The organism is Desulfosporosinus meridiei DSM 13257 (assembly GCF_000231385.2).
Lineage (GTDB): Bacteria > Bacillota > Desulfitobacteriia > Desulfitobacteriales > Desulfitobacteriaceae > Desulfosporosinus > Desulfosporosinus meridiei.
Window position 1 is genome coordinate 257,844 of the sequence record NC_018515.1, and the last position, 115,343, is coordinate 373,186.

93 protein-coding genes, 1 tRNA gene, 2 pseudogenes and 1 riboswitch (2 of these 97 cut by a window edge) are annotated in these 115,343 nt (G+C 40.9%); of the genes and pseudogenes, 75 read left to right on the forward strand and 21 right to left on the reverse strand.

From position 1 onward, the window contains the following. The 10 genes from rocF to carB form a co-directional block, all read left to right on the forward strand. Positions 1-886: the 3' portion of an arginase gene (rocF, locus tag DESMER_RS01355; RefSeq protein WP_014901266.1), read on the forward strand. The gene continues 17 nt to the left of window position 1, outside the view; the window shows 886 of its 903 coding nt (coding positions 18-903); the start codon falls outside the window, past its left edge; the stop codon is at positions 884-886. A gap of 167 nt (positions 887-1,053) precedes the next feature. Next, the gene (locus DESMER_RS01360; RefSeq protein ID WP_014901267.1) at positions 1,054-1,617 is read left to right on the forward strand and encodes an RNA polymerase sigma factor; all 564 of its coding nucleotides are present in this window, start codon (positions 1,054-1,056) and stop codon (positions 1,615-1,617) included. Continuing rightward, complete coding sequence (locus tag DESMER_RS01365; RefSeq protein WP_014901268.1) at positions 1,589-2,053, forward strand: hypothetical protein; 465 nt, start codon at positions 1,589-1,591, stop codon at positions 2,051-2,053. The genes DESMER_RS01360 and DESMER_RS01365 overlap by 29 nt, the downstream gene beginning before the upstream one ends. Positions 2,054-2,178: 125 nt before the next feature. Continuing rightward, entirely contained in the window at positions 2,179-3,351 is a 1,173-nt protein-coding gene (locus DESMER_RS01370) for a M20 family metallopeptidase (protein WP_014901269.1), read from the forward strand. Positions 3,352-3,525: 174 nt separating this feature from the next. Next, on the forward strand, positions 3,526-4,551 hold the full coding sequence (gene argC / locus DESMER_RS01375; RefSeq protein WP_014901270.1) for an N-acetyl-gamma-glutamyl-phosphate reductase: 1,026 nt from the start codon (positions 3,526-3,528) through the stop codon (positions 4,549-4,551). Positions 4,552-4,598: 47 nt separating this feature from the next. Further along, positions 4,599-5,858 carry a bifunctional glutamate N-acetyltransferase/amino-acid acetyltransferase ArgJ gene (gene argJ, locus DESMER_RS01380; RefSeq protein ID WP_014901271.1) on the forward strand — a complete coding sequence of 420 codons (1,260 nt, stop codon included), beginning with the start codon at positions 4,599-4,601 and terminating at the stop codon, positions 5,856-5,858. A 115-nt stretch (positions 5,859-5,973) separates the two neighbouring features. Continuing rightward, on the forward strand, positions 5,974-6,876 hold the full coding sequence (argB, locus tag DESMER_RS01385) for an acetylglutamate kinase (protein ID WP_014901272.1): 903 nt from the start codon (positions 5,974-5,976) through the stop codon (positions 6,874-6,876). Between the two features lie 62 nt (positions 6,877-6,938). Continuing rightward, positions 6,939-8,144 (forward strand): acetylornithine transaminase, encoded by a 1,206-nt coding sequence (locus DESMER_RS01390; protein ID WP_014901273.1) that lies wholly within the window; start codon positions 6,939-6,941, stop codon positions 8,142-8,144. Between the two features lie 76 nt (positions 8,145-8,220). Continuing rightward, the gene (carA, locus tag DESMER_RS01395) at positions 8,221-9,321 is read left to right on the forward strand and encodes a glutamine-hydrolyzing carbamoyl-phosphate synthase small subunit (RefSeq protein ID WP_014901274.1); all 1,101 of its coding nucleotides are present in this window, start codon (positions 8,221-8,223) and stop codon (positions 9,319-9,321) included. Then, complete coding sequence (gene carB / locus DESMER_RS01400) at positions 9,311-12,505, forward strand: carbamoyl-phosphate synthase large subunit (protein WP_014901275.1); 3,195 nt, start codon at positions 9,311-9,313, stop codon at positions 12,503-12,505. Before carA ends, carB begins: the two co-directional genes overlap by 11 nt. Before the next feature lie 30 nt (positions 12,506-12,535). Here carB and DESMER_RS01405 read toward each other — a convergent pair whose 3' ends face one another. The 3 genes from DESMER_RS01405 to DESMER_RS01415 form a co-directional block, all read right to left on the reverse strand. Continuing rightward, the gene (locus DESMER_RS01405) at positions 12,536-13,765 is read right to left on the reverse strand and encodes a cation:proton antiporter (RefSeq protein ID WP_014901276.1); all 1,230 of its coding nucleotides are present in this window, start codon (positions 13,763-13,765) and stop codon (positions 12,536-12,538) included. Further along, entirely contained in the window at positions 13,765-14,265 is a 501-nt protein-coding gene (locus DESMER_RS01410; RefSeq protein WP_014901277.1) for a cation:proton antiporter regulatory subunit, read from the reverse strand. Before DESMER_RS01410 ends, DESMER_RS01405 begins: the two co-directional genes overlap by 1 nt. Positions 14,266-14,627: 362 nt before the next feature. Further along, positions 14,628-15,809 (reverse strand): zinc ribbon domain-containing protein, encoded by a 1,182-nt coding sequence (locus DESMER_RS01415; protein ID WP_014901278.1) that lies wholly within the window; start codon positions 15,807-15,809, stop codon positions 14,628-14,630. A 176-nt stretch (positions 15,810-15,985) separates the two neighbouring features. Between DESMER_RS01415 and argF the strand changes: the two genes are divergently transcribed. The 6 genes from argF to DESMER_RS01445 all read left to right on the forward strand — a co-directional run bounded on the left by argF (position 15,986) and on the right by DESMER_RS01445 (position 23,325). Further along, positions 15,986-16,933, forward strand: a complete 948-nt coding sequence (argF, locus tag DESMER_RS01420; RefSeq protein WP_014901279.1) for an ornithine carbamoyltransferase — start codon at positions 15,986-15,988, stop codon at positions 16,931-16,933. A 253-nt stretch (positions 16,934-17,186) separates the two neighbouring features. Next, on the forward strand, positions 17,187-18,395 hold the full coding sequence (locus DESMER_RS01425) for an argininosuccinate synthase (protein ID WP_014901280.1): 1,209 nt from the start codon (positions 17,187-17,189) through the stop codon (positions 18,393-18,395). A gap of 84 nt (positions 18,396-18,479) precedes the next feature. Beyond that, the gene (gene argH, locus DESMER_RS01430) at positions 18,480-19,862 is read left to right on the forward strand and encodes an argininosuccinate lyase (protein ID WP_014901281.1); all 1,383 of its coding nucleotides are present in this window, start codon (positions 18,480-18,482) and stop codon (positions 19,860-19,862) included. A 675-nt stretch (positions 19,863-20,537) separates the two neighbouring features. After that, positions 20,538-21,992: a nicotinate phosphoribosyltransferase gene (locus tag DESMER_RS01435; RefSeq protein ID WP_014901282.1), complete on the forward strand. Its 1,455-nt coding sequence runs from the start codon at positions 20,538-20,540 to the stop codon at positions 21,990-21,992. A 3-nt stretch (positions 21,993-21,995) separates the two neighbouring features. After that, on the forward strand, positions 21,996-22,769 hold the full coding sequence (nadE, locus tag DESMER_RS01440; RefSeq protein ID WP_014901283.1) for an NAD(+) synthase: 774 nt from the start codon (positions 21,996-21,998) through the stop codon (positions 22,767-22,769). Between the two features lies 1 nt (position 22,770). Then, positions 22,771-23,325, forward strand: coding sequence for a 5' nucleotidase, NT5C type (locus DESMER_RS01445; protein WP_014901284.1), 555 nt, complete (start codon positions 22,771-22,773; stop codon positions 23,323-23,325). Positions 23,326-23,460: 135 nt separating this feature from the next. Here the strand turns inward: DESMER_RS01445 and murC are convergent, their stop codons facing one another. The 4 genes from murC to DESMER_RS01465 all read right to left on the reverse strand — a co-directional run bounded on the left by murC (position 23,461) and on the right by DESMER_RS01465 (position 28,222). After that, a complete protein-coding gene (gene murC, locus DESMER_RS01450) occupies positions 23,461-24,813 on the reverse strand; it encodes a UDP-N-acetylmuramate--L-alanine ligase (RefSeq protein WP_014901285.1) in 1,353 nt (450 codons plus the stop codon). A gap of 66 nt (positions 24,814-24,879) precedes the next feature. Further along, positions 24,880-25,560, reverse strand: coding sequence for a cytochrome b/b6 domain-containing protein (locus DESMER_RS01455; RefSeq protein ID WP_014901286.1), 681 nt, complete (start codon positions 25,558-25,560; stop codon positions 24,880-24,882). A gap of 125 nt (positions 25,561-25,685) precedes the next feature. Continuing rightward, positions 25,686-27,089: a nickel-dependent hydrogenase large subunit gene (locus DESMER_RS01460; RefSeq protein ID WP_014901287.1), complete on the reverse strand. Its 1,404-nt coding sequence runs from the start codon at positions 27,087-27,089 to the stop codon at positions 25,686-25,688. A gap of 5 nt (positions 27,090-27,094) precedes the next feature. Next, entirely contained in the window at positions 27,095-28,222 is a 1,128-nt protein-coding gene (locus tag DESMER_RS01465; RefSeq protein ID WP_014901288.1) for a hydrogenase small subunit, read from the reverse strand. 128 nt (positions 28,223-28,350) lie between these two features. Here DESMER_RS01465 and DESMER_RS01470 point away from each other — a divergent pair. From DESMER_RS01470 to DESMER_RS01480, 4 genes are all read left to right on the forward strand, one after another. Next, positions 28,351-28,425, forward strand: a tRNA-Thr gene (locus DESMER_RS01470). Between the two features lie 511 nt (positions 28,426-28,936). After that, on the forward strand, positions 28,937-29,119 hold the full coding sequence (locus DESMER_RS01475) for an aspartyl-phosphate phosphatase Spo0E family protein (RefSeq protein WP_014901289.1): 183 nt from the start codon (positions 28,937-28,939) through the stop codon (positions 29,117-29,119). Positions 29,120-29,188: 69 nt separating this feature from the next. Continuing rightward, a complete protein-coding gene (locus DESMER_RS22775; protein WP_427854267.1) occupies positions 29,189-29,359 on the forward strand; it encodes an aspartyl-phosphate phosphatase Spo0E family protein in 171 nt (56 codons plus the stop codon). A 445-nt stretch (positions 29,360-29,804) separates the two neighbouring features. Continuing rightward, the gene (locus tag DESMER_RS01480) at positions 29,805-30,680 is read left to right on the forward strand and encodes an ATP-binding protein (protein WP_052314824.1); all 876 of its coding nucleotides are present in this window, start codon (positions 29,805-29,807) and stop codon (positions 30,678-30,680) included. Positions 30,681-30,743: 63 nt separating this feature from the next. Here the strand turns inward: DESMER_RS01480 and uvsE are convergent, their stop codons facing one another. Beyond that, positions 30,744-31,997 carry a UV DNA damage repair endonuclease UvsE gene (uvsE, locus tag DESMER_RS01485; protein ID WP_014901292.1) on the reverse strand — a complete coding sequence of 418 codons (1,254 nt, stop codon included), beginning with the start codon at positions 31,995-31,997 and terminating at the stop codon, positions 30,744-30,746. A gap of 288 nt (positions 31,998-32,285) precedes the next feature. On the opposite strand from uvsE, the gene DESMER_RS01490 reads away from it, so the two are divergent. The 3 genes from DESMER_RS01490 to DESMER_RS01500 all read left to right on the forward strand — a co-directional run bounded on the left by DESMER_RS01490 (position 32,286) and on the right by DESMER_RS01500 (position 36,375). Next, on the forward strand, positions 32,286-33,599 hold the full coding sequence (locus DESMER_RS01490; protein WP_014901293.1) for an N-acetylmuramoyl-L-alanine amidase: 1,314 nt from the start codon (positions 32,286-32,288) through the stop codon (positions 33,597-33,599). 266 nt (positions 33,600-33,865) lie between these two features. Continuing rightward, positions 33,866-34,765: a DMT family transporter gene (locus DESMER_RS01495; RefSeq protein WP_014901294.1), complete on the forward strand. Its 900-nt coding sequence runs from the start codon at positions 33,866-33,868 to the stop codon at positions 34,763-34,765. Between the two features lie 347 nt (positions 34,766-35,112). After that, positions 35,113-36,375 carry an ammonium transporter gene (locus DESMER_RS01500; protein ID WP_014901295.1) on the forward strand — a complete coding sequence of 421 codons (1,263 nt, stop codon included), beginning with the start codon at positions 35,113-35,115 and terminating at the stop codon, positions 36,373-36,375. Positions 36,376-36,392: 17 nt separating this feature from the next. Here the strand turns inward: DESMER_RS01500 and DESMER_RS01505 are convergent, their stop codons facing one another. The 3 genes from DESMER_RS01505 to DESMER_RS01510 all read right to left on the reverse strand — a co-directional run bounded on the left by DESMER_RS01505 (position 36,393) and on the right by DESMER_RS01510 (position 37,736). Continuing rightward, positions 36,393-36,731: a P-II family nitrogen regulator gene (locus tag DESMER_RS01505; RefSeq protein WP_014901296.1), complete on the reverse strand. Its 339-nt coding sequence runs from the start codon at positions 36,729-36,731 to the stop codon at positions 36,393-36,395. Positions 36,732-36,973: 242 nt separating this feature from the next. Continuing rightward, positions 36,974-37,105, reverse strand: a complete 132-nt coding sequence (locus DESMER_RS24610) for a hypothetical protein (RefSeq protein ID WP_014901298.1) — start codon at positions 37,103-37,105, stop codon at positions 36,974-36,976. A gap of 70 nt (positions 37,106-37,175) precedes the next feature. Then, positions 37,176-37,736 (reverse strand): peroxiredoxin, encoded by a 561-nt coding sequence (locus DESMER_RS01510; RefSeq protein ID WP_014901299.1) that lies wholly within the window; start codon positions 37,734-37,736, stop codon positions 37,176-37,178. A gap of 367 nt (positions 37,737-38,103) precedes the next feature. Continuing rightward, a riboswitch (SAM riboswitch) is annotated at positions 38,104-38,234 on the forward strand. Positions 38,235-38,478: 244 nt separating this feature from the next. Between DESMER_RS01510 and DESMER_RS01520 the strand changes: the two genes are divergently transcribed. The 7 genes from DESMER_RS01520 to DESMER_RS01550 all read left to right on the forward strand — a co-directional run bounded on the left by DESMER_RS01520 (position 38,479) and on the right by DESMER_RS01550 (position 44,884). Then, positions 38,479-39,675 carry a homocysteine biosynthesis protein gene (locus DESMER_RS01520; RefSeq protein ID WP_014901300.1) on the forward strand — a complete coding sequence of 399 codons (1,197 nt, stop codon included), beginning with the start codon at positions 38,479-38,481 and terminating at the stop codon, positions 39,673-39,675. Between the two features lie 4 nt (positions 39,676-39,679). Then, entirely contained in the window at positions 39,680-40,081 is a 402-nt protein-coding gene (locus tag DESMER_RS01525) for an NIL domain-containing protein (RefSeq protein ID WP_014901301.1), read from the forward strand. Then, positions 40,082-40,846 carry a UPF0280 family protein gene (locus tag DESMER_RS01530; RefSeq protein ID WP_014901302.1) on the forward strand — a complete coding sequence of 255 codons (765 nt, stop codon included), beginning with the start codon at positions 40,082-40,084 and terminating at the stop codon, positions 40,844-40,846. A gap of 577 nt (positions 40,847-41,423) precedes the next feature. Continuing rightward, the gene (locus tag DESMER_RS01535; protein WP_242831027.1) at positions 41,424-42,491 is read left to right on the forward strand and encodes a CapA family protein; all 1,068 of its coding nucleotides are present in this window, start codon (positions 41,424-41,426) and stop codon (positions 42,489-42,491) included. A gap of 236 nt (positions 42,492-42,727) precedes the next feature. Continuing rightward, positions 42,728-43,786, forward strand: a complete 1,059-nt coding sequence (locus DESMER_RS01540) for a DUF6385 domain-containing protein (protein ID WP_014901304.1) — start codon at positions 42,728-42,730, stop codon at positions 43,784-43,786. A gap of 197 nt (positions 43,787-43,983) precedes the next feature. Further along, entirely contained in the window at positions 43,984-44,298 is a 315-nt protein-coding gene (locus DESMER_RS01545) for a hypothetical protein (protein ID WP_014901305.1), read from the forward strand. A 361-nt stretch (positions 44,299-44,659) separates the two neighbouring features. Beyond that, positions 44,660-44,884, forward strand: coding sequence for a hypothetical protein (locus tag DESMER_RS01550; protein WP_014901306.1), 225 nt, complete (start codon positions 44,660-44,662; stop codon positions 44,882-44,884). A gap of 85 nt (positions 44,885-44,969) precedes the next feature. Here the strand turns inward: DESMER_RS01550 and DESMER_RS01555 are convergent, their stop codons facing one another. The 5 genes from DESMER_RS01555 to DESMER_RS01575 all read right to left on the reverse strand — a co-directional run bounded on the left by DESMER_RS01555 (position 44,970) and on the right by DESMER_RS01575 (position 51,936). Then, positions 44,970-45,965, reverse strand: coding sequence for a glycosyltransferase family 4 protein (locus DESMER_RS01555; RefSeq protein WP_014901307.1), 996 nt, complete (start codon positions 45,963-45,965; stop codon positions 44,970-44,972). Between the two features lie 124 nt (positions 45,966-46,089). Next, complete coding sequence (locus DESMER_RS01560) at positions 46,090-47,040, reverse strand: CgeB family protein (protein ID WP_014901308.1); 951 nt, start codon at positions 47,038-47,040, stop codon at positions 46,090-46,092. A 216-nt stretch (positions 47,041-47,256) separates the two neighbouring features. Then, positions 47,257-49,098 carry a hypothetical protein gene (locus DESMER_RS01565; RefSeq protein WP_014901310.1) on the reverse strand — a complete coding sequence of 614 codons (1,842 nt, stop codon included), beginning with the start codon at positions 49,096-49,098 and terminating at the stop codon, positions 47,257-47,259. A 189-nt stretch (positions 49,099-49,287) separates the two neighbouring features. Beyond that, complete coding sequence (locus DESMER_RS01570) at positions 49,288-50,898, reverse strand: YncE family protein (RefSeq protein WP_242831028.1); 1,611 nt, start codon at positions 50,896-50,898, stop codon at positions 49,288-49,290. Between the two features lie 36 nt (positions 50,899-50,934). Then, positions 50,935-51,936 carry a glycosyltransferase family protein gene (locus DESMER_RS01575; protein WP_014901312.1) on the reverse strand — a complete coding sequence of 334 codons (1,002 nt, stop codon included), beginning with the start codon at positions 51,934-51,936 and terminating at the stop codon, positions 50,935-50,937. A 157-nt stretch (positions 51,937-52,093) separates the two neighbouring features. On the opposite strand from DESMER_RS01575, the gene DESMER_RS01580 reads away from it, so the two are divergent. The 7 genes from DESMER_RS01580 (at position 52,094) to DESMER_RS24200 (ending at position 60,958) form a co-directional block, all read left to right on the forward strand. Continuing rightward, positions 52,094-52,330, forward strand: coding sequence for a hypothetical protein (locus tag DESMER_RS01580; RefSeq protein ID WP_014901313.1), 237 nt, complete (start codon positions 52,094-52,096; stop codon positions 52,328-52,330). Positions 52,331-52,629: 299 nt separating this feature from the next. Continuing rightward, on the forward strand, positions 52,630-53,745 hold the full coding sequence (locus DESMER_RS01585; RefSeq protein ID WP_282433074.1) for a glycosyltransferase family 4 protein: 1,116 nt from the start codon (positions 52,630-52,632) through the stop codon (positions 53,743-53,745). A 199-nt stretch (positions 53,746-53,944) separates the two neighbouring features. After that, the gene (locus DESMER_RS01590; protein WP_014901315.1) at positions 53,945-54,931 is read left to right on the forward strand and encodes an SDR family NAD(P)-dependent oxidoreductase; all 987 of its coding nucleotides are present in this window, start codon (positions 53,945-53,947) and stop codon (positions 54,929-54,931) included. Between the two features lie 18 nt (positions 54,932-54,949). Further along, complete coding sequence (locus DESMER_RS01595; RefSeq protein ID WP_014901316.1) at positions 54,950-55,642, forward strand: sugar phosphate nucleotidyltransferase; 693 nt, start codon at positions 54,950-54,952, stop codon at positions 55,640-55,642. Positions 55,643-55,717: 75 nt separating this feature from the next. Beyond that, entirely contained in the window at positions 55,718-56,635 is a 918-nt protein-coding gene (locus DESMER_RS01600; RefSeq protein WP_014901317.1) for a dTDP-4-dehydrorhamnose reductase family protein, read from the forward strand. Beyond that, positions 56,619-57,680, forward strand: a complete 1,062-nt coding sequence (locus DESMER_RS01605; RefSeq protein WP_014901318.1) for a polysaccharide biosynthesis protein — start codon at positions 56,619-56,621, stop codon at positions 57,678-57,680. The genes DESMER_RS01600 and DESMER_RS01605 overlap by 17 nt, the downstream gene beginning before the upstream one ends. Further along, positions 57,677-60,958: a glycosyltransferase gene (locus DESMER_RS24200; RefSeq protein WP_014901319.1), complete on the forward strand. Its 3,282-nt coding sequence runs from the start codon at positions 57,677-57,679 to the stop codon at positions 60,956-60,958. The genes DESMER_RS01605 and DESMER_RS24200 overlap by 4 nt, the downstream gene beginning before the upstream one ends. A 13-nt stretch (positions 60,959-60,971) precedes the next feature. Here the strand turns inward: DESMER_RS24200 and DESMER_RS01615 are convergent, their stop codons facing one another. After that, complete coding sequence (locus DESMER_RS01615) at positions 60,972-61,946, reverse strand: DUF7852 domain-containing protein (RefSeq protein ID WP_014901320.1); 975 nt, start codon at positions 61,944-61,946, stop codon at positions 60,972-60,974. A gap of 188 nt (positions 61,947-62,134) precedes the next feature. Between DESMER_RS01615 and DESMER_RS01620 the strand changes: the two genes are divergently transcribed. The 6 genes and pseudogenes from DESMER_RS01620 (at position 62,135) to DESMER_RS01650 (ending at position 68,366) form a co-directional block, all read left to right on the forward strand. Next, positions 62,135-62,461, forward strand: a complete 327-nt coding sequence (locus tag DESMER_RS01620; protein ID WP_014901321.1) for a hypothetical protein — start codon at positions 62,135-62,137, stop codon at positions 62,459-62,461. A gap of 80 nt (positions 62,462-62,541) precedes the next feature. Further along, positions 62,542-62,886 (forward strand): hypothetical protein, encoded by a 345-nt coding sequence (locus DESMER_RS01625; protein ID WP_014901322.1) that lies wholly within the window; start codon positions 62,542-62,544, stop codon positions 62,884-62,886. 25 nt (positions 62,887-62,911) lie between these two features. Beyond that, positions 62,912-64,207 carry an exosporium glycoprotein BclB-related protein gene (locus DESMER_RS01630; protein ID WP_014901323.1) on the forward strand — a complete coding sequence of 432 codons (1,296 nt, stop codon included), beginning with the start codon at positions 62,912-62,914 and terminating at the stop codon, positions 64,205-64,207. A gap of 291 nt (positions 64,208-64,498) precedes the next feature. After that, a pseudogene (locus DESMER_RS24810) lies at positions 64,499-66,365 on the forward strand (exosporium protein). Between the two features lie 335 nt (positions 66,366-66,700). Further along, positions 66,701-67,831, forward strand: a complete 1,131-nt coding sequence (locus DESMER_RS01645; RefSeq protein ID WP_014901326.1) for a tetratricopeptide repeat-containing glycosyltransferase family 2 protein — start codon at positions 66,701-66,703, stop codon at positions 67,829-67,831. 1 nt (position 67,832) lies between these two features. Continuing rightward, positions 67,833-68,366 (forward strand): class I SAM-dependent methyltransferase, encoded by a 534-nt coding sequence (locus DESMER_RS01650; RefSeq protein ID WP_014901327.1) that lies wholly within the window; start codon positions 67,833-67,835, stop codon positions 68,364-68,366. A 155-nt stretch (positions 68,367-68,521) separates the two neighbouring features. Here the strand turns inward: DESMER_RS01650 and DESMER_RS01655 are convergent, their stop codons facing one another. Together DESMER_RS01655 and DESMER_RS01660 are read right to left on the reverse strand one after the other, a co-directional pair. Further along, a complete protein-coding gene (locus DESMER_RS01655; protein ID WP_014901328.1) occupies positions 68,522-69,157 on the reverse strand; it encodes a glycosyltransferase family 2 protein in 636 nt (211 codons plus the stop codon). A 171-nt stretch (positions 69,158-69,328) separates the two neighbouring features. Further along, positions 69,329-70,318, reverse strand: a complete 990-nt coding sequence (locus DESMER_RS01660; protein ID WP_014901329.1) for a glycosyltransferase family 4 protein — start codon at positions 70,316-70,318, stop codon at positions 69,329-69,331. Positions 70,319-70,490: 172 nt separating this feature from the next. Here DESMER_RS01660 and DESMER_RS01665 point away from each other — a divergent pair, with 172 nt between their 5' ends. Next, complete coding sequence (locus DESMER_RS01665) at positions 70,491-71,027, forward strand: class I SAM-dependent methyltransferase (protein WP_148275314.1); 537 nt, start codon at positions 70,491-70,493, stop codon at positions 71,025-71,027. 103 nt (positions 71,028-71,130) lie between these two features. Here the strand turns inward: DESMER_RS01665 and DESMER_RS01670 are convergent, their stop codons facing one another. Further along, positions 71,131-72,126: a glycosyltransferase family 4 protein gene (locus DESMER_RS01670; protein WP_014901331.1), complete on the reverse strand. Its 996-nt coding sequence runs from the start codon at positions 72,124-72,126 to the stop codon at positions 71,131-71,133. Between the two features lie 186 nt (positions 72,127-72,312). Here DESMER_RS01670 and DESMER_RS01675 point away from each other — a divergent pair, with 186 nt between their 5' ends. The 8 genes and pseudogenes from DESMER_RS01675 to DESMER_RS01710 all read left to right on the forward strand — a co-directional run. Then, positions 72,313-73,371 carry an NAD-binding protein gene (locus DESMER_RS01675; protein WP_014901332.1) on the forward strand — a complete coding sequence of 353 codons (1,059 nt, stop codon included), beginning with the start codon at positions 72,313-72,315 and terminating at the stop codon, positions 73,369-73,371. Between the two features lie 104 nt (positions 73,372-73,475). Further along, complete coding sequence (locus tag DESMER_RS01680; protein WP_014901333.1) at positions 73,476-74,402, forward strand: NAD-dependent epimerase/dehydratase family protein; 927 nt, start codon at positions 73,476-73,478, stop codon at positions 74,400-74,402. A gap of 86 nt (positions 74,403-74,488) precedes the next feature. After that, positions 74,489-75,193, forward strand: a complete 705-nt coding sequence (locus DESMER_RS01685; protein WP_014901334.1) for a glycosyltransferase — start codon at positions 74,489-74,491, stop codon at positions 75,191-75,193. A 19-nt stretch (positions 75,194-75,212) separates the two neighbouring features. Further along, positions 75,213-76,082 (forward strand): YncE family protein, encoded by an 870-nt coding sequence (locus DESMER_RS01690; RefSeq protein WP_014901335.1) that lies wholly within the window; start codon positions 75,213-75,215, stop codon positions 76,080-76,082. A 6-nt stretch (positions 76,083-76,088) separates the two neighbouring features. Beyond that, the gene (wecB, locus tag DESMER_RS01695) at positions 76,089-77,228 is read left to right on the forward strand and encodes a non-hydrolyzing UDP-N-acetylglucosamine 2-epimerase (RefSeq protein WP_014901336.1); all 1,140 of its coding nucleotides are present in this window, start codon (positions 76,089-76,091) and stop codon (positions 77,226-77,228) included. A 251-nt stretch (positions 77,229-77,479) separates the two neighbouring features. After that, a complete protein-coding gene (locus DESMER_RS01700; RefSeq protein WP_014901337.1) occupies positions 77,480-80,755 on the forward strand; it encodes a PAS domain S-box protein in 3,276 nt (1,091 codons plus the stop codon). 66 nt (positions 80,756-80,821) lie between these two features. After that, positions 80,822-81,181 (forward strand): hypothetical protein, encoded by a 360-nt coding sequence (locus DESMER_RS01705; protein WP_042333266.1) that lies wholly within the window; start codon positions 80,822-80,824, stop codon positions 81,179-81,181. A gap of 256 nt (positions 81,182-81,437) precedes the next feature. Continuing rightward, positions 81,438-82,166: pseudogene (locus DESMER_RS01710) on the forward strand (HAMP domain-containing protein); the annotation flags it as partial. 143 nt (positions 82,167-82,309) lie between these two features. Here DESMER_RS01710 and DESMER_RS01715 read toward each other — a convergent pair. Next, positions 82,310-83,092, reverse strand: coding sequence for a CAP domain-containing protein (locus DESMER_RS01715; protein ID WP_014901338.1), 783 nt, complete (start codon positions 83,090-83,092; stop codon positions 82,310-82,312). Between the two features lie 224 nt (positions 83,093-83,316). Here DESMER_RS01715 and DESMER_RS01720 point away from each other — a divergent pair, with 224 nt between their 5' ends. The 23 genes from DESMER_RS01720 to pglZ all read left to right on the forward strand — a co-directional run. After that, a complete protein-coding gene (locus tag DESMER_RS01720; protein ID WP_014901339.1) occupies positions 83,317-84,048 on the forward strand; it encodes a PIG-L deacetylase family protein in 732 nt (243 codons plus the stop codon). Then, complete coding sequence (locus DESMER_RS01725; protein ID WP_014901340.1) at positions 84,048-85,196, forward strand: DUF362 domain-containing protein; 1,149 nt, start codon at positions 84,048-84,050, stop codon at positions 85,194-85,196. Before DESMER_RS01720 ends, DESMER_RS01725 begins: the two co-directional genes overlap by 1 nt. Before the next feature lie 91 nt (positions 85,197-85,287). Further along, complete coding sequence (locus DESMER_RS01730; RefSeq protein ID WP_014901341.1) at positions 85,288-86,313, forward strand: DUF1786 domain-containing protein; 1,026 nt, start codon at positions 85,288-85,290, stop codon at positions 86,311-86,313. Between the two features lie 105 nt (positions 86,314-86,418). Further along, positions 86,419-87,231 (forward strand): diadenylate cyclase CdaA, encoded by an 813-nt coding sequence (cdaA, locus tag DESMER_RS01735; protein WP_014901342.1) that lies wholly within the window; start codon positions 86,419-86,421, stop codon positions 87,229-87,231. Positions 87,232-87,233: 2 nt separating this feature from the next. After that, complete coding sequence (locus DESMER_RS01740; RefSeq protein ID WP_014901343.1) at positions 87,234-88,475, forward strand: CdaR family protein; 1,242 nt, start codon at positions 87,234-87,236, stop codon at positions 88,473-88,475. 4 nt (positions 88,476-88,479) lie between these two features. After that, positions 88,480-90,081 carry an NAD(P)/FAD-dependent oxidoreductase gene (locus DESMER_RS01745; RefSeq protein WP_014901344.1) on the forward strand — a complete coding sequence of 534 codons (1,602 nt, stop codon included), beginning with the start codon at positions 88,480-88,482 and terminating at the stop codon, positions 90,079-90,081. Between the two features lie 221 nt (positions 90,082-90,302). Then, positions 90,303-91,640 carry a phosphoglucosamine mutase gene (gene glmM / locus DESMER_RS01750; RefSeq protein WP_014901345.1) on the forward strand — a complete coding sequence of 446 codons (1,338 nt, stop codon included), beginning with the start codon at positions 90,303-90,305 and terminating at the stop codon, positions 91,638-91,640. A gap of 665 nt (positions 91,641-92,305) precedes the next feature. After that, on the forward strand, positions 92,306-94,129 hold the full coding sequence (gene glmS / locus DESMER_RS01755) for a glutamine--fructose-6-phosphate transaminase (isomerizing) (protein ID WP_014901346.1): 1,824 nt from the start codon (positions 92,306-92,308) through the stop codon (positions 94,127-94,129). A gap of 882 nt (positions 94,130-95,011) precedes the next feature. Continuing rightward, positions 95,012-95,401, forward strand: coding sequence for a reverse transcriptase domain-containing protein (locus DESMER_RS23715; RefSeq protein WP_242831087.1), 390 nt, complete (start codon positions 95,012-95,014; stop codon positions 95,399-95,401). Positions 95,402-95,597: 196 nt separating this feature from the next. Then, entirely contained in the window at positions 95,598-95,828 is a 231-nt protein-coding gene (locus DESMER_RS01760; protein ID WP_242831029.1) for a hypothetical protein, read from the forward strand. A gap of 109 nt (positions 95,829-95,937) precedes the next feature. Beyond that, positions 95,938-97,575 (forward strand): hypothetical protein, encoded by a 1,638-nt coding sequence (locus DESMER_RS01765; protein WP_014901347.1) that lies wholly within the window; start codon positions 95,938-95,940, stop codon positions 97,573-97,575. A gap of 470 nt (positions 97,576-98,045) precedes the next feature. Next, positions 98,046-98,321 (forward strand): hypothetical protein, encoded by a 276-nt coding sequence (locus DESMER_RS01770; RefSeq protein ID WP_042333270.1) that lies wholly within the window; start codon positions 98,046-98,048, stop codon positions 98,319-98,321. A 352-nt stretch (positions 98,322-98,673) separates the two neighbouring features. Beyond that, entirely contained in the window at positions 98,674-99,237 is a 564-nt protein-coding gene (locus DESMER_RS01775; RefSeq protein WP_014901348.1) for a 7-cyano-7-deazaguanine synthase, read from the forward strand. Further along, on the forward strand, positions 99,218-100,216 hold the full coding sequence (locus DESMER_RS01780) for a hypothetical protein (protein ID WP_014901349.1): 999 nt from the start codon (positions 99,218-99,220) through the stop codon (positions 100,214-100,216). The genes DESMER_RS01775 and DESMER_RS01780 overlap by 20 nt, the downstream gene beginning before the upstream one ends. Continuing rightward, positions 100,216-101,145, forward strand: a complete 930-nt coding sequence (locus tag DESMER_RS01785) for a CBASS oligonucleotide cyclase (protein ID WP_014901350.1) — start codon at positions 100,216-100,218, stop codon at positions 101,143-101,145. The genes DESMER_RS01780 and DESMER_RS01785 overlap by 1 nt, the downstream gene beginning before the upstream one ends. Then, positions 101,142-101,750, forward strand: a complete 609-nt coding sequence (locus tag DESMER_RS01790; RefSeq protein WP_014901351.1) for a hypothetical protein — start codon at positions 101,142-101,144, stop codon at positions 101,748-101,750. Before DESMER_RS01785 ends, DESMER_RS01790 begins: the two co-directional genes overlap by 4 nt. Further along, positions 101,743-102,399, forward strand: coding sequence for a hypothetical protein (locus DESMER_RS01795; protein WP_014901352.1), 657 nt, complete (start codon positions 101,743-101,745; stop codon positions 102,397-102,399). The genes DESMER_RS01790 and DESMER_RS01795 overlap by 8 nt, the downstream gene beginning before the upstream one ends. Before the next feature lie 658 nt (positions 102,400-103,057). After that, positions 103,058-103,651 carry a DUF1819 family protein gene (locus tag DESMER_RS01800; RefSeq protein ID WP_014901353.1) on the forward strand — a complete coding sequence of 198 codons (594 nt, stop codon included), beginning with the start codon at positions 103,058-103,060 and terminating at the stop codon, positions 103,649-103,651. 1 nt (position 103,652) lies between these two features. Beyond that, positions 103,653-104,231, forward strand: a complete 579-nt coding sequence (locus DESMER_RS01805; protein ID WP_014901354.1) for a DUF1788 domain-containing protein — start codon at positions 103,653-103,655, stop codon at positions 104,229-104,231. 12 nt (positions 104,232-104,243) lie between these two features. Next, on the forward strand, positions 104,244-107,855 hold the full coding sequence (gene brxC, locus DESMER_RS01810) for a BREX system P-loop protein BrxC (RefSeq protein ID WP_014901355.1): 3,612 nt from the start codon (positions 104,244-104,246) through the stop codon (positions 107,853-107,855). A gap of 13 nt (positions 107,856-107,868) precedes the next feature. After that, positions 107,869-111,420: a BREX-1 system adenine-specific DNA-methyltransferase PglX gene (gene pglX / locus DESMER_RS01815; protein ID WP_014901356.1), complete on the forward strand. Its 3,552-nt coding sequence runs from the start codon at positions 107,869-107,871 to the stop codon at positions 111,418-111,420. 12 nt (positions 111,421-111,432) lie between these two features. Then, positions 111,433-112,938: a hypothetical protein gene (locus DESMER_RS01820; protein ID WP_014901357.1), complete on the forward strand. Its 1,506-nt coding sequence runs from the start codon at positions 111,433-111,435 to the stop codon at positions 112,936-112,938. A 1-nt stretch (position 112,939) separates the two neighbouring features. Further along, positions 112,940-115,343, forward strand: partial view of a BREX-1 system phosphatase PglZ type A gene (gene pglZ, locus DESMER_RS01825; protein ID WP_014901358.1) — the 5' portion only. Its footprint extends 113 nt past the window's final position; 2,404 of the gene's 2,517 nt are visible here — the first part of the coding sequence; it begins with the start codon at positions 112,940-112,942; its stop codon lies beyond the right edge, outside the window.

A 115,343-nucleotide genomic window follows, 5' to 3' on the forward strand; every position in this document is an offset into this window, starting at 1 on the left:
TAGAATTATTGGGGTTCCCATTGATTTAGGTGCTGATCGTCGTGGAGTAGATATGGGGCCAAGTGCTATTAGATATGCCGGATTAAACGCCAGATTAAAGCGTTTAGGATGGATTGTCGAGGACTATGGTAATATCGACGTTCCAGTTCCGGAGACAAGAGAAATAAAAGATAAAAAGCTAAAGTATTTGGAGGAGATTGTACAAATTAATGAGCAACTTCATCTTATTGTCGCTAAAGCAAAAAAGGACGGTGTTATCCCACTGATTCTTGGTGGAGATCATAGTTTAGGCATTGGAACAATAGCAGGGCTGGCTTTAAGTGAACAGTCCTTTGGATTAATCTGGTTTGACACCCATGGAGATTATAATACTCTCGATACAACAGAAAGTGGCAATATTCATGGTATGCCCTTAGCAATATCTAATGGACTCGGGGCTCCTGAATTAACGGGAATTGGTGGGAATAATAAAAAGTTGAGAGAGGAAAATACAGTCATTATTGGCGCTAGGGAAATGGATCCCCAGGAAAAAGAATTACTTCGCAGATCCAAGATTAAGGTTTTTACAATGAGAGATATAGATCAGATGGGAATGAAGGAAGTTGTCTCCGAAGGGATCAGAATAGCTTCTCAAGGAACGGATGGAATACATATAAGCTTCGATTTAGATGTCATTGATCCAGAGGAAGCCCCTGGAGTTGGAACTCCGGTACCGGGGGGCATCACGTATCGAGAAGCACATTTAGCGATGGAACTGTTAGCAGACTCGGGGTATATATCAAGTATGGATGTTGTAGAAGTGAATCCAATTTTAGATAATCATAATAAAACCGCTAAATTGGCAGTAGGGCTTATTTGTTCTGCATTTGGAGAGCGAATTTTCTAGACAATTCTTGCCAGTCATCTAGGTCTAGGTTAAAATAAATTTATAATCAATAATCCATATTGTCTGAAACTTTTAGGGATTGAAAAACGTATTTAGAAGTAAAAGGTTTGGCCGATTAGGAGAGCATCTTAAGGCGTGCCGCGCCCTCTGGATAGGAGCCTAAGAAAATGGAAGATGCCGAAATCATTCGGCAAATACTAGCTGGTTACCACGAACAATATGCTGTCCTCGTCGAACGGTATCAGGAACCGTTGATTCATTTCTTGCGCCGAATTCTCGGTTCAGAGGAGGATGTGTTAGACTGCGCTCAAGAGGCATTTTTAGCAGTCTATCGTAATCTTACTCACTACTCTAAAGAATATCCGTTTAGAGCATGGTTATATGCCATTGCGCGGAATAAGGCCCTTGATCTGCATCGAAAAAGGCGTAAAGAGATAATTATAAGTATTGACGAGGACCTGGTTGATCATCAACCGAGGCCTGAGGATATTTTAGTGGAAAAGGAACAGGCCAGCATGTTAGCTGATGTCTTGCTTGAACTTCCGGAACACTATACTCAGGCGCTCTATTTGCGTTATCATCAGGAACTTTCCTATAAGGAAATAGCTCTTGTGCTAGAGGTTCCTGTAAGTCGAGTTAAGACTTATCTACATCGGGGTAAAGAAAAGTTGCGGCAGTGCTTAGAAAGGAGGGAAATCCATAGTGGAGAAGGAAAACCTGCAATGGAGTAAATTATTCACAGATAAACCTATACCCAAAGCAACCTTAGACTTTTTTCAGGCTCAACTTATGGCTCAGATTGCGGCAAATCCTGTTGACTTTAGAGGGGAGAGTCAGCTTGCTGCGCGCAGGAAATGGGGGTTGGGTTTAGCTTTTAGCTTAATGATTACAGGGGTGTTATGGTCAGTTCTCTGGTTTGGAAGCGAAGTAGTTCTTCAAGGGTTAGTTTTTTTAATCAAAATGTTTGCTGGAATACCTTACGGTTCAGAACTTGAACAATTAAGATTGGGGGTCTTAGGGAACCTAATACTTTTTCAAGACCTAAGAAACATGCTATATCTCTTCTGGGGAGTTGTTTCCTGGCCTTTACTTGGGGTACTGTCTATCATTGCCGTATTTAGAGTCCCAAATAATTTATATAAGAAATCGACCATCAAAGAGGCATAAGGTAGGGAAACATTTAAATTTAGTAGTATGAATTAAAATAAATATTGAAACAAAGCACACTCTTGCTATCACCTTGTGATGGATTACCTTACAGATAATGAATTTGGAAGAGAGATGGGTTGCTTATGGATGCTATTAAAGCTTTTTTCAGAGATCAGGCCCAGCGTTTAAGCAGAGAAGTATGGGAAGTTGCCCGTCAAATTGGTGAGCGACCTGAGCTTGGTTATAAGGAATACTTTGCATCTGCAAGCTTATGCTCTCTTCTTACCAAACATGGGTTTAAAGTAGATTGTGGAATTGCTGGAATGGAGACAGCTTTCTTGGCAAAATTTAAGGGTAAACGTCCCGGGCCTACTATTGCTTATCTGGCAGAATATGATGCTTTGCCAGTGATAGGGCATGGTTGTGGACATAATCTGATAGGAGCGGCCAGCGCTGGGGCTGCCATAACTTTAAGCAAGAGTTTAGAATTAGGCGGGGAGATTCTAGTTATTGGTGCTCCTGCTGAAGAAACGAGTGGGGCAAAAGTAACTTTAGTGGAAAAAGGGGTTTTTGAAAATGTTGACGTTGCGATGATGTTTCATCCAGGCAGTCAGAATGTTCCTGTCATTTCCAGCCTAGCCTTAGATGCCTTAGAGTTTACATTTCACGGGCGCTCTGCTCATGCGGTTGCAGCATCTAATTTTGGCATTAACGCTTTAGACGCCATGATAAATTTCTTTGTCGGTATCAATGCTCTAAAGAAGCAAGTCCCCCATGATGTAAAAATTAATGGGATTATAACAGAAGGGGGAACTGCCCCCAATATTATTCCGGAACGTGCTGTTTCTCAATTTTATTTGCGTGCTCGAAAGCGTAAGGACTTAGATGATTTGCGTGAGAAAGTAATTCGTTGTGCCGAAGGCGCTGCGTCTATGGTATCTGCAAAAATGACTTGGAAAAAGTTTGAATTTTCTTATGATGAAATGCTTACGAATCTTTCCTTGGCCGAATGTTTTACTCGTAACCTTGAGGAAATGGGTATTGATAGAATAGCCTCACCTCAGATTGCTATGGGTTCTGTAGATATGGGCAACGTTAGCCGAGTTGTACCGTCTATCCACCCATATTTGACCTTGGGAACAGGTAATGAGATCCCGCACACCCGAGAATTTGCCGATGTGTCACTCTCGTCAAATGGTGAAAGTTTAGTCTTGTTAGCTATGCAGGCCTTGGCTTTTACCGGGTGGGACGTTTCAAGCAATAAGAAACTGTTGCAGCAGATTAAACGAGAATTTAGTTCACTAACTCATCGATAAGCATAATCTTGTATTGATAATGGAATTATAATTTCATCTATTGGTCATAGGAGAAGGATAGATTAATGTAACTTAAGAAGGGGAGGCCCCTTTCTTTTTTTCGATAGTGGTTGAATGTTTATGCAACTAAATGTATAATTATTAAAAGATGACTATAGAGGGAAGGTTCATATTATGAAAGTCGGTATTCTAGGCGCAACAGGATATGCAGGACAGGAATTGGTACGCTTATTACATCGCCATGAAGAGGTAAAGGAATTATATCTTGGATCCTCTAGTGTAGCTGGAGAAAACTATGATTCAATATATCCGCATTGGTTAGATCAAAATATTGGAGTTTTAGAAGATGAAAATATACCTGACATGGATGTGCTATTTTGTGCTCTTCCTCATGGATTGACAGCAGAAAGAACCAGCGCCTTCTTAGAGCGTGGAATTAAAGTAATTGATCTAGGTGCTGATTTTCGATTGCAATCAGCTGAGAGTTACGAGGAATGGTATAAAATAAAACATCCTGCTGCTGATTTGCTCAAAGAGGCAGTCTACGGTTTGCCGGAACTTTATCGTCAAGAGATTAAAGGAAAATCTTTAATTGCTAACCCGGGATGCTACCCGACTGCAACTTTGCTGGCACTTGTTCCCTTACTTCGTAAGCGATTACTTCAAACAGAGTATTTAATTATTGATGCCAAATCGGGTGTATCGGGAGCAGGTCGAGGAATCTCTTTAGGAATGCACTATAGTGAAGTTAATGAAAACTTTAAGGCCTATGGAGTTGCAAGCCATCGCCATACGCCAGAAATAGAACAAGAACTCTCTCGTGCGGTAGGTTCTCCGCTAACAGTCAGCTTTACACCACATTTAGTACCCATGACCCGTGGCATGCTGGTGACCATTTATGCTAAGGTTTCCGAAGGGGTAGGCGAAGAAGAATTACGAAGTTGCTGGCAAAACCAGTACGAGAACGAAGAATTTGTGCATCTTTTGCCGCCTGGAACCTGGCCACAGACAAAGTTTTCTAGCGGAAGCAACCATGCCTTTTTACAGCTGACCTTAGATAAAAGAACAGGAAATGTGGTTATTGTCTCTACCATTGATAATCTGTTAAAGGGAGCAGCAGGTCAGGCTGTACAGAATATGAACCTTGCCATGGGTTGGCCAGAGGCACAAGGGCTGAAAGGTACAGCCTTGTGGCCCTAATCTGTTTAAGATTAATATGAAGAATTTGCTAAAGGAGATGTGGTTAAGTGGATGATACGAAGAAAGCTTGGAAGTTGATTAACGGTGGTATAGCTGCCCCAAAAGGGTTTTATGCAGTCGGTGTCCAAGCTGAAATAAAATATAAAGACAAGTTTGATGTAGCCCTTATTTTTTCCGATGTGCAAGCTCAGGCAGCGGGAGTATATACCCGTAATATTGTTAAAGCCCATCCCCTTTATTTAACCCAGCGTCATCTGAAAAATGGATTAGCTCGAGCTATTGTTGTCAATAGCGGAAATGCCAATGCCTGTGTTGGAGAATTTGGTGACCAAACTGCCCAGGCAATGGCTGAAGTAGCAGGGACTTTTTTAGCAATACCACCGGAGGATGTGCTTGTTGCTTCAACAGGCGTAATTGGGGTTAAGATGCCGATTGATCGAGTCTTGAATGGTATAAGGGTGGCTAGTTCCTTGTTGCTCAATCATGTTGTCAAGGGAATCCGTGGTCAGAAGGAGGAAGCAGATCAAGCAGCACACCAAGCCGCGCTTGCCATTATGACAACGGATACAATGGTAAAGGAATACGCCTACGAACTTCCTTGTTCTCAGGGCGGAGTCATTCGCTTAGGGGCAATTGCCAAAGGATCAGGAATGATCCATCCTAACATGGGGACAATGTTAGGTTTCATAACAACCGATGCCTTCCTTTCTTCGGAGGAATTGCAACAGATTTTGCGGGAAGCGGTTGATGAAAGCTTCAATATGGTGACTGTTGATGGAGATACAAGCACAAATGATATGGTTCTTTTAATGGCTAATGGAGCATCAGGGATCACTCTGAACGGGGCAGACAGGGCCAATTTTGTGCAAATGGTAAATTCAATGTGCATCGAGCTAGCTAAAGATATAGCCCGAGACGGAGAAGGAGCCAGCAAGTTAATGGAAGTATCAGTTTCGGAAGCTAAAACGAAAGAGGATGCGCGTAAAATTGCTCGGAGTATTTGTGGCTCTAGTTTAGTTAAGGCAGCACTTTTTGGAGAAGATGCGAACTGGGGTCGAATCTTAACCGCTGCCGGATATTCGGGAGCAGGGTTTGATCCCAATAAAGTTGATGTTTATTTAGGAGATCTTATGGTTGCTCAGGGTGGAAAAGGAATTGACTTTTCTGAAGACAAGGCTAAAACAATTTTAGAATTAAAAGAAGTTAAAATAAGTTTGAATCTTCACGATGGGAAAGAAAAGGCAACAGCATGGGGTTGTGATCTTACCCATGAGTACGTGACAATAAATGGGAGTTATAGAACTTAATTCAGAGATACTGAGCAAGGCAAATGCAAATTTTAAAACTGACCTTGCGGAGATAAGAATTATCACTAGAAAAAAGAAGCTGAAATGTCATGATTTTAAGTTGGAGGTGGAACAAATGACCCCGATGGAACAAGGATTAGGAAAAGCTCGTGTTTTAGTAGAAGCCCTTCCCTATATCCAGAAATTTGCGGGAAAGACCGTGGTAATTAAGTATGGGGGCCATGCTATGGTTGATCCCATTTTGAAAGAGTCGGTAATGTTAGATATTCTTCTTTTACATTCTGTAGGAATTCGCCCGGTCCTTGTACATGGTGGAGGACCGGAGATAAATTCTATGTTGAAGAAGGTGGGAATTGAAAGCCAATTTGTCCAAGGATTAAGAGTAACAGATGCCCAGACTATGGAGATTGCGCAAATGGTCTTACTTGGCAAGCTAAATACTGAGATGGTCTCTCTTCTCAATCGGTTTGGAGGGAAGAGTGTGGGGTTGTCCGGGAAGGATGCTAATTTGCTTATGGCTGTAAAGAAACCGATGCAAATGCCTAATAGTTCGGGTGAAATGGAAAATATTGACTTAGGACTTGTGGGCCAAATTCAAAGTGTTACCCCGGATATTTTAAATACTTTGCTGGGACAGGGTTACATTCCAGTCATCTCTCCGGTGGCCAGTGGGGAAGCAGGGGAAACCTTTAATGTTAATGCCGATACTGCCGCGGGGAAAATTGCTGAAGCCCTTAAAGCTGATAAATTGCTGCTATTAACGGATGTGCGTGGAATCTTAAGAGAGGTTTCTAATACAGACTCTCTAATTTCAACGATTTCCAGGGGGGAAGTAGAGACCCTGAAAGCTCAAGGGATCCTGAGCGGAGGAATGTTGCCTAAGGTTGAATGTGCAATCTCGGCCTTAGACGGCGGAGTTGGCAGTGTACATATCCTGGATGGTCGGCTAAGTCACGCAATTTTACTGGAATTGTTTACAGACGGTGGAATTGGCACGATGTTCAAAGGGGATGCTTAGAGACTTATGTCGATTTCGAGATGGATTTCAAGGATAGGAATTTCGCGATTGGGGGTTATGATATGTTAGAGGGTATTACTAGTGAAGCGATTGTAGAGCGGGGAAAAAAGGTCGTAATGAATACCTATGGCCGCTTACCCATGACCATGGTCAAAGGAGAAGGGGCCTGGGTTTGGGATTCGGATGGCAAGCAATATTTAGACTTTGTGACGGGTTTGGCCGTTAATTCCTTGGGGCATAGCCACCCTGCGATAGTTCGCACTATCCAAGAGCAGGCTAAAGAAATACTGCACACTTCAAATATTTACTGGATTCCAAATCAAGTTGCTTTGGCAGAACGCTTGGTGAAGCATTCCTTTGCCGATAAGGTATTCTTTTGCAATAGCGGTGCTGAGGCTAATGAGGCGGCCTTTAAACTTGCTCGCAAATATGCTAAGAAGAATTTTGGGGAGCACAAATATGAGGTAGTTTCACTGGAAAACTCTTTTCACGGGCGAACATTAGCTACCCTTACCCTTACTGGTCAAACAAAATACCAGCAAGGATTTAATCCCCTCCCTAATGGCTTCAGCTATGCAGCCTTAAACGATATTGAAGATCTACGGTCAAAGATTAATAATAATACCGCAGCGGTTTTTATTGAGCCTATTCAAGGCGAAGGCGGGGTGATCCCCGCTTCGGCAGAGTTCCTTCAAGAGGCACGGACTTTATGTGATCAGTTTGGAGCGTTGCTGATATTTGATGAGGTTCAGTGTGGTGTCGGACGAACCGGAAAGCTCTTTGCCTATGAGTGGAGCGGAGTGGTTCCGGATATTATGACTTTAGCTAAAGCTTTAGGGGGCGGAGTGCCGATTGGGGCAATGTTAGCCTCAGATAAAGTAGCGCAAGCTTTTCAGCCCGGAGACCATGCTTCAACCTTCGGAGGAAATCCGCTAGCCACGGCAGTGGGTTGTGCTGTGTTAGATATAATGCTCGAAGAGGGTTTCTTCGAAGGAGTTAAAGAACGTTCCGAGTATTTTCGTCAGGGACTCGAGAATTTAGCCCAAAAATATCAAACAGGTGGATCGGTTCGAGGCCAGGGATTTATCTTAGGATGGCCAGTGTCTAAGCTGGGCCCCGAAATTGTGGAGACTTGTTTGCAGAACGGACTGCTAATCAATTGTGTTGGAGGAAAGATCTTACGTTTCTTGCCCCCTCTTATTGTAGAAAAACCAGTCATTGATAAAGCCTTAGGGATTTTAGATGATGTCCTAGCTGAAATTTGGTAGTAATCGGCATCAGAGATCTGAAGCCAGAGTTCAAAAGTTAGTAATATTTAGATAGAGGGTCAGAGGAGGGATGGGAATGAAAGCGGCACTCGTACTTGAGACCGGGAAAATTTTATTGGGAGAGTCTTTTGGAGCAGCAGGAGAGACTTTTGGAGAAGTCGTCTTTAACACGGGAATGACTGGTTATCAAGAAGTGTTAACCGATCCGTCATATGCTGGGCAAATAGTGTGTATGACCTATCCGCTCATTGGCAACTATGGTATCAACAGAGTTGATGATCAATCAGAAAAACCTCAGGTTCAAGGATTTATAGTAAAAGAAGCTGCTCGTAATCCAAGCCATTGGCAAATGGAAAAAAATCTTTCCAGGACATTGGCACAATCTGGAGTTGTAGGGATTAAGGGCATTGACACTCGTGCGTTAACTCGAATTATACGAGAACACGGAGTGTTACGTGGGATAATTACTACTGAATTAGAAGGTTTGCAGGAAATCGTCTCACGCTTAAACACCTTGTCTGTTCCTACGGATGTTGTAGCGAGAGTCAGTACCCCAAAGACCTATACACTCCCTCCTATATCAAGGGAGAAAGAGATATTGCATGTCGTGGTTATGGATTTTGGAATTAAGAGAAACATTTTGCAGGCAATGCAAGAAAGTGGCTTTCGTCTGACGGTTGTTCCCCATAATACCCCCACCGAGAAAATCCTAAATCTACAACCAGATGGTGTCTTTCTTTCCAATGGGCCAGGGGATCCTAAGGAGGTTGCAACAGGGATAAAAACAATTCAAGGATTAGTGGGTGAACGTCCTATCTTCGGTATTTGTTTAGGGCATCAGCTTCTATCCCTGGCCCTAGGGGGAGATACATATAAGATGAAGTTTGGACATCGGGGCGGTAATCAACCGGTACAAGACTTAACGACTAAGCGAGTGACTATTACTTCGCAGAATCATGGTTATGCTATTTCAGAAAAAAGTTTGGAGCAAACTCCACTCTATATAACCCATCGCAACCTTAATGATCAAAGTATTGAAGGGGTAAAACACCGTAATTTACCGGTCTTTTCAGTTCAATACCATCCGGAAGCCGGGCCCGGACCCAGTGAATCCCTCTATCTTTTTGATGAATTTGCACAATTGATGCAGGAATGGAGGGCTGGTTATGCCTCTTAATCCGGCGTGGAAGAAGGTTCTTGTCATTGGATCCGGCCCAATAGTTATTGGGCAAGCAGCAGAATTTGATTATGCCGGGACTCAAGCCTGCAGAGCCCTGCGTGAAGTAGGTTTAGAGGTGGTGCTGGTTAATAGTAATCCTGCAACCATCATGACGGATGTTCAAACTGCTGATATTACCTATATTGAACCTTTGTTGCCCGAAGTATTGGAAAGAATCATCAGCAAAGAGCATCCGGATGCCTTGTTGCCGACCCTGGGTGGGCAAACAGGTCTGAACCTGGCCATGGAACTGGAACGTGAGGGGATATTAGAGCGTTACGGTGTAGATCTTATTGGTTGTAACTCTGAGACGATTTACAAAGCGGAAGATCGTGATGCCTTTAAAGAAACCATGGTTTTACTTAGGGAGCCTGTGGCCGAAAGTGTGATAGTAAATAGTTTAGAAGAAGGGGAGGCCTTTGCTCGTAAGCAAGGTTTTCCACTGATTGTTAGGCCGGCTTATACTCTGGGTGGTACAGGCGGGGGGATTGTTAAAACCTCCAAACAATTAGAGGAAATTTTGCAAAAAGGACTGCAGGCCAGCCCCATCGGCCAGTGCCTCTTGGAGAGAAGTGTTGCAGGTTGGAAGGAAATTGAATATGAAGTCATGCGAGATGCAGCGGATAATTGCATTACTATCTGCAACATGGAGAATATCGATCCGGTAGGAATACATACTGGGGACAGTATCGTAGTTGCTCCATCACAGACCTTGACAGATGTTGAGTACCAGATGCTGCGGGCTTCATCCTTAAAGATTATTCGAGCCTTGGGAGTGAACGGTGGATGTAACGTTCAATTTGCCTTAAATCCGGTTAGTCGGGAATATGTAGTCATTGAAGTTAATCCTAGGGTTAGTCGCTCAAGTGCCCTTGCTTCTAAAGCCACCGGCTATCCTATTGCTAAAATGGCAGCTCTTTTGTCCGTGGGCTATACTCTTCCCGAATTGACAAATCCTGTGACCGGGCATACAAGTGCCTGCTTTGAGCCTGCCCTAGATTATGTCGTGGTTAAGTTTCCGCGGTGGCCTTTTGATAAATTTCCGGCAGCAGATCATCGTCTGGGGACACAAATGAAAGCCACCGGAGAAGTTATGGCTATGGAAAGAACCTTAGAAGCAGCTCTTTTAAAAGCCACCCGCTCTTTAGAAGTTGGCACAGTTGGTCTTCGGATTAAGGCTTCCGGGGGCTGGACAGAAATGGAGATTGAAGACAAGTTGACTTCGGCTGACCATGAGCGGTTTTTTGCAATTCCTGAAGCCTTTCGCAGAGATTGGACCATATTAGAGGTTCAAATGCTTACGCAGATTGATCCTTTCTACTTATATAAAATCAAAGAGCTGGTCTTACTTGAACAGCGACTGCAAAATGAACCTTTGACCACCGAACTGCTGAGCTTAGCAAAAGTCCTAGGATTCTCCGATTTAGCAATTGCTAAGCTTACTGGGGGTTCAGAGGAAACGGTACGAACTATGCGTATGGACTCAGGGATTATTCCTGTCTATAAGACCGTTGATACCTGTGCAGCAGAATTTGCTTCTTCAACCCCTTATTACTATTCAAGCTATGAGGAAGAAGATGAGGGCAAGATAAGTAATGGTACTAAAGTGGTCGTCTTAGGTTCAGGGCCGATACGAATTGGGCAAGGGATTGAGTTTGACTATTGCTCTGTTCATGCACTGTCTGCTTTGCAAGAAGCGGGTGTTGAAGCTATTATGATCAATAATAATCCGGAAACCGTGTCTACTGATTTTGACATTGCCGATAAGCTTTACTTTGAGCCGTTGACCATGGAGGATGTACTGCATGTCCTGAATAAAGAAAAAGCGGATGGAGTTTTAGTTCAATTTGGTGGACAGACGGCTATCAATTTGGCTGGACGATTAAAGCTTGCCGGAGTTCAAGTGCTAGGAACCCCTGTTGATGCCATTGATATGGCCGAGGATCGAGAACGTTTTGCTGAGCTTTTGTGTCGTTTAGGTATTCCACAATCTGAAGGACGAAGTGTTACTTCGGTTAGTCAGGCCAAAAAAGTTGCTGAGGAACTGGAATTTCCGATGATCGTCAGGCCGTCCTATGTTATTGGAGGTCGGGCTATGCAAGTAGTCGAAAATCTGGATCAATTAGAAGATTACTTAAGACGGGCAATTCACCTCTCTCCGGAACATCCAATCCTCGTGGATCGGTATTTAGACGGCAAAGAAGTAGAAGTCGATGCAGTGTCAGACGGTGAGACAACTGTGATAGCCGGCATTATGGAGCATATCGAACGGGCGGGTGTCCATTCAGGGGATAGCTTAGCAGTTTATCCACCCCAGAGCTTGACGCCTTCTGAAATAGATCAAATTCAGGATTTCACCTGTCGTTTGGCGGAGGGAGTCGGAATTAAAGGACTTATTAATATTCAATTTGTTGTTGTACGCGGCAAAGTATATGTCTTAGAAGTAAACCCTAGAGCAAGCAGGACAGTACCGATTCTTTCTAAAGTAACCGGAATTCCGTTAGTCAATTTAGCGGTTCAAGTTTCTCTCGGCAAGACCTTAAAGGAAATGGGGTATACCCATGGCCTTGCTCCAGAAGTGCCCTTTGTAGTCGTTAAAGCCCCAGTCTTTTCTTTTGAAAAGTTGACGAAAGTCGAAACTTCTCTGGGCCCGGAAATGAAATCTACCGGAGAGGTTATGGGAATGGATACACAATTTGGTCATGCCCTGGCGAAGGCTTTTGCTGCCTCTCGGATTCTTCTGCCCAAGGACGGAAATATTTTAGTCTCTGTAGCAGAAAAGGATCGCCCTGAGGCAATTACTCTCGCTCGCCAATTGGCTCAGCTAGGGTTTGGAGTTAAAGGGACTGGGGATACTGCTAAAGCGTTAGCCCTGTGTGGAGTAAAAGTGGAAGTGGTGAATGAATCGAGTGAGGCTCTTCAAGAAGCAGTCCGCCAGAGAGAATTCTCCTTCATCTTAAGCACTTCTACCCAAGGAGCACCGGAAAGAACCGGTTATCTCTTAAGGAGATTAGCGGCTGAACACGGAGTACCCTGTTTCTCATCAATGGACACAGCCAAAGCAGTGGTTCGTGCACTCCAAGAGATTCGCAGTAATACGGTGCCTCAAGTACTTTCGTTACAGGAGTATTTGGAGATTTAAAATGAAAAGTACAGGTCAATGAGCGCTAGCTCATTGACCTGTACTTTTTCTTGATTTTCTTCTTTCTGGAATTTGGGGCCATTTCAGTAATGGCCTTAACCGGTTATAGACCCAACGTGATTCCTTCGTTAACAGAGGTCCCAGAATGGCGAGGATGAGAACATACAAGGCAGCAAATGGTTGCAAGGCAGCTAATAATCCGCCAGATTTTGCAAGGGTAGCTAAAATGATAGAGAATTCACCTCTCGAAATAATTGATAAACCAATGTTTAGAGAGGCTTTGTGTGATAGACGTGCTTTTCTTCCCGCCCAAACACCAGAGACAACATTTCCTAAGAGGGTTAAAATAACAGCAATGACCGCCGGCCAAACGGCCCCACCCAAAGCAAAGGGGTCAATGCTTAGACCAAAACTAAAGAAGAAAAGGGCCCCAAAGAAATCTCTGAATGAAACAATTAAATGCTCTATGCGTTCGGAGTGTTCCGTTTCTGCCAGCACAAGACCGATGAGCAAGGCTCCTATGGCTTCAGCAATGTGCAGAGTTTCAGAAAAACCAGCTACCAAAACTAAGATAGCGAAAACTACAAGCATAAAGGTTTCATCTGAAGGAATGTCCAACCAACGGTCTAGCTTGGGAACTAACTTGTGCCCCAAAAACAAAAAACCACCTATAAATAAAAGAGCCATCAATGCACTAAGTATTATATCCGAAATAGAAGTGGATCCAGCAAGAACTAGTCCGGAAACAACCGAGAAATAAATAGCCACAAAGACATCTTGAAACATCATCAACCCTAAAATTATCTCAGTTTCATCATTGGCTGCTCTCTTTAAATCAACAATGACTTTTGCCACAATTGCGCTGGAGGAAATAGTCATAATACCTGCTACAACAAGTATTTCCTTAAGTGGCCAACCCAGAAGTAAAGGAAATATTATAGCTATGGACAAATTTATAACCATATAAATTGTTCCGCTTCTGATGATAGAAGGGCCAGCTGTTAAAAGACGTTTTATGGAAAACTCCAACCCAAGGGAAAACAGAAGGAACAAAACCCCTAAACGTCCCATGAACTCAATTAATGAAGCACTCTGGATAAATCTAAAGTCTAAAGGACCGATGTGGGGTGCCTGTGGGCCAACGATCATCCCTGTCAGAATTAGAATTGGTACGATAGAAATTCGGAGTTTACCGGCTAGAAGTCCTGCGCCTGCAATTAAAGCAAGAGCTAAGCCAATCTCCAGTATTAAGTGCTCCATTATTTTACACTCCCGTGTAATAATAGATGTTTACAGGCTTTAACTTGGTTTTTATCACCTATAATCACTACTGTAGAGCCATCTCGGAATGAGGCCTCGGGACCAGGATTGACGGTTTTATTCTGATCATGGTCAACTATCGCAATAATCGTTCCTCCAGTAACTTGCCGAACACACAAATCTTTAATGGTCTTGCCAATTGCATAGGCATCCGGTTCAATTTTGTGCCACTCTATAACCATATCCCCTAAGGCAATATCCACAGTCTCTAATGCTTTGGGGCGATATGTCATCCCCCCGAGTATAGCTGCTATGCACCGTGATTCTTCGTCATCAAGTGTTACCATGGAGATAGAATCATCAGGATCTTCGCGGTAAAAGTGATAAATCTCTCTTCGCCCGTCATCATGTACGACTATGACGATTTTCTCTCCGCTGCGTGCGATAAGTTGAAATTTTTTGCCAATACCAGGTAAATTTGTTTCTTTAATTTGTTTCATAACTATACCTCCATTTGGTTACTTAAAAATGGCGAAGCACCTAATTTATAAATGTAGTAGTCTCAAGATCTGTGATTTTGTATTGATTATGATCACCATTTGTTTCTGCTATCATTAGCCTATACAAATCTGGTTTACATGTCAACTTTGAAATCGGAGAATCAACAAGTATTAGGGAGTAGACTTTAAAAGTGCTTTATAAAGAAAGCCTATCCATTAATTTAAGAAGGGTATTAATTAGAGTTCAAAATCTAGAAATATTATAGTATACTAAAAGTATATTAAAAGCTCCTGCTGGAGTTAATCTCAGTAGGAGCTTTTTACTTGTATAAAACAAATAAGGTTAGTTAAATCAAGGTAGTTCAGTGGAGCTTTGTCCCACACTGTGGGCAATATGCTGTACCAGTATCAGGTTTTCCACAGGAAGGGCAGAACCGTGGATTATCCTCTGTAAGAGAGGGTAAGTGCTCTGACTTTTGCAAGTCGAGCTTAGGTTTGGGGGGATTTGGCCTAGAAGCATCCATTTCCTTAGCATCAGTGATCGATGGATTAAAATTAAGAGTCTGCGATATGGGATCGCTCACCGAGTTATAAAGTTGATTTACTTGCCAAGCTCTTTCCCGCTCATCGTCTTCGATTGAAAGTACCCAAACAATTGCTAATACTACCGTGAATGGACTAATCACAAAGTAGACTAATCCAGCGGTTCCAGGGGAAATTCTATTAAGGATTTCAATGGCGATTTCAATTAAAAAAACTGTCCCCAAATATCCCCAGAGAGTACCCATGTGACTGCGAAAGAAACTCCAACTTCGGGAAAGTGCTTTTGGAAAACTTAACTCTGGGTGAGCAAGAAGGTAAATACCTGAGGAAATAATCCAGGGCAATGTAAAAAGACCTATAACTAGTAGGAATAGAGCATAAGCAATAAGGAAACTCACGAGGGCCCATTCCGACTGCCTTAAGACAAAGACGGCGACCAACCCGGAGACTACAATTAACAACTGGATCAAAAAGACAAAAGCTTGCCAACCGAGGATGCGGAAGAAACCTCTAAAACGGAAATCTCTAAAGCTTACTTTCTCACGATAAGCTTTCATAGTTAAGTTAGATATCCCGGTATAAAAAGTTGCACCAACCAACCAAATTACAATCAGGATAAATAAAAGAGAGCCTACAATACTCTCGATAAACGGAATAAAACGAGAGAAATTTTCAATGCCTCCAAAGTAGGAAAACGGCAGTTCGAATGGTGGGCTAAAAGGATCAGTAAAAGGATTTGTGAAAGGATCGATAAAAGATTCAGTAAAAGGGTCTGCAACAGGGGGCATCCCGGGAACAGGCATTCCTGCAGAATAGGAATACGCTCCTTGGAAATTATGAATGTTAGGAAAAACCCAGTTCAAATGGTTTAGTATCCCAAAGGATACTGCAATCAAAAGGACTAGGAAGGCTCCTGCTAAAATGAGTGTCCAGCCATACAAGGGAAGTGCTTCTCGCTTAAACGTTACCCATGCTGATTTCATGCGGTCTGGCCAAATCATATATCATTCCTCCAAAATAAACAAATAAATGCGTAAGATTTAATATCTTCGCGCTAATAGCTTGTATATCCTGCCTAAAACTATACGGTATCTATGAAAGAATGAAAATCTAATTTTGGCTATTGAATTATTATACATTAAAGTGTATAATAATTCACATCAAAGGAGTGGGTATAATGAATACAATTGATAAATCAATATTTAAAGGACGAGACTTTATTTCCCTACATGATTTTAGTCAAGATGAATTAAGCTTTATCTTAGACGTAGCTAAAGACATTAAAGCGGATCAAAAAGCCGGACGCCCTCATCCGATTCTTCAGGGCAAGACCCTGGGCATGGTTTTTACAAAGTCATCTACGCGTACTCGCGTTTCTTTTGAGGTCGGTATGTATCAGCTTGGAGGGCATGCTCTCTTTCTAAGCGGACGAGATATTCAACTGGGCAGAGGAGAGCCTATCTCAGATACAGCTCGTGTACTTTCCCGGATGGTTGACGGGATTATGATTCGGACCTTCAGCCATCAAGAAGTCTTAGAATTGGCTGAATTCTCTTCAATTCCAATTATTAATGGACTCACAGATTTGCTTCACCCTTGCCAGGTCTTAGCGGATCTCATGACGATACAGGAGCATAAAGGTCGCCTAGCCGGATTAAAACTTGCTTATGTAGGCGATGGAAATAATATGGCTCATTCCCTGATGTTTGGCGGCGCAAAAATGGGGTTACATGTTGTTATTGCTGCTCCACAGGGTTACAAGCCGGATTCCGGGATTATTGCCCTGGCCCAGGCTGATGCCAAAGCCAACGGTGGTTTAGTAGAAGTGGTAGATGATCCAGCAGAGGCAGTAAAAGGTGCTGATGTTCTATACACAGACGTTTGGGCAAGTATGGGTCAAGAGGCTGAGTCCAAGGTGCGTATGGCAGCTTTCCAAGGTTATCAGATCAATTCTGACTCCCTGAAATTGGCTAACCAATCAGCCATTGTTTTACATTGTCTGCCTGCTCATCGTGGAGAAGAGATTACGGAGGATGTCATTGAAGGCCCGCAATCCGTTGTCTTTGATGAAGCTGAAAATCGTCTTCACGCTCAGAAAGCCGTTATGGCACTAGTTATGGCTTGATGAATTATATATGGTGGTGTATTTTTAAGACTTGCGTGTAATCTGAAAAGTATAGTAGTATACTATACACAATAAATACCCAGTACTGCTGTCTTAGCAAACTGTATAAGTGCTAATCTGGAGGCTAAATAAAAGGCCTCCATTGGCGATGTTGCCTTGGTATAATATTACTTTCGATGGTGCATATCCGTCTGATACCTAGGCATCCGAAGTTGGTCAGGTCTTGAAAACTGGATAAAGAGGGAGATTGGAAATGAAAAAAGTTGTTTTAGCATATTCTGGTGGGCTGGACACCTCAATTATTATTCCTTGGCTTAAAGAGACCTATGGTTATGAAGTAATCGCTATGGTTGCAGACCTTGGACAAGGGGAAGAGCTGGCGCCCTTACAGGAAAAGGCGATAAAAAGTGGTGCGAGCAAACTATATATAGAAGATCTGCGACAGGAATTTCTTACAGAGTTTGTTTTCCCGACCCTTAAGGCTGGAGCAGTTTATGAAGGAAGCTATCTCTTAGGAACTTCCTTTGCGCGGCCGTTGATTGCCCGTCGTTTAGTGGAAATTGCGGAAAAGGAAGGCGCAGTAGCAATTGCTCATGGTGCAACGGGAAAAGGTAATGACCAGGTTCGCTTTGAACTGAGTGTCAAAGCACTAAATCCGGACTTAGAGATCATTGCGCCTTGGCGTTTATGGAATCTAAAGTCCCGTGAAGATTGCATTGACTATGCTCAAGCTCGTGGAATCCCTGTTCCTGTCACAAAAGATCGTCCTTATAGTATGGATCGAAATATTTGGCATTTAAGTCATGAGGGAGGGGATTTGGAAAATCCCTGGAATGAACCCCAACGTGATCTATATCTACTGGGAGTATCTCCAGAAGATGCCCCAGATGAGCCAACCTACTTAGAATTAGGGTTTGAACAAGGAGTACCGACATCCTTGAATGGTGAGAAAATTGCTCCGGTTGCTTTACTGGAAACGCTAAATGAACTAGGCGGGAAAAACGGAGTCGGAATTGTAGATATGGTTGAAAACCGACTCGTAGGAATGAAATCCCGTGGTGTTTATGAGACCCCGGGCGGAACCATTCTCTACATGGCTCACCAGGCCTTAGAACGGCTTACTCTTGATCGTTTAACCCTTCACTATAAAGAACAGATTGCCTTAAAATATGCGGAAATTGTTTATGATGGAGTATGGTATTCTCCCTTGCGAGAAGCCTTAGATGCATTCGTTAATGTAACCCAGAAAAACGCGACAGGTACTGTGCGGGTCAAATTATACAAAGGAAATTGCAGCTTAGCAGGCGTTAAGTCACCTTATTCTCTCTATAATGAAGCTTTTGCTACCTTTGGAGAAGACGGCGTCTATGATCAAAAAGACGCTGGAGGCTTCATCAATCTCTTCGGATTGCCTCTCAAGGTAAGAGCTTTGATGGAAAAGGAATCAGGGTTGCGTAAATAAGGAGAAGAAAAGCGCCGGCACCCGGCGCTTTCTTTTCGTAGTCAGATTAACCATAGACTATCGATGATGAAAGGGAGATGCAACGTGAAGCTTTGGGGTGGACGTTTTGAAAAAGGCACTGAGGGATTAGTGGAGGATTTCCACTCTTCCATTCGTTTCGATCAACGACTGTACAAACAAGATATCCAAGGGAGCATAGCTCATGCTCGGATGCTTGGAAAGGTAGGAGTCATTTCTGAGGCGGAAGCAACACAATTAATCGAGGGATTAAACGGGATTCTAAAAGATGTTCAAGCCGGAACAGTGGAATTCGAAATTGGCGCAGAAGATATACATATGAATGTGGAAAAGCTATTAACGGAGCGAATCGGACCTGTAGGAAAAAAGCTGCACACGGGACGGAGTCGGAATGACCAGGTTGCTTTGGATTTGAGACTTTTTTTGAAAAGTGAGATTGACCAAACAAAGTCTTTATTAGCTCAGTTAACACAAACTCTGCTCAAGCTATCCGAAGAGCATCTAGAAACATGGATGCCGGGATATACTCATCTACAAAAGGCACAGCCAATTACTCTGGCCCACCATTTAATGGCGTATGTTCAAATGTTTTTGCGAGATCTTGGACGACTTAAAGATACTCGAAAGCGGCTAAACATATCGCCACTTGGTTCAGGAGCTATGGCAGGAACGACCTTTCCTCTTGATCGAGAGCAAGTAGCTGTAGAACTTGGATTGGATGGAGTTACATTAAACAGTCTTGATGGAGTTAGCGACCGAGATTTTGCTTTAGAATTTCTGGCTAATGCGTCCATTCTTATGATGCATTTAAGCAGATTGTGTGAGGAGCTCGTCATTTGGTCCAGCGGAGAATTCCAGTTTATCTCGATGGATGATGGATACTCAACAGGGTCTAGCATCATGCCCCAAAAGAAAAACCCAGATGTTGCTGAATTAGTGCGGGGAAAAACCGGGCGTGTGTATGGTGATTTGATGGCACTTTTGACAGTTATGAAAGGGCTTCCCCTCGCCTATAACAAAGATATGCAAGAGGACAAGGAAGCTGTCTTCGATGCTGTGGATACAATTCAAAAGTGCTTGTTGGTAGTAGAACCTATGCTTAGAACTATGCAAGTACATAGAGATATTATGGCTTTTGGGGCTAAAGGCGGCTTTACAAATGCTACCGATCTCGCGGATTATATGGCTAAAAAGGGAGTGCCCTTCCGAGAAGCCCATGAATTTGTTGGACGAATAGTTTTGCATTGCAGCAAAGAAGGCCTTGGGCTTGAAGACTTGAGTTTAAGCGATTATCAGGCAATCTCGCCAATCTTTGAAGAGGATTTATTTAGCTCGATTGGAATCGAGCATTGTGTCAGAGCACGAAAAATTACGGGAGGACCCTCTCCAGAAACGGTTTTTGAGGGAATTAGGCTTAGTAGACAAGCTTTAGATGAGTTGCTTTGGTAGAGTAAGTTTTCAAGGGTTCACTTATGAGCACTGAAGGCCAATGGAATGATCAATACCTGAATTGTCCAAAACAGAATTTAAGAAAACATTTAGGATAGGTTTAGTCGATATGATGACTAAACCTATGTTACTTTGCATGGGCATAAGAGATTATGTCAAAAATAAAAGAGCAATAATGATTTAGTCGAGGATGTTCGGTGATAATAAAGTTAAATTTGGAATTCTGGCCTTATCTGGAATACTGATACGGGTATAGGGTTTTAGAGAAGTTTGTACTAAGCATTATCCAAGGATAAAAACCTCGGGTTTTCAACAGGATGAGAGAAACAACTGTGTATAGTGTGGATAAAACTGTGGATAAAGTCTAAATGCGCCGTAATTATAGGTGGATAAGTTAGGGATATCCGGTGGACAAATCAACTTTGTCTGTGGATAACTTTTTTTGAATTTTGATAAAATCCGACATTGTTTTCTAATAGAGGGCTTAGTACTAGCTTTTAAGTAGGCACAACATATAAGATTTTCACCATGTTTTCCTAATTTTTAGTCTAAAGCAGGAAAATCTTGCATAGAGGTCGAAATTCTCACGCATGATTTTATTAAGACTATTGCATCCTAATAGATATATTGCTTAAATAATCGAACTATGTGAGAGTACAAAGCGAGGCATAATTAATGGAAAATCGAACAATGCTAACAGATCTTTATCAACTTACAATGATGCAGGGTTACTTAGTAAATGGTTATCATAATAAGGAGGCAGTATTTGATGTCTACTTTCGTTCCCTGCCTTTTAACGGAGGGTATGCTCTGGCAGCAGGGCTTGAACAAGTAGTTGATTATATTGAAAACCTAGGCTTTGAGGAAGATGATTTAGAATATTTGAGGAGTCTGAACATATTTAGTGAAGAGTTCATTAAGGAGCTGAAAAATTTTCGTTTTACGGGAAATATTGATGCTATTCCGGAGGGAACTGCAGTTTTTCCTTATGAACCGTTAATACGTGTAAAAGGACGGATTTTTGAGACTCAGCTTCTAGAGACAACCATACTTAATCTTGTTAATTTTGAGACACTTATCGCTACCAAAGCATCTCGTGTAGTAAGCGCAGCCGGTGGGGGCTCTGTCATGGAATTTGGCTTGCGCAGGGCTCAAGGTCCGGATGCAGGTATCCTAGGTGCCAGGGCAGCTTATATTGGTGGATGTCAGTCCACGTCCAATGTCTTAGCCGGCAAGCGTTATGGTATCCCTGTTGCAGGGACACAGGCCCATAGTTGGATTCAATGCTTTCCGTCAGAGTTGGATGCATTTCGAGCATATGCCCATACTTTTCCTGACATGTGTTTATTGCTTGTGGATACATATAATGTTCTTAAATCCGGTGTCCCTAATGCTATCAAAGTAGGGCTTGAACTTGAAGCCGAGGGACATCAGTTTCTTGGCATTCGTCTAGACAGTGGAGATTTAACCTATTTGTCCAAAGAAGCCCGGCGTATGCTTGACGAAGCCGGACTGAAGAAAGCTATTATTGTTGCCTCAAATGATTTAGACGAAGAAACTATCTTTGCAATAAGGGCACAGGGGGCTGCAATTAATTCTTGGGGTGTCGGAACAAATCTTATTACATCTAAGGATAATCCCTCATTAGGTGGGGTTTACAAGTTAGCTGCAGAAGGGGATCAGGGTGTCTTTCATCCTCGTTTAAAGGTCTCAGAAAATATCGCCAAGATAACAAACCCTGGAATTAAAAAAGTGGTGCGTTTCTACGATAGAGCTGGAAAAACTATGGCTGATCTTATTGCCCTCGAAGACGAAGTTTTCGAAGAAGGAAAAGCGTTAACGATATTTGATCCAATACAGACGTGGAAGAGAAAAACTTTAACGAATTTTAGGACTAGGGAACTATTAGTTCCTATATTCAGAGAAGGAAAACGAGTCTATGATTTACCTAAGCTCAAGGGCATCCAACTCTATGCTCATAAAGAATTAGAAACCTTCTGGGATGAGGTCAAGAGATTAACGAACCCACACAATTATATTGTGGATTTATCAGCGAATCTCTTTGAATTAAAGCAACAGTTACTCTTAACGATTAACAATGATATCAAAAGTAAGCAAGGAGTGGAGTAAAAAATGTGGACAGATGAAGAATTATCAGAACGAATTGATCAAACGGTGGATTGGCTGCGTAAAAAAGTTGCCGAAGCAAAGGCGGAGGGAGTAGTGGTGGGTATCTCAGGAGGAGTCGATTCAGCAGTAGTCACAGGGCTATGCAGTCAGGCTTTTCCTGGAAAGTGCATTGGAGTGATTATGCCTAGCCATTCAGATCCCGAAGATGTTGAAGATGCCTTATGGATTGCCGAGGGTTTCGAAATAAGACCCTTAGAGGTGAATCTAAGTGGTGCCCATACACAGGTTATGGGACAAGTAAAGAAGGGTCTGGAAGGTATAGGATGCAATTTAGTCGCAGAAAAAATGAGCCAAGGAAACCTAAAGGCTCGTTTGCGCATGTCAACCTTATATGCCGTGGCTAACGCCATGAATTATTTAGTCGTAGGAACAGATAATGCCCCTGAGAGCTATACCGGGTATTTCACCAAATACGGTGACGGGGGTGTAGATCTCTTACCGATTAGTTCTCTTACCAAAACGGAAGTTCGGGCATGGGCAAGGATGCTGGGACTGCCTAAGAGAATCGCTACCCGGGTACCAACTGCGGGGCTGTGGCCGGGTCAGACAGACGAATCTGAACTAGGAATTACCTATGATCAGATAGACCGGTACCTGCTAGGAGAAGAGGTTCCCACTGAAGTACAAGAGCGTATAGAGTCACTGCATCGTCAGAGTGAACACAAACGTCAACTGCCACCAAGCTTTGTACTCCCTAAACTTGAGAGGTTAGATTAAGGTGAGAATTGGAATAGATATTGATGGGGTAGTATCCGACAGCTACCCCTTCTGGTTACAGGAATTGAATTGTCACTATGGCAAAAATATACCGTGCCTAGACGATTATGATATGCATATTTCCTTTGAGGTAACTACCGAGGATATGAATAATTTTTTTGAGACCAACATTGAACGTTTGCTCATGATGCCTAAGCCCATACCCGGTGCAAAAGAGGGGATAGAAACTCTTTTGCATGAAGGACATGAGATTATTTATGTCACTGCTCGTACACAGGAACAAAAGGGGCTAACAGAACGTTGGTTTGCCCATAATAAAATCTATTACAAAAATATACTATTTTCAGGGTTTGGCAGCAAAGTAGACTTTGTTAAGGAATGGGGAATAGAGGCTTTTATCGAGGATTATCAGGTGAATGCTAAACTAATTTCAGAATGCGGTGTACCAGTATTCCTTTTAGATGCCAGCTACAATCAAGAGGATACTCCTCGTGGGATTATCCGTTGCCATAGCTGGGAAGAGATAGTTAAAGGAATACATAATTTAAATCTTTAAATCACAAAAATAAAGGCCTTTCACAACCTTAGTTAATATCCTTCTCAAGGTAACCAGGTTATTAAAAAACCTGCTGCCTATAAGGGCAAATCAAACTAGTGTGTGAAAGGCTTTATCTATTTCGAGTTAAGATACTTAACTAACTATTTCCAACCCAACTTTGTAAATATCCCCTGCTCCTAAAGTAAGGACAAGATCCTCGGGTGCAAGAGTCTGATTGAGATAGAGTTTAATATCGTCGAGAGTTCCAATGTAACGCGCTTGAATACCTTGCTGCAAAATCAACTCGGCAAGATTTGGAGCAGATACAGTGTGATGTTCAAGTTCTCGAGCGGATGCGAAAATGTCTGCAATCACAACTTCGTCTGCACTTTGAAAAGCTTGTGAGAATTCAAGTAAGAGTTTTTCTGTTCGGCTAAAAGTATGGGGTTGAAAGATAGCACGAATACGGCGATCAGGGAATGAAAGCCGAGCGCCTTCTAGGGTGGTACGAATTTCAGTTGGATGATGAGCGTAGTCATCAACAATTAATGCGCCATTTGTGTTGCAGCCAATGTGTTCAAAGCGACGTTTAGTTCCATTGAATTGGCCTAGGCTTGATAGGATGTCATTCATAGGGATGCCAAGCTGGTGACATAAGGAAATTGTAGCTAAGGCATTAACAATATTGTGCTTTCCTGCGACGTGAAGGTCCAGATCTCCAACATATTGTCCTTTAAACAGGATCTTCATTGAACTCTTCTCGTCCTTAAAGATAATCTCTGTGGCCCGAATATCGGCAGATTCTGAAAGTCCAAAGGTTGTTATGGGCGCGTCTGACTTAATAGACTTTCGGTTTGGATCCTCATCCCAAACGTAAATGTGTCCGTGGGCGGGTACTTTTAGAGCTAATTCACTAAAGGCAGAGATAACATCGTCAAGATCTTTGAAATAGTCAGGGTGATCAAATTCTATGTTAGTAATGATTAAATGTTCCGGGGAATAATTGAGGAAATGACGTCGATATTCACAAGATTCCGCTAAGAAGAATTCTCCTTTTCCGCTATGGGCATTTCCACCGATACTAGGGACATCACTACCGACAACAATCGTGGGGTCTAATCCGGCTTGGAGTAAAACAAGTCCCATCATAGCGGTTGTCGTGGTTTTGCCGTGGGTACCAGTTACGCAAATACTTCTTTTTTGGGCGAGTAAACGCCCAAGATATTGGGGATAACTTAAGACTGGGATATTCAGATCAAGGGCTCGAGCAATCTCCGGATGCTGATTAGTATAAGCTGCGGAAGCGACAACTAAATCTACGTTCTCAACATTGGCGGAAGAAAATCCTAAAACTGGAATATTGGCCCGTTTAAGGACACTATCTGTATAAAAGCTTTCCTCAACGTCTGACCCTGTTATAGTTGCACCTTCAATTTGATTGCTGATTTGAGCTAAAGCGCTCATTCCCGTTCCTTTAATTCCGACAAAATGAATATGTAATGCCAAAGCGAATCGTTCCTTTCATGTATAAAACTCTACCCCCCATTATACCCAAAGTTAAAGCAAAAAGTATCATTTTATTCGAGGAAAATTTTTACTTTCGTTTTTCATAGGAGGCTTTCTTTCATAGCCAGTGACCATAGCCTGAAGACGACTGATATCTTCAGTAAGACTTAGGTATATGTGAACAGGAATTGTCGCTAAGAAGTAGATACTTATTATAAACTTAATCCAGCGGATCATCTGAAAACCACCAACTAAATGCCAAACCCAGATAAGATGTTCTCCTTGCCAATAGGAAGCTAAACCGAGAAAACTTGCTAATAAGAAAACAAGAAACCAGCTGAAGTAGATTACTAATTGCCCGCTATTATATTTTCTAGCCGGTGGAGGAGAAGAACGAAGGAAGAAGTAATAGGCCATAAGTTTGGGGAAATGTTTTAGGTCTCGAATTTTGGGAATTAGAGAATCATCTTTACGTATCAGGGCGTCTGTAAAACGAAGGGCTAAAAAACTTAAAGCAAACCAGCTAAAGACTATATGTGCTACTAAGACTTTACTGAAGTTTAAGGCTAAAAAGTGAGCAGGTTTGTGGAGCTGCAGGCCAGTTGAGATAATCACAACTAGACTTATTGCAAATCCCCAATGAAAAATTCTTACCCAAATTGACTGCGACTTAATAATCCTTCCCTTAAGATTATCGGCTTTGAGCTGTTTTAGGAGGGGCTTTCTTAATTTGACAGAGTGCTTCATGTTATTACCTTTACCCTTATAACATACATCTCTTTCTTTGTGTATATTCGCGTGAGATAATCAAACACAAAAATCTCAGTGGAATATTTTACACAATACTTTAATACTAAGACTCGGAACCAAGTTTAAACTTGAATTTTTAAGGTGCGAATTTTTTCAGCGTCGATTATGTGGACACTACAGGAAAAGCAGGGGTCAAAGGAACGAATTACTCGCCCGACTTCTTTTAGATCCTTGGATTTGATTTTTAAACCTAGGATCGATGACTCTCCTACACTACGGGTTCCTGTGTTATCACGTGCTCCAAAGTTAAAGGCAGAAGGTGTAACAATTTGATAATGTTTAACCCGGGAGTTTTCAATAGAAACCCAATGTCCTAAAGAACCCCTCATTGCTTCATGTAGCCCGATCCCTACCCCGGAGTCTTGCTCCATTTTTAGGTCAAGAGTATCTGCTCCGGGTTCAAGGCGATTAAGCCAGTCTAAAGTAGATTTGGCTAATTTTTTTAATTCAAGCGCCCTTGCCCATATCCGCCCTATTGTTCCGGTGCCTAGGGTTTCTTCCTTATTGATGATAGCCCGAGCTAAGGGGCCGACTTCTATGGGTTGGCCACGGTAACGAGGGGATTTGACCCAGGTATATCCTTTCGCCTGACTTCGATCTGGTATTGTATCCTCTTCCATTGGATGCAGGGGGCCATGGGGTTTGTACCAGGCGTTTGTCACATCTTCAGTAACATGACGTTCATCATAACTCTCACGTTTACCTTGGAGAAGGACTCCTTGCGAAAAAAGGGTGCTTCCTTCAGGACTTGAGAAACCACCGACGGACATATAATTTCCTATACCGTTACCGAGTTGAATATAGTCGGGATAACGTTCTTTGATGAGATTAATATCGGGCAATAGAAAGTCGTCAATAAAGTCGAGGATTTCTATCATGTACCCTCTATAGCGGTTTACTTTATCAGCATCAACTTCCATACTAACTCCACCTAGAACAATACCATGACCATGGGGGGCCTTTCCTCCGAAAACTGCAAACGCCGAATGAGCAATTCGAGATATTTCAAAGGATTTAAAATAGTGCTCTATCATAGTACTTTCTTCCTTAGCGGATAGTCGCAGGTCAAACTCTGAATGGGGAATAAATGGAGCAATATCGGGTCCCCGGAAATAATCCGGAAATGAGTATAGATAGATATGACGCAGATGGTTCTGGATAAAGTCACTAGCCAGAATGAGATTTCGAAGCAGGAGTCCATTAGGCGGAATATGCATCCCTAAGGCCTGTTCAACAGCTAGTGCCGCTGTCATAGCATGAGCCGAAGAGCAAATTCCACAGATGCGTTGGGTATAATAGGGCATGTCAAAAGCTGAACGACCAACAAGTATTTGTTCAAATCCTCGATATAGGGTATCGGATATGTAGGCATCTCTGATTTCGTTGCCTTCGAGCCAAGCTTCAACGAGCATTGGATTGTGAATGCGGCTCATCGGAAAAATAACTCTTTTCTCCAGAGTAGTCACTCCTATTATATTTTGTTAGTTTTTTTAAGCCAATACTTGTGAAAGGCTTGGGCCTTTTTTAGAGCGGGGCGATGATTAGTTTTGGCAGAGGTTTTAAGTAAATTCTTCTGGATGCGCCCTTTGTAAAGAGAGGTTACGACATGCCCTGTAATAGCCACGGAAGTTAATCCTAGAACCCCAAGCCCGATAGAGTCTGTATTAACCTTTGTTCCTCCAGGAAAAGGAATGTCAGGAAAATGAGATGTAAATGGGGACATTAGATCAGGATAACCAGGTTCGGTGCAACCAATACATGGTGTATTACATCCAATTGGCCAATTGAAGCGGTCGTTCCAACGTCGAATTGGACAATCAGAATAGGTAACCGGTCCTTTACAGCCAACACGAAAAAGACATTCCTTTTGACCAATAGCCGTCGCAAAAATGCCCTGGTCATAAAAGCGCCTGCGAGGGCAGCGGTTATGGACGGTTTCACCATAAAACAGCTTCGGACGACCGAACTTTTCAAGTTCTGGTTCACCGTATAAGGCCAAATGGAGTAAGGTTCCCATGATCCAGTCTGGATGTGCCGGACACCCGGAAACATTAATAACCCTTCGTTCGGGTAGGATGTTCTGAACTCCAGTTGACTGGGTAGGATTGGGATAACCGGAAACTGGGCCTCCATAGGTAGCGCAACTGCCGATGGCCACAACGTATTTTGCTTTAAGTCCAATCCTACGAACAAGCTCAATACCAGTAATGAACTTTCCGTTTTCATAACCAACATGATTATAATGCCCGTTATCACGTTGAATCATTGATCCTTGAACGATAAGAATATAATCATGCGGCATTTTTTCATAGGTTTCTTGAAGAATGCCGTAGGCCTCCTGACCTTGTACTTGGTTCATAATCCAATCATAACGCCAATCTAGTATGTTTGTGAGAATATCTGAAAAGGTTGGTGTCCAAATATTATCTAGGGAAATACTGTCTCCTGTACAGGTGCCGGTCTCAATCATGACTACGGGAAGTTTATGTACCTCACCTGCTGCTACTGCTTTGGCAAGAGGAGGGGTAATGAGTTGGGAAAAGTTGCCCAGTACAGCTCCTTTAACAACTAGTTTTAAAAAGTCGCGGCGACTTAACATGGTGTATCCTCCTTGGAAGGATATTATTTCCAAAAAGTGAGAAATAAACTCAAATTTCGCTGAATATTAGTTGAAATAATATTGACGAAACGATTAAAATAAAGTAAGATTACTATCGTCCGTAAAATGCCAATGTGGCTCAGGGGTAGAGCAGCTCACTCGTAATGAGCAGGTCGTCGGTTCGATTCCGACCATTGGCTCCATAGGAAACTTAGACACCGCAAGTGATTGCGGTGTTTTTGTGTTGTGAGGGATTTTCTTAGTATAGATTATAATTGGCCGTATGCCAGATCTATGTAAATTATCTCCTGGAGGCATTTCTTTGGGAACTTATGCAACGTATAGATAAATAGGAAGCCTAGGTGAAACACCTAGGCTAAACTGTTAAAAAAGTAATCTGCGACAAGCGGGTGGTTGCGGGGGGAAAATCGGTCTCCGAAGCCTCTGTAATTGACCAATAATTAATAGCAGTAAAATAATAATTATTATCAGCGCAATAAAAATCATATACTTCACCTCCTCATTTAGAATCGCATAAGAAGAAAGAATGAGAAGGTTCCTGGTTTATACTATGCAGCATGTCTATTGGATGTTCTGGGGAGATAAGTATTAAAACCCTTTTTTCGACAAAACCTTGCCCTTTAGGCCTATTGATTTTACTGATACATCGTACTAGAATGTTCCAAGTGCGCAATTGCCAAGGAGGTGCATAGGATGAAACCTAAAGTCTTAGAACAAATAGAAGCATTGAGATTAGAGATGCAACAGATTGCTTTAGATAAAGATCTCACAGATCCCCGAGTGGTAATGGTAAGTCAAAGGCTTGACCTATTGATTAACAAGTTTTACTTATTCCAAAGAAAGAAATGGCAAAGATGTTACAAAAGGAGAGCGTAGGGCTCTCCTTTTGTTTCACCATTTTTATTTTATACACGGGCATACTAATTAACCAAGACGATTGGAGGGATGCTTGTGTCTAATTTGGATGAAATAGTAAACCGCATCGAAGAACTGCGCTCTAGAACAATCAGGATCCAAGAGGATAAGTCCTATACTGATCCAGAAGTCGTTGCTGCGTGCCATGAGTTGCATACTATTTTAGATAGGTACCAAGGAATACTCATGAGAATAGAATAGAAGATAAGTAATAAATAGGAAAAGCAAACATTGGCTGGAGACTCTCAATTATAATAAAACGCCTAGGTAAATTACCTAGGCAAAAACTTTAAGTGGTTTCAGGAGATTTATTAAAGAACAAATAACCTAATAACAGTAAGATTATAATAGCAATAACCATAAATTCACCACCAATCAAAGATTTACTAAGGTTCTTGGTTTAGTTTATTCTGGATGTACGAGTATGTTCTTACTGTGGAAGATGCAATTGAAAATGCAAATTTGAAGGATTTACCTTATTTTTGTAGAAGTAGTTATACATAAACATTCGGTTATGGAAATATATATTATGGTAGAAAAAGGTTGAGAGAAGGACAGGAGGTAATAATAGAACGGACTAAAATCTCTTGGTTGTTGGCAAAGACTAGTGTCTAAGGTTGCACTGAAAAAGAATGGGGTTTTACGATTGATATCAGCCAAATTTTATAGTGTGGAAGATTGGGAATACTTTGTCAATATGAGGAGAGAGTTAATTAAGTTAAAGGATGATCGTCTTAACTTACAAGCAGTATTAGAAAGGAAAACTAAAGAACTAAAAATTGAGTTTAAAAAACGTGCAGAAATCGAGCAGAAATTGGTAGTACTTGAACAGGAAGTTGCTAAGCTGGAAAGGTTTAACGTAATAGGACAATTAGCTGCAGGACTTGGACACGAGGTACGTAACCCATTGACGACAATAAGGGGTTTCCTACAAATGCTTCAGAATAAAGAGGATTTGCATACATATAAGAGCTATTTTGACCTAATGATAGAAGAGCTTGATAGGGCTAACCTAATAATCAGCGATTTTTTGTCCCTTGCTAAGAATAAGCCATCAGAGTTTACACGCCAATGTTTAAATAAACTTTTAGAAAATCTCTATCCATTGTTGCAAGCGGACGCTTACAGCCAAGGAAAGAAGTGTGTTTTTGAACCCGGAGATATTGCTGAACTTGACATTGATCCCAATGAAATCACTCAGCTTGTTTTAAACTTAGCCCGTAACGGTCTCGATGCGATGCGTGAAGATGGATGTCTAACAATTAATACATTTATGGACGGGCGATATATAGTTCTTAGTGTTAGGGATGAAGGAAAAGGCATTGATACAAAGAATTTACTTAAACTAGGCACCCCGTTTTTCACTACAAAGGAAAACGGAACAGGGTTAGGTCTACCAATGTGCTATAGCATTGCAGATAAACATAATGCGCTTATAGATGTAAAGACTGGCCCTGATGGGACTACCTTTTCAGTTCGATTTCCACATCCGGATTTAATGACAATGGAGATAGGCCAATAATCTTGTAGAAAAAACAATCTCGCAGATAGTGCGGGATTTTTCTTTTAGCTAATTTAGTAAAGGTTATTTGATAAAGTAATATGAGCCTAATATCGACTCGTCTCCGCATTTGACAGCGAATCGCCATAAAAAATTCTTTATTGCTGTTAATGAGGTTTTACCTAGTTTGAAAGACATAAGGATTTTAGAAAAAGAATCATTATCTTTTTCAGTTGAACTAGTGTTAAAGAATTCCCAAATATGAATAGCTGCGGTCAAGGAATTTTCAATAGCATACTCGTTTTGTAAAGCAGTCTCAATGTCTTTATAAAAAGAAACGACAGGATACTCGCTAATGCTAGTCAACGAGTTTTGAATTTTTTTATAAATTTTTGGGGATTTCTCCAGTACCATGTATTTATATTTTATCCATTCTCGTTCCAGTATAGTGGCCTTATTTACAGGGAATAAACAGTGGATGCATTTCAAAGCGGAAAGATTTTTATCCTTGACTTCTAGCATTATGTCAAGATCTTTTCTTTCCAGATTTTCGTAAAAACCCATGAATTCTTCGATAAGAATAGTGATAGAATGAGAGCCGGGTTTTTTAAGGGGATTCTGCTGTGAATAATGAATTTTTTGAAACCCATCCTTCCTCTGCCACGTTTTTCCGCATACGTTGATCCAATAGTAATTATCAAAATCATGGCTGAAACAATTAATTTGATGATGTAAATTGTCGAAAACTACTGGAACATTAAGCTTATACGCTATTTCCAGTACATCATTTATGTTATAAGACTTTTCGTCATTCTCTAAAACCACCCGTTCTCTAACTGAGTCACTTAATCGCGAATAACTATCAATAAACCTTTTTGTGGCAAGCTTTTTATCATTATAGACGCCTCCGATATGTAAGATGATTTTGTTCTTCGGATTTACTCCCAAGCTATCGAGCACTCGGTTGTGATAATTGAGATCTTCAATAGTCCTGCTAACAACCTCCTCATTTGGAGAGTTTAATACAGTAAATCCGGGATGCATAGATACTCTCATACCGCTATTTTTTATTTTTTTCCCAATCTCATGGAATTGATCGCGGTAATGCTCCCACCAGAGGAGACTATTTGCCGGGCTGGAACCAAAGGGTATTAAATCCGAACTAATTCTATATAACTTGATCTGATTTTTTATATTATAGTCAATCATTGTGTCTAAAGACTTGAGATTGTTTTCAATTAACTCGTACAATTTATCGTTAGTAATATTTTTGAGTAGACAACTTTTAATTTGTGTATTTAGCACTCCGGTGGTTAAAGACGCATATCCAATGCTCATAGAATTTATTCCTTCCTTCAGCTTAGAACTGATTCGAATACTAAGATAAATCAAAAAGACGTAATAGGATTTTAAAATAAAACTAGAATCCTAGAAAAAGTCTAGGATTTAGTATTATCAATGATGTCCATTTTTAAGAGTATAGATGCAACATGATTGGTGTAAATCCACTAACTGAAGCCCGATGTTCAGCTTTATGAATGAGTTCACTAAAACAAGTTGTTCAGAAGTAACATAAAGTAACTTCATACTCCGCTCCTAAATAGACTAAAAAGGGAGGGTTTTGAAGTGAAAGTATGTATCGATCCAGGTCATGGCGGATACGATCCAGGTGCTGTAGGAAACGGAATGAAAGAAAAAGAATTAACTCTGGATATTTGCCTAAAACTAAAGCCTTTACTCGAGTACAATGGTATAAGTGTCGTACTAACACGTGATGGAGATTATGCTGCAGGACATTACGAGAATGATCAAAAAAGGGATTTGGGTGCTAGAGTTACCAGTGCGGAATCAGAAAAAGTGGATTTATTTGTATCAATCCATATAAATGCCGGTGGAGGTACAGGTGTAGAGGTTTTCGTTATTGATACTGGCGGAAGAGCTGAAATTGCAGCCTATAAGGTGTTGTCCTATCTTGTCCAGGTAGGTGAATGGAGAAATCGCGGGGTTAAAACGCAAAATGTGATGGTGCTTAGAGAAACGAGCATGCCGGCTATTTTGACCGAAAATGGGTTTATTGATAAGGATGAGGATATAGCTAAGTTGAAGGAAACTAGTTTTCGTCAGGCACTTGCGGTAGCTCATGCCAAAGGAATTTGTGAGTATTTTGGTATCGTCTATAAAGAGCCAATTGCGTCACAACCAATTCCAGATGTTCTCTACCGTGTAATTCTAGATGGAAAGCAGACGATGGCATTAAGTACTCAAGAGAGTGCTATAAATCAAGTGAAAATAGCTGTCGACAACGGTCTAGCTACTAAGGGAGTTGTACAACGAACAACCGACAGTGTTAATGTATTTGAGTATAGAACTGACCAAGATAGCTCAAAAACTCTGATTATGGGTGAAGAAGCTATATCTGTTGAGCAGTGTAAGCAATTTCTGTTAAAATACAATCCTGAAGCTCCTGATATTATTCCTTTCTACAAGAAGAATGGTGAGCTACTTGGCATAAGATGGGGTTATGCGGTAGCCCAAATGATAAAGGAAACCGGTTATCTCAAATTTGGTGGGATTGTAAAGCCTGAACAAAATAACTTTGGTGGCATTGGAGCAGTTGGAAATGGGGTTTCAGGAGCAATATTTTCTTCACAAGAAAAGGGGGTGCTGGCCCACTTAGAGCATCTTTATGCATACGCGTCAACAGAGCCGTTACCGAGTGGAGTTGAAATGGTAGATCCTCGCTTTGGCTTAGTAACGAGAGGAAGTTGTCAAAACTGGGAAGATCTCAACGGTCGCTGGGCCGTACCAGGGGATGGATACGGCGAGAGTATTATAGGATTATACCAACAAATGACTAAGGAGATTGTCTCAGATAGTGAGGAAGTATCAATCATAAAGAAGATATCCAAAATAATATCTAATTATTTAAAAGGCAAATAGTTACTTTTGATAAGCATAAAGTTTATCAATGAATGTAGTCCGATCAAAAAGGCTAGGCAGCTAATATTGCCGAGCCTTTTTGCTAATCAGGCAGAATTTTAGATTTAATAGTTGTAAAGAATTTTGTTAGGTCTTTCTTCTTGGCTTAACTTAGAGTCTACTTGGTTTTTATTAAATATCATTGTTCAGTATTCACCAAAGAACTAAACATGTTATAATTGCTGGGTTGATTAGCTATTTGTATCAAGCAGAATAGAGGATGCGAGATGTTTCATTCATACTTAGGGGAAATTGCAGCACTTGTAACGGCTATATGCTGGACCATTACGGCCGTTGCATTTGAGTCGGCAGGAAAACGAGTGGGGTCAATATCTGTAAACTTAATTCGACTAGTAATGGCCCTATTTTTAATTTCAATCTTCAATCTTTTTACTCGCGGACTGTTGCTTCCCATGGACGCATCTAGTTCAACTTGGTTCTGGTTATTTATTTCTGGAACCATTGGGTTTGTGATTGGTGATTTGTTTTTATTTCAAGCGTTTGTATTGATTGGTTCACGCTTATCAATGTTGATTATGTCGGCAGTCCCACCGATTACAGCAATAACAGGTTTTATCATGATGGGGGAAAGAATTTCTTGGCTGGGGATTACAGGCATGGTTCTAACTGTTAGTGGGATTGCCTTAGTGATTTTAACGAGAAACCCAGATAGTGACATGGTGGGATTTTCCTATCCTGTGAAAGGGATAATCTATGCATTTATTGGTGCTTTAGGTCAAGCCTTTGGACTTGTTTTTAGCAAGTTTGGTATGGGTTCTTACAACCCCTTTGCGGCTACTCAAATTAGAATTATCGCAGCTATTATTGGCTTTACTCTTGTTATTACGATAACGAAAAAATGGAGAAGTGTATACTTAGCAATGATAGATACGGAAGCTTTGAAATACATCTCAGTAGGTTCACTATTCGGTCCGTTTATAGGAGTATCATTAGGTCTGTTAGCCGTTCAACATGCTCCTACGGGGATTGTTTCAACGATCACTTCTATTACACCGATACTTATTATTCCAATGTCGATTTTCATTTTTAAAGAAAAAGTCTTTTTGAGGGAGATAATTGGAGCGATTATAACTCTTGGAGGAGTTTCTCTGTTATTTATAAAATAAACTTGTAGTTATAAGTTTAAAGGCCTTTTCAGCTAACGGATAAACATATTTGTGAATATTATAATAAAGGGCTAAAAACATATAGACACTTTTCTCTGGGGAAGCTATAATAAAGTTACTTGCAAGTACAGGATTAAGAGAGCAAAGAGGCTCTAAAAGGGCGTTTTATATAAACGCTTTTTTAGAGCCTCTTTATGTTCTCGAGTACATAGCTTTTGGGCGGTGATAGTCTAATCCAAATAAGCTATGAATTATGCTGTTGTTTGATGCTATGGTGATCACAAGTTGCCACAAATCTGATGTTAATAGTTATTATTAGTACATATTTGAGACAAGGGGGTTTCATAATGACAACTTTAGATACTGGGGATATATCATTCCTAGTTGTTTGTACTCTATTAGTTTTTCTGATGACACCTGGTCTAGCACTATTCTATGGAGGAATGGTTAGAAAAAGAAACGTTCTTTCAATCATGATGCAAAGCTATGCAGCTATGGGGATAGTCACAGTAATTTGGGTATTATTCGGCTACTCATTAGCTTTTGGATCAGATTACGGTCATATTATTGGTGGTCTTGACTGGTTGGGACTTAAGGGAGTTGGTCTCTCACCTAACCCTGATTATGCTCCAACTATCCCACATTTATTATTCTTTTTGTTCCAACTAATGTTTGCCATTATCACTCCGGCAGTTATAAGTGGAGCAACTGCAGAGCGCATGCGTTTTACGGCATTTGTACTTTTTATAATTTTCTGGAGCACATTTGTCTATATACCTTTAGCCCATTGGGTCTGGGGTGTTGGCGGCTGGATGCGTAATTTAGGAGTGCTTGATTTTGCAGGCGGCACTGTTGTGGAAGTAGCTTCCGGTGTATCCGGCTTGGTAGCAGCTTATGTTTTAGGTAAGCGCTTAAAGATTGGGTATGAATGGAACATTCCTCATCATATGCCTAATGTTCTCTTTGGTGGGGGGCTATTATGGTTCGGTTGGTTTGGATTTAATTCGGGAGGAGCAATGGGTGCAAATGGTGTGGCGGTGCTTGCCTTAGGTACAACACAAATTGCAGGGGCAGCTGGAATGATTGGCTGGGCTATGCTCGAATGGCTTCATCGTCGTCAAATTACAGTTTTTGGCGCGGTCAGTGGGATTATCTCTGCGCTTGTGGCTATCACCCCGGCAGCAGGTTATGTTTCAACAGTCAGTGCACTACTTATAGGGTTTGTTGCAGGTGGAATCTGCTATTTAGCAGTTAGTATTTTAAAAGCAAAATTAGGATATGATGATGCTTTAGATGTTTTTGGAATCCACGGAGTTGGAGGGACTTGGGGCACCATTGCAACAGGAATATTTGCCGACTTAAGCCTTAATCCCCAAGGCAAAAATGGTTGGATTAATGGGGGTGGTTTTGAACCCGTATTAATCCAGTTATCTGCAGTTATAGCTACTTATCTATTTGTAGGGATAATGACATTCGTTATCTTGAAGGGTATTGCCATAATAACTCCTCTTAGAGCAAGCGATGAGGAGCAAGTCAATGGCTTAGATTTAACTCAGCATAGAGAAAAGGCCTATCCTGATTTTGAATTAAGTGAAAATGTTTATATATAGGAACTATTAATTGGATTTTAGAGGGCAGCATCACCATGTTCGCCAGTTCGAATGCGGACAGCATCTGCTACGTCATACACAAAAATTTTACCATCACCAAATTCACCTGTTTTTGATGTTTTGATAATAGCTGCAATAACTTCATCTACTTTATTAGATGAAACTACAGCTTCCAACTTTATCTTTGGTAAGAGTCGAGTAACAATTTCTTGACCCCGGTATATTTGAGTATAGCCCTTCTGATTTCCGAACCCTGAGACATTAGAGACGGTCATCCCATTTACACCAAGGTCTGATAGAACAACCTTTACGTCATTCAGTTTTTCAGGTCGTATAATAGCTTCAATTTTCTTCATAGTACCACCTTTATTTAAGTATTTTTAACAAAATCAGTTAATCCATTCCATTATATCAGATAGCATTCTTATATTACATCATTATAAACCAGAAGCCGGGCTCATGCCCGGCTTTGTGGGGTTTTTTTCTTAAAAGGGGAGTTTTTACCCCTATCAGGTTTCCCAGTTTGTGCTTTATCTGTTGTTCTATTTGACATATCCTACCTCCTGGCATTTTTATTCATAGGAAATTCAATATAATTTTAACCCTTATAAGTTGTTTCCTGATCTTTTCCGTAGTCAGTTCTTCCATCTTGATCCGGTTGATGACTATATGGCAAATCTTCACGTTTGGGGAATTTCCTTTTGATTAGCTGAGACTGATCCTGGTTCATATAATTCCTCCCTTAACGTTGGAATACGTTTAGAATACCCTATGAATAAATAATTATGTCCAAGTTCAGATTAGATTTTCCCAACGTATTTAAAATCCTTTAAGATTCCGGTCATTCCAGGTTTCCAGTAGGCTGGAACTCCTTGGCCAGTCATCTCTTCATAAATCAGCCCCTGAATAATGCGAATGACCTCTTCAATGTTGCGTCCTACTTCAGGTGGATAGAGACAAGAATACTTGACTTTCCCACTAGGAGATATGATAAAGGTCGCTCTGTAGGGTATTCCTAATTCTTTTCTGAGGACTCCGTACTGATTTGAAATGAAATGAGATCGATCTGTTAATAAAGGATACCAAACCGTACGTGCAGAGGGGGATGTTTCTGCGAAAATCTTATGAGAATAGACGCTGTCTGTGCTAATTGCTAACACTTGAACACCAAGTTTTTGAAGTGTCTCCTTCTGAGCAGCCACGGCTGCTAATTCAGTCGGTCAAACAAAAGTAAAATCACTGGCATAGAAGATGAGGAGAATCCATTGACCAATAAAATCATTTAGATGAATGGTCACTTTTTTTCCTCTTACATATGCCTCTGTTTCAAAATCCGGTGCTAGTTGTTCTGGACAAATCATGCTAAAACCTCCCCGAAAAACATTTGATTTACTTTATGCTCTCGAGGTATATCTTGACATGATTGTAGGAATCATCTCTTCTTTTAACAGCGGTATTGTAAACAATAAACAAAAAGAGATCTCCTTAGAAATAAAAAGGAGATCAAAGAAGAGGACTAACTACATGAAGAAAAATGAAATAACTTACCACTAGTATATGTAGGAATATGTCGATTATATTATGTTTTATTTATGAAATATTTTACAATTCTGCGAATAAATTAATTCTGTATAAGAATACGTGCAAAAGACTATAAAGACTTGTAAAGAATTATATTGACAGGGTATCAGTGAAATGTTAGACTCAGCATAATGAGTTGAATATATGCTCTTATCCGGAGTGGTGGAGGGACTAGCCCTATGAAACCCGGCAACCAGCTTAATACACGCTAAGACGAAACTGGCGTGGACAAAGCATGGTGCTAATTCTTGCAGGATTAATTTCCTGGCAGATAAGAGGAGTGTCGAATAAACGAGATTTTGACCTCTTCTATCACAGAAGAGGTCTTTTCTATATAGTAACCAGTTTAATCTAATTGTCCTATTAGCAAGCAATATTTTCCTCATAAGGCAAAAACACTTGATATTTTAGTTCAGCTTATCCAAGGGATAGGTGCGAACTTGAACTTCGAACCTGATTTTGGTAAATAGTCTTAGGCTAAAGTCAGTGGGTAACACGTAACAAATCTGGAGGTGGAGAGTCATGAGTGTTGAAAAAACGTATGCAGAGATTAATTCGAAAATCAGGGAAGGCAAAGCAGTGGTTGTGACTGCCGAGGAGCTTATTACTCTTGTAGAGGAAAAAGGTCTTTCCAAAGCAGCGCAAGAGGTTGATGTTGTAACTACTGGCACATTCGCTCCGATGTGTTCCTCAGGTGCCTTTTTAAGTTTTGGACACACAAAACCACGAATGAAAATGCAAAAAGTTTGGCTGAACGGAGTATCCGCTTATACGGGTATCGCAGCTGTTGACGCTTATATTGGGGCAACAGAGATGCACGAAGACGATCCGTTGAACAGCAATTATCCGGGTGAATTTCGATATGGAGGAGGGCATGTTATCGCTGACCTCGTTGCTCGCAAACCTGTCCAACTAAAGGCCTTAGCATATGGTACTGACTGTTATCCGCGCAGAAACCTTGAAACAACCATTACACTGGATGACATCAATGAGGCTATTTTGTTTAATCCTCGAAATTGTTATCAAAACTATAATTGCGCTGTCAATTTAACCAATCGCACGATTTACACCTATATGGGAATGATCAAACCACAAATGGGGAATGCCAACTATTCAACATCAGGGCAACTTAGCCCTCTATTGAAAGACCCCCATTTTAAGACAATCGGAGTTGGTACGAAGATTTTCCTTGGCGGTGGGATTGGTTATGTCGCGTGGAATGGTACGCAACACTTTCCCTCAATGATTGACGCCGATGGAAAGGAACTTGGGAGTGCAGGTGGAACCCTTGCTCTTACAGGGGATCTGAAGCAGATGAGCCCGCGTTGGCTTGTTGGTACAAGTTATCTAGGCTATGGGGCAACACTTAGTGTAGGAGTTGGTATTCCAATCCCAATTTTAAATGAGGAAATTGCTCGCTACGCTGCTAAAAAAGATGAGGAGCTATTTGCTCCTATTGTAGATTACGGAGAAGCATATCCATCATTTACACCGGGAAATCTGGGATATGCCAGCTATGCAGATCTTAAGAGTGGTAAGATTATTGTCAACGGCAAAGAAGTACCTACGGCACCTTTGTCTAGCATGCCTAGAGCTCGCGAAATTGCTGCAACCTTAAAAGGGTGGATTAAGAAGGGAGACTTCCAGTTGACTGAACCGGTTAAAAATCTCCCATCACCTGCTGATGGCTTTATTGCGCACAGTATAAAGGAGGATTGATTATATGTCGCCGAAGAGAATAGTGCTGCGTTTTGGTACGGATATTTCGGTAAAGCCCATTGTATACCGACTCGTAAAGGATTATGATTTAGTGGTCAATATTGTGAAAGCCGATGTTAATCCCAAAAAAGAAGGTACAATGATTTTAGAAGTTACGGGAGATCAAAGTGAAAACGGGCTAAACTATTTGCGTGATCTGGGGGTTTCAGTGCAAAACCTCAATCAGGAAATCGTGCGCAATGAAGATAAATGTGTCATGTGTGGAGCTTGTACAGGAGTTTGCCCGACGGGAGCCTTATATATGGAGCGGCCATCTATGGAAGTGCGCTTTGATGGGGATCAATGTGTTTTTTGCCAGCTTTGTGTGAAAGTCTGCCCAATGTGGGCGATGGAGGTTCGTCTATAATTGAATTATACGGAACGAAGTTATCGGCAGCAGCACCGCCAGGAGGATTTAGTTCATTTTCAGCTCGGTATTAATGAGACTGATCTTGATATTGGTATTAGAAAAGAACGCTTTTCTCCTGAGTTAGTTAAATGGGTCGAAGAAACCATTCGAGCTTGCCGAAAACCTCTTGAAGACTATATTCAAAAAGATGAGGATTTCGTGAGGTCACTAACCCCTTATACAGTTTCTCAAGATGCCCCTCCTATTGTTCAAACTATGGCAGAGGCTGGACGACTTGCAGGGGTTGGGCCGATGGCTGCAGTTGCCGGTGCTGTAGCAGAATGGGTTGGCAAAGCAATTGCTAGACGATCCAGGGATGTAATCGTGGAAAACGGTGGAGATATTTTCATGCGAACTAGCCGGATTCGCAAAGTGGGAGTTTTTGCCGGGGATTCGCCTCTTTCTAATCAGATAGCTATTGAGGTTAGACCTAGTCAAACACCGTTAGGAATATGTACGTCTTCTGGTAAGGTAGGCCATTCTTTAAGCTTTGGCAAAGCTGATGCTGTAGTAGTCCTTTCTCCTTCTGTCCCTTTGGCAGATGCAGTAGCTACTGCTACCGGAAACTATATCCAAACAACGGATGATCTAGAAAAAGCTCTAGAGTTTGCTTCGAGGATAAATGGGGTTACAGGTATCCTTCTCATTAAAGATGATCGCCTAGCGGCATGGGGTAGTATAAAGCTTTTACCGGTTAATGCTGGAACATTAGTTAAAGATTAAATATTACAGTGCCTTCAGATAGTTACAGAGAAACTATATCTGAAGGCACAATTTGTTAGAATCCTGATTTGTTGTTGTTTTTTGGGCTCTCGTTGAATTAAAGGATCCCCAACAAGGCGTGCTTTAGAAGAAGGGTTTTAGCTTTATGCTAGGCTTTAGTTATAGTTTTATATTAAAGGAAAAGAAAGAAACCTCCCCGTCGGGAGGTTTAAAGTTTTTGCGCTAATGTCTTAAATTTCTTTTATATAACTGGTACAACACAAATTTAGCATGAATTGAGGAAGGAATCAATGCCCAGTTTTTAGGAGTTCTTATAAAAAGCAGTAAATTTGTTGAGTCAACATAAAATTTTATGTAACTAGCAGAACTTGGATGAAATTTTGGATATTTATAGAGGAGAAATCGGATGGATAGAGAAATTATTATAAAGAGGTGATACAAACTGAAAATTGCGAAGCCTTTAAGACTTTTAATAATGGTTTTCTTATGTTTAGTTTTATTGGGCTGCGGTGTTCAATCAGTGGTTGGGCCTGTTTCAAATCAAACTGTCCAACAAAGTGCTGAGGAGATATCAAAATTGTCCCGGTCAGTGGAACCAAAGGCCTCTGTCCCGAAATCGGTTACTTTAGTGGCAACAGGGGATATTTTAATGCACAATACACAAATTTGGTCTGGGCAACAGGCCGATGGATCTTACAATTTCAAGCATTTTTTTTCTTCGGTTAAACCCTTATTAGAATACGGAGATTATACCTCCGCGAATTTTGAAGCAGCTATGGCTGGAGGCGAATCTGGGTATACGGGTTATCCCAAGTTTAATAGCCCGGATGAAGTTGCAACCACTTTGAAAAATGCAGGATATGACCTTATTGTTACCTCGAATAATCATATTCTAGATAGAGGGTATTCAGGGGCCATACGAACCATGAGGGTCTTACGAAATGCTGGTTTAGATATCGTTGGAACCTATCAAAGCCAAGAGGAGAGGGACACTTATTTCGTTAAAGATTTAGATGGGGTTCGAGTGGGATATTTAGCTTACTCTTATGGAACCAATGGGGTTCCGGTACCAAAGGAGCAACCCTATTTCTTCAACTTTCTAAATAAAGAAATAATCTTAAAGGATATTGCTCAATTAAGACCTAAGGTGGATGTCCTAGTTCTTGTCTTGCACTGGGGAGTTGAATACAGCTTACAGCCCACTGCAGAGCAGCGAGAGTTAGCTCGATTATTTCTCGAGAACGGAGCAGATGTCATCCTGGGCAGTCATCCTCATGTGATTCAACCAATGGAAATTGTGAATATTGATAATCAAGATAAACTTGTTGTTTATTCTATGGGTAACTTTATTGGGGATCAGCACGGGGTTGATCGGAATAGCGGAGTGATATTAAACATTACCTTTCAAAAAGATCAAACAAAGGGAGAAACCCTTCTGAAAGAAGTTTCTTATACGCCGACCTATTCTCATAGTTATTTTGAGAATAAGCGCCGTCAATTTCGAGTTGTTTCAGTTGAAGACGCTATACGAAAAATTCAGGAGGGAAAAGATCCCTATCTTAAAAGTTCAGATTTAGCAGTTTTAAAACAAGTCCTTGCTCAGACACAAAAACAACTAGGTATACCGTATAAACAAGATATATAGATTTGGATATTAAGAGGGATTAGCTGAAGAGCCAATCCCTCTTAGTTTTTGGTGAAATTCCAGAACACAGTTTATTGTGAGATCCACTTACAAACGGGTACTTCTTCTGCCCTGAGAGCCGATCAATAGATTAATAGTGTCTTTGTCTGCTTTGAAGTATTAGTGATATTTTTGCCCGCCAGCTGATAGGATATTGAAAAGTACTTTATTTAACGTCCAATTGTAGGAGGTTAACGATGAGAAGAAATATGACAGGGACATTTAATAGAGTACCCAATGGAAACTTTCTAAGAAGGAGTAAAGCTCAAGATGATTTCCCCGAGTCTTGGCTTCAAATCGGTGGCAATAATGAATCTACCTGGAGATTCATCTCTGAATCAATGGTTAACCCCACTCTGGAGATTAATAATTCTACTGCCACTCGATCGGGAATCATTCAGACTAAGGAAGCATCTCTAAGCATTGGAAAGGATAAAGAATGGCTCTTTAAAGTAAATCTTAAGGGAGGAAGACCGGATACCCAGGTTTATATTCGGATTTATCCCATCTCATTAGAAGGGAATGTATCAAAGCCTATAGAGTATTACTTTAGAATAGGCTTAAAAAAGGAACAGATTTCACAGGTGATTAGTGCCGGTTATAATGTAGCCTTTTTTCGTCTAGAAATAGGAATTATGGGACAGGGGTCCCTTGATATATACAAAGTCATTGCCTATACTCTTTCTCCAGGCACTATGAAAAGGCGTGTGACGAATAACAATAAAGCATGGACCCACAAAATTGAGTCTATTAATACCATTGAAGAAATAAAGAAACCGATTCGACTTGCCTCTCCAATACCCATTCAAGTTCCAGTCAATGTCCACGCAACTGTTAGTGGAGATGTACGTAATTTAACACCGATTCGAGACAAAGTGCAAGTTTATGGAAATAACCAAGTTCCTATAGCTACTTCAGTCTCTGGGCGTGTCCAAGTCGAAATTAGCAGTCATGAGTTTTATGAAAGTCTCGAAGATGTTACTGCAACCGAAAAAATGTCCTCAACTATAACGAGAGATATTTCGGCACTTCATCGTTGTTCCTTCTCGGTACTCAATTTCGGAAGCGATCCAGCATTTATACAGATAGAGCTAAGTCCCGACGGAGTTCATTGGCTAACTGAAGAAAGTTTACAAGAAGTACCGCCTGGCATGCTTGCGCTTGTTTGTCCTAAGAATTTTTTGCGTTTTATAAGGATTGCATACAAATCGGAGAATTTTACAAGGTTAAGAATTTGGGTTCAGGCTCAGAATTGATGTGTTTACATAATATTAATATCGCTTAACAGGGATTGAAAAACGTTTATGTACCAGGTGCATTAATTGTTTGGTTTCAAGCCCAGTGTTGATAGGTCCAGTGCCATCACTATGCTCTGAATGAGATAGAAGAACATTAAACTCCTTGAGGAATATTATGGAATTAATAGGAGTTGATTTTCAGAGGAGAGATTGGAATGGACGGGCTAGCTTTAGTTTTTTTCTTGGCGGTTCTTGTCGAGAAGGTCGTAGAGATTTTTAAAGATATTGTTTATGTTGTGCCATTTTTTCCAGATAAGTTTAGGCCTCTTACGTTAGAATTAATGAGTTTAGCCTGTGGGATCATTTTTGCTTTTCAAAGTAGCATTAATGCCTTCGAACTTTTAGATGTAGAGATTTCAAATCCTAGGATAGGAATGGTAATCACAGGACTTGTAATAGGTAAAGGTGCCAATTTTGCCCATGATTTCTTTCATTCTTATGGTAAAAACAAGAAATCGATAGAAAAATAATGGGGGGGGCTAATCTCCCCCCAAAATTTTTCCCATGTTTTTTGGGGGCTAGATTTTGGATTAGAATCTAAAATTAAGATAAATTGCTCTAAACTGGGCACGAGCGATTTTCAAAGACACTTGTTATATCACTGATACAGCAGGAAGTGGATAATGAAACTTATAATGTCTTAGAGGTCAAACATGGATAAGCTATTCACCTCTAAAAATTTACATGAGGCTTAAGCCATACCAAAAGCCAGTGAATATTATACTAACAGATAAGCGAACGTTACTGAATTGAATGGAAAGGAAAGGTAATGCAGCGGCCAGGTGATGTGAATATTTTTGGCTATATCCTAGGTAAAGGGGTGAGTGAATAATGGCCCAGTCAAGTTGTATAAAATGTGGTAATACTCAATTTGAGGTTGTTCACGCTAATAATCTAGAAGGAACCACTCGGTCTGTACTCTTTGTACAGTGCAAAAGCTGTGGATCAGTGGTCGGGGTGCTAGATTTCCTAAATGTTAGTGTTAAAGCTGAGCGCATGAAAAATGATTTGCGAATTCTAGCTGAAAAGATATTGACTCAAATTAAAGATAGTTAAGAGTAATTAAGGGAAGAGGGAACGCCTCTTCCTTGTTATATTAAATGCAATTAAATATTGTTAAATTGTAATTAAAACTGGTGTTTTAGCTAAGGACTTTATTATAGGCTTCTAAAGTTATCTCTGCGACCCTCGACCAGGGGTAATGCTTACGAATATGCTGCATCAAAGGCAGGGGTGAAGCATTATAACATTGTTCAAGAGCGGTATGTAGACTGGTATTATCAAGTGGGTGAACATAAAGGGCCATATCCTGAAAATATTCTTTAGGGCTCCCTTGATCCGTCGAGATGACAACAGTACCGCAGGCACTAGCTTCTAAACTTGATAGTCCTGGGGTTTCAAACCAACTAGGTAGAGCATGGGCTTTAGACGCCGCATAAGCTGAAGCTAGGAGTTGCCCTTGAAGAGTACCGATATGGGTAACGTTGGAGAAATTCAAGACGCTTTTGTAATAATTTGGGTCATTAATGGATCCTAAAAGGACGAGAGATAGGCCCAGTTCGTGACAAGCTTTTGCTAACCATAGTTGATTTTTACGTGGTGATATTCGTGCCGCACAGAGAACAAATTCAGCGGGCATATTAGGAAACTGTTCCCGAAAAAGTTTGGGGGTTGTGCCGATGAATGAGTCAGGAAACCCATTAGGTGTTACATGATAATCAGCAATTTTGAGGAAGTCTTGTTGTAAAACATCCATTTCAATTTGGCTATTGGGAAGCAATAGATCACATTCTCGTAAGAGCCGTGCCCTCATAGGTTGCGCATGTTTCCAAGCAGCAAGAGCGTTAGAACTTGCTCCTTCACGGTTAAGATAAGCATTAGGAGGCCAATAAATAGGAGATATAATAATTTTTTTCCCTTGTTTTTGGGCATTGAGAAAAAACATGTAACTTTCTTTTATACGAGTAATATTGAAAATATGGACAAGGTCGTATGAAGAGACATCAATGTTCGGATCAGATGAGAAATGTGCTTCAATTCCTAGGGCTTTTAAAGCTTGCCCAGTTGAAACAATTTGTACAGTATCTCCGGCAGGGTTCTTCATAAAGTCTGGACGAGCTTGGAAAAGTATTTTCATAAACAATCCTCCCAGAAAGATCTCTTTACTGTTAGGCAAAAGGCCGTTGAGGGTTCAACACTAAGGATTAAAGAATAACTGTCATGCCAGGTGATTATATAAACAGAATGTAGTCAATAGAAACTCAGAGTTTTTGTAGGTGCTTATAAACAGATTGCACGCGGTGCTGATAAGTATGTTTGTGGTACACTTCTTCTCGTCCTTGGCGAGCGATTTTTTCTCGCAGGTCTGCTCGGTTCAAGTAAAATCGAACGAGCTCTAATGTTTCGTCTGGATGGCGGCTCCAAATAAGGTGAACGTGGTTTTTAAAAAGATTCTCTACCGCCGGTGTCCAATGAGTCAAATAAAAGGCTCGACAACCTAAGGCCTCGAAAGTGCGCATGCTCATCATTGTAGGAGAGTCAATTACAGAATTTAGGCCTAAGACAATTTTAGCGGAAGAGTATGCACAAGGTAATTGATCATATGGCAAATAACCTTGATACACTCCCGGTGCCAACGTGTAATGATCTGTATTTGCCAGCCAATGCTCATTTCCAAAGACTTTAAGATCATAGGGTTCTGATCTCAAGGGGGATAGGACTGTCTCTATGCCGATTTTGCGTTGAGGATATGAAGTATAGTAATTGGCAACAAGAAGTAAATCGCAAGAATACTTATATGAAGGCTCAGTCGGCTGATGGAAACTAGGGTTACAGGCAAAGTGAAAATAGAGGGCCCGTATTCTCTCGCGTTGATAAAGGGATAGACATTCTTTTGCAGGGGTGAGAACCAGACTAGCCCCCCGCCCCAAAGGACGAGACATAAGGTGCCAGTCTGGAGGATCATCAATGGCCCAATAGACTAAAGGGATTGAATAACGTCGTAAAAGCGGAAAGAGTTTTCGGGCCACTGTGGAGATTGATACACCTTCGGCTAGAGCAAATTTAGGCTTCCAGGTCTTTAATAAATTAGTTAAACGATCCGCCCAGCCCGGTTGATGAACCGGAACTAAACGTATATCATCCATTGGAGAAAAGCCTGAGATTAGCCCTAAACTTAACAAAGAGGAATCATTCAAAAAGAGGATATTCATTAATTTATCTCCATTGATGTTTCGATTGCTCGATGGTAACTTCTAAGGTTTTAATTAAAGTTGCGGAATTGAGACGATATCGTTGAGCAGCCTGCTCAACACTCATAGTGAGTAAGCTTTTTGCCCCTCAACCAGATGTGAGAATTCCAAACTTACGAAATGCTTTCGCAGTTTGTGGATATTTACATAAAATATCCGCAATGTTAGTGTTTAAATCTATGTGATCCATTTGTTCCAAAACCCCCCTTTATTCTTAGTATCATCCTTTTCTGATTGAAGTTGAGAAATCTGTGTTTCGAGTTTTTCAAGAGAAGAGTCACTTTCTTCTTGCTTTACAAGCATTACCCGGAGAACTTGTGATAGACTTTGGGTTTCTTTTTCTAAATTCGACATAGCTTCTTTGACGGGTTCTAGTTCGTCAAAGGGAGGAGGGTCTTCTTCTTTTGGCTTAACAGTAGTTTCAGATATTGCTTCCATTATTTCATCAAATTTAGATAGCATGCTTTGGACTGCCGTACTTAAAAGAGCGTTTTCTTGTTCAAGATGGGCGACGGTTTTGATCAAGGACTCTAGTTGGTCCGGGTTTTCACTAGGCATTGAAGGAAGGACCTCCTCGTTACGCTTTTCTGAGATTGGAGTTTCTTTAATAACTTCAACATTCTCAGCTTGTTCTGGCATCTCAGGTGTTTCAAACATTTCAGATGTTTCTGTAGTTTTGATAACCTCTATTTCTTGAACTTCTTTGTCCGCGAGAGGATTAGTGATTTCAGGCGTTTTTGGCACTCTGGTAATTTCTGTTGCTGTTTTAGAGATCACAGGTAGTTTGATTGCTTCAGGTATAGAAACTATATCTGGAGGGTTGGGTACATTAAGTTCTCTCAAGTTAATCCCTGCCTTGATATTAGGAAGAGGATCACTATGGGGGGAGATTTGGTTCGGATAGAAGGCTGGAACAGGAGGAGCAGATGTGGCAAGAGAAGGGTTTGGAGAGATTGGTTGGTAAGGAATAGCACAGTAGGGCGAAGGCGATGGAGTTTGCCTATCGACGGCGAATCCTAATTCCCGATGATAGGCTGGAGTGCGTCGTAACATTCGATCTTCCAACCAGTATGTCTGATGGAAATACTTGCGACCTTTATGAACCCACTGAATGATTTGATTATATGGTGTGTGTGAGGCAATCAATCGCCACCCTTTGCCGTCATTTTGCATTAGCATCTCTTCGCCAGTAATTGCTAGGAGCCATAATACGCCGCCAATTTCTAAAGCCCCAATATTTTTACATGGAGAGTTAAATGTTTTTATTGGAGCAAGAGAGGGGCTCCAGCTACTCGACAATTCTTGGGCATCCAATTGCTGGGTTGTGCGGAGTTCGAATTGCCCCGTTGGAGTTTTAACTACCCAAAAGAGATGATGAACATTATCAGTTGTCATTAGTGCAGCCATATCCATGACTTCACCGGGTATTCTCATGGTTTCAGTTGGAGATCCCCATAAATGAAATGTTCCATTAAACCGATTTGTGAAAAGAAGAGAATGCCTGCCTTGGAAAGTAATACTGCAAAGATGAAGATTGCCTTGACTGTCTAAGCTGACACTATAGAGAGGCTCTCGGGGATGAACAACCTCACCCATATGATTACTGCGCCAGGAATTACCGTTCCAGAACCGGTGTTCAATACGCCAGAGTTCGGGAATAGATTGGTGTGTAGAGGCGTAAAAGATATGTATTATTTTCCCTTGAGGGAACAGAAAAAGCTTACGATATCTTGTGCCGCGTACGTCCAGTTTAGCTATTAAGGTTGTCTGTGGAGTGCTTGCCCCGGAAATAAGAGTGTAGCAAAGATCTCCACTGGATTTTAGTACAACTATATGAATTGTTTTAGAATCTGTCATAATACCATGGGCTAAGAGTAGAGGTTCTTGAATCCGGTAAACGGGTTCATGACTATTTGCATTAAATAGAGCACAGCCTTGTGAGTCGATATGTAAGTACGAAGATTCACTTTCATAGGTTAGGAGAAGCGGACTAACAGTGTTCCGTGTAAGAAAAGCCAATACAATCACTTCCTTTCTTAAAATAATTTTTAGACTAGAGTCAGGATGACAATGGAAGAATTACATTTCGATGTGAGCCCCCACTACGCGCCAAGGGATCGTAGAAGAAAGGGCCGTTTATGGACGACCCTTTCTTTATCCCTAGAGCAAAGATTTATAAGAAGAGGGTGAATAACACATAAGAAATGATTATTGGCAAGTATCTTGCTGTGGTGGGAAGAAATCACTTGGGAATGGGGTAAGGGTAGCATCAAAGAAATTGATGCACGGATTTTCTGGGATATTCGGGAATTCCTCGCACATTGGAGGTTCAGGGCAGAATCCGAAGGCAGGAACGAGTAACTGAACGAGACCTGTAACTTTTGTTATGACAAAACTTCCGATGGCAATTTGAATTGTTGTTGTTGTAAATAATGGGCTGGTTAATACTTCTGTTCTTGTTTCAACCCGTAAGTTAAAGTCGAATTCTGGACGTGTCGGTGGGAAGTACATAACAATGTCTTTGTTGATATCTGGTAGGGTGCCGGTTACAGTGAATAAAGTGCCAGTTGAATCCCTTAATGTCAAGGTGTAAGGAATTTGAATTGTAAATTGTACTCTGGAGAAGTTCGGCCGTGCAGGAATAGGTGTAATGACGACACTGCCGGGAACAATTACGCCAGTTGAGAAAGTCATGCTAACAAAGGTGAAAGGTGGAACTCCGCCTGTGGGTAAAGTGATTATGAAGGCGGGGAAGCATTCTCGCTGCAGGCAGCTAGCATAAACTTTTTCGACGATAATGCACACTGATTCAGTAATTTCTTCAAGCTGATATGGGTCTGTCAAGTCAATGGGGTCACTAGGCGATAAAGCAGAACCCACTCTACCTACTGTTACACCCCGAGGTGGGAATGATGTTGGCAATGCAGCTGCAATGGTATTTGTCAGGGTGTTAATAATGCTAATTGAGCTGTCGCCTTCGTTTGCGACCCATAATTGAGTGCCATCTCCCGTAACATCTAGCCCGAGGGGATTTACTCCGACAGGAATTGTGGTTATAACGTTAAGTCCTGTTGTTGAGATCACACTAACACTATTCGATCCGAAGTTGCTGACGTACATGAAGACAGGGTTTACTGGGTTAGCAGCAATTTTTTGAGGGTTTGATCCAACGGGAATGAGGCTTAGTAAAGCATTTGTAGCGGTGTTAATTACACTAACATTATTGCTGCCACTGTTAACGACGAAGAGCCTGGTATTGTCTAGGCTTAGGGCTAGACCATTAGGCGAAGTACCTACTGGGATTGTTGCAATGACAGTATTGGTTACTGGGTTGATAACTGAAACTGTATTACTGTCGCCATTGCTTACGTAGACACGGCTGCCATCGCGGGCAATTGCAACATCGACCGGACCTGTACCAACCGTTATAGTGCTTACTACAGTATGAGTTGGAATACTAATTACGGAAACAGTTCCACTTCCAGAGTTTGTCACATATGCTGTAGTACTAGTAGGGTCAATTGCGACAGAAGTAGGAGCAAGACCTACTGGGATGGTAGCCAAGACAAGGTTGCCGGCTGTACAAATAACAGAGACAGTGTTACTACCGAAATTAGGAACCAAGACTTTTGTACCATCCGGAGTGCGTTTTGGGAAAGCTGGTGCAATCCCCACGGGGATGGTAGCGACTAGCACATCGCTATAAACGTTATATATAGCGACCGCATTGTCGAGTGTTACCCAAGCGTGGGTTTCAAATAGCATGTGTGTATTCCCCCCTTTTTTGATTAAGAAACGAGTTAGACTAGTAGCTTTCAACGTATACTATTCGCTCGTCGATTAGGGTGTTACACGCTACTTCTGATTTGTATTAGCCCTTTCTAAAATATACTGTAGCATTCGGCCGACCCGTTCACTCCAATCATTAGCTTGCGCGTAGGCCATTCTTTCTGCCTTATTGGAATCAACTTCTTTTACTAAGTGTTTGAGGCGCAGTGAGAATAAATGAGGACTGCTCTCAAGATTAATTTTTGGAATTGTGAGAAGTTCAGGAAGAGGTGTACCTAGAACTCTTATTCCGGCTGCGTAATATTCATATAGTTTGATCGGGTTGCAACCCTTGGTCATTTCTGTTTGACGAAAGGGAATCAACCCAACATCAAAATGATGGAGATATGCTGGAAGCTGCTGATATGACTTTAATCCTAGGTAGTAGACGTTTTTTAATTTCAATGGAAATTTATTAAGCTGAAAGAGGGCTCCTAAAAAGACAAAGTTTATCTCCGGGTTTTCTTGAATTACTAATTTAAGCAAATCCCAATCCACCCATGGAGCAATAGCTCCACTATATCCGACAATGGGTTTTCCTGATGGAAGGTCGATAGGGCGGTGAGTAGGGGCGGGCGAAAAATGAACGTAGTCTACACCATTGGGGATTAAATAGACATGAGGATGTCGGTTAAGAAAATATTCGTAAATACTATTGCTGCTACAAAAGATGAGATCTGCTCTTTCGAGTATTGAAGGATAATAGGGAGCCCAACTAGCGAACTCATCCTTAGGTTCATCCACAGCATCGTAAATAACTAGATCAGGGTCATAATTTTCAATTAAATTAATGTGAGATGGGACAGTCAGCCATAAGATGCGTGGTCTTGGGTGGGGAACAGACATTGCTGACGAACCTTGGCAGATGAGAAATGATGGAGACAACAGATTGTTTTTTGAAGTCGAAAAATTACCCAGGTCTTCATAAAGGACTGTTTGCCCAGAAGCCGAGAACCGTCCGAGTAGCTGTTGTGGGCGCTGAAACATCCAATTCCAAGGAATTGAAGGAGGGTAGATTATCGTTGGCATTTGTAACCTCCTCATTAGCCGTTACCGAAAAATAATCGTACTTAGTATTATGATATGTCGAAGCGAGTTGAGGGGGAATGAACAGCAAGTACCTTTTCATGAATGGTGCATAGGATATTGTAAAAGGGTTGTCCGTAGTTGAGATGGAGGGTGGACAATGGAAGAGGAAGTCCAGACAATTAAGAAGGATATTGCAGAGATCAAGGAGGCTGTTAAGGATGTCTCAACAGTCGTAAACGACATGCGTGTACTTCTGGCGGGTAACTATATTACAAAACAGGATTTTGAGGATTACAAAAAAGGAACGGAAAACAGCCGACGTTGGTGGTCGGGTTTTGTTATTGCTTTAGCGGGAGCATTTGCTACCGTTGTAAATGTTCTTTGGAGCCATTGATTAATTATGAAAGAAAAAAGTAATAGCTAAGTATTTTAAAAGCAAACGAAGTCTGCCATTGTATCAATAGGTAGGCTTCGTTGCTTTCATTTTTAGTTTGGGCAATGAGCTTTCAACTTTCAATAATACTATTTCAGGAGATTTTCTTACTAAGTGTAGATTGATTTGCTAATGCATGAAGTCTTATTAAACCTATTCAATAGGTATCTGATTCTAGCAAGTTAGAAGGCTTGTGCATAGAGTATTAATAGAAGTTAAACCATGAATATCACACTACAAAAGGGGGAGATTTTCTGAAAATCTTATCCTTAAGCAATGAATTTGAAGAAGAGAGCTTCGGCGGCGCAGGAACAGCTGTCACAGGTATGGTGCATATGCTTGATCGTATGGGTGTACAACAGACCGTTATAGTACCGCGCAGTAACTGGAATATACCTGTCTGGACAGCAATAGGACAACAAATTAAAGTACTATGGCTGCCGCGTAGCAGTCGATACTTTGGAAATCTTGGGATGATCAAGGCTGATGTTGTATGTCAGGAATTTCCTCAGATCCGTCAGGGATGGGACATGATTCATAGCCACGCCATTAATTTTGCACCGTTGTCGTATACTCTATCTCAAGGAAATATTCCAATTGTATATTCAGTTTACTCTTTCTTGCGCAAAGAATTGGGAGACTTACCAGACCTTGAATTACAAGCCCAATTTAAGATACAGGAAGAATTACTAATGCGTTGTCAATGCATACACCTTATTAGCCAGAGTGAGAGACAATATTTAGCTGGTCACTTTCCGCAATATCTTTTTAAGACTCAAGTTTTACCCCTTGGTATTAGTATTCCTCTAGAACGTTGGCAACAAGGGATAAGGAATCAATTGTTATATGTGGGAAGGTTGTTAGATTATAAAGGAATTGAAGATCTGATTAAGGCTGTATCAATTAGAGTTAGGAGTGGGCATCAAATTAATGTAAATATTGTAGGTAAAGGAACGGAGTTATATGAAGGTTATTTAAGGCATCTTGTCCAAGCCCAAAATTTGGGATCCTTCATTCATTTCCATGGTCGAATCTCAAGTTTGGAGGTCAGACAGAGAATGGCAAGTACTACTGCACTTGTTGTTCCTAGTCGGCGAGAAGCCTATGGACTAGTTGCTTTAGAAGGAATGGCGGTTGGAACACCGGTTATCTCCTCTAATGCTGGGGGGTTAGCAGAAGTTGTTCCAAATTCGTGTGCATTGACTTTCGAACCCGGAAACATTTTAAAGTTATCAGAGGCTTTAGCAATCGTATTAGGTAATCCCTCTCTACAAAAATCACTCTCAATTAAAGGATACCAAAATGCAGTTAAGTTCGAGTGGTCTCAGTTGGCATCGAAGTATTATACCCTTTTGAACACCATGTTAAAGGGATAGTCCTTTTTAACACGTTAATGTAAACTTCCATGAACCTGCCTGTTCAGAGGGTGGGATGAAAATGTAGTCCATTTTCGTAAGAAATTAGTTCGCCTTATTGAAGATTAAAAAGGATCGTCCTCCGAAACGGTAACTGCGGTGTCAGATAGACAAAAACTGACATAGGATATATCAGTTATGAACAGAAGGGATGAGCGTAATGTGGGAGCATAAGCAGGTCTTGATTACTGGTGCAGGAGGATTCATCGGCAGTCACTTGACAGAGGCATTGGTAAAAGCAGGGGCCAAAGTTCGTGTCTTTATTCGATATAATTCCAGGGATGGCCGCGGAAATCTAGAAGATTTGGAACCAGGGTTACTTGAACAAATTGAAATCATTGCCGGGGATTTACGTGATGCAGATGTAATCGAACGATCTGTCAAAGGGTGTAACGCAGTATTTCATCTTGGGGCTTTGGTAGGGATTCCATATTCTTATAAAAATCCTCGAGAAGTCGTGGAAACCAATATTTTGGGAACATTTAATGTTTTGACAGCGGCCCGAGATCATGGGGTAGAGCAGATTGTACACACTTCGACAAGTGAGGTCTATGGATCGGCACTCTACGTCCCAATTGATGAGTCTCATCCACTTCAAGGGCAGTCGCCATATTCAGCAAGCAAAATTGGTGCGGATAAATTAGCAGAGAGTTTTTATGCTTCTTTTGATTTGCCCGTCGTGACTGTAAGACCGTTTAATTGTTATGGGCCGCGCCAATCTGCTCGGGCTGTGATTCCAACGCTGATCACTCAGGCTTTGGCCTGTAAGGAAATACGTCTTGGTAATACGGAAACTTTGCGTGATTTTACCTTCGTAACAGATACTGCAGATGGTTTTATTAAAGCAGCATTGAGTAAAGAAGGCTTTGGAAAGGTTATAAACATTGGTTCAGGTAGAGAAATTTCGATTGGAGAATTGGCCAAAATTGTTTTAAAGACCGTTCAAAGCACTGCAGAAATTACAGTGGATGGGGCGAGAATCCGTCCAAGTCGCAGCGAAGTCAGCCGTCTTTTAGCAGATAATCGCTTAGCAAAAGAAACTATAGGGTGGGAACCCCAGGTTACGCTTGAAGAAGGTATCAAAAGAACAGTAGCCTGGATTGCCAGCCATATGAATCGTTTTCAGATCGGAAAATACCAGATTTAAAAGGTAAGGGGGGATATTATGCAAACTATTATTTTAGCCGGCGGCAGAGGAACCCGCCTGGATCCTTATACCCGAATTTTGCCTAAGCCGCTTATCCCCATTGGAGATAAACCTATAGCAGATATTCTGGTTCAACAACTAAAATCTTCTGGAGTCGATGAAATAATCATGTGCCTAGGATATCTTGCGGATTTTATTAAGCTTTATTTTCAGGATGGCAGTCATTTTGGCCTTGACATCCGTTATTCTGTTGAAACAGCACCACTCGGTACTGCTGGCCCACTAAAGCTTGTGGCAGATTTAGAGGATGATTTTTTAGTTGTCAACGGCGATGAATTAACGACGCTGGACTTTGGCGCGCTTTATGGACACCATATTGCGATGCAAGCAGATATGACCGTTGCTGTGCATAAGAAGGCCGTTCATTCAGCGTTCGGAGTCCTAGAAATTAAAGATGGACAGGTGACCGCTTATTCAGAAAAACCAACCACAAACTATTGGGCGAGTATGGGTATCTACGTCATTAATAAGCGAGTTATTTCATTAATTCCTGAAAATGAACGATTTGACATGCCTGATCTAGTTAAAGCTCTACTTTCGAATCATGCTCAGGTTGTGAGTTATGAAAGCGAAGACCTTTGGTTTGATATTGGGACACCTGAAGATCTGGAAAAAGCTAAAGAGGTCTTTAAGGAGCTAAAACTGTCTTAAAAGCAAATGTATCAATTTAAGTAAAATTTACTAATAAAGCTTCAAGTAACTACCCCGAAAGGTGTGAATAAAGGAATGACAAAGGTATTGATCCTGGGAGGGTCGGGGATGTTAGGGCATACCTTGTTTCGCTATCTGTCTAAAGACCCCAGGTTCGATGTTTATACAACAGTTCGTTCTGCAAAAGTACTGTCCGATTGGTCGCCGGCGGATTGGATGAAAAAGGTATATGGAGAAGTTGATGTTTTTAATGGAGATAGCCTGACAAAACTTTTCTCAGATGTGTCTCCAGATATTGTAGTGAACTGTATCGGAGTGATTAAGCAGGTACCCAAGGCCCAAGATCCACTTGCTACTATATCGACTAATGCACTTTTGCCCCATACAATTGCTAAGCAGTGTAGTGCAGCCGATTCACGATTAATTCATATCAGTACAGATTGTGTCTTTTCTGGTGAAAAAGGAGGCTATTTGGAAAGTGATGTGGCTGATGCCATTGATCTATATGGTAGAACAAAACTTCTTGGTGAGGTAGATTATCCTGATTGTGTCACGCTTCGTACGTCCATTATTGGGCATGAGCTAAAAGGATTCTATGGACTTGTTGAATGGTTTTTGGGGCAAAAAGAGAAAGTTTATGGCTTCAGAGAGGTCATTTATTCAGGTCTGCCAACTATTGAAATAGCACGAATTATTCGAGATTATGTGATCCCAGATAAAGAAATGATTGGACTTTATCACGTTTCCGCAAATCCAATTTCCAAATTCGAATTATTAAAACTCATTAAAGCTCAGTATAACAAAGACGTGGAGATCGAACCGAACAACAATGTTCGGATTAATCGATCTTTAGACTCAACGCGTTTCCGTTCTCTAACGGGCTATAATCCACCTTCGTGGAAAGACTTAGTACACGAAATGTATTTGGATTATTTACAAGGCCCCTATCATTATGGCAAGGCCAAGGGGGATGAAAATGGAAATTTTAAATAATAAAGTAGTAGTAATTACTGGTGGTACAGGTTCGCTAGGTAAAGTATTAACTCGTAGACTCTTGAAAAAAGAGCTTGGTTCACCGAAGAAAATTATTATCTTTTCCCGTGATGAGGCAAAACAGCACGCAATGAGAATTGAATATCAGAGTAAGCAAAACGTTACTGATGAAGTGATCTATGACAATTTTGCTCGCTTAATCGAATTTAGAATAGGCGATATTCGTGATTATCATTCCGTTTGTTCAGTATTACGGGAAGCAGATATCGTCATTAACGCTGCTGCCCTTAAGCAGGTTCCTTCATGTGAATACTTTCCATTTGAAGCGGTGCTTACTAATATAGTTGGTGCAGAGAACATCATACGTGCTATTCGTGAAAACGATCTAAAAGTTGATACGGTGGTTGGTGTGTCCACTGACAAAGCCTGTAAGCCCGTGAACGCTATGGGAATTTCAAAGGCTTTGCAAGAGAGGATCTTTATAGCAGCAAATGTGACGCTCCCTAAGACAAGATTTATATGTGTCCGCTATGGCAATGTTTTAGCTTCTAGAGGTTCTGTGATTCCCTTATTTCATGAACAAATAAAGCGTGGCGGGCCAGTTACGATCACGACAAAGGAAATGACAAGATTTTTGTTGCCTTTAGAAAGTGCAGTGGACACTATTTTTGCAGTTTTAAAAGACGCTAGGCCGGGAGAAATATTTATTCCAAAAATTCCGGCGGCTCTAATTGAGGATGTAGCAAAAGCCTTAATGGGTGAACAAACAATCGCAGTAAAATATACGGGAATTCGGCCGGGAGAAAAAGTTCATGAGATAATGATTTCCGAAGAAGAGGCATGGCGAACTTACGATCGAGGCGAGTACTATGCAATTAAGCCAATGTTGCCAGAGTTGCTAAAAGAAGATCTGAATTTGCAGGTGTTATCTAAAGAGTATAGTTCGGGTGATTCTCTAATGACCTTTGAAGATACTTTAGCTTTATTACGCAAGCATAATCTGATGATAGGTCAAGAAAATAGAGCAGGGGAATTCTTGAGATGAAGAAAAAATATAGGATTGCGTGCATTTGTCAAATCTATAATGAACTTTGTAAAAACAACCTGGAACGGTTTGTTAAGTATGTTTTACCTGCAGTAGATGATCTTGTCGTCTATGATGACGGTAGTACAGATGGCAGCTATGAGTATATGCTTAAACAAACACCATATGTCCTTAGAGGAACGAAAAATGACTTTGTCAATGAACGGAGTCATAAGCAGCTTCTGCTGCAAGAGGCTCTAAAGCTCAATCCGGATTTTATCTTATGGTTAGATGCTGACGAGGTGTTAACTGCTAATGCTGCCGAAAAGCTTCAAGAATTGTGTGCTCAATGTGAGGGCAACAATTATGATGCCGTGATTATGCATGAAATTAACCTTTGGCGAAGCGGTACTTGGCAGCGGCTGGACAGTTTATATGACAAGGGCTGGTTTTGCCGTTTGTGGCGGGTTGTGCCAGGGATTTGTTTTCATGATACAAAGCCCGGACTTCATCAGCCACTTTTTCCTTCCACGATTCGAAACGTAATGTGGACACTTGATGTTCAGGTATTACACTTTGGCTTTTCTTCGAAGCAACGTTTGGCCCATAAATATCTAGTATACAGGTCTCACGGACAGCGCGGTTATGATATGCTGGATCGTTTAATCAGCGAAGAAAAGCTCGTTGTATCGAAAGTTCCTCCGGATTTTTTTCCCGAAGGTCTTTGGTCTGATGATGACGAACCGATACCACTGACCTTTGCAGAGTCCTTGGCGTATGTTGAAGAATATAAGGAAGAAGTGTTCAAGCCTAGATTCTCCATTGTTTGTTTAGTTTATAAAAGTGTGGAATGGTTGAAGTTTGTCTATGAGCAGGTCTATAGATATACGGATATGACAGATAAAGAGTTTTTCTTTGTTGCTAATGATGCGACACCTGCAGTCCTTAATTATTTAAGAGATAACTATATTCCGCATTATGCTTTCACAAACACTCCTGAACAACAGCAGGAATGGTATGTCAATAATGTTTATCGTGCTTACAATTTTGCCGCAAGCAAAGCTCAAGGGGACTTTGTCCTATTCATTAATTCAGATATGGCTTTTACACCAGGATGGTTTGATAATCTATGGAAAGCTTATAATGGAGAAAACTGTGTTGCTTCCCGCTTAGTAGAGTCGGGAAAACTGCGCAGTGGTCAATATGGCGTGGAAAAAGATTTTGGTCGGGATTATTCTACGTATCGAGAGATAGAATTTCAACAGTATGCCCGTGAAATCTCGGAGCCCCAATTGGTAGATGGCGGACTCTTTATGCCACTCTTAATACGTAAGGAGCACTTTGAACATGTTGGAGGGTATCCAGAGGGGCAGGTTCTATTAGGGAGTGATTTTAACCATCCGGTTATTGCAAAGAGGGGCGAGGCTTGTATATCTGGGGATACTGTCTTAATTCTCAAGCTTAAAACCATAGGGATAAAGCATCAGACAGCCTTCGATAGTCTGGCTTATCACTTTCAGTGGGGAGAACTAGATAGTCCAGAAACTTTGAGATATGACCAAAATGACATTAAGGTCGCAATTTGCTGCGATTCTATAGCAGGGTCAATAGGGGAGAGATTATTTTGGAATTCTTTGGAGGAATCCTTGCCTGCTTCAGTAAGTATAGGAAGGGATACTGTAGGAGATTTAGGAGATTATGCTGCCAATGCTCGAAAATACATTCAGCATAATTATCCGGGAGTAGAAGTAATTCTGCAAAACGCAACATTCATAAACATCGTTGATCAATCTCGTTACACGATAGCAGTTTTGCAGGACAATTTAAGATCCATGGGCATTTCTAATGCCCAGCAAGAGGAGAATTTGCGACAGGCAGATAAACTGGTCACCAATTCGTGCCAAACCGCTCTGGCATACCCGGAGTTTGATTTTGAAATTATTTCTGGCGGCTTGGGTCTAAAGCTTTTCAAGAAGATGAACAAGGAGGAGGTGCGTCAAGAGTTTTGCTTTGGTTCGGAAAGAATAGGAATCTACATTGGGGACTTTAACGAAGTACACGGCTGGGGCAAAGTTCGGGCCTGTATTGCAGCTCATCCGGAAATAACTTGGATTATAGTTACAAAGAATATTGAACCATTTATCGCGGATAACGTAAGGATTTTTTATCAAGTGCCTCGGAATCTGTTGGTTAAACTTCTTAACTGTGCGGACTTCCTTGTCAATGGTTCACCATTAGAGCTTCAGAGTCAGGGAGCTATCGAAGCTTGTTTATGCGATGTGCCAGTGATTATGAGAAAGATTGGATTTTTTAAAGATTTAAGTCCTAAAGAACGGGATCAGTGTGGAATCTTTGGTGAAGATATTGAGGGGGCTATTCAAGGATTATCCAAACGATCTTTTACTCCTAGGAATGTTCTGTTAGAAAAGACCATGTGTACACCGGATTCTACGCAGAAATGGGAAAGCTTAATAGAGACTGTCTTTAAAGACCTAATGATAGAAAAGTCTAACATCGAGCCAGATGTAAAGCGGCCTAAGGTATCTATAGTAATTACAACCTATCAGAGAACACATCTATTAAGATGGGGACTTTACTCTTTATCTCTTCAGACAATGCCCTATGAGTTTGAAACAATCGTAGTCAATGACGGAATACAAGATCAAACAGAAGAGATTTGCAAAGAATTTAAAGAGAAGCTGCATTTGAAATATATTTTTACTGGACAAAGAAATCTTCAAGGAGAACCCATTTGGAGAGTGCCTGGTTTTGCAATTAATATTGGTGTGAAGCAAGCCTCTGGAGATATTTTGGTAATGTGTTGCGCCGAAATGCTCCATGTAAACCAGACTATAGAAAAGATTACAATGCCTATCTTAGGTAACCCAAAGCTACTGGGTATTCCGGTTGGTAAAGACGACAGAACAGGTGCACTTTTAGAGTCAATCGAGAAGAATAACGGCAGTTTTGAACAAGAGACCTTCAATAATTGCATAGACTTAGATACTAGAATGCCATTTCTGATGGCCTTGCATCGCAGTCAATTTTTGGAGATTGGGGGTTATGATGAAGATTTTACCGGAATAGCTTATGATGATCGGGATTTTATCGATCGAATACTGGCATATGGTTGTCAGTACTGTCGGACTGAAGCCGTAACGGCACATTTGTACCACCCCAGAGCAGAAGGTTATTATCAGGGCGGAGGTCCGCCCGAATGGGACTATAATAAAAATCTCTACTTTTCTAGACGAGGGAAAATCGTAAGGAATGAAGGAAGAGCGTGGGGAAAACTATAAAAAAATGAGTAGCTTACTTGCATAATAAAAGGGCCACTAGATGTGGCCCTTTTATTATGCAAGTAAGCTTTGTTAATAGGGTATTTATTTTACTAAAAAGCGCATTTGAATTTGGACTTTTGTTTTTTCTATTGTGTTTTGAATCCTTGTCATAGCAGTGATTGTTTTCTCTTTCAGACTCATTGTCTGGGTTACAATGAGGATTTTTATAATCGATTGGGGTTGGGAAGGTCAGTCGAAGCTGGATTAAAATAACCATTTTTTCTTGTAAGGTGGTAAAAGTATATTCTTTAGATGGGCCACCGTACAAAGGAATGCAGTCAAGGGCATTGTCCGTCTCGTTTATTTGGCAGAAAACAAGTTGGCAGGTCGGCATACGATTGTAAAACTGTTCACTCAAAAGGTTAAATTCTGCCTTTGATTGGAGAGGATCCTTAGTTGAAGATTCAGTAAACCCATATTCTCGTTGCTGATCGTAATGAATTGGTGAAAATTGTAAGTGTCTGCCAAGGTCAATTACACAAGAAATTGGAATATCCACTACAAAATCTTTTATTACGCCTGCCACAGTGGTTGGAGTTTGGTGCACGGCTTCCGAATATTGAATATCCTTGCGCACCAGACCGCCAATAAATAACTTAGGAGTATCGCTTGATATTCCGGGTGGTGTTGGAGCGCTATTAAAGTAATGATTCTGAGTTAGTTTAAAGTCTTTTTTGATCGTTTTTATCTCTAGTGCTTTTGTGGGTAAGTGAATAATAGATTCAGCTGGAACTGAAATAGTAATCAATACTGAGCAAGAATCTATTTTTTCAATTTGTAAGGGATTACACATCTGTAGTGCTGCAGTATTTGGAAAAACAGGATTAGGTGTAACCGGTGGAATTGGTTGGGGACACACATTTGGTTTGGGGGTTTCTCGCACCCAATTAGGGATAAAAGGCGCTGGTTGCTTCCATTCATGAGGGCAATTTTTTTGATAAGACAATCTATTCCCTTCCTTTCTTATACGAAAACATATGGTCAGACTTTCTAATCCTCTATATAGCTAGGATATGTTGTACTAAAGAATTTGTACCTCTATAAGTGGTATTACAAAGTAAGATTTTACGGTAACAAAAATAGGACATGAGCAATAGAATAAGTAAACCCATAATTTAGGAGGTAAGAAAAAATATGCCATATTTATCTACGGGTTTGCTGGAAAATCCTTTGGTTGAGGGCATTTGGGCAAGTCCGACTCTTTCAGTAAATATCACCAATGATGATATTTCTACTGTTGCAATTCAAATTGAGGGATTTTCTCAAACTGAAAGTACGAATATCAAGTATGTGGAAGAATTTTTCACTCTAGCATCCGGTGCAGTAGTCTTAAAGAATTATTTCATTCCATTTAATACATTTGAGTTTAAATTTTTTGCTAGTTCCCAATCTGTAGAAATTTCTGTATGGTGCAAAGACTCAGATGGAAATCTTATTTCTGTCCCTTTAGGAATAAGTTGAGTTGAGGCAGCTTGATAGGTAACCAAAAAGGGACAAGTGAAATACAATATATAAACCAAAAATTTGGAGGTTAGAAATATATGCCTAATTTAACAACAGGTTTGTTTGAAAACGCCCCTGTCGGGGGAGTCAGGCCGAGCACGATGGTTTCGGTGAATATAACAAATGATGGTACAACTTCTCAAGATGTTCAAATTCAAGGATTTTTCCAAAGTGGAACAACGAAGGTGCTGTATGTACTGGAGTTGCTTGTACTTGCTCCAGGGGGTGTCGTCTTGAGAAATTATTTCGCAGATTTCGATGCCTTTGAATTCCAATTTGTTGTAAGTTCAGAAGCTGTCGAAGTTACAGTTTGGGGAAAAGATGCGGCAGGTAATCTAACTATAGCTCATCGAGTAGTTGCCCAAGAAGTTAACCCATTCTAACAATATTAAAGAAGGAGACGAGAAAATGGCTGAATTAACGACTGGATTGATAGAGAATACACCGGTCAATGAAGTAAGACCTACTTCAACGTTCACAGTAAAGATTACAAATGATGATACAGTTGCTGCTACAGTTTTTATTGAAGGTTTTTACGTGACGGGGATTACGAAGACACTGTATGTCTTGGAGTTATTTATTATGGATCCTGGTGAGGTAGCAGAAAGAGTTTATTTTGCACAATTTGATGAATTTGAATTTCAGTTTGTTACTAGCTCTGATGCAGTGGAGATCTCTGGCTGGGGAAAAGACGCAGAAGGGAACTTGGTTACGGCTCATCGCTTGGTAGCCGCTGAGCTTGATGTAATTGGGCCTATTGGGGTTACAGGAGCGACAGGGGCAGCAGGAGCGACAGGGGCAGCAGGAGCAACAGGAGCAACAGGAGCAACAGGAGCAACAGGAGCAACAGGGGCAGCAGGAGCGACAGGGGCAGCAGGAGCAACAGGAGCAACAGGAGCAACAGGAGCAACAGGAGCAACAGGAGCAACAGGAGCAGCAGGAACAACAGGAGCAACAGGAGCAACAGGAGCAACAGGGGCAACAGGAGCAACGGGAACAGCAGGAGCGACAGGGGCAACAGGAACAGCAGGAGCAACGGGAGCAACGGGAACAGCAGGAGTAGCAGGAGCGACAGGAGCGACAGGAGCGACAGGGGCAACAGGAACAGCAGGAACAACAGGGGCAACAGGAGCAACGGGAACAGCAGGAGTAGCAGGAGCCACAGGAGCAACCGGAGCAACTGGAGAACCGGGGGCAGGAGCAATAATACCTTTCGCTTCAGGAACCCCATCGACATTAACGACTGTCTTAGGTGGACTGCTTAACACCTCGTCAGTATTAGGATTTGGAGATTCGACCAGTGGTGTAAGCGGCGCGGGTGGAGCAATTGACGTTACTTCAATCGATAATATGGCATTCTCAGTGCCAAGAGACGGGATAATAACATCAATTGCGGCTTTCTTCAGCACTACAACAGCGCTAGCCTTAGTGGGCTCAACGGTGACAATTACAGCACAATTGTATTCATCCACCGCGCCTGATAATACCTTTACACCAATTGCAGGTGCGGTCGCAACGTTGGCACCAGCACTTACAGGAGTTGTGGCAATTGGAACAGTTAGTGATGGTCTTACCACAGGATTAGCAATTCCGGTTACGGCTGGTACCCGTTTGCTGATGGTATTTACACCGACAGTTACTGCCGGTTTGGATATCGCAGCAGTAATTACAGGTTACGCCAGCGCAGGGGTTTCCATTGCTTAACCTGAAAAAAGAGAGGCTCAGATTTGAGCCTCTCAATTATAGAGCTTAAGAAAGGAGAGATACCTAATGCTTGAATTAACTTAATATAAAAATTCACTGGTTTCTGGTTAAAGACCAACAGCTTTGGTCACATTGAGAATAATAAATGAAGGTGCGGCAATGCTGATGTGCAAAAAATTAACGGATTCTGAGTAGTAAAAGTGCCATCAATTATATTAGTGTTTTTGTTGTAGCATTGTAGAGTATTGATGCACTTATATAGTATTAAAATATTTGTAAGGAGTAGAAATGATGGCTGAATTAACTACTGGGATAATAGAAAATACTCCATTTGATGGAGCAAGGCCAACTGTAACATTTACAGTACAGATAACTAATGATGAAGTTTTTTCTGCAGACATTGAAATATTGGGGTTCTTTGTATTAGGAACCACTAAAGTTCTATACGTTCAAGAGTTGTTTACTTTGGCTGCAGGAGAAGTTTTATCAAGGGTCTATTTTGCTCAATTTGATCAATTTGAATTTCAGTTTATAACTAGCGCTGATGGGGTAGAGATTTCTTGTTGGGGAAAAGGGAGTAGTGGGGAGTTGGTTGCAGCTCATCGCGTTTTACCAGCTGAACTAGATCCAATAGGCTCTGTGGGAATAGTAGGAGCGACCGGAGCGACAGGGGCTACTGGAGCGGGAGTGACGGGGGCAACCGGAGCCACAGGAACAACAGGAGCAACGGGAGCTGTTGGAGCAACAGGAGCGACCGGAGCGACAGGGGCTACTGGAGCGGGAGTGACGGGGGCAACCGGAGCCACAGGAACAACAGGAGCCACAGGAGCGACCGGAGACGTAGGAGCCACAGGAGCAACAGGGGCAACCGGAGACGTAGGAGCCACAGGGGCGACCGGAGACGTGGGAGCCACAGGAGCCACAGGAGCGACCGGAGACGTGGGAGCAACAGGAGCTACAGGAGCAACCGGAGATGTAGGAGCCACAGGAGCAACAGGAGCTACAGGAGCAACCGGAGATGTAGGAGCCACAGGAGCTACAGGAGCTACAGGAGCTACAGGAGCAACCGGAGATGTAGGAGCTACAGGAGCCACAGGAGCAACCGGAGATGTAGGAGCTACAGGAGCCACAGGAGCAACCGGAGATGTGGGAGCCACAGGAGCCACCGGAGACGTGGGAGCAACAGGAGCCACAGGAGCGACCGGAGCAACAGGAGCCACAGGAGCGACCGGAGACGTGGGAGCCACAGGAGCTACAGGAGCAACCGGAGACGTGGGAGCTACAGGAGCAACCGGAGATGTGGGAGCCACAGGAGCAACCGGAGATGTGGGAGCCACAGGAGCGACCGGAGACGTGGGAGCCACAGGAGCCACAGGAGCGACCGGAGACGTGGGAGCCACAGGAGCCACAGGAGCGACCGGAGACGTGGGAGCCACAGGAGGCCACAGGAGCGACCGGAGACGTGGGAGCCACAGGAGCCACAGGAGCGACCGGAGACGTGGGAGCCACAGGAGCCACAGGAGCCACAGGAGCGACCGGAGACGTGGGAGCCACAGGAGCCACAGGAGCGACCGGAGACGTGGGAGCCACAGGAGCCACAGGAGCGACCGGAGACGTGGGAGCCACAGGAGCCACAGGAGCGACCGGAGACGTGGGAGCCACAGGAGCTACAGGAGCAACCGGAGATGTAGGAGCCACAGGAGCTACAGGAGCAACCGGAGACGTGGGAGCAACAGGAGCTACAGGAGCAACCGGAGATGTAGGAGCCACAGGAGCTACAGGAGCGACCGGAGACGTGGGAGCAACAGGAGCTACAGGAGCAACCGGAGACGTGGGAGCCACAGGAGCTACAGGAGCAACCGGAGACGTGGGAGCAACAGGAGCTACAGGAGCAACCGGAGACGTGGGAGCCACAGGAGCTACAGGAGCAACCGGAGATGTAGGAGCCACAGGAGCAACCGGAGATGTAGGAGCCACAGGAGCAACCGGAGACGTGGGAGCCACAGGAGCCACAGGAGCGACCGGAGACGTGGGAGCCACAGGAGCCACAGGAGCCACAGGAGCGACCGGAGACGTGGGAGCCACAGGAGCCACAGGAGCCACAGGAGCGACCGGAGACGTGGGAGCCACAGGAGCTACAGGAGCAACCGGGCCTTAATGACTGGGAAATAATAATAGATGATTAAGGTTAAAAGGATATATCAATGAACCGACTAGGAGTATAGCAATTACTATCAAAAGTAATTGTATACTCCTTCTCTTTTAGTTCTAGTTCAATTATCTGTTTTCTAGGTACACATTGAACCACTGGACATATAGGTTGCGTTTGAATAATTAATTATACTATCGATCAAGTAATAATACATTCTATACTTACTAAATTAGTTCACTATTCTGGGGGTCAATAAACTTATGATTGTGGTCAAGCTTCCACCTCATAGTTATCTGAATACAATAGAGTATGACTAATTCTAACTTTGAGGGGTAGAAAGCATGTCGGACAGTTCAATAACAATTAGCTTGTGTATGATTGTACGCAACGAGGAAGCAACTATTGGTAGGTGTCTTGATTCAGTAAAGGGAATTCCAGATGAAATTGTAATTATCGATACAGGGTCTAGTGATCTCACAAAAGAGATCGTACAGCAATATACAGATAAGATAGATGACTTTACTTGGGTCGACGATTTTGCAGCAGCTCGCAATTTTGCTTTTAGCAAAGCGACAATGGATTATATCCTTTGGTTAGATGCAGATGATATCTTTGCAGATTCAGATCGTGACAAGTTTCTCAAGTTAAAAGAAAGTTTTAATACTTCATTTGATGTCGTGAATATGCCCTATCTGTTGGCTTTTGACCAGTCTGGTTTAGCTACTTTTAGTCTAAGAAGGAATCGCCTGGTTAAAAGAAATAAAAACTTTCGGTGGATTGGAGCAGTACACGAGTATTTGGAAGTGTACGGAAGTATTTTGAATTCTGATATTTGTGTAACTCACAAAGGGATAGGAGGTCATGATTCCGATCGCAACCTTAAGATATATGAGAAGCGTAAAGTAAAAGGGGAAGTGTTTTCCCCTCGGGATTTATATTACTATGCAAATGAACTCTTCGATCACCAACTCCATGAACGGGCTATAGAGTCTTACCAGGATTTTTTAAATACAAACCAAGGATGGGTGGAGGACAATATTTCTGCTTGTGGAAAACTGGCGGACTGTTACCAAAAGCTCGAGAAGCCAGATAAACAACTTGAATATATCCTGAAATCGTTTCAATATGCTCCACCAAGAGCTGAGTTTTGCTGTCGATTAGGATTTTATTTTTTAAAAGGGGAGCAATATGAACAAGGTGCTTTTTGGTACAAACTAGCTACTCAATTAGAGAAACCTATTAGTAGTTGGGGGCCAATAAATGAAGCTTGCTGGACATGGCTGCCCCATTTACAGTTATGTGTCTGTTACGATCGCCTTGGTAAATATGAATTAGCTTATGAGCATAATGAGATTGCTAGAAAGTATCGCCCAGATAATACCCAGATTTTGTATAACAGAAAATATTTAGAGGGTGTTTTTATTAAAAATGGAATCAAAAAATCCCAACGGATAGAGAAAGAGGCAGAGTAAAATGGCGTTATTAAATTGGCACGAAGATTTTATTGTTAACTTGGTAAGCCTTGTCAGGCCGAAGATATACGTAGAATTAGGGATATATCACTGTGCACTTTTTAATCGACTGGTTCCTTTTGCAGAACAACTAATTGGTGTTGATATAAGTACTGAAGCCGGCAAGTATATGCAACAGTCTTCTAAAACCCGCTTTTTTAACGGTACTACCCAAGAGTTTGCCGAAGAAGTAAGAGGTAACACATTTCAGATTGATATGCTATTTATAGACGCAGATCATTCAAAAGAGGCAGTGTTACAAGACTTCAAAGATTTTTTCCCTTTCGTAGCCCCACACGGTTTAGTTTTATTGCATGATACTCATCCAGGGAATGAGCAGATGATACAGCCTGAATGGTGCGGGACTGCCTATCTTGCCATAGACGAGTTGTTGAGAGAAGCTGGATCATCATATGAGTTAATGACCATTCCAATTTCACCTGGGTTAACAATTTGTAGAAAGCGTCAGGTTCAATTAGCGTGGCAGGAAAAATAGTATATTAATAATAAACTAAACTTTAAGGAGTAAAAACTTTTACTAAAAGGGTGAACGGCAGTTATGCTTTCACCCTTTGTTATTATTATCACTAATATTCGGTTTTGGGTATAACGGGGGTTCTTTACATTTCACTCTGTTTGTTAATTCAAATCTTACAATTCAGTTTGCATTTTGATGTCTTTAATATTTCCGTGATATGGGAGTAATATTGACTTTTCGAACTCGATAAACTTTGTGTTTTGGAATGGGCCTAGATCGTAGGGATAGTCCTCTTCTGCTAATTGTCTAGTTATTATATTTGCTGCTTCTTTCCACTTTCTGAAATATTGCTTTCTGGAGAAATTTGTTTTCTCGTAGTTCCAAGATGTAGGCAAATAAATATACTCTATTTCTTCGCTCTCGTAATAACCGATGTTAGCCTCTTTCAGCCTTCTGGCAAAATCGACATCTTCGTAGCCGCCACCAATAAAGCGCTCATCAAAAAATCCAATTTTTCTAATTAAGTCCTTCTTGAATCCGAAAAATCCGAATCTAAATAGCGCAACTATCCCCCAACCTTCGTTCAGCATAACCAAAATTTTTTCTACTGCTTGAGATGTCGGTCTCGCTTTTTCATTACATATAATTATTGTTTCGTGCTTGCTTGAAGTTATACAGTCATTAACGAGCTTTGAAAATGATGGGTAATTTGTGCCATCAAAAACTCTGTAATTATGAGCCTTTAAGCATAATTGAGCTCCGCTGCATAGATGTGGTCTATGGGATATGATAACTACTTCAAAATCCATTGCATAATCTCCTAATACATTATTACTATTGTATGAAGTCAGGCTTGATTCTGACTACAATTAATGAATGCATATTGTTGTAGTTAAAGAAAAATAAAAAAGGGGCCTAAGCTCGGCCCCGGTCAAGATTTACTTATGCACTCTGCAATTGATAAAAAATTACAAATACTTCTATTTAAGGCTCAACAAAAATGCTTCTACTTGATCAGCAGTACGTTGCCAAGTCCAAGTTTGAGCGAAAAGATGTCCGGCATTTGCTAAACGATGACGTTCGTCATCCTTTGTCAATAAATGACTGACAGCTGAGTAAAGTTGATCAATGTCGCTAGGAGGGACTAATAAACAGTTTTCACCACTTCTGGCGTAATCGCGGTTTCCGCCACAGTCTGTACTTATAACAGCTGTGCCGCATGCCATCGCTTCAAGGGGAGGCAAACCAAATGCTTCAAAGTAGGAGGTATAGATAAAGAGGTCTGCCTCAGCATAAAGCCGGGCAAGCTCTTGATCTGTAGTCGAGATCTTAACCTGACAAGGGACAGGACACGCAAATTGAGCACTCTCTGGAATTGAAACTGTTAAGTCAAAATCAATCTGTCCCTTAATTTGTTTAATAACTTGTAAAAAATCTGCCCCACCCTTCCAGGTATATCCTGAAGTGGGATCACGCATGATGTAAAAAATGTTCTTGCGACCCGTAAGGTTAGAAGGTTTAGGATAAGGGCGGAAGGTCGAAATATCTACACCACCGGAAATTACTGTGCTTTGCAGACCAGTCTCCTGGAGAATGAGTTGACGGTGCCACTGAGATATCGACATGATTGGGGCACCAATTAAATAAGTCTGTTTTGCTATTTGTGATTCTGGGACCCATAAAGGTTCATACCCCAAACTTAAACGGACTACTTTACCTTTTTTAGACTCCCAGGCGGGTTTGACTGTTAAATAAAAATTTGGAAGTATGAAATCTGCTGAAGGGATGGAGGCGGGGGTAAGCTCTTTTACACGTCTCAATTTGGTACGCAGAGGCCATACTTGGAGTCCTTTTTCGGGCATTACAACTTCAACATCATGCCCTTTGTCAAAAAGAGCATTGGCAAGATGATAGATAAAACGGGCTCCCCCACCCATTTCTAAACTAAGAACAGGAAATACAATTTTCATAGTTTGTCCTCCCTTTACTTTCCGGTACTACATACTATGCTTTCATGGAGGGTAATTGTGTATCGGCTGGTACTTTAAAAGAAATATTGAATACGATAATGAAGAAAGAAATTTTGAATGGAAGGATGTTCGGCCTGTGATCAACGTAGTAAATCATAAAGACTTCCTTAATGTGATTAATGAACTACTTTCAGATTCTAATACAGTCCTTGATGTAGGCTGTGGAGTAGGTGAGACTCTCGAAAAAATTAGTTGTCCAATTAAAATTGGAGTCGATGCGCATCGGCCCTACCTCGAGAATGCTAGGGCGAGTGAAAAGTTTATAAAGTTAAATTTTAGGGCAGAGCGGCTTAGAGAATTATTTTTGCCTAAGTCAATAGATAGCGTAACTATGATTGATGTTATTGAACATTTTGAGAAAGAGGATGCATTAGATGTCTTGAGTCAAGTGGAAGAAATTGCAACCAAAAGAGTGGTTATCTTTACTCCAAGAGGTTTCTTTCGACAACTTGATATCGACCATTATAATTTAGGAGGAGAAAGCTTCCAAAGGCATCGATCAGGATGGGAGGTTGAAGATTTTGAAAAGCTTGGTTATAACACTGTAATTTTTAGCAAGTTCCATGATCATAGTAATAAGGCTTTTTTAGAGGTCTATGGAAAAAATGCTACACCTGTCGATGCCCTTTTGGCTTGGAAAGATTGTTAAAATACTGGGGTCAAAATTAGAGTTTCGTGTATGAGGAACAGACTTTGGAATATATTGTTTACAGAGACTAATAACAGCTTGAATAATACAAGGGATGAGAGTATTAAGATTGGGCTAACTGATAAAGTAAGGATTCTAACTTATTAGCGGCGTGCCGCCAAGTCCAAGATTGTGCGAACTGTAACCCATTAAGAGCAACACGATTTCGTACTGCTTCCTGAGTTAAAAGATGAGCGAGTACAAGGGTTAGTTGATGAGTATCACTAGGGGGGACGAGAAAACAGTTCTCCCCATTTTTTGTATAGTCACGATTCCCGCCGTTGTCAGTTGTCACTACCGCAGTTCCACAAGCCATCGCCTCTAAGGGAGGCATTGAAAAAGCTTCAAAGTAAGACGTTGAAACAAAAATGTCTGCTTGAGCGTAGAAACGGGCCATATCGCTGTCTGCTTGAGCTTTCACTATCTCATAGGGAAGAGGTGCTTGGTAGTTTGCTCCTTCCGGGGCTACAACCTGTATATCAAACCCTGGAACCAATTGTGATAAACCCCTGCATGCTTCCCAAAAATCTTCCGAGCCTTTCCAAGTGTAGCCATGTTCCCTAGAACGAAGAATGTAAGCAATTGTCAATCTTCCCGTAGAAAGAGACTTTTTTGGACAGGGTGAAAAAACAGAGGTGTCAACCCCTCCAGGAATAACTGTACTGTTTTTCCCAGTTTCTTGGAGAATTATTTGGCGATGCCATTCTGATATGGAGATTATCGGAGCATTGATATGGTAAGAAGCTAACGCTTTTTCCTTTTCGGCAACCCATAAGGGTTCATAACCTAGGCTAAGTCGTACGACGCGGCCTTTTTTTGATTCCCAGGCTGGAAAAACAGTGGGATAAAAATTTGGAAGCAGAAAATCGGCTGAAGGAATTGTAGAGGGAGTAAGCTCCTTAACTCTTGTAACCTGTGCTCTCAACGGCCAAGCAACCGCAGCCTTTTCTGGAAGTACAATCTCAACGTTGTGCCCTTTATCCATCATTTCATTGGCTAACTGATAAATAAAGCGTGTCCCCCCTGTTTCCAAACTTATAACGGGAAAAACTATTTTCATATTTTGTCCTCCAAAAAGTTATTGTCTTTTCAGTCTATGTCATTTCGAGCTGCAAGGTTGCAAGATATATGTAAAAATCCATTATTGATTGAATTATTTCTAGTAGATATATGCTTATGTTTGTGTCAACAAGGAGTGGACTGCCATAACCTATAGTGATGATATTGGGGGAGGATGGTTCCTATAATGAAAATCTGTGTCGTGGGGTTAGGGAATATTGGGTTTAATTTGTTCGCTTATCTGGACCAGAAATTTGCTGGAGAGGTCATTGGAGTAGATGTGAATGAAAGCCGAGTAAAAGAGCTGCGACGTCAGGGATATAGAGTAACTACGGATTATAGGGCGTTAACAGGCATAGATGTATGGTTAATGGCACCTTCTACGGGTGATCAGGGTCAAAATTTGTTTTCAGCTCTAGAGCATATGATAATCCGCCCAGGCTCTTTAATCTCTATTGAATCCACTTTGCCTCCTGGAACTATGGTGCGAATTCGGGAGTTTTTAGAAAAAAAGGGATTTGAATTAGGATCAGATCTTTTCTTAATTCATGTTCCTCACAGAGTAATGTTTGGTGTAGATAAAACCGTTTGTGATACACCAAGAGTAATGGGGGCCTTTACAGAAGAATGTCTGGAAAGGGGGCGTGAGTTTTATAAACCTTTGGTACCCCTTCTGGTAGAGGTTTCAGATGTTAAAGTGGCTGAGTTATCCAAAGTTGTTGAAAATGTAAAACGATATGTGGATGTTGCCTTTGCCCAGGAAATTTATGGGTTTTGCGTTACAAATGACCTGAGTTATGAGGAATTGAGGAAAGCTGTTAATAGTAAAAATAATGTTGAACTTCTGGCTACTGATTGGGGAATTGGAGGAGAGTGTCTTCCTAAAGATATGAGTTTTTTAAGAACGGTTTGTTCCTCGGCTTTGTTAGAGGGTGCTGAGATTGCGGATCAAAACTATAGAGATCGAATCCAAGCACAGGTTGGCCAAGGCAGAGAAGTCTGGCTCAAGGGCATAAGCTATAAAACAGGAGTTAAGGATCTCAAGCACAGCAGAGGAGTTGATTTAGTTAGCGCTTTAGAGGCAGCCGGAAAAACTGTAAAAGTTGAAGATCCCTTATTTTCTCCTGATGAGCTACGTGAAGCCGGTTTTAATCCAATCAATCAGCAAGAAGATAATTCTCAAAACATCCAAGAGGATAAAGCTAGAGTAACATTAGATCGTCATAAGGCCTTAGAACCTAAGTGACTAAACTCACTTCAGGAAGTTAGCATTGACCGCTGAGGAAAGTATGAGATTTTCTTCGCATTTCGATTCTTATGATAGAAATAAGTGTAAAAAGGAGCAATATGATGGCAAAGATTTTGGTAACAGGCAGCAGGGGCACCTTAGGAACACGATTAGTAGAGGTACTCAAATATAGAGGACACGATGTTTGGGAAGTCGATTTACAGCATTATCTTGGAGATAAGTATATTAGAGCGGATATCTCTGAGTATCGTCAGTTAGAGAGGGTTTTTGAGCAGGACTATGATTATGTTTTCCATCTTGCAGCTGAGTTTGGGCGCATTAATGGAGAGCACTATTATGACACTCTCTGGAAAACAAATGTAATCGGCACAAGGAATATTTTGGAGTGGCAATTAAAGAAAGGTTTCAAGCTAGTTTTTACAAGCTCTTCTGAAATCTATGGGGAAGCAATAGAGCCTTTGTTAACAGAAGATTTGCCTCTGAAAAAGACGATTATTCAGCATAATGATTATGCGCTGACTAAGTGGGCAAACGAAGTGCAAGTGATTAACTTTGAAAAAAAATACGAGTCTCCTATCGTCAGACTGCGGTTATTTAATGCTTATGGTCCCGGAGAATACTATCATTCCTATAGAAGCGTTGTTTGCCTCTTCATTTATCGGGCATTACAGGGAATCCCATATGAAGTTTTTGAAGGGTACTACCGTGTGTTTATGTATGTTGATGATTTAATACCAACTATAGCCAACGTCGCCCATAATTTTAAACCGGGTGAAGTTTATAACATCGGGGGAACGGAATATCGTAGTGTCAAAGATTTAAGCGACTTGGTGCTTAAATATACAGATGGTAATCAAAAATTAGTTAAGTATCTCCCTGAAGATAAGCACAATACGGTTAGTAAGCGACCAGATATTAGTAAGGCGAAAGCGGATTTGGCACACAACCCCAAAATGTTGCTGGAAGAAGGATTGCCTAAGACGGTAGAGTGGATGAAAAAGATTTACCTGACGGAGAAGAGGCTCTAGATCTTTTATAGAATGGTTTAGTTTACTTCAATGAAGCAAGATCTTATCTTCATTGAAGTAAACTACTAGATTAAGGAGGAAAAGTTATGCTAACCCCTAAAGTTAGTGTGGTGATCCCTACGTATAATCACTCTCGGTACCTTCCTTATGCTCTGGAAAGTGTCATTAATCAAAGTTATCCGAATCTTGAGGTAATAGTTATTGATGATGGTTCAACTGATGGAACAGCAGAAGTAATAAAGCCCTATTACTCTAAGATTAACTATATTTACAAAGAGAATGGAGGTACACCCAGTGCTCTAAATCTCGGCTTATCGAGGGCAACGGGTAAGTATATATGTTGGCTAAGTGCTGACGATGCCTTTATTGAAGACAAAGTCTCAAAACAAGTTGGATTGATGGAAAGTGATCCTAGCTTGGGTTTTAGTTACACAAGCTTTATAGTAATCGACGCAGGCGGAAAAAAACAATATGAGGTTAACTCACCATTTTATCCCAACAAACAGGAAATGGTGACTAAGCTTATGGAGGGTTGCTTTATAAACGGATCCGCTGTAATGATGAGCACTCAGGCATTAAAGACTGTAGGACATTTCGATGTAGGTCTGCCTCAAGCCCATGATTACGACTTATGGTATCGATTCCTTAGGCATTACTCATGTGGTTTTCTTCCAGATCATTTGCTGGCATATCGCTGGCATGGTGAAAATATGAGTAAAAATCCTATTGAAGAATGTTCTGTAATTGTTCAAGAGAGGGCAAAAAAGTTGTTTCCTGAATGGCTAAATTAATTCTGTGAGGAGGCATATAATGGCTTCGCTAACAACCGGATTGATAGAAAATACTAGAGTTTCCAATATAAAACCCTGTTCAACGATTTCGGTTACAGTAACAAATAAAGAGTCGATAGCCAATACTATTAGAGTAAATGGATATTATTGGACTGGAGAAGTAAAAAAAGAGTACGTTTTGGATTTGTTGAATTTGGCTCCCGGAGAGGTAGTTATTCAAAACTATTATGCTCTATTTGAGGCTTTTGAATTCCACTTCATCTCTAGTTTAGATGACGTTGAAATCACGGTTTTAGGTAAGAATGATGCCGGAAGGTCGACCATGAAATATAATATCCTCCCGGTACAACTTTTTTCGCTTGATAATGGAATGAGGGTAGAAGTACCTAAAACGGCTATTCCCTCCGCTCTTAACAGAGTCTATCTTTTGGATCCCAGTAGTAGAAGAATATCTGTGATTGATGGAAACACTCAGACTTTAATAGGAAGTATAATAGTGGGTTCAGGACCTTTAGGGTTAGGGATAAATTCCGTAACAAATCGAATTTATGTTGCAAACTTTGCCAGTGACAGTGTCTCAGCCATTGACGGAGAAATTAACCAGATAATAACCGAGATTACTGTAGGTTCAAATCCCATGGGGGTGGGGGTTAATCCCCAGACCAACAGAATATATGTAACAAATTGGGGGAGTCATAGTGTCTCAGTTATTGATGGATTAACTCATACTGTTATAACAACTGTGAGGGTAGAAGCCTTCCCAGAAGGAGTAATTGTTAATCAAACAGCTAATTTGATTTATATTACTAATCATGGCAGTAACAATGTTACGGTTTTAGACGGAAGTACAAATACTATCAAAACGATGGTAGATCTAGAGAGTAGATAAAAATCTATGAAGGAGCAAGTATATGCTCCTTCTGATTTAAATTTACTGATCACGAAAGGGAATATGCAAATGAAAATTATGACGACCTTGGGTACGCGCCCGGAAATCATTCGCTTAAGCCGGATTATTCCTCTCTTAGATAAAGTATGTGATCATATTTTTGTGCATACTGGTCAGAACTATGACCAAAGATTAAATGATATTTTTTTTAGGGATCTCGAATTGCGGTCTCCCAATTTTATATTGAATTGTCAGGCTTCAACCACAATGGGCCAAATTGGTGAAATACTTTATAAGTGTGAACAAGTAATGATCAAAGAAAGACCTGACCGGTTGCTCATTTTAGGGGATACTAACAGTGCTTTAGCGGCTATGGCAGCTAAAAGGCTGAGTATCCCGGTTTACCATATGGAGGCGGGTAATCGCTGTTATGATGATCGAGTGCCGGAAGAAATTAACCGTAGAGTCATTGATCATTGTAGTGATATTCTAATGCCCTACACAGAACGTAGTCGAGCTAATCTTTTGAAGGAAGGAATTGACGGAAATCGTATATTTGTTACCGGAAATCCTATTAAGGAAGTCTTGAGTTATTATGCTGATAAGATCAGACAAAGCCAAATTCTCGAAACTTTAGGAGTAAGTTCTAAAAGTTATTTTCTAGTAACCTTACACCGAGCTGAAAACGTAGATGATGAGGTGCGTTTTAGCAAATTTATAGCCTCATTTCATAAATTATATAAAGACTACAAAATCCCTCTTATTTGTAGTCTTCATCCTCGAACCCGCTCTCAATTGCAAAAGCAAAGTAAGATTCTAGAAGGGGGAGGAATTAAGATTGTAGAACCATTAGGGTTATTCGATTTTGTTTGTTTAGAGCAAAATGCTTTCTGTGTTCTAAGTGATAGTGGGACGGTTCAGGAGGAGTGTAGTCTATTTAAAGTAGCTAATGTAACCCTAAGAGATGTGACAGAACGTCCTGAAACCGTGGAATCGGGAAGCAATATCCTTTCCGGTTGTAAACTGGAAAACATTTTAAGAGCTGTAGAAATTGCAATAAGTATGGGTTGCGATTGGGAAGCTCCGGTTGAATACCTGGAACATAATGTTAGTAGGAAAGTGCTCAAGATCTTGCTAGGATATTAGAAAACACTATAATTTATTGACTTAAATGAAATGAGCTGTTTTTCATGAACTTGGTTTATGATGATCAGCTTTTTTGTGCTTGTTGAAGTTATTTTTATTAAAATGGAGATTGCCTTATAAAAAACCAAGAAAAATAAAGGTTTATGAAATATACTCGCAGAATTAGAGGAATTTTGACAAAGAACATCGAAAGTTCTATTTTAACCGTTTCTATGTTGTCATTACTGCATCAAATATGGAGGTGCATAAAGATGAAGTTTGATTACCGAGGTATGATCAACGAAACAATGGATACTTTACGAACGCTATTTAATATCATTGAAGACTACGTGTTCATTGTTAATGAGTCTGGATCAATTATTGAGGTCAATGAATCAGCAAGGGAAAAGTTAGGGTATTCCAGAAAAGAGTTGCTAGGGGCAAACATACTGCATCTTTATCCCCCTGAACGACATGAAGAGGCTTTTAAATCTGTGCAAAAGATGCTTGAAGGCCAGTTATACAAGAACACGATTCCTCTTTTTTCAAAGGAGGGTAAATATATTTATGTAGAAACTCGTGTGTTTATTGGCAAATGGCTAGGTAAAAATGTAGCTTTTGGAATAAGTAAAGATATCTCAAAATTTAAAAATCAGCAGCGTTTTTTTCAATCTATGATTGATGCAATCCCTGATTTAGTTTTTTTCAAAGACAATAATAGATCTTATTTGGGGTGCAATAATGCTTTTGCCAGCAAATTTATCGGCTTAAGGAAAGAAGATGTCATAAGCAAGAAGGATAGAGATCTACTTGAAGATGACAGTATGGTTGATTTTATTAAGCAAAAAGATATTGAAGTGTTAGAATCAGAAAAATCGAGCGTGTATGAACAGAGAATAGCTTTGACAAATGGCAATAGCGCAGATGTCGAAACTGTCAAAACACCATTTTATGATGAAAACGGCAATGTAGCAGGGCTAATAGGGATTGCTCGTGATATCTCAGAACGAAAACTCGCCGAAAAGCAATTACAGGTTCAAACAGATTATGCAGAAATGCTGCTGAATACAGTTCCGAGTGCTGTCTTTTCAGTTGATAATAATAAGAAGATTTTAAGCTGGAATAAATGGGCGGAGTATTTAACTGGTTACTCCACGGAAGAAGCTGTCGGAAAAAACTGCTCCTTGTTTTCCGAGGATCCTTGTAAAGAGCAATGCGGACTTAAATTAAATGAAGCTTCTCAACCAATGATTGGAAAAGTATGTACTATTATTAATAAGGATGGAAATAGAAGATATATATCTAAAAATGTAGCTGTTATTAGAAATAAGATGGGTGAAGTCACTGGCGGAATTGAGTGTTTTGATGATATTACAGAGAGGATAAAAATTGAGGAACAACTTCGAGAAAGCGAAGAGAGATATTCTGCCATTGTGAACTGTGCCCCCGAAATAGTAGTAATATTTAAAGTTGGGATAATTGTCTTTGTTAATGATTCGGGCTTAAGAGCTTCTGGATACACAAAAGACGAAGTTATAGGTCAGAGCGTTCAAAAATTTGTTTCTAAAAAGTCAAATGAACTTATTTTAGAAAATATGAAAAGAAGGTTGATAGGAGACACTATCGGAGATTTTGAGATAGAATTCATTAAGAAAACAGGAGAGTTATCGAATTTAATTGTCAAGACTTCTCCAATAACCTATGAAAACGAATTTGCCGTGCTTGCAGTATTGGTTGATATTACGGAGAGAAAACGTGCTGAAGAGGAATTAAATAAAAAAGAAAAGATACTATCCGCTGTTGCCATGTCAATTAAAGAGTTTTTAGATTGCAGTGACTATTTAGTAGCAGTGACGAATTCCTTTGAATTGCTTGGAACAGCGACTCAGGCCGATAGAATTTATCTGTTTCAAAACTCGACGGATGTGGCTGGAAATCGGTATACTAATCAAAAAGTTGAATGGAATTCAGGTACATGTGAATCTCAGATAACTAATTCCGACTTACAGGAAATTCCTTTTCCTAAAATATATAGTTTTATTGAACCACTGATTAGAGGAGAAGCTTATTTTGGAATTGTAAAAGAGCTTAAAGATGACAGAACCCGGGAAATCCTTACGAGTCAAAATATTTTATCCATTGCGGTAATTCCTGTCTTTGTTAGGGGAGATTTCTGGGGATTTGTAGGTCTTGATGATTGTACTTATGAAAGAAAGTGGTCAGAGGCAGAGTTTTCTGTTTTAAGAGCCTTTGCTAATTCTTTGGAGAGAGCAATCGAGCGAAGTTTGATCAATGAGGAATTAGAAAAGTCAAAAAAAACCGCAGAGACCGCCAGTATTTTGAAAGGTCAATTTCTCGCAAATATGTCGCATGAGATAAGAACCCCTATGAATGGAATTGTTGGCTTTGTTGAACTGCTATGTAGAACAGATTTGACAAGAGAACAAAGGGGATTTCTAGGGCAAATAAAGTCAGCTTCTAATGCGCTCCTGCTGCTTATCAACGATATCTTAGATTATTCAAAAATTGAAGCAGATAAACTGGAGCTTGAGAATATCCTGTTTGATATGCATGCCCTTGTAAATGATTCAATAAACCTTTTTGTCCCTAAAGCTAACCGTAAGGGCATCCGAATTAATCTGTTCATTGAGGGAAATGTTCCCAAATGGTTAAACGGGGATCCTAATAGGTTAAGGCAGGTTCTCAATAATATTGTAGGTAATGCCCTTAAATTTACGGAAGCAGGAGAAGTTGATTTAAAGCTTTTCCTTAGGGAAGAAAGGGAAAAAAGTGTAAAGATCCAACTTCAAATCAGTGATACAGGAATAGGCATAAGCAAAGAAGTGTTGCCAAGGTTGTTTACTGTTTTCTCTCAAGCGGATACCTCAACAACAAGGAAGTATGGAGGCACCGGTCTGGGGCTGGCCATTTCTCAACGGATTATTAAACTGATGCATGGTCAAATAAGTGTAAATAGTGTCTTAGGTAAAGGATCTACATTTTTGATTGAATTAGAATTAAATAAGCACAATGCTAACACAAACCTTAATCAGGAGAATATACAGATTCTAAGCAGAGACTTACTTACAACTGACTATGGTGCTCAGAAGGAGTTAAGTGATGAATTTTCAAATGTGGAAAAAGAAGAAAAAGGTCTGCCAAATAAGGCAATAAGAAATAAAGAATTAACGATCTTACTGGTGGAAGACACTTTAGCGAATCAAAAGCTAGCAATTGTTATGTTGGGACAATTAGGATATAAGACTGAGTTAGCTGGGAATGGGCATAAAGCTGTGGAAATGTGTAAGATAACAAAATACGATATTATTTTGATGGATTGTCAAATGCCAATAATGGATGGGTATGTAGCATCAAGCAGGATTAAGAATGAAGGATTGAACAAAGATACTGTAGTTATTGCCATGACTGCTCATGCTATGGAAGGGGATCGTGATAAATGCCTTAAAGCAGGAATGGATGACTACATCAGCAAACCAATTTTAATGAATGACCTTGATAAAATGATCCAAAAGTGGTTAAAAAAATAGTGCAGTTAGCATAAATATTGTGCTTTTTGTGGTTTTAGTTAAAAGATTTAAAAAGGGAGAACGTAAATGAGTCAGAGAATAGTGGATATAATTGGCTTTAAAGAGGATTTAGGACTAGATTATGACACTCTGAAAGATCTTTATAAGGTTTTTGCTGAAGAATTGATACAGGAGAGAGAAAAGGTTAATAGCCACTTAATCTTACACGAAGTTGAAATTATTAGAAAATCCGTACACAATATCAAAGGTATTGCCAGTAGTTACAGGGCTATATTAGTATTTGAAAGTGCGAGGGATTTAGATGTTAAGCTAAAGCTTCAAGACTTCGAAGAATTAAACAGCTTTGTTGCAGATCTAAATAAGAGAATTGACGAGGCAGTCAAAGAACTTAAAATTTATTTTGGGGAAAAACAGATCTTAAGTTAAGACCATTATAAATGTACAAATTTCATAAAGTTTTCTTAAAGAAATAATTACTAAAAAGCTAATTAAAACAACCCAAAAACGGTTGATTTAATTAGCTTTTTAACATATTACTTTTAAAGTTGCACAAAAGTATTTATGCCTTAAGCATAAGAATTTGGTGACCTTTGGTACTGCAGCGGTGCGTTAGGAACCGTTAAACTATTTATAAAGACTTAACGAATTCTTAGGAAGAGGATTGATTTATATGTCACGGTTGGAAGCCGATGTAGAAATAGACATTAATACAAAAGATGAGGTAGGAACCTTAGCAACCGCCATTGCGAAAATGACAGATAACCTGAACGAAGTCATGACTTATATCAGTTCAGCTTCGGAACAAGTTGCTGTAGGCTCCAAACAACTATCCGATTCTAGTATTGCACTCTCCCAAGGGGCCACTGAGCAAGCCAGTTCAATAGAAGAGTTGAACCTAGCCGCAAGATCAGCAAATGCTGCAAAAGAAACCACCGCAATGATAGAGGGATCTATTAACAAGACCGAGGGTGGTACAAAGATTGCCAATGAGACAGCAGAAGCCCTCAATCAGATTGTTACTAGTATTGCGAGCGTTGCTGAGTTAGTCAGAAATATCGCAGTGGCCTCTAATGAACAGGCATCCGGTATCACACAAATAAATCAAGGAATTATGCAAGTGTCAACTGTAGTGCAAACTAACTCTGCCACATCAGAGGAAAGTGCAGCAGCTAGTGAAGAGCTTGCTAGTCAAGCAGAACTGCTAAAACAACAGCTTTCGAGGTTTAAATTAAGAAAATCTCAATGTTCAAGAGAAACCTGTAGAGGAATGGAGGATTTAAATCCTGATGTTCTCCAGATGCTTGAACGTTTAAGCAATAAACAGCCAGTCCACATGAATTTGCAAAAAGAGGCAGCGGCAACTAAATCACAAAAGATAGCTTTAAGTGATAACGAGTTTGGTAAATACTAAATTATGAAAAAACCACATATCCAACTTAAAAATACAAAGAACTACCCCGACTTAAAAACAAGTAAGAGTTTCTAAGCCCGGGATAATGTGAAATGTAAACACAACATATAATAAAGAACCTCTGAGAGGTTCTTTATTATATGTTACTGTTGTAAGAATTCTTGTACATATAGGTTGCCATAAGCTGATCCGTAAGCAATTCCGACTCCTACATGTGTGAAGCGAGGGTCTAGGATGTTGGCTCGATGGCCAGGGCTTTGCATAAGGGCAGCCATTGAAGCTGGGACCGATTTGTTTCCAGAAATGTTTTCTCCTGCCCAGCGTACTGTAATACCCGCCTGTTGCATCATGGCCCAAGGACTCCCATAGGTTGGAGATGTATGGCTAAAGTAGTTGTTAACTTTCATATCGTTGGCCTTGGCTCTTCCCACTGCTGTTAGACGTAGGTCAGCAACAACTGGATTTAAGCCGGCAGCAGCACGTTCTTGATTGATCATGTCCACCATGAGTTGTTCATCCGCTGTTAAAGCTGATACAGGAGGAATTGAGTTGTTCGTTTGGTTAGTTGGAGTGGGTGCAGGTGCCGGAGTGGGAGTTGGGGTAGGAGTAACTGGAACAGTGTTTTGAGTGTAATTCTTTAAGGAAACAACATTTCCTTGGGTAGTGGGTGATGCTCCAACATAAACATTTGTCGGAGTCGAAACTGTTGGCTGGCTTCCTTGTACTGGAGTAGGGGCTGGAGTTGGAGTTAAAGGAGTAGAAGCCGGAGCGGGAGTAGTGACGGGAGAAGAAGGTCCAAGGCTGATAACCGAACCGGATAATTGACGAGGAGCACCAATTAACAAGGCAGCTTGAACCGGTAACGCAACAGTGGACATTAGAGCAGTCAGTTGAATTCCCAGCAAAATCTTTATGTAACTTTTCACGATCCTTTGTCCTCCTAACTTTATTTAAGGCTTGTCTTAAGACAACTGCAGTATAACATGAGAGGTTGTCTCTTGGAACTGGTATTTTATAGCAATACTATTTCGCAATATTCATAAGAAATTTCCCTCTAACCCTAAAAAGCGCTATAATAATAAAACAGATGTAAATTAGTAGTTGAAAGATTCTTTACATAGAAAATAAGAGAAGGGATGAAGCAATAAATATGAACAAAGAGATGCTGCTGATCTTTGCCCATCCTGACGACGAATCCTTTGCCTTAGGTGGAACCATTGCTAAATACGCTGAACAAGGAGTTAAAATTACTCTTGTTGTTGCTACTAGAGGAGAAGCTGGTAAAGCAGCTGGGCTATGCAAGCAGGAAGAACTTGGGTTATTTCGAGAGCAGGAACTTAGCCGTGCTGCGAAAGTTCTGGGGATTACAGAAGTCATCTTTTTGGACTATAAAGATAAAGAAGTTCCGATTTCCCCGTCTCTTGAAATAGTTGAGAAGCTTGTTCGAATTATCCGTAAAGTTCAGCCTCAAGTAATAATTACCTTTGGTGCTGACGGTTCATCAGGACACCGTGATCACAGAGCAATCCATCATTTTACCAAGGCCGCTATTAAATTGGCTAAAGAATTTATTGAACCGGAGTGGGGAGATCCGTATATTTTGCCACGCTTATGCTATGTTAAGGCCGGATGGAGGCTTGCCGATAATGTATTAAAGGGACTTGACTATATTATTGAAATTAAGCCGTGGGCTGAAAAGAAAAAGAGAGCAATTGAAGAACACAAAACTCAATTGTTTTCACAGCAGAAGTTTGAGGCTTTAGATCAAAAAATCAAAGAAGATTATTATAGTCGAGAGTATTTCCAATGTGATTTTGAGTTAAGTGCTTTCCCTGGACGAGGTAAGGACATCTTTGCAGATATGGAGAGGGTGGGTTCTTAGTGAGAGCAAAGGTAGTGCTGAAATTTTGCCCAGACTACACAGCAGATGTAGAGAAGAGTTTAAGGGAAGGACTCTTGGAATGGGGTGGGATGTCCACTTTTGTAAAACCTGGACAAAAGGTTTTGCTCAAAGTTAATCTGCTTATGAAAAAGCGACCTGAGGAAGCAGTAACTACTCATCCCAGTGTCGTCGAAGCTGTGGTACGCCTTGTTCAGGAGGCTGGGGGGATAGCCATTATCGGGGATAGTCCCGGTGGACCCTATACAGTGAATGCCCTTCAAGCCATCTACTCAAAGTCAGGGTTGCGTGAAGTTGCAGAGCGTACAGGAGCAATTTTGAACGAGGATGTCGGACAAACAACAATTCAATATCCGGAAGGAAAAATCGTAAAAAGCTTAACCGTAACAAACTGCGTCTTAAATGCTGATGTGGTAATCCCTATCTCAAAGCTGAAGACACATGGCATGATGACCTTTACAGGTGGGGTTAAAATTTTATTTGGGGTTATACCGGGTCTTTTAAAAGCGGAATATCATTTAAAAATGTTTAAAATCTCCGATTTTGCCGACCTTTTAGTAGATATTGCTTCTTGGGTAAATCCGTCTCTTAATATTATGGATGGTATTGTCGGCATGGAAGGGGATGGCCCTTCAGCGGGCAACCCACGGAATGTTGGAGCGCTTCTTATGAGTACAGATCCTTATGCCTTAGATACTGTAGCGGCAGATTTGATAGGCTTAAAGCCCGAAAAGGTTCCTACTCTGATGGCAGCACGTGAGCGAGGTTTTATTAGCAGGCTCAATGAACTGGATTTAGCAGGTGATCCACGATCACTTTGGAGAATAGAGAATTTCAAAATTCCTAAAGCAGTATCCACGAATTTTTTGGATATGTTTCCTATGCCTCAGGGTGTAAAGGATTTTGTAATGAATCGTTTGAGACCGTTGCCAATGTTTGAACATGATAAGTGTGTGGGATGCAGAGACTGTCTTAATAACTGCCCTCCGAAAGCATTGACTATGAATGAAAGTCAGCGACCAATTGTCGACTTGCAAGCTTGTATTCGCTGTTTTTGCTGTCAGGAACTTTGTCCACATCATGCAGTAAAGCTCTATAAACCTTGGTTGGGAAGAAAACTGATTAAGTAATTGCTAATAGAAACTTAATATACAGATAATCTAAACATGAGAGTCTTTTATTGAATTATATGGCATGTCTTTTGGTGGAGGGTGTTACTAAATGGCGGAAAGTGCACTAGTTATTGATGTAGGATCAGGCACTCAGGATATTTTGCTCTATCAATCAGAGAGAAATCTAGAAAACTGTCCGAAGTTTATAGTTCCCAGTCGAACCCAGATTGTCGCGGCCCAGATTCGAGAGGCTACGTCTAAAAGAGAGCAAATTTTTTTACATGGGCATTTAATGGGCGGAGGGGCAAGTTCTGCTGCGCTAAAAAAACATATCGCAGCAGGTCTTAAAGTTTACGCCACTGCTGAGGCGGCGGTTACATTTAACGACAATTTGGCGATTGTAGAAGGCATGGGAATCCTGATTTGCGATAAACCTCCGGAACCGGTAACTTCTATCTGGATGGGAGATGTAGATACAGGTTCTCTGCGGCAAGCACTCGAAGCATTTGGCCTGGGTTATCCAACAAGAGCGGCAGTAGCAGTCCAAGATCATGGTTTTAGTGTTACGGAGAGCAATAGGACGCTTAGATTTCGCCTTTGGGAAGAATTTGTCCTTCAGGGGGGAGATTTAAAAAAACTAGTCTTCACAGAGACTATTCCAAAAGTCTATACGAGAATGCGTGCCCTTCGAGCCATTATTCCGAATGCAGTCGTGACTGATACTGGAACAGCAGCACTCTTGGGAATCATGGCAGATCAGTATGTAAAGCCTTACTTAAATCAGGGAATTTTGGCTATTAATATTGGGAATTCTCATGTCCTTGCTGCCGCAATACGCGGTGAACGGGTTTATGGAGTATTTGAGCAGCATACTAGTATGCTTGATACCGAATCTTTGGCGCATTATATCAAACGATTTCAATTGGCTGAATTGACCAATGACGAAATCTACTCAAACGGAGGACATGGAGCGGCTCTTCATCCGGATATGGGCTCCGGCTGGGATTTTGTTGTTGTTACCGGCCCGAGAAGAAGTATGGCAAAACCAATGAACTGGTATGAAGCGGCACCTTATGGGGATATGATGTTAACAGGATGTTTTGGCATACTGGCAGGAATGGGAATCATTAAGTAAAAAAAGTTTAATTAAGGCAAGGACTTTTTACATAAATGGAGAATTTAAACAAGGGAGATATTACTCTCTTACAGATTTGAATGCATAAAGAAACGGGGGGGGACCATGGCCGAGTTTTTATCACAATTTCGTAATTTTGGACCGCGGAGCGCTATTGATATTATCGTGGTGGCAGTGGTCTTCTACCAGTTTTATATGCTCATTAAACGTACTCGTGCTGTTCAGTTAGTCAAAGGAGTAATGGTTCTTTTAGCAGTCTCTTTGCTAGCAAAATATTTTCAATTAACGAGTATTAGTTGGTTATTAAATAAGCTCTTGGAAGTGTTTTTCATAGCGATACCTGTTGTCTTTCAGCCTGAACTTAGAAAGGCTTTAGAACAATTAGGCCGAGGGCGGTTTTTTACTCGTCATCCTTCTACCCCCGGAGTAGATACATTAGAACAAGTCGCGGAAGAATTAGTGCGTTGTACACAAGTCCTTTCTAAGAATCGGATTGGGGCTTTGATTGTGATTGAACGTCAAACAGGAGTTCAAGATTTTGTAGAGACTGGAATCAAAATTGATGGAGTGGTATCGTCTGAGTTTTTAGTCAATATTTTTATTCCAAATACACCACTTCATGATGGGGCGGTAATTATTCGACGCGATCGAGTGGCGGCTGCTGGTTGCTTTCTTCCTTTGTCTGTAAATCCCGCTATTAATAAGGAATTGGGAACACGGCACAGAGCTGCTTTAGGATTAACAGAGATTACTGATTCTTTAGCCCTCGTTGTTTCTGAGGAAACGGGAGCGATATCTATTGGTATAGATGGTGCACTGACTCGGTTTACCGATGAAAAATCTTTACGAGAATTATTGCTAAGGGAACTTGATGTTAAGAGTATTCCCTCATCGGTTATTCCGTTTTGGAGGTGGTAGTGATGTTAGAGCTGTTGCGGAGAAACCTTGGTGTTAAGGTAGTTTCGTTTTTGTTTGCGATTCTCTTTTGGTTATATGTGCTGAATCAAGGAACGACGGATAAGCTGATTCCTGAACAAACACTGACAATTCCCCTCGTGGTCAGTGGATTAGATCAAAAAATGGTTGTAATGACTCAGCTCCCTTTAGTCCGTGTCCGTTTACAAGGAATAAATCCCAGTGCCAACATTAAAGATATCTATGCAGTGGTAGATCTTTCTTCCGGTATGCCGGGAGAAAGTACCTATGGCATTAAAGTAAATATCCCAACAGGGACTAATGTTGTAGATTATCAACCCAGCACTATTAAGTTAACTCTAGATACAGTTGAGGAAAAGATGGTTCCGGTGCAAGCAGTTGTCTCGGGGAGCCCGGCGAATGATTATCAGGTAGGAAGTCTTATCATTAAACCCTCAGCGGTTAATGTACGAGGTCCCAGCTCTAAGCTAGGCACCTTAGACAAAGTAATAGTTGAAGTTAGTGTAGCAGGAGTTAATGAAACAATTCAGGTTTCCAGACCCGTGAGCTTTCGTGATAAAGAAGGTAAACCGATTTTTGGACCTGACCCAAGCGTAACTATTCTAAGCGCTTATCCAAGCAGCGTAGATGTAATTGCCCCAATCATGGCAAAGGAGCTGTCTTCAAAGATGGTTCCCCTTAAAGTGACAAGTAAAGGGACCCTGGCCGCAGGAATGGAACTTCGCTCACTAGTTCCATCTCCGGGTAGTGTACAGGTTTCCGGGACCCAGCAAGCTTTGAAAGGCTTCGACACACTCAATATTGGGCCAGTGGACATTAGTAATTTAGCGGATAATAAAACATTTCAGATACCTATCGAGCAAGTCGCTCTACCACAGGGAGTTTCCTTGATAGGTGGAACAACCATAAGTGTAACTGCCCAGATTGGGCCCGGGCCTGTCCAAAAAACTATTCCAGGGGTTGCGGTTCAAATTCGAAATGTGGGGAAAGATTTAGAGATAGATCAATCAATAGCCCCTATAGATATTGTAATTGAGGGACTTTCCGACAACTTAAAGAATGTAACAGCAGATCAGATACAACTTTGGGTTGATGCTTCCGGTCAGCCAGTTGGCAGTTATTCGAATATCAATGTTTTCTGGCAGCTTCCTCCGGGAGTGACAATGCCTACTACACCTCAAGTGACCTATAGTCTTAAAGCTCACTTGGATAAAGGAGCAGAGTAAATAAGTGGATTTAGTGTGGTCGAATTTGAGAATCGCTGTAGAAGAGGATATTTTCTTAACGACTATAATGGCTCGTAAAATGAAAGTGTCGGAACAAAGTATCAGTGGTTTGCGTTTTCTGAGGCGTTCTTTAGATGCTCGTAAGAAGCCTCATCTTGCTTTCGTGTATACGCTCCAATTCTCTCTTAATGTGCCGAGACCTGAAGGGAATCGAATTTTAGCTCGGGTTCCCGGACTTAAGGAGGCGCTTATAGAGGTTCCTATTATATGGCCAAAACCCAGCAATACCCTGGTTCATCGTCCGGTAGTAATTGGTGCCGGACCGGCAGGGTATTTTGCTGCATTATCATTAGCGCGAAAGGGATATGCTCCGCTCGTTCTGGAACGGGGTGACTCCGTCGAGGAACGATCCCGTAAGGTTCAGGAATTTTGGGATAAAGGAAAGTTAGATTCTGAGAGTAATGTGCAATTTGGAGAAGGTGGAGCCGGGACTTTCTCGGATGGGAAGCTCACAACTCGCATCCAAGATCGACGGATTTCGGAGGTCTTAGAAACCTTCGTCAAGCATGGAGCTCCCTCAGAAATTCTTTACCTAGCGAAGCCTCACATTGGAACAGACATCCTTAAAGATGTAGTTAAAAGAATTCGACAGGAAATTGTATCTTTGGGCGGAGAGGTTCGTTTTCGCGCTAAAGTAACCGGATTGAAGTCATCCTTAGGCCGTCTAAGTAAGGTAGTTGTCAACGGAGAAGAGGAAATTTCCGCTGAAACAGCTATTCTTGCAATTGGGCATAGTGCTCGGGATGTCTTTAAACTATTAAGCGATATGGATCTTACTCTGGAGAAGAAATCCTTTGCAATTGGCTTGAGAATTGAGCACCCCCAGGCTCTAATAAATCAGTCTCAGTATGGAGTTGAGGAACACCCTCACCTTGGCGCTGCAGATTATCAGCTCACTTACAAGGATGTGAGAACCGGCCGAGGGGCCTATGCCTTTTGCATGTGCCCGGGAGGAAAGGTTGTGGCAGCTGCATCTGAGGAGGATGGAGTTGTCACGAATGGAATGAGCGGTTATGCTCGGGATACAAAGATTGCCAACAGCGCATTAGTCGTAACTGTTGGGGCAGACGATTTTCCGACAGCTAACCCACTGGCAGGTTTAGAATTTCAACGAACCTGGGAACATAAGGCATTTGTTGCCGGTGGATCTGCCTATAGGGCACCTGCCCAAAGAGTTGTTGACTTTTTTGAACGGCGTGTAACGGATAATTTTGATTTGTTACCCACTTATAATCCCGGTATTAAACCGTATAACTTACATGAGGTGCTTCCGGAAGTTGTAGGAGATGTTTTAGAGCGTGCTCTTCGAGATTTCAATGGGAAGATTAAAGGTTTCAGTGGGAAAGAGGCAACTTTGACAGGGATTGAGACAAGAACCAGTTCTCCCATTCGCATCGTCCGAAATACCCAGGGAGAATCCTTAAATCTGGCGGGACTCTATCCGACGGGTGAAGGAGCGGGGTATGCAGGGGGAATTACAAGTGCTGCTGTCGATGGTATTAGAATTGCTGAATTTCTTATGGCGCAATTTGCTCCAATAGAGTAAACTAATGTAGTTGACTTTTATCAAATATGTATAGGGGCGGTTCCGTATGCTATGTGTAAGTATTGGACATATAGCTTATATGACTGCAATACATAGGAATATGTCGACGATGTAAGAGCCTTTTGTTTGGAATGTAAAATCTTGAATTCTAAAATTATATTTGAAAATTAAGAACTTTTTACTAGGAAAACAATACACTAAATAAGAAGGGAGGGAACGATTTGGATCGACTCTTTGGAACTGATGGGGTGCGTGGTGTGGCTAACAGCCAACTGACCCCCAGTCTTGCTTTTCGCCTTGGGCAGGCAGGTGCCTATGTACTTAGCAAGGAGCATCCACATCCCCGAATCATAATTGGCAAAGACACTAGAATCTCAGGAGATATGCTTGAAGCTGCACTTATTGCAGGGATCTGCTCAGTTGGAGCGGATGTCTTGCGGGTTGGGGTACTACCGACTCCTGGAATCGCCCTCTTGACTCGAACTCTTGATGTTAGTGCCGGTGTCGTTATTTCTGCCTCGCATAATCCAGTACAAGATAATGGGATTAAGTTTTTTGATTCAACAGGTTATAAATTGCCCGATGCCATCGAAGATGACATAGAAAGAATTGTTGTCAGTACTGAAAAACCTTGGGAAACCCCAATCGGTGGGGAGATCGGCCGGGTTATCGAAGTACCTGATGCCGAAGCCCGCTATAAGGATTTTCTCAAGAATACTGTAGGACGTTTAGATGGTATTAAAGTCGTTCTAGATTGTGCCAATGGTGCGGCATCCTTTGTTGGCCCAAAAGTATTACAGGAAGTAGGGGTTGAAGTAATCTCTATTTGTAATACACCTGACGGTGTGAATATCAATGCAGGCTGCGGATCGACTCATCCTGAAAAGTTGCAGAAGGCTGTTCTGGAGCACAATGCAGACCTAGGGTTGGCAATGGATGGAGATGCTGATCGTCTTATTGTAGTAGATGAACATGGAACTGTTTTAGACGGAGACTTTATTATGCTTATTTGTGCTTTAGCACAGAAAGGAAAAGGAAAGTTAGCACAAAATGCAGTTGTAGTTACTGTAATGAGCAATTTGGGGTTGCATCTGGCTCTAAAAGAAGCGGGAATCGCGATCTATGAGACAAAAGTCGGGGATCGCTATGTTATGGAAGAATTAATCAGGACAGGGGCTCAGCTTGGGGGAGAGCAATCTGGACATATTATTTTCCTGGACAACAACACCACGGGCGATGGTTTATTAACTGCTCTTCAGCTCTTGGCAGTGATCAAGGAACGGCAACTTCCTTTGTCAAAGCTCGCATCTCAAATGCAACGGCTGCCTCAAGTTTTGCTTAATGCTAAAGTTCAACATAAGGAACGGTTAATGAAGGATGATCGAGTACTTACCAAAGTACAAGAAGCAGAGGATCTACTTAACGGTACAGGCAGAGTATTAGTACGCCCTTCTGGCACAGAGTCTTTAATTCGGGTAATGGTAGAAGGTTCAGACCAACAAAAATTGAAAGAATTAGCCCAAGAAGTAATCGACACTATTCTGCTATGTGATGAATAAAATACCAGTGCATACTTTTTAAATTTTAGCTATAATAGTTTCATGTGTCTTTTGCAGTAGAGTTTACCAGAGCTTTATGAAAAGAGGCACATGAACTAAATCAGATCTGTCAAATAGCCTTAATCAGTGTAAATGGATAAGGCATGTGATTAGCCATTCTTTTTAGTATAGATCTATTCTTGGAAAGAAGGTGATGCTATCGGTTAAAAGTAATCGGGATACTCTGGACGATTGAATCAGGAACGGCAATATCTTAAAGCGCCAGGACCTTTCTATTAATGCTAAGGTCGACGAGGAAGAGGGTTATCGAAGTATTCGGCGGATCCCTCTCGGTGGCTTGTCACCGTAAAGCTTGCTTAAAACCAGAGAGTAATTTTTGGGACAAAGGTAAAGCTGTCAAGACAAGGGGAAAGTGGGTTTAATTTGATCCCCCTTGCTTGTTGTTGCCAAGAATCTGATTAAAGTCGTCCAACTAAGGATGGCTTTATTTTTTTCATCCGGGAACGAGAGATGTAACGTTCTTAATTGTAAGACTATGAGTAATAGGCGGCAGAAAAGGTGCTCGAATTTTACTGATAAGAAAGTTCTAAAGAAAATTGTGTATATTGATACATACTGGAGACGAGTATGGATGTACTATTATTATTTTGAGAGGGGTAACGAATATGTGTGGTATCGTAGGATATATTGGAAAAAGAGTAGCTATTCCTATTTTAGTTGATGGATTAAAGAAATTAGAGTATAGAGGGTATGACTCTGCAGGTGTAGCAGTCCTTGACTGTGAAAAAATTGTGGTTTCAAAAAGCGTTGGAAAGTTAGTTGCTTTAGAAGGAGAACTTGGTCAGGATTATTCTCAAGCTTCTATCGGAATCGGTCACACTCGCTGGGCAACTCATGGTCGACCATCTCAGCTAAATGCGCATCCCCATTGCGATTGTAATCAAGATTTTGTAGTTGTGCATAATGGAATCATTGAAAATTACCTGGAATTAAAAGATAAGCTTATTGAAAAAGGCCATAAATTTGCTTCTGAGACAGATACGGAAGTTTTAGCTCACTTACTGGAGGATTACTTTGAAGGTGACCTTGAAGGAGCAATGAGAAAGGTTCTAAAGACTATTCGGGGTTCCTTTGCGATGGTCGCCTTAAGACGTCAGGAACCCGATAAATTGGTGGCAGCTCGCAAAGATAGTCCAATGGTGGTCGGTCTCGGTGAAGGAGAATTTTTTGTAGCCAGTGACATTACTGCGATTTTGAACTATACTCGTAAAGTTTATATTTTAGATGACGGTGAAATGGTAGTCATTACTGAAGAAGGGGTTAAGGTCACAGACTTTGAAGGGAATCCTCGCACGAAGGAAGTCTATGATGTAAAGTGGGATGCAGTAGCTGCTGAGAAAGGTGGATATGAGCATTTCATGCTCAAAGAGATCCATGAACAACCAAAGGCCCTGAGAGACACGGTGTTAGGCCGTCTGGAAGAGGAGCGAGTCGTCCTCCAAGAAGTAGACTTAACTCTGGATGAACTTGCCCAAATTAATAAGGTATATATCGTTGCCTGCGGTACAGCCTGGCATGCAGGGTTGGTTGGCAAAACCCTGATCGAACGCTGGGCGCGCCTCCCTGTCGAAGTCGATATAGCCTCCGAGTTCCGCTATCGCTCCCCATTAGTTGATGAGCATACTTTAGTTGTGGTAGTCAGCCAGTCGGGGGAAACTGCTGACACCTTAGCAGCTCTGCGTGAAGCAAAAAACCGCGGTGCCCGGGTGGTAGCAGTTACAAATGTAGTCGGCAGTACCGTGTCCCGTGAAGCTCACGATGTAATCTTTACTTGGGCCGGTCCAGAGATTGCAGTAGCCTCAACAAAGGCATACACCACTCAGTTAGAGGGAATGGTTTTACTAGGACTCTATCTCGCTCAAGTCAAAGGGTCATTACCTTCGGGAAAAATAGGAGAGATTATTGAGGCTCTGAAAAAGATTCCGGCTCAAGTTCAAGAGCTGTTAGATCAAGAAGATTTAATTAGAGAATTAGCAAAATCCTTTGCTAAGGTAGAAAACACGTTTTTCATCGGACGCTCTCTAGATTGGGCTGTGGCAATGGAAGGATCACTTAAACTAAAAGAGATTTCTTATATCCACGCGGAAGCCTATGCAGCGGGAGAATTGAAGCATGGCACCTTGGCCTTGATCACTGAGGAAACGCCTGTTATCGCTTTAGCTACTCAACGAGATGTATATGAAAAGACGATTTCTAATGTCAAAGAGGTAAAGGCCCGGGATGCTAAAGTGATCGGACTGACCTATGCAGGTAACACCAGTATGGCGAAGTCGGTGGATCATGTCATCTATATACCCGAGACCTTGGATGAGCTTTCCCCCATGCTTACAGTTATTCCACTGCAACTGCTATCGTACTATGTATCTGTTGCAAGAGGGTGCGATGTCGATAAACCGAGGAATTTGGCGAAGAGCGTTACGGTGGAGTAAGGGAGGGGCCAGTAAAGACTCCAGTGTGGGTTCTCAAATAGTTTGAGACTATGTTCATAAAGTGTGAGACTATAATTAAAAAGTTTGAGACCATTATGAGTTCTAAATGTTTTCTTTTACTAAGTCGGTTAATAAGAGGCTATTACTAGAATAGTGTTCTGTGTAGCCTCTTTGAATTGAGGATGATAAGATGTTTAACACTTTTTGGACATTTTCCAGATGAAGTAGCACTGAATTGGTTTGCGAGGTGTTGTAGATTAATAAAGTCGGTAAATGGTTAATAAAGTCGGTAAACTTTTTGAAAGTCGGTAAAAAGAGAAGGTTAGACTAGCTGATTTAGATTAATAAAGTCGGTAATGTGGCGTGCACAATAAATTGTCACTGATTATACTTTTAGTTGTCACCAATTTATACCGTAATTGTCATCAAATAAAGTCCAAATTGTTGAGAACTAGTGATATGAAGCGGCCACCCGACTGTTTTAGGTAAATTTTAGCAATTATCGAAACATTTATCGGTAAGATACAGTACAACGAAATATATCATTAATTTGGCATGTTTCGTTGTACGCCAGTGGTGGACATAATTGGACCAGTGTGAGTAATAATTACAAAAAGTTGGGAACCGTACAAAAGTCGGGAACTAATTTATAACTGCTTATTTTGTAATGGCTAGAACGTGATTATTTCCATTTCTTAGAATGGAATCCGTCTATTGTGGATATTCGAGAACAGTTTCCTCAACAGGCGAAGATACTCTGTTCATTGCAGAAAATAAAGGAATAAAACATCCGGCTGATCCTGATGGCGGGACTAGGAATTTAGGAATCCCACTGCTTTAGACCGTCTACTTCAGCAGGCACTTACCCAAGTATTAACCCCAATATTTGACCCAGACATTTCCCCATATAGCTATGGGTTTAGACCGGGAAAAAGAGGACATGATTCGGCACGACAAGCACGCGAATACATCCAACAGGGATATAAAGTAGTAGTAGACACCGACTTGGAGAAGTTTTTAGATCGTGTAAACCACGACATATTAATAGCCAGAGTAGCTCGAAAAGAGAAGAACAAACGTATTCTAAAACTTACTCGTTCCTATGTTGAAACAGGTTACAGCAGGACTCACTTTTGGAAGAGTTTGATGAAAACGCTATGGTATTCGGTGGTAGACAAAGTCACGGTCAATGATTCCAATGATATTCAGTTTACTTTTGGGATAGTACGGTGGTTAAAGCATAATAGTTATACTCGACCCACAGGGTGGTAGGTGCCTACTCTGTGGGTTTTTCACGTTAAAATAAGCAACTTATGTCGTATAATAATGGAAAGGAAAGAAGGTCGAAATAGATCGGAGGTGAAACAAATGGCTAAATATACAGATGATGATATAAGAAAACTCCCGAAAATTACTTGCCAAATTACAGAATTATCTGGGAATATCCCCTATGGCTGTGAGCATCGGAATGAGAAATGATCTATTGCCAATCGGATATGCTATTAAAAATGAAGACGGTTACTCCGACAGCTGGAGTTACCATATTATCGATGAGCGGCTGATTGCCTATAAGCATGGGAAGATAACCAATGTTCAGGTTCAAAACATTGAAAAGAACCTCAACACGATCATTTCGCAGTTTGAAGAAATGAAAAAATACCTGCTTTTTATATTAAGCGAAAGCGCAAAACAGAGATAAAAATTATTTGAGTATGCGGTTTCGCTGAATCTAGATTCATAGCGAGAAAAAATAAAGCTAAGCTTATTCTCTTTGGCCAGAAAAATAAGAAAAGAAAGGAGGAATCAATTTGACAGAAGATCAAATCAAAAAAATGTCCAGAGGGCAATTGTATAATGAAATATGGGAGATCTCAGTAGCCGGTGTAGCTAAGAAATATAACGTGCATTACGTCGAATTGCTTAAATTATGTAACGAAGCAGATATTCCATACCCGCCGTCCGGATACTGGACACAACTCAAATTTGGTAAAGCCGTAACAAAAACACCGTTGCCAGAGTCCAGAGTAATTGAAGTTTCGCTGCCAGCTAACTCTACTCCCAAACGCAAAACTGCTGCTGCATCTATTGCTGTTACTGAAGTGAATAAAGCCAAAGTCGAGGAAAACCCGGATTCAAATGAAGCCGTGGAGTATAATGAAACAACTGAAAAGCAGCATAAAGCTGAAGAGGTGGCTACTCCTCCAGATAATCGGACTACTTATCGGACGGTGGATAAAAAGCAAAACATTTATAACCGGGAAAAACTTTATGAAGAGGTGTGGGCAAAACCGGTTGTTGATGTTGCTGCTCAATATGCCGTGTCAGACGTGGCTATACATAAAATCTGTAAAACACTTAATATACCTGTTCCACCCCGGGGTTACTGGTCAAAGATTCGCGCAGGGGCAAAACCCAAAAAGACCCCGCTCCCAAAAACAAAAGGAGTTACTGAGATAATAGGGGCAAGGACTTTTGAAGGCGTAAAGGTCAGTAATGCAACTGGGCAACCGCTTGTATTTTTAGCTGAAGGCGAGAAACAACAAGTACATCTTGCTGCACGACAAGTTAAGGTATCGCCTGAAAATGCACAATTACATAAAAAGATAGTTGCCTATAGGTCTGTGGTCAAAGAATGGAATAAAAAAAACATGAGGCCTGAGGGTACACAAAAAGGCTTCAGTAACTATAGCTATTCCAATCGTCCACCATTTCTAGCCGGTGTTATCTCAGATGAAACCCTTTCAAGGGTTTATCGGATACTTGATGCGATATATCGTCAAGTTGAAAGTTTAGGCGGTTCAGTCAATAATGATCTTTCCCTTCAGGTTAGAAGTGAACAAGTCTATCTTGAAGTGTTTGAGGCGCAAGATGAAGTCAAGCATCAAATCACACGGCAAGAAGCAAAGGAAATACTTATCTATGAAGATGCAGAGCGCCATCACACATGGGCTAGTAAACCCAATATTCGTAAGTATGACTATGTTTTCAATGGAAAACTTAGAATCTGTATTCGTAAGGGCAGATATTTTAGAGATACAGATACGGTTAATATTGAAACCAGGCTCGGCGATATACTAATCGAACTCTATGAAGAATCTGAAGTGGTTCGCCTTGACCGAGAAGCACGTGAGGAAGCCAAACGTAAACAAGAGGAAGAGGAAAGGCTGCGCCAAGAACGCCGCAAACGCTTCAATGAAGAAGTTGACCGGACAATTGCGTTGACCAATATGGCACAGGATTATGACACTGCCTGTAAAATCAGAGCCATTATCTCTGCTTTAGAGTCAGCAGAAAATATTGATGAGGAAACTTCTTCATGGATAGATTGGGCTAAGAAGAAAGCTGAATGGTTTGACCCTACAATATCCAGAACTGATGAATTTCTTGGGGATCGTAATCATGAAGAATGTGAAGAACGGAAAACTCGTAAAAAAACTTATTGGTGATTAAGAAATCGTATACGATGGCCTGGCGAGGGGATTTTCTCAATGGGACAAGGGTTGGGGTTAGATGTTAAGGCGGAGACGGTGGATACATAGGTGCTGACCTTGCAGGCTGGATATCACACTATAGCAAGACGCTTAACGGAAGACGGAGTTCTCACTCAACGCGGTAACAAGGTTTCAGAAGATCTTTAACGCCGATCTTTTAACCAAGAAGAGGGTCAAAAACAAGGGAGAACTGCCGCAGTATTTATTATGAGGACACCCATACAGCGATTATTGATAAGGATACCTGGCAGTGTGTGCAGCTTGAATTTGAGCGACAGGAGCAGTATAAGAAGGCTCTTCTATGAGCAAGTACCATTATAATCAGAGCGAAAGGTATGGTTTTGTTGGAAAAATAATCTGTAAGCATTGTAGTCGTACATATGTCATGCGAGAGTCAGCACGTACCCAGGACTTGGGTGGCAATATTGGCCTGCTCAGGATTTAGATCAGGACGATATAAACCGCTGGGACCGGATGACTGCCAATGCGAGGTCAAGATCGATGGGGATTTACCGGAACGGGCCTTTGTTAACGCTTGGAACGAGTTGATAGAAAGCCGGATAACCTATGAAGAAGAATGGAAACAATGCATGGATGGAAGCGATTTATTGCTTAGATATTGGGCAAAAGAACTAAGACGTTTGGTTGAGGACAGAGGTCTGATTGAAGGGTTCTCGTATGAACTGATGCTTAAAACGTAGACCATATAGTTTAGTAGGAAACGATGGACCGGTAGAAGTGATTTTCCTTGCTGGTGTAAGAGTTGAGGTTAGATTTTAAGGCGAAGACGACGGGCATCTACCTTTAATACACTAAGGCAGCGAAGCGATTAGAAGTAGGAGCCGATAAGTGAAGTTCAATCCTTAGAAAAGTATTTGATCTAGTACTAGTTTTTATACTGCCATATAACCTAGGGTTTGACTGCTTAAAAGTTTACATATTAAAAAAAGGAAAATTTTTATGTTTATTGCAGGAATTACTTCTTATTTACAGAATTTATTTAATATCCCCCCAAATATGTAATCAACAAGCCTGAACAAGGGGCGAGAATTTATGAAATCTGAGATATTGGTTCTTTTAAGCGGCGGTCTTGACTCAACAGCTTGTGTTGCATACTACTTGAACTTGGGCTTTAAAGTTAAGGCTCTTTTTGTTGATTATAACCAAAATGCAGTTGACCAAGAAAAGAAATCAGCTTATGCCATTAGCAATTATTACTGTGTTGACTTCCAAGTCTTGAAATGTTCTGGGTTGCGTCAGTGGGGAACGGGAGTAATTCCTGGAAGAAATGCATTTTTATTAAGTATTGCCTTGCTTTCATCAAACCTAAGTCAGGGATTGATTGCTATTGGAATCCATTCTGGTACTAGTTACTATGACTGTTCACCTAATTTCTTATTGGAAATGAACAATTTGTTTGATTGCTATACAGATGGGAAAATTTCTATTAGTGCGCCATTTTTAAATTATAATAAAGATTTTATCTGGCAATATTGTTTGGATCATGCTGTGCCGATTGAACTAACTTACAGTTGCGAAAAAGGTTTTTTAGAACCATGTGGTAGTTGTTTATCATGTAGAGATAGGGAGGTTCTCCGTGCTTGCAAGAAGAAATAAATTGGTTCACCCTAGTGGAGTTATTTTAGAAACACCAATGCTTATACCATCTTTTTCGAGTAAGGGTTTTAGGTTTAATAAGCAGGATAAGTCCGAGGCATCAATAATCTTCAGAGTGGCAGAGGAGTACTTAACCCAATGCTTATTAATAAGTGCCTATGATGGTCATTATGGTTATGTCCCTAGTGATGATTTCCCAACTGAAGTTGTTTTTGTCGATAGTGGAGGATACGAAACATCTGACGAGCATGATTTATCCGAAGTTATGCGTTACGTTGGCCCGATTAAAGAATGGACTGAAGATTTGCATAAACAATTCCTGAATAACTGGCCTAGCCATGTGCCTGGAGTTTTTATTAGCTTCGACCATGGTAGTATTCATAGAACGATTCCTGAGCAAATCGAGCAGGGACGTGATCTTTTTTCAAAGTATACGAATCAAATGAGCGATTTTCTTCTAAAGCCAGAAAATGAAGAAAGATATATTTCTTTACAAAAGATCTTGGATAATATATTGCTTCTAAAAGACTTTGATATTATTGGTTTTACAGAAAAGGAGTTAGGGAAATCTTTATTAGAGAGAATGCAAAATATTGCAATAATAAGAATGGCATTAGATAAAGCGGGCATAAATTCTCCGTTACATATATTTGGAAGTCTTGACCCAATAACATCTTCCTTATATTTTCTGTCTGGGGCGGAAATTTTTGATGGGCTTACATGGTTAAAATATTCTTATTATACCGGTAAAACAATTTACAAACAAAACTATGGTGCTTTAGAACCTACCTTATTAAATATGAGAGAAGAAACATTAGACGCTACCATTTGGGCAAGGAATATTTATCATCTAGAAAGTCTCCAAATACAAATGAAAAATTTCCTACTGGAACATGACTTTAGAATGTTTCAGGAAAACTCCGAGTTATTAAGAAACTCATATGATACACTGTGCGGAAAACTAGGAGGGAGATTTTAATGGGTGGATCAGGTGGAGGATATTTTCACATTTCTAATCCGAATGACTTTACTAAGAAACTAAGAGAAGAAGAAGAAAAAACTACAAATAGTCATTTTGAAACTGAAGTTTCAGGTTTAATAGATGAACTATTAGCACAATATAATAACCGTGATACTGAACTCATTACAAGGCATATTGAGAGAATAAAATTGGCACTAGAAAAAGACATTGAAGGTGTCTTAGATCTGCTTTTCGGTGGTTCGGTCTCAAAACATACATACGTAGATGGCTTAAGTGACATAGATGCACTAGTGATATTAAATAAGTCGGATTTAAATGGAAAATCACCAGAGGATGTAAAGAATTATTTTTATACTAGACTGAAAGAAAGTTTGCCCAATACTGAGATTCATAGAGGAAAATTAGCAATAACAATAAAATACTCCGATTCAGAAATACAAATTCTCCCAGCCGTAAGGACTGAAAGTGGAATAAAGATAGCTGACCAAAATAGTGGAAAATGGGCGAGTATTAATCCGGAAAAGTTTACTACTTGTTTAACAGAAGTTAATAAAAATGTTTCTATGAAACTTATACCTACTATTAAAATGGTTAAATCCATAATTTCAAATTTGCCAGAAAATAGGCAGCTAACGGGGTACCATGTTGAATCGCTAGCTGTGGAAATATTTAAAAGTTATGATGGAAAAAAGACAACTAAGTCAATGCTAAAACATTTCTTTTCTGAAGCAACAGATAAAGTTATGTCACCAATTAAGGATAAGACTGGTCAATCTAGACATGTAGACGATTACCTTGGGTCAGGTGGTAGCTTAGAAAGGAAGATAGCTTCTGACGCACTAAATCGTATTGCTAGAAAATTAAAAAATGCAGATGGATCACAATCGCTTGATAAATGGAAGGAAATATTGGGGGAAAACAATTGAAAAGTGAAAACCCGAGTCAAAAGTTATCTAAAGTTATTGATATGATGCTTACGGCGCATTCAAGTCTAAGAGACAAATACAATTCATATTCTTTGTTAATGGACTTGTTATTATTTGGGATTTCAATAATTTTAAATGCAACTGTGTTTTTAGATCCTAAAATACTTAAACTAATTGGTTTGAATGAAGATAAAACCAGAATTATTTTGGGGTTAATTTCGATATTAGTCTTTATAGCAACATTTATTTCTTTACGCGTTGATTGGAAACAAAAAGGCGAACAATATAGGCAAACTGCTGAAACACTTTCAAGGCTGAAATCACTTTTAAATGAAAATATGGAAGTAAACCAAGATGGAAATAACTCTATGACAATAATAATGCATCAGGTTAAGGAAGAGTTAGATAAACTTCCTGTTAAAATTCCTGAGAAAAAATTTATACAATTAAAGGCGCGACATAAAAGAAAAATTGCATTAAGTAAGATGATAGATTCTAATCCAGGTGCCTCAATTCTTCTTTTGAAATTGAAGTTGTTCTGGCTATCTAATAAAAATATATTTAAAGGACAGAACCACTCGGAAAGTAGGAGTGAGAATGTTTAATCAAACAATATCTAGGCAACTAGGTATTACTTATATGGATGTTAAACAAATTGTGATAGATTGTGGTTTCGCAAACGAGATAGATTGGCAAGAGGATATTAAGTTTGAGAATATTAACGAATCAAGATTTATAGAGGAAGTAGCTTGGGTTATACTTTCTTCCGGAATGAAAGAGTCGATAATAAGGAGAGTATTCCCTGAAATATGTCGTTTATTTTATAACTGGAAATCAAGTAAAATAGTTATACGAAATAAAGAATTGTGTTTAGTCAATGCACTTAAATATTTTAATAATCCTGGTAAAATAAAAGCCATTATCAGTATTATCGAAGTACTAGATAATATCGGGTTTACTAATGTTAAACAGAAGATTCAAGAACAAGGAATAAATTATTTAAGAACATTTCCCTATATTGGTCCAGTAACATCCTATCATTTGGCTAAAAATATTGGCTTGGAAGTTGCAAAGCCCGATAGACATTTAAAAAGAATTGCAGATAAAGCAGGCTTTGAAAGCGTTGATAATCTTTGTACGGTGATTTCAAACGTAACTGGGGACAAAGTATCTGTAATTGACATTGTATTATGGCGTTTTGCAACCATAAAAACTAATTATCTAGATTATTTTGATTCTTGGATAACGACCTAATCGTAGAAAGATTAAAGCCTTTAAAAGATAGTTCTTTCCGCATATGAATAAATGCACCCCCTTTGGAAAAAGAGTAGGTGCATCGTTAATTTGTATCAAAGATTTGAGTCATTAGACAAAATAAGCACTCAATATTTGATACAATTAATGATCATACGAAGTCCAGCATTGCTGGGCTTTTCGGTTTTTTGAGGCAAACTGAGCATCGTTTAAGACGGCGCTTTTTATGTTTTCTGCACCTATTCGTTGAAAGATGCACCCTACTCTGGAACGATTCCTACCTATCGTTAAAAAGTATAGGAATCGTTAAAAGGTTTGAGGAAAACATTGGCCGAGGGGTAATGTAATCCGAGAACAGAACAATTAAGGATTTGGCAGAACTTTGCCTTACTGGTATTGGAGGAGATTGAAGAAACTCGTTGAATTCTTGAAGTGTGCTCTTAAATGGGTTATATCCTCGCTAAGTTAAAAGTCTAGCTGGATTGGTGCGTGAGGATGAGAATAATTGTCAATAATACAGTGGATGGATAAGTGTTGCAACTCTTTAAGGTTTTTTGTGGATTTAGTTAAATATTACGAGGTAAGTAGAAATTAGCAGATTAAATCTACAAAGCATCTTTTTGTCTACAATAAAGTGTATAATAATGGAGGATATAGAGTGGAATATAGTGCCGGAATGGTGAAATGCTCATTTTGGTTTCCGGAGTTTCGTAAAGTAATTCAGCATTTAAATGCTGGCAAAAAGTTAACTGAAATCAAAGAGAAGAACAAGAATGAGAATATCTTTGCAGCTCCTACACAAGCAAGGGCATCCCAAATATTTAATGCCGTAGCCAGACGTGCAAAGAGTCTAGATCAGTCGTTTTATCTTCTATTTGAGCAAAGTGATGTAACCATGCAAAAGATCATTACCCTTATAGCTATCATGGCGACAGATCGTCTGTTCTTTGATTTCATCTACGAAGTGTATCGTGAGAAATTGATCCTTGGCAGCGATGAACTGACAGATCGGGATCTTCGCATTTTCTTTAAGGACAAGCAATTGCAAAGTAAAAAAGTTGCCAAATGGAGGGACTATACCCTGAAGCGTCTCGGAACCTGCTATAAGACATTGCTCATGGAAGCGGGTATAACGGATCGTTCGACTGGCAACCGGAAACTATTGAAGCCGATTTTGGACAAATCTTTGGAAGATTGCCTGCGAGCTAACGGCATGGAGATCATGATCCATGCCCTAACGGGAGTGAGATAAAATGGCCAGTTTGGAAGAACGCTTGGATCAAGCAGAACGAATGATCAAAATGCCCAGCTTCCGCCAGAATAAAGGCCTGGGTAATGAAGTGGGCTATTACGTTTTTGATTATCCTGCTGAAAAGGAAATGGTCGTCAGAGAACGCATTGAATACATAAAGGCCAAAAACTCTAAAGGCACAGATGGGTTTGAACTCGTTGTCTTCGACCTTTATGATATCGTAATCGATATGTTGGAGCAGGAAGGCTTTATGGAACAGTGCTACAAGTTTGAAAAGAAAAAGGGCCTGGAACGAATCGTTAAAGCGGTCGGTAATCTTTTGCAGATTAATGATGATGCCAGCATGATTGTTCAATACATTCAGAAACGAACACCCCAGGAAGCCGTTGTTTTTCTGACGGGGATTGGCAAGTGCTATCCGCTACTTCGGTCACACAAGGTTCTCAACAATCTTCATCAAGCGATTGACTATGTACCGGTCGTAATGTTCTATCCAGGCAAATACGATGGGCAGACCTTGATTCTGTTTAATGAGATTAAAGACGATAACTATTACCGAGCCTTCAGGCTTGTGGAGTAAGGAGCGGAAGCGTTGAATATCAAAGACATGTTTGCCAAAAAGATTGACAGGGACATTAAAGGTGTCATTAAAGTGGGTCAAGGTGACGATGCGAATATCAAGCAGGAGCTTGAAGAATATGTCGTGACTAAGGAACTGCAAAAGCATTTTGCCGATTTCTTTGCCAGCTATAAGAAAGGGATTAACGGTCACACCGACAAAATGGGAGTTTGGATATCCGGCTTCTTTGGAAGTGGTAAGTCTCACTTCTTGAAAATCCTTTCCTATCTTTTGGCCAATAAAGAAGTCGAGGGTAAGAAAGCCCTTGAGTACTTCATCGAGGATGATAAGATCATCGATCCGATGGTTCTAGCAGATATGCAGTTGGCAGCTAGTGTGCCCACGGATGTTGTCTTGTTTAATATCGACTCCAAAAGCGAAATGACCGGCAAACAGACGAAAGATGCCATCGTCTCCGTATTTCTGAAGGTCTTCAATGAAATGCAGGGCTTCTGTGGTTCTATTCCGTTCCTGGCTGACTTGGAAAGACGGCTCCAGGAAGTTGGGCGTTATAAAGAATTCATAGAATTATTTGAGGAAGACTTCGGCCAGCCGTGGGAAGCAACACGCCACAAGTTCGATTTTATTCAGGATAGCATCGTGGAAGTGTTGGATGACATGGGCTTTATGAGTGAAGCTGCCGCCAGGAACTGGTGTGAAAAAGCAACAGAACCTTATAATATTAGCATTGAAAATTTTGCGCAGCTCGTCAAAGAATACCTCAAGCGTCAGGACCGAAATCATCACATCGTGTTCTTAGTGGACGAAATCGGCCAGTACATAGGTGACGATTCAAAACTGATGCTCAATCTGCAAACCGTAACGGAGGATTTGGGTACGGCTTGTCAGGGGAAGGTTTGGATCATTGTCACAAGCCAGCAGGATATAGATTCCGTGACGAAGACGAAAGGTAACGATTTTTCCAAGATTCAGGGGCGTTTCGATACCCGACTGTCACTTTCCTCGGCCAATGTCGATGAAGTCATCAAGAAGAGAATTCTCGCAAAAACCACAACCGCCGAACAAACTCTAAGATTGCTTTATGAACAAAAGACAACCATCATTAAAAACCTGATCGTCTTCAATGATGGGGTGGAAAAAAAGTTATATACTGACGACAGCGATTTTGCTGCCGTTTATCCCTTTGTGACTTATCAATTTAACCTGCTGGCTAGTGTCCTGACTTCGATCAGAACTCATGGTGCTTCCGGTAAGCATTTATCTGAGGGCGAGCGTTCCATGATTGCCCTGTTTAAAGAATCGGCGGTGAAACTGATGGATCGTCCTGCCGGCACGCTGATTCCGTTTAATGTCTTTTATGATGCGCTGCATCAGTTTCTAGATCACAGTCACAAAGGGGTTATCATTCGGGCGATGGACAACAGCTATATAAACCCGGATAAGCTGGAGGAGTGCTTCGCCGTCAGTGTTCTCAAAACACTGTTCATGATCAAGTATGTTAAAGAGATTACGGCCAACATCGATAACATCACCAGCCTGATGATTTCTGATATTGAGACAGATCGTATTGAACTGAAGAAGCAGGTCGAAGAAGCTCTCAAAGTTCTTGTACGCCAGATGCTTGTCCAGAAAAATGGCGACATATTTGTCTTTCTGACCGACGAAGAACAGGAAATCAACCGTGAAATTGACAGCCAGAATGTGGAGACGGGTGAGGTCATCAATAAAGTTTCCGAGTTGATTTTCGAGGATATTTTTAGCTATAAAAAATATAGCTACCCCAAATTCAATGGCCGATACAACTTTGCCTTGAATCAGATTGTGGATGATCATCCTTATAAGGCTAATCAGAACCATGATATTGGGATCAGAGTTCTTACCCCAAACTCCGAATATGGCGACCAGGAGGCGACCCTGCGGATGATGTCTGGTCAGGGAAAAGAAGTCCTTGTCGCCCTGCCCACTGATTCTGCTTTTCTTAGTGAAATTAGAAGCGCGCTAAAGATTGAAAAATACCTGCGCCTGACAACATCCAGTACACTCACCAAGTTTGAACAGATCAAAGAAGCCAAACGAGTTGAAATGCGCGAAAGAAGTGGTAATGCCAAACTGTTTTTGATCGAATCGATGAAGAATGCCGTTATCTATGTGAATGGTGATAAAGCTCAGATTGGCGCTAAGGATGTGGCAGCTAGAATTAATGATGCCTTTGGCCGTTTGGTGGCCACTGTTTACCATAAGCTTACCTATATTGATGCCCCCATGAGCGAAGCCCACATCCGGGCATTGTTTAAAGTTTCCAATCAATTGAATCTTACCTTGGAAGATGGCAGCGAACCGAATATCCATGCGCTGAACGATATGCTCAGTTTTATTGCCGGAAATTCGGCGATGCACATGAAAACATCCATGAAGAGTCTAATGGATCGCTTCATGAAGGCTCCTTATGGCTTCGTAGAAGATGATGTGGAATGGCTTGTAGCTAAGCTGTTCAAGAACGGCGATATCGCTTTTACGGTTAATGGGACAAGTGTGACACTGCTCAATAAAACCGACGAGGAAATCATCCGTTATATTACCAAGAAAGAGTATGTCGAAAAGCTTTTAACTGAAAAACGGGAAAAGCCCAATGATAAGCAGAAAAAGGCCGTTCGTGAGGTAATGAAGGAATTATTCGGCGTTTCCAGTGTTAACGAAGACGAAGATGCCATGATGTGCAGCTTCCAGAGCTACAGTAATAACATTGTTTATGAGCTGGAGAAATTTGAAATTATGTATCAGAGCAAGCCACTGCCGGGCCAAAAAATTGTGACCTCAGGCAAAACGTTGCTGCGTGCTGTGGTGCAGATTCAGTCCCCAAGCGAATTTTTCAAAAAAATCTCGACCGACCGCGACGACTACCTTGATTTTGCTGAAGATTATGAACCCGTCAAAGCTTTTTTTGGCGGTGATCAAAAGACCATCTTTGAAAAAGCTTTGCATCTCATGGGTATTTACGATGACAGCAAGACCTTCATCGTGGATGAACAAGTGGAAACTGTCGTAGGCGAAATTAAAGCCATTCTCAAAAAAGACTCTCCCTATAGCGATATTCCGAAGCTGCCGGAACTGTTAAGCCGCTTTAATGACCTTTATATAAAGCTCTTGACGGATATGGAAGCACCGGTTATTGCCGCTATTGAGGATGCTAAAACCAGGGTGTTTGATGTTCTGGAGGCCAAGGAATACAAAAGTGAGTTGGTAGAGCGCTTCCGTAAGCTGTTTGCAGAAATCCTTGAAAAGGCCAAGACCTGTAACAATGTCGCAACACTGCAGAATGTTAAAGTCGAAGCTGATGCATTGAAAGTTCGTCTGCTCAATGAGATGACCAAGAAGGATGAGCAGATCGCCCGTTCCAAAACTGAGGAAGAAAAGAAAAAAACGGGTGCTGGTGGCGTTAAGGAAACAGGAGCGAAGTTTCAGCCGAAGGTTAAGAGACGAAAGAGCATCAGTATTAAGTCAGTCAACCTCGCGGCCTCCTGGCAGATTGAGACGGCCCAGGACGTGGATAAGTATATGGCTGCTCTCAAAGAACGGATTCTGAAAGAGTTGGATGAGGACACAATCATTAATATTGAGTTCTAAAGGAGCAACTAAGATGAATAAAACAGCCATTAAGAACTTTGCGATCTGGGCAAGAAATAAGCTCATCGCAGAGATTACATATAAAGCAGGACTGCTGGGTATTACGGAAAAAGAAGTCAAAAGCCCCCTGCCGCAGTCCTCAAAAGATGTCCAATTCTTTGATATCGGTACAAGAGAGCCGTACTCTATTACCGGCGTGGAAATTGAGCAGCGAGCAAAACTGGTCGCAGCAATTCAGCAAAAAGAAGAGCAGTCGGATTACAAGACTGCTTTTAAGAGCGTGGTTGAAGAGGTAGCTTATACCTGGTTCAATCGTCTGATAGCCGTGCGATTTATGGAAGTAAATGACTATCTCCCATCTCGAATCAGAGTGCTGTCTTCAGAAAGCAGCACAAAAGCAGAACCGGACTTGGTGACTACGCCTTTTGACGCAGATCTGGAGTATACGCCTTATGAAAAAGACCGAATCATGCAGCTGAAACATGACAATAAGCTGGATGAGCTTTTTCGTATGCTCTTTATCAAGCAGTGTAATGCTCTCAATGTGATTCTGCCGGAATTGTTTGAGAAAACGAATGACTACACTGAACTTCTGTTGAACGTATCTTATACTGATAAAGACGGCATGGTTTATCACTTGGTGCATGATATTGATGAAGCTGATTTTAAAGAAGCAGTCGAAATAATTGGTTGGATGTATCAATTCTATATTTCTGAAAAACATGAAGAAGTAGTAAACGTTATTGGTGGTAAATCTATAAAGAAAGAAGACATTCCCGCAGCAACGCAGCTTTTTACCACCGACTGGGTTGTTCGATATATGGTCGATAATTCGCTTGGTCGTTATTGGATTGAGCGTAATCCAGATAGTAACCTGAAAGAAAAACTTGAATTTTTTATTTCACCCCAAAAAAGTGATATCACATATATAGATGAAAAAGTTGATCCTACCAATATTACCTTTTTTGACCCGTGCATGGGTAGTGGTCATATTTTAGTATATGCTTTTGAAGTTTTTATGGCAATTTATGAAGAATGTGGCTATTCCCAGCGTGATGCAGCAAAAAACATTATAACAAATAATCTATTTGGTCTTGATATAGATAAAAGAGCTTATCAGTTAGCTTATTTTGCTGTCATGATGAAGGCAAGAAGCTATAACCGACGCATTTTATTGATGGATATCAACATTAATGTATGCGCGATCTATGAAAGCAATGGGGTAACAAAGTTTACATATGATGATTTAACCTTTAATGAATTTCAGAATAACATTGGTGAATATTTGATTAATACTTTTAGGCATGCAAAAGAACTTGGCTCTTTGCAAACAGTTGATTATCATGACTATATTTCATTCGCTGATTATTTGGATCAGTGCATTACAAATGATCAATTAAATCTTTTTACTTCTATATGGATGAGTGAAACGCTTCCATTAATGAGAAAGTTAGCAAAACAAGCTGAAATCTTGAAAGAAAAATATACTGTTGTATGTACCAATCCTCCTTACATGAACAAATTAGAAAGTCACCTTAAAGAATTTGTAACTACTCGATATAAGGCGTACTCAGGTGATTTATTTTCTGTGTTTATGTATCGTAATTTGTCTTTCTGTAAGGAAGATGGCTATGCTGCTTATATGACTCCAAATGTATGGATGTTTTTGAAAACATATGAAAATTTGCGAAAATTTATTGTTGAAGAGAAGTCAATTTCATCTCTTATTCAAATGGCAAAAGGAGCATTCTTCAAAGAAGCTGTTGTAGATATATGTACTTTTGTTTTGGCTAATAAGCCTTCTAGTATTGAAGGCATTTATATTAGGCTTGAAGATTTTAAAGGAGATATGGATGTACAGAAAGAAAAAGTTCTGGAAGCAATAAATACTGATAATTGTAGTTTTTTATATTCAACAAAAACTGATAACTTTTCTAGAATATCTGGTATACCTATAGCTTATTGGGTTAAGAATTATGCTGTTTTTTCGGCGAAGAAGTTCAGCCATAGTTATTTTTCTGGTGGAAGAAACAAAACGCATAATAACGATGTCTATGTTCGTACATGGTGGGAAGTAAAGAGAACACCTGGATGGAGGCCGTACTCTAATGGTGGCGTGTTCAGAAAATGGTATGGGAATAATACTGATGTAGTAAATTGGACACCTGGTGCAAGAGATTTTTACCGCCAACATGGCGGCTTGTTAAATGAAAAGTTCTGGGATAAAGAAGGGATAACATGGAATGATATTACTTCTGGTTTACCAAGCTTTAGAATTAAACCTGCTGATAGCATATTTAGTTCCGTTTCCCCAACAATATTTAACTTGTCCTTTAAGTGTGATAATGCTGTATTGGGATTTCTCAACTCTAAGGTAAGCATATATCTACTTAATATTACAAATCCAACATTGCATACGCTTGTTGGAAACGTTCTAGACTTACCTGATTTAATCGAGAACGTACCGGTATCATGCTTTGAATTGGTCGCAACTAATATAAAATTAGCCAAAATGGATTGGGATTTCTTTGAAACAAGTTGCGATTTTAAACGTCATCCCTTCTTAACTTTCCAGACCGATACAGTTGCAAAATTTAGCACCTATTACCTAAATGAGAATGATAATATATCTAGTATTTGTTCAAACACAGCAAATGGCTGGGTAGAAAATGCATTTAAGATCTGGCGCTTTTTTTCAGAGGCACAATTTAAAAAACTGAAATCTAATGAGGAAGAGCTAAATCGTATTTTCATTGAACTCTATGGTTTAAAGAAAGAGCTTTGCCCACAGGTTGAGGAAAAAGACGTGATAATCCGCAAAGCAGACCTTGGACGTGATGTGCGTTCTTTTATTTCGTACGCAGTAGGTTGTATGTTTGGTCGCTACAGCCTCGACTTGGATGGACTTGCATTTGACGGTGGTGAATGGGATGATTGCAAATACAACACCTTTATCCCCAACAAAGACAATATCCTACCCATCTCCGATGAAGAATACTTTGAGGATGATATCGTTGGACTGTTCTGTGCCTTCGTCAAAATAAGCTTTGGTGCCGATAATTTGGAAGAAAATCTGGACTTCATAGCCAATTCGCTTGGCAATAAGGGTAATACCTCCAGAGAAGTCATCCGAAATTATTTTCTAAAAGATTTCTTTAAAGATCATTGCAAGGGTTATCAGAAGCGTCCGATATATTGGCTCTTTGACAGCGGTAAAACAGATGGTTTCAAAGCTTTGATATATCTGCATCGGTATAGTGAGGATACCATTGGTAATCTGCGTATTGATTACCTCCATAGGATGCAGCGAGTATATGATAGTGAAGTCGCTCGTATGCAGGAGACGATTGATAACAGTGATAATGCCCGTGAAGTGGCAGCTGCAACCAAGCGAAAAGAAAAACTAAAAAAGCAATTGAAAGAAACCAAGGAATACGATGAGAAGATTGCTCACCTTGCTCTTGCCCGTATTTCCATAGATCTGGATGACGGAGTAAAGGTTAACTATGAAAAAGTCCAGACTGGTACCGATGGCGAGAAGCTTGAAGTGCTGGCGAAGATCTGAGGTGAGGGACTGATGTGCGATGCAGATTTAATTAGCGAAAAAATAAAATCGGTATTACCTATCTTTGTCTCCAAAGAAGCTTTACCCTTGCTTAACAAGGAAGGCTTATGCAAGCAATTATTAGGGATAATGCGGATTAGTGATAAGATTTTAAGCGAAGTAGAGATTGAAAATATCGTGAGTAATTATGTCTTTGTATCTGAGCTTGTTCGTAATGATTTAAGGGAAATAGACATAAGGCTAGCTGAGTTAAAAACACTTGATGCAGCAACTCCGTCAGAAGATGATTATAAACACAAAAAGTATCGGTATTTTGCCGGTCTAAATAGAAATGCCAAAGCAGAAATTATTGATTTCTATAGCAATAAGCTTATTGATTTTAGCGTTGAAAACAAGTCATTTAAGTATACAGAGCGCAAAGATGATGGCTTAACTATGTTATTCCTTGATGGGAGATATGAGTATGCTCACTTCAAGAGATATTTTGATTTTCAGCATGATTTTAGCACAGAGGCAAAGATGCGTTTTATTCCGGGAATTGACCTTACTAAAATTGAAAAAACTGTGACTAAGTATATCGATCTGAAAGTATCTTCTCCTGAGGCTTATCAGGAGGAAATTGCACGAATGGTGACCGAAAACCAATGTATTGAATATGTACGAGACAAGGTATCCAATAATCATTACCTTTCCAGGAGGCGTGAGATCTTTGACATTCTTGTTGGATTATTCAATGAAAAGAGATATCAGGCATTTATTGCATTAGCAGTCCTTCAACTCGAAGGGTTGTTCTATGACTGTTGTTCAATAATTGCAAAAAAAGAGCTTGGAAACAAGGCAGGTACACTCGTTGAGAAGGCTGAGAAAGTCTATAGTGATAGTCGAGTACTGGAACTGTCTGTATATCCATATTTCGCATATGATGTTCCAGACCTTCGTAACGAAGTTGCGCACAATGGCATTATCTTAGGAAAAGACCTACAATCTATTGCAAATGAAATAGTCCTCGACTTATATTCTATTGTATATTGGGCTTGTCATTTAAGTAATGACAAATATATTCCTTTACTGATGACAATGGATAAAATCAATGAAGTACCTGATGCAGATGAGGAACAAGTAGTCGAAACACTTTTTTGCGAGTTTTATTCCTGTTATCAGATATCAAACAGGGAATTTATTGATGTCTTGAAATCTCCAGAAAATTATCAAACTGAAATCGACTACTACAAGCCGCCTGCAGATTGCTCTACGGGACAGTCTTTAGAAGAATCAGTTACTTTCCTTTCTTCAAAAGTTAAAAGCGAAGGATTCTGGAAATTTATTTTGCAACATATTGACATTGATAAAGAACACATAAAAGGAAAACCGTATGATTTTATTGATTTTGTAGTGCATTTTAAAAATGCATTTATACCAATATTGGGGAAAGGAACACCTGAAAAAATAGCGTGTCAAGAAGTTGCTAGGTTGCTAAAGCCTTTTGAAGAAGCTGATAAAGTAAAGGCAGGTGTATAGCATGGCAGAACTTAACTTTAAACAAATTATTGACAAGCTTAATGCCGAGTTCGCTGGTGACATCCGCAAACTGGTATTCTGGTATGATGAGAAAGCAGAGTTTGCCGATGATATTGACACACTGGAACTAACCAATGCCAAAGTCTATCACTTGGAATCAGACAATCAGTTCTATACTAAATATTTTCTGGAGCGCTTGGATCAGACAACAAACTACTTGATTTATGCGCCGTTTCCAAAGCCCTCTGTACGGAATAATCATTTAGAGGACACATTACTGTACTCCAAGCAGTTTTTTGCAGATCGAGCGTCTTTGCTTGCTGTGGACCTTGGCATTGATGAGAAGTACAAACCGGTCATTCAAAAATATATTAAGTTTTTTGGGGCGAAAGATCGAACACAACGTTTCTATGATCTGGAGATCGAGAATTTTAATAGAGACACCATCGAAGTTGCCCTGATGAGCGCACTCTGCAAGACCCGAATTGCTTCGTTTGATGAGGTTGTTCGTGTGATTATGACCGATGACGGGTTTGAGGACAACAAGTATCTTGCGGAGTTTGGGAAATATGATCTTCTTCCTGCTTTCTGGCGATTATGCGAGGACCAGTTTGGCTATACCGATGTTAAGCCTACCCTTGAAAAACTGGTGGTTACGATGTTTGTGACGTATACAGAACGCTATCTTCATTGCGAGTTGCCGCAGTCCTGGCGCAGCTTTGTTTCCTTTAAATCCGGTTCGATCATTACCTTCTTAGACAATCTGATGAACAACGTGTTGTATCGTGGACGGTATAATCAGATTTCCGCAAATGTGGGTGACGAATTGAACGTTACTGCGGTGTTTGAATCATATCCCCCGCAAGCCCTGATCGATTGTGACACCTTTGCTGTGGTTGATCGCTTTATCATCGGTTGGATCAATGAACGACTGCTGGCTGAGGATACGGGGGCCAAGTTGAACGAAATGTCTATCCCTGTGGTGTGTCAGGAGCGACGTAAAAAGCACTTTGGAGAAAGCTATGAGGGTCAGTATCAACTGCTGGAAAATGCCTATTATCTTATTCTAGCAGCCAACTACCATTGCCCGGATCAATTTATGGGTATTGTCGATCAGTACCGTGCTTCGGACTGCCTGATCGATACCCATTACCGAAACTTCTACTTCTATTACGATCAGCTCACGGATAATGCACCTTTTGAAAAGCTCCGTGATCTGGTGGAGGCTATCTATACCAACGAATACCTATCCGCTGTGATTCCAAAGTGGAACGCTGGATTTACAGGCGAAGAGGCCCTGACCGTGCTGCCTTTGCAGTCGGACTTCTTTAATCGCTATGTTCGCAGCTGTAAGGAGCGTGTGGTCGTTATTATTTCCGATGCTTTGCGCTACGAAGTTGGCCGCTCCCTCTGGGTGAAGCTGCAGGAAGATGAAAAATGCTCTGCACAGCTGGAGGCAATGATAAGTGTACTCCCGTCTTATACAAGGCTTGGCATGGCGGCACTTCTGCCCCATAAAACCTTGGAAATGACGGAGGATTATCGTGTTCTGGTCGATGGTTCGCCTTGCGATGATCTAAAACAGCGGGAAACTGTATTACAAAGCTACGTCAAAAATAGCCGCTGCCTTCAGTACGATAACCTCAAATCAAGAGATGTTATCCGGCAGGCCTTTGCCGGAATGGAAGTGATCTACATCTATCATAATCAGATTGATGCCCGTGGAGATAAACACAATACTGAAAATGAAGTCTTTACTGCCTGCGAGGAAGCCATCGGTGAAATCTACAACCTCATTAAGCGCTTGACGGAAGATGTGAGTGCCACTCATTACATCGTTACGGCGGATCATGGATTTATCTATAAACGGGACAAGCTGCAAGAGAGTGACAAGATTACAAATATTGCTGAGAAAGGCTCTTTTGTCAACCGACGCTTTATTGTTTCAGATCAGGCCCTTCAGGAAGATGGCATCTTCTCTGTGCCGATGAGTTGGATTCTCAGGAATGAAGACCCCAAAATGGTCTCTTTCCCTATCAGCGCCAATGTATTCAAAGTGGCAGGGGGAGGACAAAACTATGTGCATGGCGGATCATCTCCTCAGGAAATGATCGTTCCAGTGCTGGACATTAAGACGGCAAAGGGTCACAAGGAAACCCGTACCGTTCAGATCACGCTGGTCAGTATGGTTCAGAAAATCACGAACATGATTGCTTCACTGGACTTCATTCAGACGGAGCCAGTCAGCGATGTGGTCAAGGGAACCCGCTATAAGATTTTCTTTATTTCTGAGGATAACGAAAAGATCTCTAATGAGGCCATTTATGTTGCAGACAAAAAGGAGCTTGAGCCCCAGAAGCGAATCTTCCGTCTGCGGTTTAACTTTAAAAATAAAAAGTATGACA

Excerpts from the sequence above, each read along its gene's own strand:
- DESMER_RS01415 (WP_014901278.1), bottom strand. The coding sequence starts at position 15,809 with ATGATTTGGCCAGACCGCATGAAATCAGCATGGGTAACGTTTAAGCGA.
- wecB (WP_014901336.1), top strand. The coding sequence starts at position 76,089 with ATGAAGGAGCAAGTATATGCTCCTTCTGATTTAAATTTACTGATCACG.
- DESMER_RS01625 (WP_014901322.1), top strand. The coding sequence starts at position 62,542 with ATGCCTAATTTAACAACAGGTTTGTTTGAAAACGCCCCTGTCGGGGGA.
- DESMER_RS01360 (WP_014901267.1), top strand. The coding sequence starts at position 1,054 with ATGGAAGATGCCGAAATCATTCGGCAAATACTAGCTGGTTACCACGAA.
- DESMER_RS01580 (WP_014901313.1), top strand. The coding sequence starts at position 52,094 with ATGGAAGAGGAAGTCCAGACAATTAAGAAGGATATTGCAGAGATCAAG.
- DESMER_RS01520 (WP_014901300.1), top strand. The coding sequence starts at position 38,479 with ATGAGTGTTGAAAAAACGTATGCAGAGATTAATTCGAAAATCAGGGAA.
- DESMER_RS01630 (WP_014901323.1), top strand. The coding sequence starts at position 62,912 with ATGGCTGAATTAACGACTGGATTGATAGAGAATACACCGGTCAATGAA.
- DESMER_RS01705 (WP_042333266.1), top strand. The coding sequence starts at position 80,822 with ATGAGTCAGAGAATAGTGGATATAATTGGCTTTAAAGAGGATTTAGGA.
- DESMER_RS01525 (WP_014901301.1), top strand. The coding sequence starts at position 39,680 with ATGTCGCCGAAGAGAATAGTGCTGCGTTTTGGTACGGATATTTCGGTA.
- DESMER_RS01785 (WP_014901350.1), top strand. The coding sequence starts at position 100,216 with ATGGGTGGATCAGGTGGAGGATATTTTCACATTTCTAATCCGAATGAC.
- DESMER_RS01660 (WP_014901329.1), bottom strand. The coding sequence starts at position 70,318 with ATGAAAATTGTATTTCCTGTTCTTAGTTTAGAAATGGGTGGGGGAGCC.
- DESMER_RS01560 (WP_014901308.1), bottom strand. The coding sequence starts at position 47,040 with ATGAATATCCTCTTTTTGAATGATTCCTCTTTGTTAAGTTTAGGGCTA.
- DESMER_RS01670 (WP_014901331.1), bottom strand. The coding sequence starts at position 72,126 with ATGAAAATAGTTTTTCCCGTTATAAGTTTGGAAACAGGGGGGACACGC.
- DESMER_RS01700 (WP_014901337.1), top strand. The coding sequence starts at position 77,480 with ATGAAGTTTGATTACCGAGGTATGATCAACGAAACAATGGATACTTTA.
- carB (WP_014901275.1), top strand. The coding sequence starts at position 9,311 with ATGCCTCTTAATCCGGCGTGGAAGAAGGTTCTTGTCATTGGATCCGGC.
- DESMER_RS01435 (WP_014901282.1), top strand. The coding sequence starts at position 20,538 with ATGGAAAATCGAACAATGCTAACAGATCTTTATCAACTTACAATGATG.
- DESMER_RS01795 (WP_014901352.1), top strand. The coding sequence starts at position 101,743 with ATGTTTAATCAAACAATATCTAGGCAACTAGGTATTACTTATATGGAT.
- DESMER_RS01720 (WP_014901339.1), top strand. The coding sequence starts at position 83,317 with ATGAACAAAGAGATGCTGCTGATCTTTGCCCATCCTGACGACGAATCC.
- DESMER_RS01595 (WP_014901316.1), top strand. The coding sequence starts at position 54,950 with ATGCAAACTATTATTTTAGCCGGCGGCAGAGGAACCCGCCTGGATCCT.
- DESMER_RS01645 (WP_014901326.1), top strand. The coding sequence starts at position 66,701 with ATGTCGGACAGTTCAATAACAATTAGCTTGTGTATGATTGTACGCAAC.
- DESMER_RS01655 (WP_014901328.1), bottom strand. The coding sequence starts at position 69,157 with ATGGATTTTGAAGTAGTTATCATATCCCATAGACCACATCTATGCAGC.
- DESMER_RS01760 (WP_242831029.1), top strand. The coding sequence starts at position 95,598 with ATGAGAAATGATCTATTGCCAATCGGATATGCTATTAAAAATGAAGAC.
- DESMER_RS01410 (WP_014901277.1), bottom strand. The coding sequence starts at position 14,265 with ATGAAACAAATTAAAGAAACAAATTTACCTGGTATTGGCAAAAAATTT.
- DESMER_RS01475 (WP_014901289.1), top strand. The coding sequence starts at position 28,937 with ATGAAACCTAAAGTCTTAGAACAAATAGAAGCATTGAGATTAGAGATG.
- argC (WP_014901270.1), top strand. The coding sequence starts at position 3,526 with ATGAAAGTCGGTATTCTAGGCGCAACAGGATATGCAGGACAGGAATTG.
- DESMER_RS01675 (WP_014901332.1), top strand. The coding sequence starts at position 72,313 with ATGAAAATCTGTGTCGTGGGGTTAGGGAATATTGGGTTTAATTTGTTC.
- carA (WP_014901274.1), top strand. The coding sequence starts at position 8,221 with ATGAAAGCGGCACTCGTACTTGAGACCGGGAAAATTTTATTGGGAGAG.
- DESMER_RS01545 (WP_014901305.1), top strand. The coding sequence starts at position 43,984 with ATGGACGGGCTAGCTTTAGTTTTTTTCTTGGCGGTTCTTGTCGAGAAG.
- DESMER_RS01405 (WP_014901276.1), bottom strand. The coding sequence starts at position 13,765 with ATGGAGCACTTAATACTGGAGATTGGCTTAGCTCTTGCTTTAATTGCA.
- DESMER_RS01730 (WP_014901341.1), top strand. The coding sequence starts at position 85,288 with ATGGCGGAAAGTGCACTAGTTATTGATGTAGGATCAGGCACTCAGGAT.
- DESMER_RS01690 (WP_014901335.1), top strand. The coding sequence starts at position 75,213 with ATGGCTTCGCTAACAACCGGATTGATAGAAAATACTAGAGTTTCCAAT.
- glmS (WP_014901346.1), top strand. The coding sequence starts at position 92,306 with ATGTGTGGTATCGTAGGATATATTGGAAAAAGAGTAGCTATTCCTATT.
- DESMER_RS01495 (WP_014901294.1), top strand. The coding sequence starts at position 33,866 with ATGTTTCATTCATACTTAGGGGAAATTGCAGCACTTGTAACGGCTATA.
- DESMER_RS01680 (WP_014901333.1), top strand. The coding sequence starts at position 73,476 with ATGGCAAAGATTTTGGTAACAGGCAGCAGGGGCACCTTAGGAACACGA.
- DESMER_RS01740 (WP_014901343.1), top strand. The coding sequence starts at position 87,234 with ATGTTAGAGCTGTTGCGGAGAAACCTTGGTGTTAAGGTAGTTTCGTTT.
- DESMER_RS01590 (WP_014901315.1), top strand. The coding sequence starts at position 53,945 with ATGTGGGAGCATAAGCAGGTCTTGATTACTGGTGCAGGAGGATTCATC.
- DESMER_RS01555 (WP_014901307.1), bottom strand. The coding sequence starts at position 45,965 with ATGAAAATACTTTTCCAAGCTCGTCCAGACTTTATGAAGAACCCTGCC.
- pglX (WP_014901356.1), top strand. The coding sequence starts at position 107,869 with ATGAATAAAACAGCCATTAAGAACTTTGCGATCTGGGCAAGAAATAAG.
- argF (WP_014901279.1), top strand. The coding sequence starts at position 15,986 with ATGAATACAATTGATAAATCAATATTTAAAGGACGAGACTTTATTTCC.
- DESMER_RS01540 (WP_014901304.1), top strand. The coding sequence starts at position 42,728 with ATGAGAAGAAATATGACAGGGACATTTAATAGAGTACCCAATGGAAAC.
- DESMER_RS01425 (WP_014901280.1), top strand. The coding sequence starts at position 17,187 with ATGAAAAAAGTTGTTTTAGCATATTCTGGTGGGCTGGACACCTCAATT.
- DESMER_RS01600 (WP_014901317.1), top strand. The coding sequence starts at position 55,718 with ATGACAAAGGTATTGATCCTGGGAGGGTCGGGGATGTTAGGGCATACC.
- DESMER_RS01500 (WP_014901295.1), top strand. The coding sequence starts at position 35,113 with ATGACAACTTTAGATACTGGGGATATATCATTCCTAGTTGTTTGTACT.
- DESMER_RS01575 (WP_014901312.1), bottom strand. The coding sequence starts at position 51,936 with ATGCCAACGATAATCTACCCTCCTTCAATTCCTTGGAATTGGATGTTT.
- DESMER_RS01620 (WP_014901321.1), top strand. The coding sequence starts at position 62,135 with ATGCCATATTTATCTACGGGTTTGCTGGAAAATCCTTTGGTTGAGGGC.
- DESMER_RS01550 (WP_014901306.1), top strand. The coding sequence starts at position 44,660 with ATGGCCCAGTCAAGTTGTATAAAATGTGGTAATACTCAATTTGAGGTT.
- DESMER_RS01465 (WP_014901288.1), bottom strand. The coding sequence starts at position 28,222 with ATGTTAAGTCGCCGCGACTTTTTAAAACTAGTTGTTAAAGGAGCTGTA.
- DESMER_RS01820 (WP_014901357.1), top strand. The coding sequence starts at position 111,433 with ATGTGCGATGCAGATTTAATTAGCGAAAAAATAAAATCGGTATTACCT.
- cdaA (WP_014901342.1), top strand. The coding sequence starts at position 86,419 with ATGGCCGAGTTTTTATCACAATTTCGTAATTTTGGACCGCGGAGCGCT.
- argB (WP_014901272.1), top strand. The coding sequence starts at position 5,974 with ATGACCCCGATGGAACAAGGATTAGGAAAAGCTCGTGTTTTAGTAGAA.
- uvsE (WP_014901292.1), bottom strand. The coding sequence starts at position 31,997 with ATGAGCATTGGATATGCGTCTTTAACCACCGGAGTGCTAAATACACAA.
- DESMER_RS01650 (WP_014901327.1), top strand. The coding sequence starts at position 67,833 with ATGGCGTTATTAAATTGGCACGAAGATTTTATTGTTAACTTGGTAAGC.
- nadE (WP_014901283.1), top strand. The coding sequence starts at position 21,996 with ATGTGGACAGATGAAGAATTATCAGAACGAATTGATCAAACGGTGGAT.
- DESMER_RS01370 (WP_014901269.1), top strand. The coding sequence starts at position 2,179 with ATGGATGCTATTAAAGCTTTTTTCAGAGATCAGGCCCAGCGTTTAAGC.
- DESMER_RS22775 (WP_427854267.1), top strand. The coding sequence starts at position 29,189 with ATGCTTGTGTCTAATTTGGATGAAATAGTAAACCGCATCGAAGAACTG.
- DESMER_RS24200 (WP_014901319.1), top strand. The coding sequence starts at position 57,677 with ATGAAGAAAAAATATAGGATTGCGTGCATTTGTCAAATCTATAATGAA.
- DESMER_RS01775 (WP_014901348.1), top strand. The coding sequence starts at position 98,674 with ATGAAATCTGAGATATTGGTTCTTTTAAGCGGCGGTCTTGACTCAACA.
- DESMER_RS01685 (WP_014901334.1), top strand. The coding sequence starts at position 74,489 with ATGCTAACCCCTAAAGTTAGTGTGGTGATCCCTACGTATAATCACTCT.
- DESMER_RS01455 (WP_014901286.1), bottom strand. The coding sequence starts at position 25,560 with ATGAAGCACTCTGTCAAATTAAGAAAGCCCCTCCTAAAACAGCTCAAA.
- DESMER_RS01505 (WP_014901296.1), bottom strand. The coding sequence starts at position 36,731 with ATGAAGAAAATTGAAGCTATTATACGACCTGAAAAACTGAATGACGTA.
- DESMER_RS24610 (WP_014901298.1), bottom strand. The coding sequence starts at position 37,105 with ATGAACCAGGATCAGTCTCAGCTAATCAAAAGGAAATTCCCCAAACGT.
- DESMER_RS01805 (WP_014901354.1), top strand. The coding sequence starts at position 103,653 with ATGGCCAGTTTGGAAGAACGCTTGGATCAAGCAGAACGAATGATCAAA.
- DESMER_RS01605 (WP_014901318.1), top strand. The coding sequence starts at position 56,619 with ATGGAAATTTTAAATAATAAAGTAGTAGTAATTACTGGTGGTACAGGT.
- DESMER_RS01390 (WP_014901273.1), top strand. The coding sequence starts at position 6,939 with ATGTTAGAGGGTATTACTAGTGAAGCGATTGTAGAGCGGGGAAAAAAG.